The sequence below is a fragment of the Pseudomonas syringae CC1557 genome (assembly GCF_000452705.1).
Classification (GTDB): Bacteria; Pseudomonadota; Gammaproteobacteria; order Pseudomonadales; family Pseudomonadaceae; genus Aquipseudomonas; species Aquipseudomonas syringae_F.
In genome coordinates, this window is record NZ_CP007014.1 from 2,798,048 (window position 1) to 2,907,505 (window position 109,458).

General features: G+C 58.2%; 127 protein-coding genes, 1 tRNA gene and 4 pseudogenes (2 of these 132 only partly in view). 87 read left to right on the top strand and 45 right to left on the bottom strand.

Features of this window, described 5'->3' with window-relative positions:
• Positions 1–222, top strand: partial view of a methyl-accepting chemotaxis protein gene (locus tag N018_RS12705; RefSeq protein ID WP_025389828.1) — the 3' portion only. The gene continues 1,401 nt to the left of window position 1, outside the view; 222 of the gene's 1,623 nt are visible here — the last part of the coding sequence; the start codon falls outside the window, past its left edge; the stop codon is at positions 220–222.
• Between the two features lie 489 nt (positions 223–711).
• On the opposite strand, the gene N018_RS12710 is transcribed toward N018_RS12705, so the two are convergent.
• The 3 genes from N018_RS12710 to N018_RS12720 all read right to left on the bottom strand — a co-directional run bounded on the left by N018_RS12710 (position 712) and on the right by N018_RS12720 (position 2,234).
• The gene (locus tag N018_RS12710; protein ID WP_025389829.1) at positions 712–1,746 is read right to left on the bottom strand and encodes a site-specific integrase; all 1,035 of its coding nucleotides are present in this window, start codon (positions 1,744–1,746) and stop codon (positions 712–714) included.
• Positions 1,747–1,962 (bottom strand): DUF4224 domain-containing protein, encoded by a 216-nt coding sequence (locus N018_RS12715; protein ID WP_025389830.1) that lies wholly within the window; start codon positions 1,960–1,962, stop codon positions 1,747–1,749. It lies immediately after the preceding gene.
• Between the two features lie 80 nt (positions 1,963–2,042).
• Positions 2,043–2,234, bottom strand: coding sequence for a hypothetical protein (locus N018_RS12720; RefSeq protein WP_025389831.1), 192 nt, complete (start codon positions 2,232–2,234; stop codon positions 2,043–2,045).
• 198 nt (positions 2,235–2,432) lie between these two features.
• Here N018_RS12720 and N018_RS12725 point away from each other — a divergent pair, with 198 nt between their 5' ends.
• Positions 2,433–2,645 carry a hypothetical protein gene (locus N018_RS12725; protein ID WP_025389832.1) on the top strand — a complete coding sequence of 71 codons (213 nt, stop codon included), beginning with the start codon at positions 2,433–2,435 and terminating at the stop codon, positions 2,643–2,645.
• 159 nt (positions 2,646–2,804) lie between these two features.
• Here N018_RS12725 and N018_RS12730 read toward each other — a convergent pair whose 3' ends face one another.
• The 3 genes from N018_RS12730 to N018_RS12745 form a co-directional block, all read right to left on the bottom strand.
• Entirely contained in the window at positions 2,805–3,437 is a 633-nt protein-coding gene (locus N018_RS12730) for a hypothetical protein (RefSeq protein WP_025389833.1), read from the bottom strand.
• Positions 3,434–3,766, bottom strand: coding sequence for a hypothetical protein (locus N018_RS12735; RefSeq protein ID WP_025389834.1), 333 nt, complete (start codon positions 3,764–3,766; stop codon positions 3,434–3,436). Before N018_RS12735 ends, N018_RS12730 begins: the two co-directional genes overlap by 4 nt.
• Before the next feature lie 454 nt (positions 3,767–4,220).
• The gene (locus tag N018_RS12745; RefSeq protein ID WP_025389836.1) at positions 4,221–6,275 is read right to left on the bottom strand and encodes a DNA cytosine methyltransferase; all 2,055 of its coding nucleotides are present in this window, start codon (positions 6,273–6,275) and stop codon (positions 4,221–4,223) included.
• An 83-nt stretch (positions 6,276–6,358) separates the two neighbouring features.
• Between N018_RS12745 and N018_RS25745 the strand changes: the two genes are divergently transcribed.
• Entirely contained in the window at positions 6,359–7,300 is a 942-nt protein-coding gene (locus N018_RS25745) for an HNH endonuclease (RefSeq protein WP_025389837.1), read from the top strand.
• Here the strand turns inward: N018_RS25745 and N018_RS12755 are convergent.
• On the bottom strand, positions 7,280–8,047 hold the full coding sequence (locus N018_RS12755) for a phosphoadenosine phosphosulfate reductase domain-containing protein (RefSeq protein ID WP_025389838.1): 768 nt from the start codon (positions 8,045–8,047) through the stop codon (positions 7,280–7,282). The genes N018_RS25745 and N018_RS12755 overlap by 21 nt on opposite strands.
• A 104-nt stretch (positions 8,048–8,151) precedes the next feature.
• Between N018_RS12755 and N018_RS12760 the strand changes: the two genes are divergently transcribed.
• Complete coding sequence (locus N018_RS12760) at positions 8,152–8,370, top strand: hypothetical protein (protein WP_025389839.1); 219 nt, start codon at positions 8,152–8,154, stop codon at positions 8,368–8,370.
• A gap of 160 nt (positions 8,371–8,530) precedes the next feature.
• Entirely contained in the window at positions 8,531–8,737 is a 207-nt protein-coding gene (locus tag N018_RS12765; protein ID WP_024641805.1) for a lipoprotein, read from the top strand.
• Here the strand turns inward: N018_RS12765 and N018_RS12770 are convergent.
• The 11 genes from N018_RS12770 to N018_RS25750 form a co-directional block, all read right to left on the bottom strand.
• Complete coding sequence (locus N018_RS12770) at positions 8,721–9,074, bottom strand: hypothetical protein (RefSeq protein WP_025389840.1); 354 nt, start codon at positions 9,072–9,074, stop codon at positions 8,721–8,723. The two genes, N018_RS12765 and N018_RS12770, sit on opposite strands and share 17 nt — an antisense overlap.
• Before the next feature lie 81 nt (positions 9,075–9,155).
• Complete coding sequence (locus N018_RS12775; RefSeq protein WP_025389841.1) at positions 9,156–9,614, bottom strand: hypothetical protein; 459 nt, start codon at positions 9,612–9,614, stop codon at positions 9,156–9,158.
• Positions 9,611–9,850, bottom strand: coding sequence for a hypothetical protein (locus tag N018_RS12780; RefSeq protein ID WP_038401240.1), 240 nt, complete (start codon positions 9,848–9,850; stop codon positions 9,611–9,613). The genes N018_RS12775 and N018_RS12780 overlap by 4 nt, the downstream gene beginning before the upstream one ends.
• A complete protein-coding gene (locus N018_RS12785; protein WP_025389843.1) occupies positions 9,847–11,508 on the bottom strand; it encodes a YqaJ viral recombinase family protein in 1,662 nt (553 codons plus the stop codon). The genes N018_RS12780 and N018_RS12785 overlap by 4 nt, the downstream gene beginning before the upstream one ends.
• The gene (recT, locus tag N018_RS12790) at positions 11,505–12,392 is read right to left on the bottom strand and encodes a recombinase RecT (protein WP_025389844.1); all 888 of its coding nucleotides are present in this window, start codon (positions 12,390–12,392) and stop codon (positions 11,505–11,507) included. Before recT ends, N018_RS12785 begins: the two co-directional genes overlap by 4 nt.
• Before the next feature lie 161 nt (positions 12,393–12,553).
• Positions 12,554–12,724 (bottom strand): hypothetical protein, encoded by a 171-nt coding sequence (locus tag N018_RS27760; protein WP_038401243.1) that lies wholly within the window; start codon positions 12,722–12,724, stop codon positions 12,554–12,556.
• Positions 12,721–12,912 carry a hypothetical protein gene (locus N018_RS12800; RefSeq protein ID WP_016567834.1) on the bottom strand — a complete coding sequence of 64 codons (192 nt, stop codon included), beginning with the start codon at positions 12,910–12,912 and terminating at the stop codon, positions 12,721–12,723. Before N018_RS12800 ends, N018_RS27760 begins: the two co-directional genes overlap by 4 nt.
• On the bottom strand, positions 12,909–13,316 hold the full coding sequence (locus tag N018_RS12805) for a hypothetical protein (RefSeq protein ID WP_025389845.1): 408 nt from the start codon (positions 13,314–13,316) through the stop codon (positions 12,909–12,911). The genes N018_RS12800 and N018_RS12805 overlap by 4 nt, the downstream gene beginning before the upstream one ends.
• A gap of 20 nt (positions 13,317–13,336) precedes the next feature.
• Entirely contained in the window at positions 13,337–13,627 is a 291-nt protein-coding gene (locus N018_RS27765; RefSeq protein ID WP_025389846.1) for a hypothetical protein, read from the bottom strand.
• Positions 13,628–14,167: 540 nt separating this feature from the next.
• Positions 14,168–14,944: a hypothetical protein gene (locus tag N018_RS12815; RefSeq protein ID WP_038401247.1), complete on the bottom strand. Its 777-nt coding sequence runs from the start codon at positions 14,942–14,944 to the stop codon at positions 14,168–14,170.
• 684 nt (positions 14,945–15,628) lie between these two features.
• Positions 15,629–16,315 carry a hypothetical protein gene (locus N018_RS25750; RefSeq protein WP_051476173.1) on the bottom strand — a complete coding sequence of 229 codons (687 nt, stop codon included), beginning with the start codon at positions 16,313–16,315 and terminating at the stop codon, positions 15,629–15,631.
• 104 nt (positions 16,316–16,419) lie between these two features.
• Here N018_RS25750 and N018_RS12825 point away from each other — a divergent pair, with 104 nt between their 5' ends.
• Positions 16,420–16,677 carry a DUF1652 domain-containing protein gene (locus N018_RS12825; RefSeq protein ID WP_025389849.1) on the top strand — a complete coding sequence of 86 codons (258 nt, stop codon included), beginning with the start codon at positions 16,420–16,422 and terminating at the stop codon, positions 16,675–16,677.
• A 92-nt stretch (positions 16,678–16,769) separates the two neighbouring features.
• Entirely contained in the window at positions 16,770–17,378 is a 609-nt protein-coding gene (locus N018_RS12830; protein ID WP_025389850.1) for a hypothetical protein, read from the top strand.
• A gap of 316 nt (positions 17,379–17,694) precedes the next feature.
• Here the strand turns inward: N018_RS12830 and N018_RS12835 are convergent, their stop codons facing one another.
• From N018_RS12835 to N018_RS12860, 6 genes are all read right to left on the bottom strand, one after another.
• Positions 17,695–18,063 (bottom strand): hypothetical protein, encoded by a 369-nt coding sequence (locus N018_RS12835; protein ID WP_025389851.1) that lies wholly within the window; start codon positions 18,061–18,063, stop codon positions 17,695–17,697.
• A complete protein-coding gene (locus N018_RS12840; RefSeq protein ID WP_025389852.1) occupies positions 18,063–19,184 on the bottom strand; it encodes a hypothetical protein in 1,122 nt (373 codons plus the stop codon). Before N018_RS12840 ends, N018_RS12835 begins: the two co-directional genes overlap by 1 nt.
• A gap of 131 nt (positions 19,185–19,315) precedes the next feature.
• A complete protein-coding gene (locus N018_RS12845) occupies positions 19,316–19,537 on the bottom strand; it encodes a hypothetical protein (RefSeq protein ID WP_025389853.1) in 222 nt (73 codons plus the stop codon).
• Positions 19,537–19,845 (bottom strand): hypothetical protein, encoded by a 309-nt coding sequence (locus N018_RS28375; RefSeq protein WP_025389854.1) that lies wholly within the window; start codon positions 19,843–19,845, stop codon positions 19,537–19,539. Before N018_RS28375 ends, N018_RS12845 begins: the two co-directional genes overlap by 1 nt.
• 34 nt (positions 19,846–19,879) lie before the next feature.
• A complete protein-coding gene (locus tag N018_RS12855) occupies positions 19,880–20,119 on the bottom strand; it encodes a hypothetical protein (protein ID WP_025389855.1) in 240 nt (79 codons plus the stop codon).
• Between the two features lie 45 nt (positions 20,120–20,164).
• A complete protein-coding gene (locus N018_RS12860) occupies positions 20,165–20,827 on the bottom strand; it encodes a LexA family protein (protein ID WP_025389856.1) in 663 nt (220 codons plus the stop codon).
• Between the two features lie 96 nt (positions 20,828–20,923).
• On the opposite strand from N018_RS12860, the gene N018_RS12865 reads away from it, so the two are divergent.
• From N018_RS12865 to N018_RS12925, 16 genes and pseudogenes are all read left to right on the top strand, one after another.
• Positions 20,924–21,109 carry a hypothetical protein gene (locus N018_RS12865; protein WP_016567845.1) on the top strand — a complete coding sequence of 62 codons (186 nt, stop codon included), beginning with the start codon at positions 20,924–20,926 and terminating at the stop codon, positions 21,107–21,109.
• A gap of 128 nt (positions 21,110–21,237) precedes the next feature.
• On the top strand, positions 21,238–21,660 hold the full coding sequence (locus tag N018_RS12870) for a phage regulatory CII family protein (protein ID WP_024683701.1): 423 nt from the start codon (positions 21,238–21,240) through the stop codon (positions 21,658–21,660).
• Between the two features lie 33 nt (positions 21,661–21,693).
• Positions 21,694–22,080: pseudogene (locus tag N018_RS28040) on the top strand (phage replication protein); the annotation flags it as partial.
• Positions 22,081–22,104: 24 nt separating this feature from the next.
• Positions 22,105–22,281 carry an HNH endonuclease gene (locus N018_RS28585; protein ID WP_418903479.1) on the top strand — a complete coding sequence of 59 codons (177 nt, stop codon included), beginning with the start codon at positions 22,105–22,107 and terminating at the stop codon, positions 22,279–22,281.
• Complete coding sequence (locus N018_RS12880; protein ID WP_025389858.1) at positions 22,278–23,183, top strand: helix-turn-helix domain-containing protein; 906 nt, start codon at positions 22,278–22,280, stop codon at positions 23,181–23,183. The genes N018_RS28585 and N018_RS12880 overlap by 4 nt, the downstream gene beginning before the upstream one ends.
• Positions 23,170–23,967 carry a hypothetical protein gene (locus tag N018_RS12885; protein WP_025389859.1) on the top strand — a complete coding sequence of 266 codons (798 nt, stop codon included), beginning with the start codon at positions 23,170–23,172 and terminating at the stop codon, positions 23,965–23,967. Before N018_RS12880 ends, N018_RS12885 begins: the two co-directional genes overlap by 14 nt.
• Positions 23,964–24,434: a hypothetical protein gene (locus N018_RS12890; RefSeq protein ID WP_025389860.1), complete on the top strand. Its 471-nt coding sequence runs from the start codon at positions 23,964–23,966 to the stop codon at positions 24,432–24,434. Before N018_RS12885 ends, N018_RS12890 begins: the two co-directional genes overlap by 4 nt.
• On the top strand, positions 24,431–25,051 hold the full coding sequence (locus N018_RS12895; protein ID WP_025389861.1) for a recombination protein NinG: 621 nt from the start codon (positions 24,431–24,433) through the stop codon (positions 25,049–25,051). Before N018_RS12890 ends, N018_RS12895 begins: the two co-directional genes overlap by 4 nt.
• Positions 25,048–25,629 (top strand): hypothetical protein, encoded by a 582-nt coding sequence (locus tag N018_RS12900; RefSeq protein ID WP_025389862.1) that lies wholly within the window; start codon positions 25,048–25,050, stop codon positions 25,627–25,629. The genes N018_RS12895 and N018_RS12900 overlap by 4 nt, the downstream gene beginning before the upstream one ends.
• A 117-nt stretch (positions 25,630–25,746) precedes the next feature.
• On the top strand, positions 25,747–26,490 hold the full coding sequence (locus N018_RS12905; protein ID WP_025389863.1) for a hypothetical protein: 744 nt from the start codon (positions 25,747–25,749) through the stop codon (positions 26,488–26,490).
• Between the two features lie 59 nt (positions 26,491–26,549).
• Positions 26,550–26,921 carry a hypothetical protein gene (locus N018_RS12910; protein WP_025389864.1) on the top strand — a complete coding sequence of 124 codons (372 nt, stop codon included), beginning with the start codon at positions 26,550–26,552 and terminating at the stop codon, positions 26,919–26,921.
• Positions 26,921–27,259, top strand: a complete 339-nt coding sequence (locus N018_RS12915) for a hypothetical protein (RefSeq protein ID WP_025389865.1) — start codon at positions 26,921–26,923, stop codon at positions 27,257–27,259. The genes N018_RS12910 and N018_RS12915 overlap by 1 nt, the downstream gene beginning before the upstream one ends.
• A gap of 55 nt (positions 27,260–27,314) precedes the next feature.
• Positions 27,315–27,545 (top strand): Acb2/Tad1 domain-containing protein, encoded by a 231-nt coding sequence (locus N018_RS12920; RefSeq protein ID WP_024691598.1) that lies wholly within the window; start codon positions 27,315–27,317, stop codon positions 27,543–27,545.
• A gap of 25 nt (positions 27,546–27,570) precedes the next feature.
• Positions 27,571–27,789, top strand: a complete 219-nt coding sequence (locus tag N018_RS26505; protein ID WP_080274838.1) for a hypothetical protein — start codon at positions 27,571–27,573, stop codon at positions 27,787–27,789.
• Positions 27,790–27,791: 2 nt separating this feature from the next.
• The gene (locus tag N018_RS28285) at positions 27,792–27,926 is read left to right on the top strand and encodes a hypothetical protein (protein ID WP_267872191.1); all 135 of its coding nucleotides are present in this window, start codon (positions 27,792–27,794) and stop codon (positions 27,924–27,926) included.
• 3 nt (positions 27,927–27,929) lie between these two features.
• Positions 27,930–28,175, top strand: coding sequence for a hypothetical protein (locus N018_RS12925; protein WP_025389866.1), 246 nt, complete (start codon positions 27,930–27,932; stop codon positions 28,173–28,175).
• 33 nt (positions 28,176–28,208) lie between these two features.
• Here the strand turns inward: N018_RS12925 and N018_RS12930 are convergent, their stop codons facing one another.
• Entirely contained in the window at positions 28,209–28,400 is a 192-nt protein-coding gene (locus N018_RS12930; RefSeq protein ID WP_025389867.1) for a hypothetical protein, read from the bottom strand.
• A 118-nt stretch (positions 28,401–28,518) separates the two neighbouring features.
• Here N018_RS12930 and N018_RS12935 point away from each other — a divergent pair, with 118 nt between their 5' ends.
• The 5 genes from N018_RS12935 to N018_RS12955 are packed head-to-tail and all read left to right on the top strand — an operon-like array spanning position 28,519 to position 33,404.
• Positions 28,519–29,142, top strand: a complete 624-nt coding sequence (locus tag N018_RS12935; protein ID WP_025389868.1) for a putative metallopeptidase — start codon at positions 28,519–28,521, stop codon at positions 29,140–29,142.
• A 31-nt stretch (positions 29,143–29,173) separates the two neighbouring features.
• The gene (locus tag N018_RS12940) at positions 29,174–29,635 is read left to right on the top strand and encodes a DUF2280 domain-containing protein (RefSeq protein ID WP_025389869.1); all 462 of its coding nucleotides are present in this window, start codon (positions 29,174–29,176) and stop codon (positions 29,633–29,635) included.
• A complete protein-coding gene (locus tag N018_RS12945; RefSeq protein WP_025389870.1) occupies positions 29,622–30,923 on the top strand; it encodes a terminase large subunit domain-containing protein in 1,302 nt (433 codons plus the stop codon). Before N018_RS12940 ends, N018_RS12945 begins: the two co-directional genes overlap by 14 nt.
• Entirely contained in the window at positions 30,920–32,341 is a 1,422-nt protein-coding gene (locus N018_RS12950; RefSeq protein WP_025389871.1) for a DUF4055 domain-containing protein, read from the top strand. Before N018_RS12945 ends, N018_RS12950 begins: the two co-directional genes overlap by 4 nt.
• Positions 32,316–33,404, top strand: a complete 1,089-nt coding sequence (locus N018_RS12955; protein WP_025389872.1) for a minor capsid protein — start codon at positions 32,316–32,318, stop codon at positions 33,402–33,404. Before N018_RS12950 ends, N018_RS12955 begins: the two co-directional genes overlap by 26 nt.
• A gap of 7 nt (positions 33,405–33,411) precedes the next feature.
• Here the strand turns inward: N018_RS12955 and N018_RS12960 are convergent, their stop codons facing one another.
• Positions 33,412–33,993: a hypothetical protein gene (locus N018_RS12960; protein WP_025389873.1), complete on the bottom strand. Its 582-nt coding sequence runs from the start codon at positions 33,991–33,993 to the stop codon at positions 33,412–33,414.
• 157 nt (positions 33,994–34,150) lie between these two features.
• Between N018_RS12960 and N018_RS12965 the strand changes: the two genes are divergently transcribed.
• From N018_RS12965 to N018_RS13035, 15 genes are all read left to right on the top strand, one after another.
• Entirely contained in the window at positions 34,151–34,879 is a 729-nt protein-coding gene (locus tag N018_RS12965; RefSeq protein WP_010430535.1) for a hypothetical protein, read from the top strand.
• A gap of 12 nt (positions 34,880–34,891) precedes the next feature.
• Positions 34,892–35,842: a major capsid protein gene (locus N018_RS12970; protein ID WP_002553404.1), complete on the top strand. Its 951-nt coding sequence runs from the start codon at positions 34,892–34,894 to the stop codon at positions 35,840–35,842.
• 45 nt (positions 35,843–35,887) lie between these two features.
• A complete protein-coding gene (locus tag N018_RS12975) occupies positions 35,888–36,316 on the top strand; it encodes a CTP synthase (protein WP_229631397.1) in 429 nt (142 codons plus the stop codon).
• 3 nt (positions 36,317–36,319) lie between these two features.
• Entirely contained in the window at positions 36,320–36,820 is a 501-nt protein-coding gene (locus N018_RS12980; protein WP_025389875.1) for a DnaT-like ssDNA-binding protein, read from the top strand.
• Between the two features lie 16 nt (positions 36,821–36,836).
• Complete coding sequence (locus N018_RS12985; RefSeq protein WP_025389876.1) at positions 36,837–37,205, top strand: hypothetical protein; 369 nt, start codon at positions 36,837–36,839, stop codon at positions 37,203–37,205.
• On the top strand, positions 37,202–37,858 hold the full coding sequence (locus N018_RS12990) for a hypothetical protein (protein ID WP_025389877.1): 657 nt from the start codon (positions 37,202–37,204) through the stop codon (positions 37,856–37,858). The genes N018_RS12985 and N018_RS12990 overlap by 4 nt, the downstream gene beginning before the upstream one ends.
• Positions 37,855–38,265 (top strand): phage tail terminator-like protein, encoded by a 411-nt coding sequence (locus N018_RS12995; protein WP_025389878.1) that lies wholly within the window; start codon positions 37,855–37,857, stop codon positions 38,263–38,265. The genes N018_RS12990 and N018_RS12995 overlap by 4 nt, the downstream gene beginning before the upstream one ends.
• Positions 38,266–38,336: 71 nt before the next feature.
• Positions 38,337–38,993, top strand: coding sequence for a phage tail protein (locus tag N018_RS13000; RefSeq protein ID WP_025389879.1), 657 nt, complete (start codon positions 38,337–38,339; stop codon positions 38,991–38,993).
• 3 nt (positions 38,994–38,996) lie between these two features.
• Positions 38,997–39,380, top strand: coding sequence for a phage tail assembly chaperone (locus N018_RS13005; protein WP_025389880.1), 384 nt, complete (start codon positions 38,997–38,999; stop codon positions 39,378–39,380).
• Positions 39,381–39,442: 62 nt separating this feature from the next.
• Complete coding sequence (locus N018_RS13010) at positions 39,443–39,691, top strand: DUF1799 domain-containing protein (RefSeq protein ID WP_025389881.1); 249 nt, start codon at positions 39,443–39,445, stop codon at positions 39,689–39,691.
• A 10-nt stretch (positions 39,692–39,701) separates the two neighbouring features.
• Positions 39,702–43,166, top strand: coding sequence for a phage tail tape measure protein (locus N018_RS13015; RefSeq protein ID WP_025389882.1), 3,465 nt, complete (start codon positions 39,702–39,704; stop codon positions 43,164–43,166).
• Positions 43,166–43,477 (top strand): hypothetical protein, encoded by a 312-nt coding sequence (locus N018_RS13020; RefSeq protein ID WP_025389883.1) that lies wholly within the window; start codon positions 43,166–43,168, stop codon positions 43,475–43,477. Before N018_RS13015 ends, N018_RS13020 begins: the two co-directional genes overlap by 1 nt.
• The gene (locus tag N018_RS13025; protein ID WP_025389884.1) at positions 43,467–43,805 is read left to right on the top strand and encodes a phage tail protein; all 339 of its coding nucleotides are present in this window, start codon (positions 43,467–43,469) and stop codon (positions 43,803–43,805) included. Before N018_RS13020 ends, N018_RS13025 begins: the two co-directional genes overlap by 11 nt.
• A 9-nt stretch (positions 43,806–43,814) precedes the next feature.
• Positions 43,815–44,564: a phage minor tail protein L gene (locus N018_RS13030; RefSeq protein WP_025389885.1), complete on the top strand. Its 750-nt coding sequence runs from the start codon at positions 43,815–43,817 to the stop codon at positions 44,562–44,564.
• A gap of 2 nt (positions 44,565–44,566) precedes the next feature.
• Positions 44,567–45,331 carry a C40 family peptidase gene (locus N018_RS13035; RefSeq protein ID WP_025389886.1) on the top strand — a complete coding sequence of 255 codons (765 nt, stop codon included), beginning with the start codon at positions 44,567–44,569 and terminating at the stop codon, positions 45,329–45,331.
• Between the two features lie 151 nt (positions 45,332–45,482).
• On the opposite strand, the gene N018_RS13040 is transcribed toward N018_RS13035, so the two are convergent.
• Both N018_RS13040 and N018_RS13045 read right to left on the bottom strand, forming a co-directional pair.
• Complete coding sequence (locus N018_RS13040) at positions 45,483–45,743, bottom strand: hypothetical protein (protein WP_025389887.1); 261 nt, start codon at positions 45,741–45,743, stop codon at positions 45,483–45,485.
• Positions 45,744–45,825: 82 nt separating this feature from the next.
• The gene (locus N018_RS13045; RefSeq protein WP_025389888.1) at positions 45,826–46,098 is read right to left on the bottom strand and encodes a hypothetical protein; all 273 of its coding nucleotides are present in this window, start codon (positions 46,096–46,098) and stop codon (positions 45,826–45,828) included.
• A gap of 155 nt (positions 46,099–46,253) precedes the next feature.
• Here N018_RS13045 and N018_RS13050 point away from each other — a divergent pair, with 155 nt between their 5' ends.
• The 10 genes and pseudogenes from N018_RS13050 (at position 46,254) to N018_RS28380 (ending at position 56,621) form a co-directional block, all read left to right on the top strand.
• On the top strand, positions 46,254–46,712 hold the full coding sequence (locus N018_RS13050; RefSeq protein WP_025389889.1) for a hypothetical protein: 459 nt from the start codon (positions 46,254–46,256) through the stop codon (positions 46,710–46,712).
• A 42-nt stretch (positions 46,713–46,754) separates the two neighbouring features.
• The gene (locus N018_RS13055) at positions 46,755–47,333 is read left to right on the top strand and encodes a tail assembly protein (RefSeq protein WP_025389890.1); all 579 of its coding nucleotides are present in this window, start codon (positions 46,755–46,757) and stop codon (positions 47,331–47,333) included.
• A gap of 425 nt (positions 47,334–47,758) precedes the next feature.
• Complete coding sequence (locus N018_RS13065) at positions 47,759–51,466, top strand: phage tail protein (protein WP_025389892.1); 3,708 nt, start codon at positions 47,759–47,761, stop codon at positions 51,464–51,466.
• Position 51,467: 1 nt separating this feature from the next.
• The gene (locus N018_RS13070; RefSeq protein WP_025389893.1) at positions 51,468–51,770 is read left to right on the top strand and encodes a hypothetical protein; all 303 of its coding nucleotides are present in this window, start codon (positions 51,468–51,470) and stop codon (positions 51,768–51,770) included.
• Positions 51,770–52,636 carry a hypothetical protein gene (locus N018_RS13075; RefSeq protein ID WP_025389894.1) on the top strand — a complete coding sequence of 289 codons (867 nt, stop codon included), beginning with the start codon at positions 51,770–51,772 and terminating at the stop codon, positions 52,634–52,636. The genes N018_RS13070 and N018_RS13075 overlap by 1 nt, the downstream gene beginning before the upstream one ends.
• Positions 52,637–52,651: 15 nt before the next feature.
• Positions 52,652–54,031 carry a tail fiber domain-containing protein gene (locus N018_RS13080; protein ID WP_025389895.1) on the top strand — a complete coding sequence of 460 codons (1,380 nt, stop codon included), beginning with the start codon at positions 52,652–52,654 and terminating at the stop codon, positions 54,029–54,031.
• A 64-nt stretch (positions 54,032–54,095) separates the two neighbouring features.
• Positions 54,096–54,629, top strand: a complete 534-nt coding sequence (locus tag N018_RS13085; protein ID WP_025389896.1) for a glycoside hydrolase family 19 protein — start codon at positions 54,096–54,098, stop codon at positions 54,627–54,629.
• Positions 54,626–55,153, top strand: a complete 528-nt coding sequence (locus N018_RS13090) for a DUF2514 domain-containing protein (protein WP_025389897.1) — start codon at positions 54,626–54,628, stop codon at positions 55,151–55,153. The genes N018_RS13085 and N018_RS13090 overlap by 4 nt, the downstream gene beginning before the upstream one ends.
• 12 nt (positions 55,154–55,165) lie before the next feature.
• Entirely contained in the window at positions 55,166–55,378 is a 213-nt protein-coding gene (locus N018_RS13095; protein WP_025389898.1) for a hypothetical protein, read from the top strand.
• Positions 55,375–56,621, top strand: a pseudogene (locus N018_RS28380) (SGNH/GDSL hydrolase family protein). The gene N018_RS13095 and the pseudogene N018_RS28380 overlap by 4 nt, the downstream one beginning before the upstream one ends.
• A gap of 16 nt (positions 56,622–56,637) precedes the next feature.
• Here N018_RS28380 and N018_RS13105 read toward each other — a convergent pair.
• From N018_RS13105 to N018_RS13135, 7 genes are all read right to left on the bottom strand, one after another.
• The gene (locus tag N018_RS13105) at positions 56,638–56,988 is read right to left on the bottom strand and encodes a hypothetical protein (RefSeq protein WP_025389899.1); all 351 of its coding nucleotides are present in this window, start codon (positions 56,986–56,988) and stop codon (positions 56,638–56,640) included.
• A gap of 185 nt (positions 56,989–57,173) precedes the next feature.
• A tRNA-Leu gene (locus tag N018_RS13110) sits at positions 57,174–57,259 on the bottom strand.
• Between the two features lie 166 nt (positions 57,260–57,425).
• The gene (locus N018_RS13115; protein ID WP_025389900.1) at positions 57,426–58,481 is read right to left on the bottom strand and encodes a DNA topoisomerase IB; all 1,056 of its coding nucleotides are present in this window, start codon (positions 58,479–58,481) and stop codon (positions 57,426–57,428) included.
• A gap of 84 nt (positions 58,482–58,565) precedes the next feature.
• Positions 58,566–59,654: a molybdenum ABC transporter ATP-binding protein gene (modC, locus tag N018_RS13120; protein ID WP_025389901.1), complete on the bottom strand. Its 1,089-nt coding sequence runs from the start codon at positions 59,652–59,654 to the stop codon at positions 58,566–58,568.
• Between the two features lie 3 nt (positions 59,655–59,657).
• On the bottom strand, positions 59,658–60,338 hold the full coding sequence (gene modB, locus N018_RS13125) for a molybdate ABC transporter permease subunit (RefSeq protein WP_024645860.1): 681 nt from the start codon (positions 60,336–60,338) through the stop codon (positions 59,658–59,660).
• Positions 60,339–61,106, bottom strand: a complete 768-nt coding sequence (gene modA, locus N018_RS13130; RefSeq protein WP_025389902.1) for a molybdate ABC transporter substrate-binding protein — start codon at positions 61,104–61,106, stop codon at positions 60,339–60,341.
• Between the two features lie 101 nt (positions 61,107–61,207).
• A complete protein-coding gene (locus tag N018_RS13135) occupies positions 61,208–62,287 on the bottom strand; it encodes an NAD(P)H-dependent flavin oxidoreductase (RefSeq protein ID WP_025389903.1) in 1,080 nt (359 codons plus the stop codon).
• 113 nt (positions 62,288–62,400) lie between these two features.
• Between N018_RS13135 and acuR the strand changes: the two genes are divergently transcribed.
• Together acuR and acuI are read left to right on the top strand one after the other, a co-directional pair.
• Complete coding sequence (gene acuR / locus N018_RS13140) at positions 62,401–63,036, top strand: acrylate utilization transcriptional regulator AcuR (protein WP_038401261.1); 636 nt, start codon at positions 62,401–62,403, stop codon at positions 63,034–63,036.
• Positions 63,037–63,097: 61 nt separating this feature from the next.
• Positions 63,098–64,081: an acrylyl-CoA reductase (NADPH) gene (gene acuI / locus N018_RS13145; protein ID WP_025389905.1), complete on the top strand. Its 984-nt coding sequence runs from the start codon at positions 63,098–63,100 to the stop codon at positions 64,079–64,081.
• Positions 64,082–64,092: 11 nt separating this feature from the next.
• Here the strand turns inward: acuI and N018_RS13150 are convergent, their stop codons facing one another.
• Entirely contained in the window at positions 64,093–64,536 is a 444-nt protein-coding gene (locus N018_RS13150) for an antitoxin Xre-like helix-turn-helix domain-containing protein (protein ID WP_025389906.1), read from the bottom strand.
• Between the two features lie 204 nt (positions 64,537–64,740).
• On the opposite strand from N018_RS13150, the gene N018_RS13155 reads away from it, so the two are divergent.
• The 11 genes from N018_RS13155 (at position 64,741) to N018_RS13210 (ending at position 78,332) form a co-directional block, all read left to right on the top strand.
• Complete coding sequence (locus N018_RS13155; RefSeq protein WP_024645866.1) at positions 64,741–65,706, top strand: site-specific integrase; 966 nt, start codon at positions 64,741–64,743, stop codon at positions 65,704–65,706.
• A gap of 348 nt (positions 65,707–66,054) precedes the next feature.
• Positions 66,055–66,447: a cupin domain-containing protein gene (locus N018_RS13160; protein WP_025389907.1), complete on the top strand. Its 393-nt coding sequence runs from the start codon at positions 66,055–66,057 to the stop codon at positions 66,445–66,447.
• Positions 66,440–67,939, top strand: a complete 1,500-nt coding sequence (locus N018_RS13165; RefSeq protein WP_025389908.1) for a methionine--tRNA ligase — start codon at positions 66,440–66,442, stop codon at positions 67,937–67,939. Before N018_RS13160 ends, N018_RS13165 begins: the two co-directional genes overlap by 8 nt.
• Before the next feature lie 14 nt (positions 67,940–67,953).
• Positions 67,954–69,072 (top strand): NAD(P)/FAD-dependent oxidoreductase, encoded by a 1,119-nt coding sequence (locus N018_RS13170; RefSeq protein WP_025389909.1) that lies wholly within the window; start codon positions 67,954–67,956, stop codon positions 69,070–69,072.
• Positions 69,073–69,083: 11 nt separating this feature from the next.
• Positions 69,084–70,058: an ABC transporter substrate-binding protein gene (locus tag N018_RS13175; RefSeq protein ID WP_025389910.1), complete on the top strand. Its 975-nt coding sequence runs from the start codon at positions 69,084–69,086 to the stop codon at positions 70,056–70,058.
• A gap of 40 nt (positions 70,059–70,098) precedes the next feature.
• Positions 70,099–71,421 carry a lysine N(6)-hydroxylase/L-ornithine N(5)-oxygenase family protein gene (locus N018_RS13180; RefSeq protein ID WP_025389911.1) on the top strand — a complete coding sequence of 441 codons (1,323 nt, stop codon included), beginning with the start codon at positions 70,099–70,101 and terminating at the stop codon, positions 71,419–71,421.
• Between the two features lie 5 nt (positions 71,422–71,426).
• Complete coding sequence (gene sbnB, locus N018_RS26515; RefSeq protein WP_195757177.1) at positions 71,427–73,541, top strand: 2,3-diaminopropionate biosynthesis protein SbnB; 2,115 nt, start codon at positions 71,427–71,429, stop codon at positions 73,539–73,541.
• Positions 73,541–75,289, top strand: coding sequence for an FAD/NAD(P)-binding protein (locus tag N018_RS13195; RefSeq protein WP_025389913.1), 1,749 nt, complete (start codon positions 73,541–73,543; stop codon positions 75,287–75,289). Before sbnB ends, N018_RS13195 begins: the two co-directional genes overlap by 1 nt.
• A gap of 25 nt (positions 75,290–75,314) precedes the next feature.
• Positions 75,315–75,959 carry a LysE family transporter gene (locus N018_RS13200; RefSeq protein WP_024643388.1) on the top strand — a complete coding sequence of 215 codons (645 nt, stop codon included), beginning with the start codon at positions 75,315–75,317 and terminating at the stop codon, positions 75,957–75,959.
• Positions 75,960–75,995: 36 nt separating this feature from the next.
• On the top strand, positions 75,996–77,150 hold the full coding sequence (locus tag N018_RS13205) for an iron-containing alcohol dehydrogenase (protein WP_025389914.1): 1,155 nt from the start codon (positions 75,996–75,998) through the stop codon (positions 77,148–77,150).
• Positions 77,151–77,153: 3 nt separating this feature from the next.
• Complete coding sequence (locus N018_RS13210; RefSeq protein WP_025389915.1) at positions 77,154–78,332, top strand: serine hydrolase domain-containing protein; 1,179 nt, start codon at positions 77,154–77,156, stop codon at positions 78,330–78,332.
• On the opposite strand, the gene ftrA is transcribed toward N018_RS13210, so the two are convergent.
• Positions 78,292–79,245, bottom strand: coding sequence for a transcriptional regulator FtrA (gene ftrA, locus N018_RS13215; RefSeq protein WP_025389916.1), 954 nt, complete (start codon positions 79,243–79,245; stop codon positions 78,292–78,294). The two genes, N018_RS13210 and ftrA, sit on opposite strands and share 41 nt — an antisense overlap.
• A 124-nt stretch (positions 79,246–79,369) precedes the next feature.
• On the opposite strand from ftrA, the gene N018_RS13220 reads away from it, so the two are divergent.
• From N018_RS13220 to treS, 4 genes are all read left to right on the top strand, one after another.
• Positions 79,370–79,975, top strand: a complete 606-nt coding sequence (locus tag N018_RS13220) for a DJ-1/PfpI family protein (RefSeq protein ID WP_025389917.1) — start codon at positions 79,370–79,372, stop codon at positions 79,973–79,975.
• Between the two features lie 318 nt (positions 79,976–80,293).
• A complete protein-coding gene (locus N018_RS13225) occupies positions 80,294–80,554 on the top strand; it encodes a LysR family transcriptional regulator (RefSeq protein ID WP_024643393.1) in 261 nt (86 codons plus the stop codon).
• Between the two features lie 35 nt (positions 80,555–80,589).
• Positions 80,590–81,159 (top strand): LysR family transcriptional regulator substrate-binding protein, encoded by a 570-nt coding sequence (locus N018_RS13230; protein ID WP_229631504.1) that lies wholly within the window; start codon positions 80,590–80,592, stop codon positions 81,157–81,159.
• Positions 81,160–81,287: 128 nt separating this feature from the next.
• Positions 81,288–83,351, top strand: a complete 2,064-nt coding sequence (gene treS, locus N018_RS13235) for a maltose alpha-D-glucosyltransferase (protein WP_025389919.1) — start codon at positions 81,288–81,290, stop codon at positions 83,349–83,351.
• A 44-nt stretch (positions 83,352–83,395) separates the two neighbouring features.
• On the opposite strand, the gene N018_RS13240 is transcribed toward treS, so the two are convergent.
• Entirely contained in the window at positions 83,396–85,189 is a 1,794-nt protein-coding gene (locus N018_RS13240) for a sigma-54-dependent Fis family transcriptional regulator (protein ID WP_024643396.1), read from the bottom strand.
• Positions 85,190–85,471: 282 nt separating this feature from the next.
• Between N018_RS13240 and N018_RS13245 the strand changes: the two genes are divergently transcribed.
• The 3 genes from N018_RS13245 (at position 85,472) to N018_RS13255 (ending at position 88,832) form a co-directional block, all read left to right on the top strand.
• Positions 85,472–86,953 (top strand): benzaldehyde dehydrogenase, encoded by a 1,482-nt coding sequence (locus tag N018_RS13245; RefSeq protein ID WP_024643397.1) that lies wholly within the window; start codon positions 85,472–85,474, stop codon positions 86,951–86,953.
• Positions 86,954–87,032: 79 nt separating this feature from the next.
• The gene (locus N018_RS13250) at positions 87,033–87,800 is read left to right on the top strand and encodes a coniferyl-alcohol dehydrogenase (protein ID WP_024643398.1); all 768 of its coding nucleotides are present in this window, start codon (positions 87,033–87,035) and stop codon (positions 87,798–87,800) included.
• Positions 87,801–87,884: 84 nt separating this feature from the next.
• Positions 87,885–88,832, top strand: coding sequence for a SphA family protein (locus N018_RS13255; RefSeq protein ID WP_024643399.1), 948 nt, complete (start codon positions 87,885–87,887; stop codon positions 88,830–88,832).
• 215 nt (positions 88,833–89,047) lie between these two features.
• Here the strand turns inward: N018_RS13255 and mhpT are convergent, their stop codons facing one another.
• Positions 89,048–90,256 (bottom strand): 3-(3-hydroxy-phenyl)propionate transporter MhpT, encoded by a 1,209-nt coding sequence (gene mhpT, locus N018_RS13260; protein ID WP_025389920.1) that lies wholly within the window; start codon positions 90,254–90,256, stop codon positions 89,048–89,050.
• 325 nt (positions 90,257–90,581) lie between these two features.
• On the opposite strand from mhpT, the gene N018_RS13265 reads away from it, so the two are divergent.
• Positions 90,582–91,895 carry an OprD family porin gene (locus N018_RS13265; RefSeq protein ID WP_025389921.1) on the top strand — a complete coding sequence of 438 codons (1,314 nt, stop codon included), beginning with the start codon at positions 90,582–90,584 and terminating at the stop codon, positions 91,893–91,895.
• 15 nt (positions 91,896–91,910) lie between these two features.
• Here N018_RS13265 and N018_RS13270 read toward each other — a convergent pair whose 3' ends face one another.
• The gene (locus N018_RS13270; protein ID WP_024643402.1) at positions 91,911–92,399 is read right to left on the bottom strand and encodes a MarR family winged helix-turn-helix transcriptional regulator; all 489 of its coding nucleotides are present in this window, start codon (positions 92,397–92,399) and stop codon (positions 91,911–91,913) included.
• Positions 92,400–92,611: 212 nt separating this feature from the next.
• On the opposite strand from N018_RS13270, the gene N018_RS13275 reads away from it, so the two are divergent.
• The gene (locus N018_RS13275) at positions 92,612–93,442 is read left to right on the top strand and encodes a p-hydroxycinnamoyl CoA hydratase/lyase (protein ID WP_024643403.1); all 831 of its coding nucleotides are present in this window, start codon (positions 92,612–92,614) and stop codon (positions 93,440–93,442) included.
• A gap of 200 nt (positions 93,443–93,642) precedes the next feature.
• Here the strand turns inward: N018_RS13275 and tnpC are convergent.
• Both tnpC and tnpB read right to left on the bottom strand, forming a co-directional pair.
• Positions 93,643–95,281, bottom strand: a pseudogene (gene tnpC, locus N018_RS13285) (IS66 family transposase).
• A gap of 18 nt (positions 95,282–95,299) precedes the next feature.
• Positions 95,300–95,608: an IS66 family insertion sequence element accessory protein TnpB gene (gene tnpB, locus N018_RS13290; RefSeq protein ID WP_003421512.1), complete on the bottom strand. Its 309-nt coding sequence runs from the start codon at positions 95,606–95,608 to the stop codon at positions 95,300–95,302.
• Positions 95,609–95,740: 132 nt separating this feature from the next.
• Between tnpB and N018_RS13295 the strand changes: the two are divergent.
• The 3 genes and pseudogenes from N018_RS13295 to N018_RS13305 form a co-directional block, all read left to right on the top strand.
• Positions 95,741–97,123: pseudogene (locus N018_RS13295) on the top strand (aldehyde dehydrogenase); the annotation flags it as partial.
• A gap of 153 nt (positions 97,124–97,276) precedes the next feature.
• Entirely contained in the window at positions 97,277–99,163 is a 1,887-nt protein-coding gene (locus N018_RS13300) for a feruloyl-CoA synthase (RefSeq protein WP_025389923.1), read from the top strand.
• A gap of 197 nt (positions 99,164–99,360) precedes the next feature.
• Entirely contained in the window at positions 99,361–99,702 is a 342-nt protein-coding gene (locus N018_RS13305) for a hypothetical protein (protein ID WP_024643406.1), read from the top strand.
• 12 nt (positions 99,703–99,714) lie between these two features.
• Here the strand turns inward: N018_RS13305 and N018_RS13310 are convergent, their stop codons facing one another.
• The gene (locus N018_RS13310) at positions 99,715–100,119 is read right to left on the bottom strand and encodes a RidA family protein (protein ID WP_025389924.1); all 405 of its coding nucleotides are present in this window, start codon (positions 100,117–100,119) and stop codon (positions 99,715–99,717) included.
• A 142-nt stretch (positions 100,120–100,261) separates the two neighbouring features.
• On the opposite strand from N018_RS13310, the gene N018_RS13315 reads away from it, so the two are divergent.
• The 3 genes from N018_RS13315 (at position 100,262) to N018_RS13325 (ending at position 103,151) form a co-directional block, all read left to right on the top strand.
• Positions 100,262–101,197: a LysR family transcriptional regulator gene (locus N018_RS13315; protein ID WP_025389925.1), complete on the top strand. Its 936-nt coding sequence runs from the start codon at positions 100,262–100,264 to the stop codon at positions 101,195–101,197.
• A gap of 179 nt (positions 101,198–101,376) precedes the next feature.
• Positions 101,377–102,693, top strand: a complete 1,317-nt coding sequence (locus N018_RS13320) for an AAA family ATPase (RefSeq protein WP_025389926.1) — start codon at positions 101,377–101,379, stop codon at positions 102,691–102,693.
• Entirely contained in the window at positions 102,690–103,151 is a 462-nt protein-coding gene (locus tag N018_RS13325; RefSeq protein ID WP_025389927.1) for a hypothetical protein, read from the top strand. Before N018_RS13320 ends, N018_RS13325 begins: the two co-directional genes overlap by 4 nt.
• Positions 103,152–103,157: 6 nt before the next feature.
• On the opposite strand, the gene N018_RS13330 is transcribed toward N018_RS13325, so the two are convergent.
• A complete protein-coding gene (locus tag N018_RS13330; RefSeq protein ID WP_025389928.1) occupies positions 103,158–104,075 on the bottom strand; it encodes a LysR family transcriptional regulator in 918 nt (305 codons plus the stop codon).
• Positions 104,076–104,199: 124 nt separating this feature from the next.
• Between N018_RS13330 and N018_RS13335 the strand changes: the two genes are divergently transcribed.
• The 3 genes from N018_RS13335 (at position 104,200) to N018_RS13345 (ending at position 106,885) form a co-directional block, all read left to right on the top strand.
• The gene (locus tag N018_RS13335; protein ID WP_024643412.1) at positions 104,200–104,955 is read left to right on the top strand and encodes a 5-oxoprolinase subunit PxpA; all 756 of its coding nucleotides are present in this window, start codon (positions 104,200–104,202) and stop codon (positions 104,953–104,955) included.
• Between the two features lie 86 nt (positions 104,956–105,041).
• Complete coding sequence (locus N018_RS13340) at positions 105,042–105,914, top strand: 5-oxoprolinase subunit B family protein (protein WP_024643413.1); 873 nt, start codon at positions 105,042–105,044, stop codon at positions 105,912–105,914.
• Positions 105,911–106,885 (top strand): biotin-dependent carboxyltransferase family protein, encoded by a 975-nt coding sequence (locus N018_RS13345; RefSeq protein ID WP_024643414.1) that lies wholly within the window; start codon positions 105,911–105,913, stop codon positions 106,883–106,885. Before N018_RS13340 ends, N018_RS13345 begins: the two co-directional genes overlap by 4 nt.
• A gap of 62 nt (positions 106,886–106,947) precedes the next feature.
• Here N018_RS13345 and N018_RS13350 read toward each other — a convergent pair whose 3' ends face one another.
• Positions 106,948–107,526, bottom strand: a complete 579-nt coding sequence (locus N018_RS13350; protein WP_024643415.1) for a TetR/AcrR family transcriptional regulator — start codon at positions 107,524–107,526, stop codon at positions 106,948–106,950.
• A 323-nt stretch (positions 107,527–107,849) separates the two neighbouring features.
• Here N018_RS13350 and N018_RS13355 point away from each other — a divergent pair, with 323 nt between their 5' ends.
• The 3 genes from N018_RS13355 to N018_RS13365 form a co-directional block, all read left to right on the top strand.
• Positions 107,850–109,034 (top strand): L-dopachrome tautomerase-related protein, encoded by a 1,185-nt coding sequence (locus N018_RS13355; protein WP_025389929.1) that lies wholly within the window; start codon positions 107,850–107,852, stop codon positions 109,032–109,034.
• 19 nt (positions 109,035–109,053) lie between these two features.
• On the top strand, positions 109,054–109,362 hold the full coding sequence (locus tag N018_RS13360; RefSeq protein WP_024643417.1) for a putative quinol monooxygenase: 309 nt from the start codon (positions 109,054–109,056) through the stop codon (positions 109,360–109,362).
• Between the two features lie 63 nt (positions 109,363–109,425).
• Positions 109,426–109,458 carry the start of a hypothetical protein gene (locus N018_RS13365; RefSeq protein ID WP_024643418.1) on the top strand. Its footprint extends 537 nt past the window's final position, so 33 of the gene's 570 nt are visible here — the first part of the coding sequence; the start codon lies at positions 109,426–109,428; its stop codon lies off the right edge, out of view.

The following is a 109,458-nucleotide window of genomic DNA, read 5'->3' on the forward strand; positions in this document are numbered from 1 at the left end:
ATCCGTGACAGTTCAAGCAAAGTACTACAAGTGGTTGATCAGATTTCCTTCGCTTTACGTGAGCAGACTGCAGCCAGCCAGGATGTAGCACGTAATGTAGAGCGGTCGGCGCAGATGTCCGAACAAAACAACATGTCGGTTCAGGAGCTGCTCAAAACCAGCGGAGGTTTGAAAAGCCTCGCCATCAGCCTGCAGCAGGAAGTGAGCAAGTTTCAGCTTTAAGGCTTTTAATTAGAGTTCCTGTTTTAGTCTCATTGAGCTAAGCGAATCCATAAAACTAATTGTGCGTGCTGCTTAATCATCTGCTCCTGGGTGGGGCAAAATGGCCAGTCGTCTGTGTAGTCGATACTCATGACGGGGGAGTCTCGAGTACTGTATTTGCATACAGTATTTGAGTCTTTCGGATTTGGTGAGTGGTGTTCGTCGGCAGGACGCCGGGGAAGGAGTTTTTAGGAGTTGCGGCAAGAATCTAAAATTGCGGCAATTTAAACAAAAAGGGCCTACGCACATACAGCGCGTAAGCCCTTTATCTATATATGGTGCCCCGAGCCGGGGTCGAACCGGCACGTCCAAAGGACGAGGGATTTTAAGTCCGTAATTTTATCCTTTATAAACATATAGTTAGAGATAATCCTGCACCGCATGACACGTTAATTACCTGCCTTGCAGCCCTTTAAATTCAAGGGGGTAAAAATAATTGCGGTGCAGAATTCACTTGGTTGGAGTGACCTTTTTCCCGATCCTTTTGCGGATGTAATTCTCGGTCATCACCACGGTGGTGTGCCCGAGCTGATCGCGGGCTTGAAGGATATCGCCGCTCGACTCAGCCTTATCCGTGCCGGCTTTCGCTCGCAGGTCTCGCATCTGAAATTCTCCCTTCTCCACACCGGCCGCCTCGCGTGCCGCGTCAAATCTCCCTCGCAACATACTGCTCGTCATGGGCTGGCCGTTGTCCATAACGATCAGCCTGGAGGTGCGCATCCTGTGTCCTTCCTTTCTGGTCATAATGCGGTCAATGACCACCTTCAGCTCACCTGTAATTTCAATCCTCCTTTTTGCATTCGTTTTGCCTTGCTGAACCCATAGTCTGCCGTCGCGTATATCGCGCTCATCCATTTTCAGCGTGTCCGCGATCCGCTGCCCGGTCAGATAGAACAGGTCCAGAGCATCGCGCAACGGCTGTTCTGCGTGGCTGTAAACTAGGGCAAACATTTCGTCCTCGATGTAATGGTCTCGCCCAACTTCCTTGTGACCCTTAACACCCGCACACGGGTTGGCCAGCGCCGTGTAGCCGGCGCTCCTTGCAAAATTCCAGATAGCACTCAGTAGCGCCTTCTCCCTGTTTGCCCGGACAGGAGCAGTCTTTCCTCGCTGGCGCAGGTACTGCACGACGTGTTGAGGTTCGATCGCTTCCAGCGGTGCTGGAGGATCGTCGAAGAACTTCAGAAGCTGCTTCAGCTCCCTGGCGTTGTCTTTCTGCGTGGCCGGGCTTTTGGTCGGCACCACCTCGATCATGTACTTCTCCGCGACATACGCGAAGGTCAGCACCTGCTGTACGAGAGCCGAGGATGTTCGGCTCTTCTCCAGCTTGGCGTACTCGACGATTGCCATGCCATAGTCAGAGCCGAGTGGGATTTCCTTTCGCGGTGAACCTCCGATGTCATAGTAGTAATAGACGACCCCGCTGCGCTGTTTACGCTTTCTGAGGCGTGTGACGCTGTCGGGATTAATAGGCTTTCTTCCCATTTATCCCACCAGCCGTGGCTGCCATTTAGGTTTGCCTGTAGTCGTGGTGGTCACGGCTTCGCCTGTCAGCGCCGATGCAATGACGCACGGCCAGCCACTTCGTTTAATCGTGTGCCGAATCCCGTTCCGCTTTAACACTGTTATTTGCCCGGCTTTCGTTTTGGCACCGGTTAGGGTGCACACCTCTTCGTGCGACAGAAAATGAATTTCGCCCATCAGTAGCTCCTGCAGCCCGCTCAGGACTGCCATTTTTAGATATTGAAATGAATGCGGGCCGCGCTGGGCGGCGGAAGGGGTTATAGATTGACGATGAGGCTGTTGGGGTCGAACGGCTTGCCCTCTGGGTCGTGGACCAGCTCAGGGACGTGCTGGCGAATGAACTCGTCGAAACAGACCGGGCAGTAAGTTCGATATTTAGTGGTCAGCTGGCCGTGCCCCTTGTAATCGCACTTGGGACACTTGATCGCACTGGGGTGGACGAAAGCCATCGTGATTCCGGCGCCGCTCATTTCTACTTTCATGGGCACGTCTCCGCCCACCGATCCGGCAGGCTTTAAATGGAAAGGGGATATCAGGCAGGTGCTGCTTTTCACTGCTATCTTTCAACGACCGTCAGCGGACGTTCGGTTGTATGACGCAAATGGCTTTCAGGATTCAGCCGCGCATAGCCTCATAGGGGTAGCGTCATGCAATGCACCACAGTCACGAACGAAGTCTACGGACCGTATAACGCCCAGCTGGGTCGGCGTGCTGCCGACGGCAACATATGGCTGGGCAGGACTCTGGTATTCAGAATCATCGATGACCGCGTCTACTCGATGCACGAGCAGTACCTGGGCAGGCTCAAGTACGGCATGGCGATGACTGATAGGGGGGAGCTGATCTTTGTTGTGAGGTAGGTCACGTAGCTGGCCGCTGCCATTCAAGATGAATGCAGTGTTACTTCACACGGAGGTAGAACCCTTGCAAGAGCCCATGTTATTGCTCGGACTGGCCGCGTTCACCTGTGCAGTCGCTGCTGCGGTGTTCGCAATCATGATTCTCAAGGGCAAGTAGGTTCAGGGCGTCACGCGCTTGAACTCGACGACCCACACCCATAGGTTGCTGTTCCACGAGTCGGAACCGTTGATGAATGACCAAAGGCAGTAGAAGAGCTGCGCAGCGGTCAGCGTCTCATCGAGGTCTGGTGCTGCGCGCAGGAAGTCGACGCCTTCTGCCTCTGCCTGCTCTTCGCTGATGTCCTGCAAGCGCTCAACGCGCACGTCGGTTATCTCCAGCAGGATGCGGCTGACCCAGCGCGGCATGTGAATGGATGGCCGAGTTTTGCCTGGCGTGATCATCGAGCATCCGGTTTGCCTTGAGGCGCCATCCGCCGGGTACTGAATCGGCTCTCCGTGGCTCAGCTCTCGCGGCGCTACCTCATTAACCTGCGCATCAGCCTGCCAGGCCTCTCGCACCCATAGCCGGTCACCGGGTTTTCCGTGCGGGCAGTTACTGCTGACAAAGTGTTTTGTCACCGGCTTGCCGTAAATGTCTTGCCCGTAGTTGGCACCACCTACACAGAAATTACCGCTCGCATCAATGTGCGGTTGAACCTTGAGCGTCCGCCGCGTGACTGTCTTCTGCCCGGACAAGATTGCGCGCACCATCGGCGCACTGAACAGGATCGGTCTTTCCTTGGCCTGGGTCATGGCGTTACCACCCGCCGTGCCCACCAGCAGACCGGGCCATCGTCTGTGTCATGAATAGCCAGGCAGAACCAACCTTCACCATCAGGGCGATCCGGCTCCCAGTAACTGCAGTCAGGGTCGCCCGCTTCGAAATAGCGATCAGCAACAGCTTTGTCGCTTGCATACTCAAGTTCGACCATCCCCACTTCTAGCGCTTGTTCAGCGACCCAGGCTTTGCATTTCTCGCCGTCGCCCTCGTCGAAGTCCGGCATATCAGGATGTTGAAAGAAACCATTTTCGTCGCGAATGACGGGGGCTTGCTGGATGAACACGATCTTTTGTTCGGGCATGACTTCGTCCTTGCCGCTATAGCGGCTTAATGGATTGATTTCCAGATTATTTATGCCAACATCCGGGGCTTTCTTATAAGGAGTAGTTATGAAGTGGTCTGAGGTCTTGTCAATTGTTAGCTCGATTGCCTCAATTACCGGGATGTCACTATTGACAGCGGGCACCGTTATAGGGGAGGGGAACCCTAGGCAATTAGCTTGGATAGTGACGACAACTATATGTGCGGCAATGTTATGTATCGGATGTTTATACGCCGTTGCTCAAGGGTTACGATGGGCTGACAGGGTCTATTTGCTGGATGAGCCCCCGTCGGTGCGATTCATTCTTTGGTGCTTTTTTGGATCGTTCTTATTGATCTTTTCTTTGTTTTTTTTGATTGGCGCTTGGTACGCTCTTGAAGAGGTGTGGACCTTGCAGATCCCTTGAAAGCTTTTAGAATCGTGAGCACATCACTTACGCTGCTAAATCTTCATCACAAAGTACTTTCCAAGGGTTGTTTGCTCGAGCAAGTGCAGCCATCGGCGGCGGGCTGACGCTGTTGCCGCACATGTGAACCTGTTGGGTTTTGGTGAACGGCTTGCCGTCGGCGCCGTGGGTGATGACGTAGTCGGCTGGGAAGCCCTGAGCCTTGTACAGCTCGGACGGCTTGAGCATCCGCAGGCAGATGTCGATGATCACGTAGTGCGTGCCCTTGACCATGACGGTGACCAGCGCCAAGCGATCCTTGGTCGTGATTGTGGGCGCTGGTTCGCCTGCGCCGCTGACGTTCTCGGTCCCGTAATAACTGATCAGGAATGCGGCTACGCGTAGTGCACCTTCCTCATGCTCCGGGGAGAGCTTGAGCGATACGATAGAGCTTTTACCGCCGCCACCGGCAGTAACGGTAGGCGCTGGCTCATCCAGATGCTGGCCGACGCTGGCACCGAACTGCTTTTCCATGAACGCGGTGACCAGTCCGTGGTGCTGGCCGCCGGCGCTGATCGTGTGCAGAGGTTCGGCGGTGTCCCGCGCGTCACAGTTGCCGCGAAGGTGCACCAGGCTTGCGGCCACCAGCTGCTGCTGGCTTCCGGTGTTGGTGACCGTCGTCATTGGCTCGTCGACGCCCTTGGCGTGCGTCGTGTTGAAGCCTCCGTTCATCTGAGCCATGAACACCGTAGACACTCCCATCGCGTGGGCTGCACCTGCAGGCCGTTGATAGTTCCCTCCACTGGTAATGGTTGGCAGGGGGTCATCCAGCGTTTTGCCTGCATCATCAAATCGAAACTTCACCAGGTGCGCAGCGGCAATGGCGTACTTTCCGCCCGATGCCATGATCGTACCGAGCGGGTCATGCATATCGGCGCGGCGCGGCGCGGCTCCCGGCTTATCTCCGTTCCCAAGCTGCACGAGACTTGCCGCTGCGACACCACGGTGGTTCTGGGCGAGCAGGGTCCCCATCGGCTGCTCGGCAGATGTTGGCTTGCCCGAGTATTCAGGCCCTCCAGCACCCACCATTACAGGGCTGACTACTGAGAATGCGCCACCCTTTGGATATGAAGTCACCGTTCGCAGCGGCTCGTTGGCCGATTGCACCGTCTCGCCTGACCAATTTGCAATTGGGACGATGAACGGGGCCAGGTTGTCGATGACGAACTTCTTCATGCCCTTGGCGACTCGGCGCAAGGTGGCGGGGGCCAAGTCTTTCTTGCGTCCGAATATGCTTTTGCCCAGGTCGGTGAAGTCGATGCACTCTGCAGCGGTCTTCCAAGGCTTCTGGCCTTTGGCGGGGCGCTTGGCGTGGGTCGGCTCCGGCCACACAATCGGCTGCCCATCGCAGCGGGCAATCATGAATAGGCGTTCCCGACTGGTAGGCGCGCCGAAGTCACACGCTCGGATCACGCGCCAATCGACGGCATAGCCCAGGCGCTTCAGTTCGGCCACGAACACCGCCCACGTCTGGCCGCGCCGCGTAGGGTCTGGCACCAGAAACTGCTGATCGACCGGCACAACCTCACCAGGTGCGGCAATGCCGCCGCCCAGTTTCACGACCCGGCCGGTTGACTTGCAACGCTTGGCTACCAGCGGGCCCCATTGCAGGATCTGCTTCACATTCTCCAGGCTGATGACACGGGGTTGCTTCTTGCCTGCCCACTTCAAGCCGATCCACGACAGGTTACGGATCTCGCGCTTGCGTGGCTGCCCGCCAGCGGCCTGGCTGTGGTGGGTGCAATCCGGGCTCATGTGGAACCAGCCCACTGCCTTGCCACCGCATTCGGTATCCGGATCGCCGTCGAATACATCGGTCGTGAAGTGCTTCGCACTCGGGTGATTCACGGTGTGCATGCTGATCGCTGCAGGACTGTGATTCTTGGCCACGCTGACGGTGCGCCCAAGGCCCATTTCAAGCCCGGTACCAGCGCCTCCGCCGCCGCAGAAGAAGTCCACAACGATCTCATCGTCTTGCGGACTGAAGCCAAGGCCGTACTGGGTTTTAAAATCGAAGGGGTGTTTCTTCTGGTGGGCGGACATAGATTATCCTCGCTGGTGTGGCGCAATTGTTTAAATTGGGGTACTTCTTATCCGCGCGGCATGAGGCCGGGATAGGTGTAGGTATGCAAAGAGATGATATAGAAGCGGCCGTGTTGCTTTTCCGCAGCGGTGTTCGCCCATTCAGCTATCGCAGGCCGAATTGGTTTTTTATAGCAGGAGATGGTATTGGCTATCCATTGAAGTATATCTATGCTATGGCTCTAGGGATTGGATCTTTAAATACAAATACATCGGCAGCTAAACGACAGCTAGTTGAATTGGGTTATGATATTTTTCGCTCTGCTGATAGAAGTTTCTCAAGAGTTTTTTCGTCTGAAATTGATTTGAGCGATGATTCTGGTCTAGCCGAACTCCGCATTCCAGCAGAGCAGCTACGAAAAGTTACTGCTGACCATATTTGGGCCGCTGTTCAGGCACTTCTCCACGGCGTCGAGGCTATAGGCTTTGGTCCATCCGTAGATTACGATCTACTGGTCGAGGACGGGGTTAGGTTAGCGCCCAAGCAGGTATTTGGGCTCGCGGCAACCTTAGCTTTGGGATTCACGGTTGGGCCAGGCCATTTTCACGGTGGTTTGAATACGGTTTGTTTTGAACTGTTAGAGGCCGCGGGCTATACGGTTATCGCCAAAGGTGAACAACCCAAATTTCAGGATGCACCCATCGATATTGAAGAGAAAGTTTGGCTAGAAGGAAGTAAAAAACTAGTTTCTCACCTTCGCAGGGAGCGAAAGCCAGGGCTGGCCCAAGCTAAGAAAGCGTCATTTATAAAGAAGCACGGCAAACTTCGTTGCGAGCAATGCTTACTGGATCCTGTAAAAACGTATGGTGAGTACGGGGACGCTTGTATTGAGGTGCACCATGACACTGTTCTAATTTCCGAAATGAACGATGATCATGCAACGACCTTGGACCAAGTGCGGTGCTTGTGTGCCAACTGCCACCGTGTAGTGCATCGCGCATTGAGGGAGCAACTAAAGAGCGATTCATCCACCGCAGTAGCCTGAATCGCACTTGCCTGCGGGAAACAGCTGCATTTGGTCCCTCGACCTAGGCGCGTCGGCCCACTGGATAACGGCCCGTATGCCGACAGCGTTTTTTCGACGTGCTGATCTGAACATGACCCGAGGTTTGCCCTTGGCGGTGAACCCCAGTTCGCGCTCCGTGACATCGATGAGCTCAATCCGGTCTTCGGACAGAAGCCGCAGCTCGTCGATGTTGGCGTTAATGCACGGCTCGCATTCGCGGGACCGATGCGGCAGGACCTTGAAACCCGCGCGAGCTAACAGCTCGTTGCGCATCCCGTCGTCGTGGCGCACCAGCGGCTGCCACAGCTCACGGCCTCCATGTCGCTCCGATTCCATCACATGCTCTGGCGCATCTGCGCGGTGGGCGCTTTCCGACCGGCGAACACCGGTCATGGTCGTGGCCAATTTTTTTGGGTCATGCTCATCAAGCCAGCGCAGGGCCGGTAGCACCTTCAGCTCGGCGGTGCAAAACTGGCCTTGGCCCCCAGCACCAGGCCAGCCGCACTTGCGTTTCACCAAGGCAACCATACCTTCTGATTGGGTTTGGAACGTGCGAAAGCCATAGGATTGAGCCAGTGCCTCGCCCTGCGCAACCCGAGCTGGCCACTGCACCGCAGCCCAGCCGGTGTCGGAGTACAGGCAGACGACGTCTTTGAGCTGCCGTTCGTGCGCCCATTGTATCAGCGCGATGGAGTCGTTCCCGTAGCTGCAGAAAAGGACGTGCATTGCAATCTCCAGTGCAGGTGCCGCCCTCCGTGTCCGGTGGTGGCAAATTGGTTTGGGATGGAGTATTACGGATGCCCGGCATGGAGCCGGACAGGGAGATTTAAATGTCTGAAGATCTATCGAAAATTTACGAACAGGCTCTTGTCGCGGTCATGGCGGTGGCTCAAGCAAAGGGCGTTACCTTTGAAGAGTTGTCCGACGGCGCGAGCGAGCTGCTAGCTCAGGAGGGCAGCAAGGTTTGCTTCATAGATCGTCGTGATGTTGATGAAGTTACCCTTGCGATCACCCTTGGGCAGGCGAGACTCAACGGGTTGGTGCAGTAACCCGAGCCGCTCAATGAGCGGCTTTTTTATGCCACCTGCGTAGGCGGGTTCATGGCGAAGTAGATACGGGCGCCGCCCTCCGGTAGCCGGTGGTGGCAAATAGCTTGGGGGTGAGCTATAGATGATGACCGGCATGGAGCCGGGCACTAGGAGCTGTACTTTGAAGAAGTCGATTTTTGCTTTATTTGCCGCCGTAGCCGTGTTGGCTGGCTGTTCAACCGCAGGGCCTTACGTGACCAACATCTCAAGCGATGGCAGAAACGGCCTGAATATTGAAAAGTGCTCTGTGCAGATGAATGCTTTCATGGGCACGGTGACTAACATCAATTGCATCAGCCAGAACGTTCAGCTCAGTCGCAGCAATTGATGGCGAGCGGTGAGATGAGCTCGTCTGATTCGTCTTGGTCGGCGCTCCGGATATTCCTGACGCCCGCGTCGTAGATTGCCCGCGCCACGGATTCGCTAACCACGATTTCGTGGCGCGGATAAGTCAGGAAGGCATCAAGCTCTTCATCATCCATCAAATCCATCTTCATGATCGCGATCTGCAAGACCTCGCTGATGATGGGCATCTTGCCGCGCTGGCGAACCCGATTCAGGGCCTGCTCAATGCCAGGCCGAACCCGGTGGCGCAGCTCTTTCTCGGCGACCAGTTTCCGCTTCAGCGCCGTCTTGGCTGATCGCTCTTCTTGATCCATCGCCATTAAACCGCTCCTGTAAGCCGCTGGGCGGCAAGTGAATGTGATGCTGGCGTCTGCCGTGGCGGACGCGGCTTTGCAGGCGATTCATGCTGCCTTGACCTGATGCCAGGCCCCGGCCGCATAGAACAGCTTCGCGGCCTGAGCCTCGTCGAGCGAAACCTCGGCGGGGATCGCAATCCAGCCAGACGCCACCAGATGGTTCTGGTTACAGGTGCCGCGTAGCTCCAGGTAGTAATGCTCGATGGCATCAGTGAGTCGGTCGACCTTGTGCAGGCCCTCGGGCGATATCTCAACGGACTTCACATACTCAGCACCGCGCTCGTCTCGACACATGGCGCTGATGTAGATCGTCCATCGGTATGAGAAGTCGAAGAGGGCGTTCGCGATGGCCAGGGTGCGGATCTGCTTGTGGCTCTTCCAGTTCACCATGACCTGCAAACCGCTTGGGTCGATGTTCACCACGGCGACGTGGTTGGTGCTGAGTAGGGCGCGACAACTGCGTTCGGCGCGGGCAAAGCAGTTGTTTTGCTTGCGGCGCTTCATATCTCGGCCGCCATTTTGCGCAGCGCGTTCCTTTCACGACGACTCATGACCGGAGGCTTGCGATTCAGCACCGTGGCCGGGTCGATCCAGTCCTTGCGTGGCGGCTTGTGTGAAAGCTCAAATACGCCGACTTGCTGAATCTCCCCGCCACGGCTTTCGTAAGCGGCCATCAATGCAGCCAGGCGCGCCGATTCGACGCTGTTGCGCTGGATGGCGCTCAGTTCGGTAGTCATCATGCTGCCACCTGCGTGATGGTTACTCCGTCCATTTGGAAGTCAGCGCCTTGAATATGGACCAGGTCGTCCAGCGCGCCCCAGTTTACGGTGAGTACCGATATTGGAGCCCGGCCCTCATAGACGGCTTTCACCAGCGCATGAAGGTCGGTGACGTTCGCTTCGAGCTTTGTAGGCTTGGGCGGCACCTTGGCGGATGGGGCGACGGCGGACATTCTCGGAGCTGGTTGTTCCACCGGTTTTGGTGCCTCAGCGGCCTGCGGGTCGGGCGCGTTGGCTTTCGCTTTTTCAGCTTCAGCGACTCGCTCTGCTTCGGCCGCAGCCGCAAGCTTCGCTGATTCTTCAGCACGAATACGTTCACGCTGCGCCAGCTCTTTCGCTTCCTCGGCCTGCTTGTGCTCGTTGATCCGCACCTTGATGAGGGCCACCAGGTCATCATGGTTCTTGAGCACGATCTGCTGAGCATCGTTGAACAGAAACGCATGATCCACGGCAAGCGAGCGCAAGCTTTCCAGGTTGGCGCGGATACCGTCGCCGATCTGGCTGGCCTCGATCTTGGCCCGGGCCAGTTCAGAGTCGGCGGCGTCACGCAGACTGGCGATATTTTTTTTGCCTTTGATCGCGCCGACGAAGTCCGCAGGGATCTCCGGCAGCCGCACTTTGCCGCCGAACGAAGTGTTGATCTTGTCCAGGTGATCGCGCAGAGCTGCCTTCGCTTTCAGGACGATCTCGTCGCGAATGGCCCCCTTGCGAGCTTTCACCAGCTTGTCCAGCTCAAGGCGTTTGCGTCGAGCCTGCTCCGATATCTCGTCGATGGTGCGGAAGAGGGCGTCGATGGTTTCCGTCTGGCTCAGCGCATGTTGCTTGGCCGCCTCCAGGCGCTCCTCGACCTCGCCGCACCACTTCACTGTTTTCTCTGCGTCAGCGAAGTGCTGGTCGGTCTGCAGGTCAGTGTTGATCGCCGAAAACACGGCCAGTGAGTGGGCCTTGAACTGTTCAAGATTGCTGGCCGTGACCATGCCGGTGACTTCGATGCGAAGGGCTGGCAGCGCGTCCGGGGTCTTTCCAACTGCCTCCACCACAGCCTCCGTTGGCTCATACGCTTCAAGGTCGACTTCGAACTGTTTCCAGCCGGCGACCAGCTTCGCCGCCCGGCCTTTTACCGGGAAGTACTCCATCGAGACGAAGTTGTCTTCGGTCCCGTCCGAGCAAACGAAAATCACTTTCTCGGCACCGGACACCAGCAGTTGCTGCTCCAACTGCCAGTAGTAGTGCGCATCCAGATCACCCGCACGCACGTCGGCGGCGAGCTTCTCGTTCCACATTTTGTGTTCGAAGAGGATTTCTCCCATCATTGTGCAGCCGTCGAGGGAGGCCAGCAGGTCGCCTTCGGTGCCCACAACCGGGAACAGGTCTTCGCCGATTCGACCTTCAAGAATCGGACGGGCCAGCGCTTCGGCTTCGTGCCCCTTATCGAACAAGTACTTCTGGACCCACCAAGAGATGTCCCGGTCCAGACCGGTCTTTTTGGCGTGAAGCAGCTCGGTGCGCTTCATCTGCTTGGATGCGCCCATCATCACCGGAGCTTCAGAGGCGGTGCGATAGTTGGCGCGGAGAGCATGCCATTCGGCACTGCCCTGGGTGACTTTATGCGTCTTCATGCGGTTTCTCCGGCGATAGGAGCCATCTGGTTGATTCGGTCGATCTGATCGGCACTGAGGGTGTATTTCGATTCCAAGAAGGCGATCAGGCTTTCGGTGTCGGTCTTTCCGGTGTCGATACCGTCCTGCCATTTGGGAAGCATCGTTTTGAATTTGTCGTCCTCGTAGGCGGGAAGCTCTGACCCTTGCTGCTCAGGTTGCGGCGAAACATCACGGTACCGAGGGGCGCTTTCCTCCAGCTCATCTGGGCTGTAAACGCCCAGAATCACGTCCGGGCAGTAGAGGCGGGACCAGCGTTTGGTTGCCAGGTACGCGAGCTGCTGTCGAGGATCGTCGGCCCAGAGCGTGCTGTTGCGTGTACGCGCCTGGGCCAGCAGCAGCTCCAGTACCCTCGGCTCGTCTTCTCCGCGGAACGTCGCCCAGACCTTCACGCCCAGGCCTTCCTCGTCGGCAAGCTTCCAGCCGGGAGTGCGGTACTCGCCCTTGTCCCCTTTTTTGATCTCGAACTTGCCGATCACCTTTTCCCAGTTGCCATACCACTCGTAGTGCAAGCGATCCACGACAGGTGCGCAGGTTGTGATCACGGCGTTGACCAGTTGCGCTTCGTAACCCAGCACGCCGTTTACCAGATGGGTTTTCTGTGCGACGGCGAAGGGGTTCATCCTCCACTGCATGGCCTGCATGACGACGGCCAGGCAATCGGCGGAATTGCCATTGAAGTGCTTCGGCAGCGTTGCTCGCCCGGTGGCCATTACTTCAGCCAGGCGCATCATCTTGTCCAGGCTGTCGCCGTCCAGGACCAAGGCGCTGGTCGAGGTGGCCGCATGCGGAAGCACATGCAAATTTTGATCGTGCGATACGGACGCAACGTTTCTTGCGGACATAGGAAATCCTCGCGCTCCATGCGGGCGCTGCGATTGGATAAAAAGGGCTTACTGAGTGATGTGCGATGCGTAGGCGCTTGCGAGCATCCAAGCGGTTGCGAGGGCCAGCATTACGAACGAACCACGCCATGTGTAAACACGGAGCTGGCGTTGCTTACGGGTCATTGCCGCGCACCCATCGGCCGACGCTTGAGCCAGTCAGCTTTGATCGGGTAGGGCAGGTCAGCAACTCGCATGCCGACGGGGTAGGTGATCGTTCCCCGAACCTGGGCGCGTGCTTTCACCTCGTCAAGTTGCTCATCGATGAGGGATTTAACGATTGGCTGGCTCATGCCGCCTCCTTGCGCTGTTGGCAGTGCCTCAGCAGGCGACTGCAGTAGTGGGAAAACTCTTCGAGGGTGATGAGCTCGTCGGTCATCATCTTCGTGATCATCTGCTGGACCAGAACAACCTCGCCGCGTGTGCTGGCTGGGTGCTTGAGGGTTTCGAGCGCCTCGTCGATCAGGATGTGCGGGCTCACAGCTCTTCATCCTCGCGCTGGGCGATCACGCCGTCTGCCGCCAAAGGCCGAAGCAGGCCCTCTGCGACTTCGAACAGGGCATCTTTAGGGTTGGGGCAGTTCAACACGGCGTCTGCTGCCTCTCTGGTGCAGGCGGGTGAACCGAACTTGGCCATGTAGACCAGTCGCCCCAGCGCTGACTGGCTCGCACCAGATGCGCCGAGCTTCTCCATGGCGAACTCGTCGACCGCGATCAGAAAGCGCTCGAATGTCACGCCTTGAGGATCCTGCAGGCGGCGTTTGAACTTGATGTCGTCTCCGTGGACCAGAGCGTGTGCGCTGTTGGCAACCCAAAGTCGTTCGGCGGGCGTCAGTTGTTTTACTGGCGCGCCCGGCAGAGGCAACACCTTTGCTGCTGCGTTCATGATTGCCTCCAGGGGCTGGGTTATGCGGTGAGCAAGGTAAGTGCCGCCTGGTGGTCGGCGACGTCTTTCTGATGAGCTTTGCGCCATGCGATCTGCAATTTCAGAAGATGAATTTCGCCTGACTTGGTGGTTTTGAAATACTCGCCAGAGTCGTCTGTCCCACACAGGTGAATGTCGCCTTTCTCAACGAGAGCCTGAACCGTCCTGTGAAGGTCTGAATCGATCTTCTCTTCGTTCGGGCCAACGTGGAGCGTGCTTTTCTGGTTGGCGAAATACAGAACCTTTTCAACTGTGTATTTGGTTCGAGCCATGATCTTCATGCTCCTTGAGCAGTGAACCTCTTCGACTGAACACTCAAGAACGGCTAGAGGCCATACAGGCACCGGAGAGGGTTCAGTCGGAGAGGTTCGCGGGATGGAGGAGGGCAGATGGCCGGGCGCGAATCCGGCGAGAGCGGAACCTTTCGGCACGACCGCTCGGAGGAGCAATCAGCTAAAGCTGAAGCCTATTAACCGCGTTTCTCCAGGGCCGCCGAAGCGTTCAACCCAGCTTTCAACGCCGCATCTGCTTTGCTGGTTACGTCTCCAGCGCGGACTTGCACCGCCGTGTTGATTCCCAAGGGTTGACGCAGGGGGCCGCTTTCGCGGTGTGTACTCATCCGCATCGGGGTGTGATCTACGCGAGGTCGTCACCTCTGGCTTTGCCTGCGGCCGTACTACGCCGACCGTTCTCAGTGGCTCGCCTGATTACGAGTCAGGTGCCTTGCTCCGCTGCAGATCACACTCCGATGCAGCCTGGCGCTATGACAGGGTTCGGGCAGTTTTCGTCAGGCTGACGCTGGCGCTGGTCGTTCAGTCGTCGAAACCGTAAGAGAAATCGCTTTCCTCGCAATCGATCAACAGGACGGCATTGCCAAAATAAAGCGAAGCGAGAATCCGCTCCCATTTCGTACGCAGGTTCATCGTTACCGAAATTTTCTTATCGGCGAGCTGTGCGCTGTATACCTTCCCGAATTCGACTTTCGGCCTCCAGCGGTCGCCAGTTTCTCGCTCACCCTCAACCATCACTTGCAGGTTGTGCTTCAGGCCGTAATCGCTGCGTCGTTCACTGCCGAGGCTGTACCGGTTACCACCCTCGGGCTGCGGGTCGAAGTAAATGTGGTAGAACTTGCGAGAATGGCTGTCATCCTCAGTGATGCGAATCTCAGGCGCGCTCCACCGCTCTTCAGCGGCCTCTTCCTTGTGCTCGTCAATGAACGCTTCGAGCAAATCCTTCAGCGAAATCTCACCGGTTAGCAGGCCTTCACCGGTCAATACCTCGGTGATGGATGTGTCGGCCTGTTTTATGATCGCCGATTCCATACCGGAAGCCTCCCAGCGCTCACGCAATGCATTAGCGATCAAAGCGTTGTAGCGCTGAAGCTCGAACATGTCCGTGACATTTGCCGGAAAGGCTTCTTTTACCGCGGCTTTGATTGACTCACCGATGGTGCCGTAGGACCTGAAAGCATCCTCGACGACACTTTTAAACATCTTGTCGATGCCTTCATCGATCAGCTCGCGAGGGCGATCTGATAGGGCGTAGGTGCTGACGCGCTCGGCCAGAAGTTGCTCAAGGGTTTGTTGCATTATTCATTGCTCCGTGCGGGTTCGGTTGATTTCCCGTCTGGCCCTGGTGCCAAGGCCAATCGGTGAAATCCCGGCCTCGCTACTGGCGACAGGCCGGGGTACTGCGTCAGCGGTGTGGTTGCTTCTGGTTCCTAATCCCCGCTCACTGATTGCAGGTTTCGGCATCGTGGTGTGGCGGCGGGCTTCCCTGTTCACAGCAGCTCGATCAGCGTTGCTGGTGTGGTCGTCGGGCATATACAACATGCGACGTGCAGCCCTGTGCCTGGTTGAGTTTTAAGGTACATCGCATGAGGTCCGGCGATCCTCATAGCCGAAGCTCGGAGCGCTAATTCAGTTCGGTATCTATCCCTTCTGCCGCTGGGATTCGCGGGGCACATTGCTTGCCAGGTCATTCACTCGGTCAAGGCGTTTCACCATCGTCAGCCGTACAGGGTTCTCCCTGTCGTGGGCAGCCTTTCGGGGCTGTCTGATCGCCGGTCGCCGGTAGAGGCAATGCGGTCTGTTGTTTGTTGCGCAGGCTGTTAAAGAGCGACTCGATCCGCTGGGCCTGTTCAGGGGCTGTTACGTCTCGATAGGCGAACAATACGCAGGCGTATTAATGCAGTCAATACGTTAGCGTATTATTTTTTGCGCGCCCACAAAAAAACCCGCTCGGAGGCGGGCTTCATTGCAAGATTGAAGTGGCTATGCGGCGGGCTTCACCCAAAATACTTCTCCATGGAGCGCAAGCTTCATACCCAGCGCTTTGCGAGCAGCGGTGGCGTCTTGCTTGTTTGCATATGCGCCGACGCTTAGGACCGAGCCGTCCGGCTCTAGCATGGGATAGCCTGCTGCATGAATTAATGTGGCAACGCGCTCTATATCGGGACCAGGCCTACAAGGTATGCGCACGACCCATCCATGTACCAAGGCCGTTGGTTCGGCAGCCTCTACATCGGCACCACAGAACCGGCACTTCACAGCAGCAGCCTTGATTGTCTCGGCGCAGAAAGGGCATGCCCGGGTATCCACAGCTTCTTGGGGCACGGGCTGAGACGTTTTGCGCCCGAAGATCACCATCAGTAAGCCAGCGATCGTGATGATCCCGCCCGTGAGCGTTAAGTTTGATCGGTCGGACATCAGGCCCAGGTTATTGACTCTGCCCAAGCCGGTAGGCACCGATATATCCATGCCGATGGCATAGATCAGACACGCAATACCCGCAATCAAAACAAAAATGCCAAAACTACGCATCGCCAGCTCTCCCTGAATGATTTGGGATTCTACCATGCAGGCGAACAGCGGCCGACGATCCGCCACCGCAAAATCCCGCTCAGCGGCAGGTCGGGTCAGATCGAACAGGGGCAGGCTGTGCAAGGGCGAGTAGGGCACTGAAGGCGCATTAGGCATAATGCCCGCAGTATCCAGTTTCCCGACTACACTCCGCGAGATGTAGGCCTCAGGAATTCTCCTGGCCTGCGACAAGGATGGTCCGAATGACTTCCAACATGGATCTGAGGCCTATCATTGAGGCTGCTTTTTTGCCGATGAAATGCGTATGCGATTTCGTCTCGGCAGGCTTGATGACGATCCGGATATCCAACCCGGTCACCGAGACGGAAGAGTTCACCTTCACAGGTATCGATACGACCGCACTGGTTACGATCCGCGATATCGTCGGGCTTATACTTGAGGTGAAAGCGGAGATGAGGCTGCGGCGCTCAGCGTTCTATCTGCATCCAAGAGGAAGGTAAGCGTAGGCTGAATAAGAAGCCCGCTCAGTTACGAGCCTTAGGAATTAATGCCGCTCTGATACAATCCTCAAACTAAAATTTTGGAGTTGGAAATGAAACGGATTATCGCCTTATCTGTGTTCGCTTTTTTCCTTGGCGGATGTGCCTCTGGGGCTGTATGGAAAGCCACTGGCAGCACTGACGAATTCACTGACAAGACCACCATGATGGTGACGACCGGGGACTTTTCTACGAGTAGCGGCATTATTACAAGTACGCTGAAATTCTACCCGGTTGTGCGAAAAGAGGGCGGGCAAGTTTATGTAGGCGTCATGTCTGGCGGCAGGTTTAAGATCCCTGTAGGCACCGTGCAGCTGCGGATCGATCAAAACGAAGCTTGGACTATCACGCCACAGGAGACGCCAGTGAGCTTAATGCCTGCTGCGCCGCAGTACGTTCTGAACCTGCCCCCCGAGCAGGCTGCCATCGTCAAAAACGCACAAGAACAGGCCATGATCAACGCCACACAGATGATGAGCCCTTACACCATCGCAGGCGGCGATAAGGCCAAGAATATTCTCAAGCAGATGCTTGCTGGGAAGGTTCTCAAATACCGCACAGTAGGAATCAATCAGGCAGCCTCGACAACTGGCGAGGTTGCGCTCGATCCTTCTCTGGCCGAATCGCTAAGGCTGGTAGGGATAGAAGCGGCGTCGCTGTAGTCCTGGCAGCAAAGCCTGCTCGATTGCGTACCGGTCAGATAGGAAAGGGTAGCAGGTAGAATGAAAAAGCCCGGCGCAGGGCCGGGCTCCTGTTACTTACAGGTCCCACCTTTGTGGTGAGAGCCAGTACCGCCAGTTGGATGCGTGCCCTTGGGGCATGCTGAGGCAGAAACTGAAACGAATGAAAGTAGTGCGATGAGCCCAGCGATAGCTATCTTTTTCATAGAGCCTCCTTGCACTGCGAGATGCAGTACAAGGATATCGGCGCAATGAACTTCTTCTTGAAGAAAGCCCGATGCGGGGCCAGCGTTAGGGGCTATGGCTTGAATAACCATCCTCTTTGCTCTGCAACGGCTCTAAGCAATTTGGCTTTTCTCCTGACATCATTGGGGCTGTAACCACTGAAATCTATAATAGCGTGCTCTGGGAACGGCTCAGGATCCGGTCTTACTTGCAGGCCGTTGTTTGAGCACTCATCCATCGTTACGGAGAGCACTCCTGTAGACTTCAGTCCAAGCCCTTCAACAAAATGAACGTAGGCAGCAGGTGCTTCAATTAAGTCGCCATCGTAGCAAGATAGTTTCAGCTCGTCCTTAGGGGTTGGGCTGAATGCTTGGGATGTAATTTTTCCGTCTTGTATAAAGCTTGGGTTTATCTGCCTCAAAAGATGAGTTTCTTCCTGCATTAAATCTCTCCTTTAGCCGCCTGAGAAATAGTTTCGATCAAAGCGGCAACATCATCTTTATCGTTCAGTGATAGCCTAAGGAAGATTTCCTCAAAGGTAACTGTATTCAGTCCGTGTAGTTCTGCTGATCGGTCCGGAAATAAAATTTCCAGGCTCAAATCCTGATTTCCCGTCCGCCATTCAAGCTGAATGCCGCCTTCTTCTGTGGGGTATAGGTAAGGGACAGGCAGAGCGGATGGATAGGATTCTTCAAAAAAAATTTCCAACCAATCAAAATCAGCGCGTGCAGGAACGCGGCCGATCCCGTCCAACCAACCTGGTCGGAGTAGTCTCAGTTCGTCCAGCCTCGCAAGAGGGTCGATGCTTTCGATGATGGCTGCGTCCTCAATCATATCGAAAGAGTCTAGACGTTCATTTCGATCAAATCGACCAATACCAGACACCGAGACCCTTACACCCGACAGGTAACCGTTCATGGCCTCAAGGATCACGTCCAGATGAATAGCGTCAAGCCCTGCGGCAATTTTTCTCCCATTTGCTGTTTGAAGCTCGAAGCTCATCTTGTCCAAGTCGAGCTCGGAAACCAGCCCCCTCACTGTAATTTCGTCAGTGAGAATCTCATTCTCTGATGCGAGTAGAAGCCTTCTCCGGGTTAGCTTGGAAAGTCTAGCTGGCCTCTCGCGACCAGGGAAAAATTCCAGAATTTCTCCCTCCCTCAGGCCTCGCCCAAAGCGATCAAAATAGCCCAAAAGGTTGGTAGGTAGATGTCGCGTGATATCTTCGTTCCGCTCTGCGGCATCAATAGCATTCCCAATTGCCTCTGCAGCTCTGAAAAAGTAATCTTCATTCGCTGCGGGAAACAATCCTGCGGAAGGGTCATTATATTCGATGGCAATTGCAGCTTTAGCGCTCCCAGGATTTACGGCTGATAGGGCCAAGCTCAGCGGGGCTGTAAACCCTTTTGGCGTTCTAATCCGATCGTTATCTTGGACATATTTCCACTTAGCTACGGCGATTAAAAATTCTTCAAGGACGGATAAGTCTTTAAGCAATTCCAGAGGAATTGTGTGGTCGCTAAATCTTGCCCCTACAAGTCGGGGCTCCATAATCGGTCTTTTCATGAGCATTCCATCTCTCGTTAACATCAATAAAACCGATTGCCGGGTCAGCAGAGATGAGCTACAGAAAAACGCCTCCCCCCAAACAGAATCATGCCCAAATTATTCCCACAACTGCACAATCCGTCCAGCCTTTACCGCACCCGCATACCGTAGAAGTGATTCAGCGCTATCAGCTCAATCACAGCCACGAAAACGCACAATACGACGAAGCCCGGACTGAAGACGCGCTTGCGGCCGGATGATCCTCCGCCCAGCCAGGCCGAGTCGGAAGCGCCGGGAATCACCATGAGTAACGCCAGCCAGGCAATGGCCCCGGCCTTGCTCCAGAAGTGCTGTTCTCGCCATGCGCTCATCACTTTAGCAAATTAAAGCTAGGGCAATTCATTGCATGATGGCGTCGCATAAGCGCTGGATACACTGACTCATCGTAAATCGGGAAGCCAGGGCCAGGGTCTGTGCGCTGGGCGTGGTGAAGCGCGTCGTCCATAAAAGCCGATCTTGCGAGATCCTGAACGGCCCGACATTGCTCAACTCGCTCGGCTTCCGTCGCCGGCATTGGGAGTGCTTCGATTTTCTTTTCGTATTCAGTTTTTGGCTTGCTGGCGCAGCTTGAGACAATAAAGGAAACGACTATCAGGACCGAAACTCTAAAGACATTCATTTCACATTCCATAATGATGAACCAGATGACCCGGCTACTCAGATCGTTCCCGTACAATCCGTCCTTGCCTAACCTCATCTACATACCCAGCCAGCTTGTCCTCGTCGGCCTGGAACAAAATGATCATCTTCAGGACGGCTTGGGCATCAGCCTCGTTACCCGCCAGGCTCAATCGCTCGACGATCCGCAGCAACTCCACGGCCGACCATTTCAAGTCAGAGGCGAGGCCCTGTAGGTCGCGTGCCAATTGTTGATTCGGCTTCGTCAATCCCATGACTGGTACTCCTACGAATTCCCGCCGCGCCATATGGCTCGGCTTTCATGCAAATTTCGTCAGCGCTCTGACCACCACACCGATGATCCTACAATCGTCCGCGCACTGTACCGTAGGGTACGCCGCGTTCAGCGGTTTCAAAAACCTGACGCCACCGTCTTCTACCAGCTTCTTGAATGTTGCCTCATTGCTCCCGGCCAGCTTGGCTATCACAAGCTGTCCAGGGCGCACGTCTGCCTGGGTGTCTACAAGGATCTGGGAGCCCTCAGGAATCGAAGGGGCAGTAGGCGCCGTCATCGAGTCTCCTTTGACCAGCAGCCAGAAAGCCGGGCCTTTAGCCTTGTAGTCAGACATCTCGTGATCATCAGAGGCACCAGGCGCGTAGGGCTCAACCGCTTCGGACCACGCACCAGCAGCTACCCAGCTCACTACAGGGTAGCGGTACATGCGCGGTGGCTGATCAACGTGAGCGACATTGGATTGCTCTGCTGATTCTGAGGCCGGTCGCGGCCCGCCGTCCCAGAGCCATTTGCTCGGAACACGCAAAACCTTCGCAATCCTCTCGATGTTTTCACGCTTAGGGGATTTTGATTCGCCGGTAATTATCCTGTGAATAGTCGGCTGCGTGACGCCAGCCTGACGCGCCAGCTCGCCCTCGCTCCAGCCGCGAGCATTCATCTCCGAGAAGACTCGGTCCCCGATATGCATTTTTCACCAATAAGAAAACGTATTACGGGAGTGTATTGCCTGTTCCAATACGTACGCGTATTATTGGTTCAATACGTCGCCGAATTGGAGGCACCTATGACGATTCAACAGATGCTTACCGGCTTGTTCGCCATGGGCTTTTCCCAGAAGGCGATCGCCGAAAAAGCTGAGACCACTCAGCCAACTATTCACCGGGCCAGTAAGGGTGCCGGGGTTCGCTACGAGACAGGGAAAGCTATTGAGACCCTGTACGAAGAAGCCATTCAGAAATCAGCCGCTTAAACCCCTTCATCAGCTACGCGCCGCTGGCCTAAATGGCTGATGAGATGTCGCTGGTCCGCCGCGTCAATGAACAGATATTGCCCTGCCTCAACGCCAGGCACTACGGAAACAGAATCGAGGTTTTACGAATGGAAAATTTCTTGCGGTCCTGCCAGAGCGCCGTCCTCGAAAACGAGGCCAAAAGCTTGGCAGCGAAAATGGGCGTTGCTCACGTGAGCCTGCTCCAGCGCGCCAACCCGGACAACGATGCTCATCACCTGACCATTGAGCACCTGTTCGGGATTCTGCTGCACACGAATGATCTGCGACCGTTGAAAGCACTTGCTGACGAGTTCGGTTGCGATGTCGTTGCACGCCAGCGGCCAGCACCGAAGCCACTGCTTGCAGCCCTGGCACATCTCGCCGCCGAATCGGGTGACGTAAAGCGCCTGGTCTACGACGCCACCATCGACAACCACATCAGCCAGCACGAAAAAGCCCAAGGCGACAAAGCCATTCAAGAAGCGATCGACGCGCTTCAGGTGCTTCGCGAATCGCTGAAGGCTGCCTGATGAGCCGGACCAAAAAGGTCGGGAAGTCCTGATATGCAGTACACCGTCACGATTAACCAGGTGAAGGCGTTGGAATGGGGGCTGAACTCTCAGCAGGCCCTGCTGTTTGCCTTCGTCTATGGGTGCCCCAGCTGGACCAAGCCAATCAAGACCGATGGCGGGATTTTCTTTGCGCTGAGCAAAGCGAAGATCATCGAGGAGCTTCCGCTGCTCACTGACAAGCCTGATACCGCTTACCGCATGTTGAAGGCTCTGGAAGAGGCGGGTTTGATTGAGCTACGCACCGAATGCTTTCGACTCACCGAAAAAGGCTGTGAGTGGAACCCGAACCGCATGGGCTACGCCACCGCTTATCAACCTGCAGTTCTTCCGCCTCGGCGCAGGACAAAAAAGAAGCCTATTCCTTCCGGTCTGCGCGCGCAGGTCTTCGAGCGAGATGGTTATGTGTGCTTGCGATGCGGCTGCGCGGCGCGTTTTCGCCTGAGGGCCGACCACGTTATTCCTGAAAGCCGGGGCGGCGAAGCTTCGATGGCGAACCTCCAAACCCTCTGCATGTCCTGCAACAGCTGGAAAGGCGTGCAGACGATTGATTTCCGCGCTTCCGCTGGAGGTGCAGCATGAGCATGACACTCATGGTCACCGCGATGAAGCTTCGCGTGGGCAACCCATTACGTAAGCTGGTACTGATCAAACTGGCCGACAACGCCAGCGATATAGGCGAGTGCTGGCCGTCTTACCAGCACATCGCTGACCAGTGTGAGATCAGCAAGCGCTCTGTCATGAATCACATCACTGCTCTGTGTGATGCGGGACTGTTGCGCAAGGAAATCCGTAAGGGTGGACCGAAGGGTAACTCTTCAAATGTCTACTTTCTGACCCTTGATGGTGGTGCACCTCCTGCACCAGGGGTAGTGCAGGAGATTCACCAGGGTGGTGCAGCAGATGCACCCCCTAGTGAATCTGCTGCACTAGGGGGTAGTGCAGGAGCTGCACCCAGAATCAGTCACTCTTCTGAACCAGTCATAGAACCGGTCATTGAACCAATTACGCCCCAGGCTTCCGCTGAGGTCGTGACGGGGCAGGTCGTGCCATTCCAGCCTCCACGAGTTGAGATTCCGGCCGATATGCCTGGGCCGAAAGATCGAACCTGCAAAACCTTCAAGGTCTGGGCGAATTACGCGATGGCCTACCGCAAGCGTTACAGCGCCTGGCCGGTGTGGAACGCCAAGGTCGGCGGCCAGCTCGGCCAACTGGTCGACCGTCTCGGCGCTGATGTCGCTCACCACGTCGCTGCCCACTTCCTGAAGACCAGCGATGCTGCCGTTCTGCGCAAATGCCACAGCCTCAACGAGCTGCTGGCAAACGCAGAGAGTTATCACACCCAGTGGGTAACCGGTCAACGCGTCAACGGCACTACTGCCCGCCAGATGGAAAGGACCGAGGCGAATCTATCCGCAGCGGAGCAGGCCGCCCAGATGGTACTGGCCAAACGCCAAGCAGGTGACCGCAATGAATACCTCTGAAATGAACGATCAGCAGGTCGCAGGACTGGCGGCCGCCATCTGCGCAACCGCTGAAGCCATGGGTCAGGAAATGAATCCCGGCACGGCAGCGATCATGGCCGAAGACCTTTGTGCTTACTCGGTGCCGATCGTCAAAGCCGCGCTGAAGGCCTGCCGTTTCGAAGTGAAGGGAAAGTTGGCCATGGCTGACATCCTTCAGCGCGTCCAGTCTTCCGACGGCCGCCCGGGCAAGGACGAGGCATGGGCCATCGCCATGACCACCCACGACGAATACGAGACGGTGGTGCTTACCGACGAGATCCAGCTCGCTCTGGCCGCCGCGAAGCCTGTTCTCGATGCTGGCGACAAGATCGGCGCACGCATGGCCTTCATCAGCGCTTACGAACGACTTGTGAGCCAGGCCCGCAATGATCAAAAGGGCGTCAGCTGGCGCGTTTCAGTCGGTTTCGACGCCAATCGCCGTGTTGAGGCCATCACCAAAGCCGTGCAGATGCAGCGCATCCCGCAAGAGCGCGGGCAGTTGTACCTGGCCGATTTGAACGTGGTGCCCATCACGCAGGACGGCCAGGCCATTGCTGGCTTGATCACCGGCCAGGTTGCCAAGCCAAGCCCGGACGTTCGCGAAAAGCTCAAGGCTGTGAAAGACAGCATGCGCGAAATGAGCAAGGCCTCGGCCAAGCGCAGGCACGAATTGAAGATCAAGGCCGCCAATGATTTGGCCGAACGCCTCGCGCTGCTTCAGCAGCAGGCCGAGGAATTGCAATTGAAGAGGGCGGAGTTATGACCGACAAAATCAGCGTGAACTGTCAATCCAAGCTCACCGAAGCCATCACACGTATGTCGGCAATGTTCCGCGACAAAAAGTTCGTCGTCGTGTCCCTGCGCCCAGGCAAGGACCGCACGCTCGACCAGAACGCGCTGTGGTTCGCGTTTTACAAGCGAATCTCCGAGATGACCCAGATCGGCGACGCCAGCGAGGCGCGCAAGTACTGCAAATTGCACCATGGCGTTCAGATACTGATAAACGAGGACGAGGACTACCGTGCAGCTTGGCACCGAACGACCAAGCACCTGACCTACGAGGAAAAGCTCGATCTGATGGGCGACAACAAGCTGTTGGGGCCAGATGGTTTCCCGGTCACCAGCCTGTTCAATCGCGCCCAGGGCATCGCGTACACCGACCGCATCCTGACCGAATTCACGGCGCTGGGCGTCTTTTTCGGTGATCTGATCGGTGAGGCGGCTGCATGAAGCGCACCTCACTGCAACGCAAGGTGCCGCTCAAGGCCAGTGGCATAACCCAGCGTACGCCACGCGCCAAGAAGTGCGCCCACTGCGCTGAGCTGTTCCGGCCGGCACGCCCCGGGCAAAAGGTCTGCGGACCAGCCTGCGCCATTGCCATGCCCGCCGAGAACCTTCCGCAGGCTCGCAAGGCGCTGGCTGATATCGAGCGCAAAGAAATCAAGGTCCGCAAGGAGAAACTGAAGTCCCGCAGCGACCACATGAAGGACACCCAGCAGGCGTTCAACGAGTGGGTGCGTCATCGTGATATGGGCGAGCCATGCGTGAGCTGCGGACGGCATCACAACGGCCAGTGGCACGCCGGGCACTATCGGTCCGTCGGTGGTCACCCGGCCCTGAGATTCGAACCGCTCAACGTGTGGAGGCAGTGCGCTCCGTGCAACACGCACAAGTCCGGGGATCTGGTGAATTACCGGGCTGAGCTGGTACGCCGTATCGGCATTGTCAACGTGGAATGGCTAGAGGGACCGCACGAGCCGCAGAAGTGCACCATCGAAGAATTGAAAGCCCTGACAGCCAAGTACCGGGCACTGACAAGAGAATTGAAAAAGGGGCAAGCAGCATGAAAATCCACTCGGCACGTCAGGCGTGGCATGACTGCACCTACATTCCAGCACCTGGCCAGTCCTCTGACGTCGTTCAACTCGGAGTAGTGGTGCAAAGCACCGAGCGTGGTCCGACCGCCAACCATGCGATGCATAGCGCCTTGGCGGGCCACATCCAGTCAGTAATCGCAAAGCTTCACCCGCAAGTGCGAGTGTTCGGTGAATACATGTATGCCGCCAACCGCGACGATGACATCAACGAGGCAGCAGAAGGCGTTGTGTTCGGCATGGTGATGTCGAAGTCCAAGCGCATGACGGCCGGCAAGCGGGAAAAGCTCGAGTATGTAGTGAAAGGCGTGATGCGCCGTTATCGCTATATGCACCAAGGCGGGCAGTCGGCCAATGACGATCCGCTGATCAAGCCGGAGGCGTTCCGTTCGTGGTTGATGGGTGAGTACGGAATTCGCATTGAATCCTGTGCCTGGGCTCGCGATTGGGAGCCGGTTATCCAACTTTCTTTCGAGTGCTGCGAGGACCTGGATCGCATGGCTTTGAGCCCGATTGGTGCCGTTATCTACCAGATGCGAGAAGCCGCTTGACTTCCCGCACGGCTGACGGCATGATTTCGCTATATTGAGTATTTTGCCTACGGCAACTTACCTAGGAAGTAAAAAAAAGCCCGGCAAACGTCCGGGCTTTTTCTTGAAGGATCAAAAATGGCCGCGTCCAAGCTTTCTTTTGGAAATACTCTTCCCTTTTTAGCGCTTTTTGGCCCTATCGTTTACGTCTCTAACGCGATGATTGAGCTTGGTAGGCTTGAATACTTCAATGCGCCAAGTGGCTTTGTTCAGCTGACCTCTTTCGGGTTTAGCTCGATAATCGGTAATTCATTAGAAATTCTTTTTATCCTTATATTAAATCTGTTAATACTTTTTGGAACAAGATATCTTCGAGGGTGGGCTCAGATAGGACAATACTTCTTAGCAATCTCTTTTACTTGCGGGATAGCTGCTTACTACTCTCTAACACCGACAGGCTGGTGGGGGTTTGGCTCAGTTTTCGCGTCTGGGGTGATATACGGAATGTCGAGAGATTTAAAACCCTTCAAGATTAAAGATGAACCAGTAGTCAGCGATGCCGATACAAGCGTTGATGACTGGAAAGATTATGCGGATCTTTCCAGAAGGCTAATCTTTATTAGCGTAACGCTTTTGCTACTTTTGGGCCTTTTTTACAAGGTTGGACAGCATTCTGCAGCTCACCAAACCTCATATTGGATTTCTGGCGATGAGGTCATATTTGGTTTTTATGGGGATCATGCTTTGGTTGGGGTAAGAGACGACCATGTTGTTGGAGTAACATTTAAGTTGAAGTTGATCAGGGAGCTGGTGTCCGGTATGACTCGATTAGACGTTGGTCCACTTGTGCCGGCCTCCCGCTGGGTAAAAACACTTCCATAAATAAATTCGTTAAGCAAAAACCCGCCGTCGAGCGGGTTTTTCATTTTCAAGGATTAGCAATGGACCCAACCGACCTCGGCCCAGGCACAGCTACCTGGCTGGGCGGTACGGGCACAATCCTGCTGGGTGGCTTCCTGTGGCTGAGGAAATTCCTCTCCAGGGATGCGACCGACCGCGCCATGGACAACGCTGATATCGGCACCGTCCGCCGGCTGAACGAACTGCTCGACTCTGAGCGCCTGGCTCGCAAAGAGGCCGAGGCCCGATCTGACCAGTTCGCCAAAGAGCGCAACGAACTCGCCGCAGCTGTTGGCCGCATGGAAGGGAAGATCGAAGCCCTGACCAGTCAAGTGGCCCAGCTCACTGACAAGGTGACCACGCAGAGTGACGAGATAGCTCGACTGCGTTCGCGCCTGGGAGGACTCAACTGATGGAAAGATGCGCAATCAATTTCGTCGCCCGCCACTGGTGGAGACGAGTCGAGGTATGGCTGATGGCGACCCTGCTGATTGCCGGTGGTGCGATGCTGGGCTTTCAGGTTGCCGAGTGGCGGCTGTCCAGCTGGTACACCGCACAGGTGACGGAGGTTCGCCGTGGATACGACGAGGCCACCAAGCAGCGTGACATGCGCCTGAACAAGCTCGCCAACACCGCTACCGAGGCAGCAGGAAGAGTGGAGGACGCCGCAGGCAAGGCGACGGAGGCCGCAGACACAGCGAGCAAGGCCGCCGACAAGGTCAACGAGGTGCTGGAGCGGAACGCTCCGTAACGCGCCACAAATTCAGGCACTGCCATTTCGTGGCGCGAACCACAGAGGAAAGATCATGGATAACCAGCACAAGAAAATCACCGGCTACCGCGACCTAAGCCAGTCGGAGATCGACGGCATGAACTCGATCAAGGCCTTGGAGGCTGATACCGGCGAGCTGTTCAAGCAGATCGGCCAGATTGAAGGTGTTGATCCCCGAGTACTGGCTCTGGCTAAGACCAATCTTCAGCAAGGGTTCATGTGGTTTGTGCGCTCCATCGCCAAACCAGCCGACCCCTTTATCTGAAAACCCGCTGCGGTACGGAGTGACCATGCCTCATCCCACTTTCCACAGTGCCGGAGACGGCCGTGGTCTCAGACGCGTGTTCGTGAATGGCAATGAGATCGACAATGTTCTCTGGTGCGATACGGCTATTGGCATTGTGGTCTACGCGCCCAGGCCTGTGAGAGCAAAGCGGCCTTCCCGTGAAGAGGTCTACACCCGGCGCTTGCGCGGACGAGTAACGGTTACCCCTCGCGATGGTGAGTGATCATGACCAAGAAGAACTGGATGGTCATGACACCCGGCCACAAACCATTCCCGATGATCCTTCTTGAGTGCGACCTCGATCACGCAGGCGCGCTTGCCTTTGCCCGGTCGATCTGGCCGCGCTGCACAGTGGAGTAAAGCATGAAGATTGTTGAGCTCAAGCGTGAGGGGTGGCGTGATGCCGCGAAAACCCTGCGCAAGATTGCTGACGACCTCGATGCGGGTGAGCATCCAGAGTGCACGGTAGGCGTATTGACGCTGATCGGACCGAAGGGTGAGGTGACAGTATTCGGCCTTGGCCCGAAGTGTGACGACCTGCAATGCCTGGGTGCTATGCGCCTGGGTGAGCAGAAACTGATTGATGTGTTGCTGGATATTGATGACTGAGGGTGTGCCGCGGGGTTAGTGCGGCACAGCAAATCATTGTTTTTTGATAGCTGCCTGTATCTGGTCCGCGTAATCGGATAGGCGGCTCATCTCGCCCTCAAGTAAACCGCCAACGCTTGAAGTGCTAACGCGAGCATGGATCAGTTCAAGCGCCGCGTTAACGGCCATGATGCGCTTGTCTTCATCGTCGCCATTTCCGTAGTTTGAGTAGGGGATAATGGGCATGTTGCTCTCCTTGCGTTGATTGATTCTCACCAATACCGACAACCAGCCACTATTTCAATATAACCTTCGTTTTCTGAGATTTCTCTATGACAGCCACGCAACCCGACTGGGAGGCGCCATGAACAGGCCAAATCCTCCGGCCGAGCTGCTGAAGCTGTCTGATGAGTCCGACGTGTTCATGCGACTGGTTCCAGCCAAAGGCGTATGGAAGTGGATACAAACCGAGATCCTTGCCGATACCGGCAGCATTCACAACGAGGACCATGCCCATCTGATCGATGCTGACATCTGCATCATGTGGGCCTCATCTGCATTCACGAAGCAGGGGCGCACAGTGCTGGGCCAGGCCGAACAGGTCGCGTTCCGTGCTGGGGGTTGGCAGAAGGCAAGGATGGAGCAGCAGATGCGTGACTGGTTCGGCTTCGTACCGAGTTACATCATCACCCTGGCCGCCGATTACTGCTCACAGTGCAGCGATGCAGACTTCTGCGCACTGGTTGAGCATGAGCTTTACCACATCGCCCAAGCGGCGGATCAGTACGGCACACCCAAGTTCAGGCAAGACGGATTACCGAAGCTTGAGATGCGTGGCCACGACGTCGAAGAGTTCGTCGGTGTGGTCCGTCGCTATGGGGCAAGCCCGGATGTCCAGCTGCTGGTTGACGCTGCAAACAAGCCTGCTGAGGTAGGTAAATTGAATATATCGAGGGCCTGCGGAACCTGTCTGCTCAAGTCGGCCTGAAATTTGACAGGCATTAGACGGAATCCAACCTATGGCAGCCCTGAAGCATGAGGTGAAGAGCTTCATCGTTCAGGCGTTGGCTTGTTTCGACACCCCCTCGCAAGTCGTAGAGCAGGTCAAACAAGAATTCAGCATTGAGATATCCCGCCAGCTGTGTGAGTCGCACGACCCTACCAAGCGTGCCGGGGTGAACCTTGCGGCTAGATGGGTGACCCTGTTTCACGACACACGCAAGCGTTTCCGTGAAGACACGGCTGAGATTCCGATCGCCAACCGTGCTTATCGGCTGCGCGCCCTCGGCAGGATTGTTGAGAAGGCAGAAGGCATGCGCAACCTGGCACTGGCCCTACAGGTCCTTGAACAGGCCGCCAAAGAATCAGGCGATATGTACGTCAACCGTCACCGCAAGGATGAGCCGGGCGACGAGCCAGCGATTCCGACTCGCATCCAGGTCGATGTAGTGGACGCGAGGAAGCCTGATGCCCAGCCTTAACGTCCCGCAATCGAAATTTCTGCTGCTAACCCACAAGTTTCGTGCATTCGTGGCCGGTTTCGGCTCTGGGAAGACCTGGGTCGGCTGCTCGGCGCTGAGCAAGCACTTCATGGAGTGGCCGGGTGTCAACGCCGGTTACTTCGCGCCGACTTACCCGCAGATCCGGGACATCTTCTATCCGACTATGGAAGAGGTGGCCTACGACTGGGGGTTGAAAACAAAGATCAACCAGGCGAACCATGAGGTTCACATCTACAGCGGTCGGCAGTATCGCGGCACCGTGATCTGTAGGTCGATGGAGAAGCCGCAGACCATTGTCGGTTTCAAGGTCGGGCATGCGCTTGTCGATGAGCTGGACGTTCTGACGTCGATCAAGGCGCAGCAGGCCTGGCGCAAGATCATCGCGCGAATGCGTTACAACCTGCCCGGCCTGAAGAACGGCGTGGACGTCACCACGACACCGGAAGGCTTCAAGTTCGTCTTCCTGCAGTTCGTAAAGCAGCTGCGCGACAAGCCGGCGCTCAAGGAGATGTATGGCCTTATCCAGGCCAGCACCTTTGACAACGAGCTGAACCTGCCGGACGACTACATCCCTTCGCTGATGGAGTCGTACCCAGAGCAATTGATCAGGGCGTACCTGAACGGCCAATTCGTCAACCTGACGTCTGGGTCGATCTACCACGCTTACGACCGCAAGCTGAACCAGTGTTTCGACACGGTGCAGGCTGGTGAGCCTCTGTTCATCGGCATGGACTTCAACGTCGGCAAGATGGCAGCGATCACGCATGTGAAGCGTGACAAGGGGCTGCCCCGAGCCGTGGACGAGTTCATGGACGGCTACGACACGCCCGACATGATCCGGCGCATCAAGGAACGCTACTGGCGCCACGATGGCGATAAATACATCAAGTCCTGCGAAATCAGGGTTTACCCAGACGCCTCCGGCGACTCGCGCAAGTCAGTCAATGCCAGCGTCACGGATATCGCCATGCTCAAGCAGGCAGGCTTCACGGTGATCGCCCCTGCGGCCAACCCGCCAGTGAAAGACCGTATCAACGCGATGAATGCCATGTTCAGCAACGCTCAGGGCGAGCGGCGCTACCTGGTGAACCCATTTACTTGCCCGACATACGCGGATGGCCTGGAGCAGCAGATATGGGCCGCAAACGGTGAGCCGGACAAGTCGCAAGGCAATGACCACGCAAACGACGCCGGTGGTTACTTCATTCACAAAGAATTCCCGATCGTGAAACCGGTCGCTTCTCTCAACCTGGGATACGCCCGATGAACAACGACGTTTCCTTCAAGCGGCCCGAATACATTGAGGCGCTGGATCGCTGGCTGACTGTCCGGGACGTTTGCGCCGGTCAGCACCGTGTTGTTGATCGGCTGCCTTACATCAACCGGCACGACAAGTCAGAAGAGAACGTAGAGCGCAACAACGCGTACCGCGAGCGCGCGGTGTTCAAGAACGCCACCGGTCATACCCGAAACGGGCTGATTGGCTTGGCGTTCCACAAAGACCCGACGCTGACGGTCCCGAAAAATCTCGAATACCTTCAGAACAATGCCAACGGCGCAGGTGTGAGTATCTATCAGCAGTCGCAAGGCTCGCTTGAGAAGGTCTTGGAAACCGGTCGTCATGGTCTGTTCGTGGACTTCCACGAAGACAGCGGCATCGGTGGACATTCGGTCATCCTCACTTACACGGCTGAAGACGTCATCAACTGGCGCACCGGCATGGTAGACGGCCACAACGTGCTGATCATGGTCGTCCTGCGTGAGATGAATGAAGAGCCAGATGGGTTTGGGCTGAAGTGCACTGAGCAGTTTCGCGAGCTGGCCCTGGACGAGGCTGGACTGTACGTCTGTCGCGTCTGGCGTCGTAAAGGCCCGCGCGGCGGTGGCCCTCTTGAGGTTGTGGAAGAGTACATGCCAGCCGGGAAGGGCGGACGTCTCAAGGAGATCCCTTTCACGTTCATCGGCGCCCAGAACAACGACCCAAGCATTGACGAGTCGCCGTTGTACGACATCGCGATGATCAACCTCGGGCATTACCGGAACAGTGCTGATTACGAGGACAGCGTGTTCTGGTGCGGCCAGGCTCAGCCGTGGATCAGCGGCGTTGACGACCAATGGCTCGAGATGGCCCGCAAGGAAGGCGTTTACGTCGGCTCCCGCGCTCCGATCCCTGTGCCAGCTGGCGAAACCTTTGCCTTTGCCCAACCCCAGCCCAACACGCTGGTGAAAGAGGCGATGGCCGACAAGAACCAGATGATGATTGAGCTGGGCGCGCGCATGGTTGTGTCGTCGATGACGGCAAAGACGGCTACAGAGTCGAGAGGCGACCAGTCGGCGTCCACGTCGGTGCTCGCGATCTGCGTATCCAACGTCAACGAGGCCTACACCCGCGCGCTGGGTTGGTGCGCTCAGTTCCTGGGTGTCACCGGCAAGACGGCTTATCTGGTGAATCAAGAGTTTGTCGAGCTCAGCGCTGACCCGCAGATGATCACCGCGCTTGTGCAGCTATGGCAGAGCGGCGGCTTCGCTAAGGCCGATCTGCGCGGATACCTGCGCAAGTTGGGGCTGATCGCACCGGAGCGAACCGACAAGCAGATAGACGGAGAGCTTCAGGAGCAGACCGACAACCTTGGTCTGGATGACGACGAGGACTCAAACGATGGCCGTCAACCAAGCGGTGCTTGATGCCACGATTCGGCACTCGGTGTTTCTGGAGCAACTGAAGGCTGGAGAGGTCGAGAAATTCGCTCCTTTCCTCAAGGAGATCGACCGTGCGGTGCGCGAGCAGCTCACCAATGCCGACCTGAGTGAGTACAACATCAAGCGGCTGAACCAACTGCTCGACGAGGTCGACAGCCTTCTACTCGGCATCTTCGACCGCTATACCACGACGCTGAATCTTGATCTGATCGACTTGGCCAACTACGAGGCTCAGTTCGAAGCGACGGCGCTATCCCGGTCCGCGCCTGTGGGTGTCACCTTTGATGCAGTGGTCCCGCCAGCACGCGCTATCCGCTCGGCGGTGCTTAACAACCCGCTCAGCGTGCGCGACAACGGCGGCGGCAAGCTGCTGGAGCCATTCATCAAGGACTGGGCAACTACCGAGCGCGAGCGCGTCAGTGGTGCAATCAGGCAAGGATTCTTCGAGGGGCAAACGAACTTTCAGGTCATCCGCAAGATTCGCGGTACCAAGGCTGCTGGGTACAGCGACGGCATATTGGCAACGACCAAGCGCAATGCCAGTGCAGTCGTGCACACGGCTGTGCAGCATGTAGCGTCGCAGGCTCGGATGGAGACCATCAAGGCCAACCCTGACGTCGTTGCCGAAATTGAGATCGTCGCCACGCTCGACAGCAAGACAACCCAGACCTGCAGGTCATTGGATAAACGCCGCTTTCCAGTCGATTCTGGGCCGCGACCACCGTTTCACATCAGGTGCCGGACGACCTTCGTGCCCGTGACCAAATGGACCAAGTTCCTCAGCAAGGATGCTACTCGCGCCTCGGTGGGGCCGAACGGCGGAGGCCAGGTCGCGGCCGATCTGAGCTATTACGACTGGCTGAAGCTGCAACCGGAAGCTTTTCAGGACCAGGCGCTTGGCCCGACCCGCGCCAAGCTGTTTCGTGATGGTGGACTGACGCTTGAGCGCTTCTCTGAGCTGCAACTCGACCGCAACTTTAAGCCGCTGACGTTGGAGCAGATGAAGACTTTGGAACCACTAGCGTTTGAGCGTGCAAAAATCGACTAGATATTCGCTAGAGCCTCGAGACGCGATTACTCACTACTAGAAATGGCGCTCCAGCAGGGTCTTTGCCTTCAAGTACGATCTGTTTTTGATCCTGCGACAAAATTTTCAGCTCATCCGAGTTGCCTGGTAAATAGTGCTTATTCATGTCTGGCAGCGAAATGCCGGTGAGTTTCTCGAGCAAAGGAATCGGCATCTCAATGTCGCCGCTCTTGTAACTCCCAGGTTCAGTGCGTAAGCCATTCAGTGTGAAGGTGAGGAATTCGTCGGTGGCTGTCCATGTCCCTACGCCGCGTGCGAGAACAACCGCAGTAAACGGCCTATCAGCGGCTTCGCCAGAGAATTCAAATGTTCCGTTAACGTTGTACTTACCATTCCGGAAGTACTCGGTGACGCCGTTGAAGGTAAATGTCCCTCCAGGAATTGGATATTGATACTTGCTCTCCCAGCGACCTAGGAATGCTGGATTTAGCTCAGGACCTGCGGGGCGAATCACCCCGTACAGTGTTGCGAGGCCCGCTAGAACGGCTATGAGTCCAGCTACCCTGATGTATCCCTTACGGCAGTATCGTTTGATTGTTTCAAATTGCATGTATTAAAACTCCTCCATTAGTTTTGGGCATATCTGCCGCATTTTACCCAAATCACTATTTTCGGGTAGGGAAGTTAATCCTGTTTCCAAGCCTCGCAATCGCGGGGCTTTTTCATGCCTGTTAGGCGGGCCAACCATACCCAAGGGGTGCATCACCGTGGCAGAAGAAAACGAAATCGACCTGGAAAACCCGGCAATCAAGGCCGCTATCGCGACTGCCGTTGAAGCATCCGTTTCGGGGCTGAAGACCAAAAATACCGAGCTGCTGGGGAAGTTGAAAGACACCTCCACCAAGCTGACCCAGTTTGAAACCCAGTTTGAAGGCATCGACATCGACGCCGTCAAGGGGCTGCTGAGCCGCGCCGGTCAGGACGAGGAAACCAAGCTGCTTACAGAGGGCAAGGTGGACGAGGTGTTCAACAAGCGCACCGAGCGTCTGCGAGGCGACTATGACAAGCAATTGAAGGCAATCAGCGAGCGCGCGACGAAGGCTGAAACATTTGCCGCCAAGTTTCAGGGCAAGGTCCTGGGCGACTCTGTGCGCGGCGCAGCCCTCAAAGCCGGCGCGTTGCCTGAAGCAACTGACGACATCATCCTTCGCGCCAAAGGCGTGTTCTCACTGAACGAGGAGGGCGAAGCGGTCGCCGTCGATGAGTCTGGTCAGACCATCCTCGGCAAGGACGGCAAGACCCCTCTGACCCCGCTCGAATGGGCGGAATCCTTGCGCGAAAGCGCTCCTCACCTGTGGCCAAGGGCCTCGGGTACGAATGCCCCGGGCGGGGGTGGCGGCCAGGCTGCACTGAAGCGCTCCGAAATGACAGCCACGCAAAAGCGCGACTACCAGCGCAAGCACGGCCAAACCGCATACCTCAATTTGCCCAAGTAAGGGGATTCACCCATGGCAACAACTGTGAACAGCGATCTGATCATCTACAACGATGAGGCTCAGACCGCATATCTGGAGCGTGTTCAGGACAACCTGGATATCTTCAACGCGTCCTCCAACGGCGCAATCATCCTCGACAACGAGCTGATCGAAGGTGACTTCCGAAAGCGTGCCTTCTACAAGCTGGCAGGTTCGCTGGATCACCGCGATGTGAACTCCGAAGCCAAAGTCGTCGCCAAGAAAATCGGCGCAGGTGAGGCAGTCGGCGTCAAGGCTCCGTGGAAGTACGGCCCTTACCAGACGACCGAAGAGGCATTCAAGCGTCGCGGTCGCCCGGTAGACGAGTTCTCCCAGATCATCGGCCAGGACGTTGCCGACGCAACCCTTGAAGGCTTCGTCCAGTACGCAACTGCCGCACTGCGCGCGTCGATCGGCTCCAACCCTGCAATGGTCGTTGAGGCCAGCATCGAGACCGACGGCAAGAAGACGCTGACTCGCGGCATGCGCAAGTTCGGTGACAAATTCGGCCGTATCGCGCTGTGGGTCATGCACTCTTCCGCCTACTTCGACATCGTCGACGAAGCCATCACCAACAAGCTGTACGAAGAGGCGGGTGTCGTGATCTACGGCGGCCTGCCAGGCACTCTGGGCAAGCCGGTACTGGTTACCGATACCGCTCCGGTTGACGTGATCTTCGGCCTGCTGCCAAGCGCCGTGACCATCACCGAATCCCAGGCGCCTGGCTTCCGCTCCTATGAAGTCAACGACGAAGAAAACCTCGGCATCGGCTACCGCGCCGAAGGCGTCGTGAACATCGATGTTCTGGGTTACAGCTGGAAGGAAACTGCCGGCGGTGCGAACCCATCGCTCGCTGCTGTCGGCTCGTCCGCCAACTGGGTCAAGCACTCTGCCAGCGACAAGGTCACTGCTGGCGTGATGATCGAACTCACTCCGGCTGCATAAACCATCCGACAGGTGCGGTCAGAAATGGCCGCCAGGGAGAACATCATGGAACTCGTTTACAGCAACCAGCGCGGCGACTTCGATCCCAACAAGCGCTATCGCAACCCGGATCTGTTCCGGAACGTCGAGCGCGGGGTGACAAAGGTCACCGTGGTTGGCGATTACCCGGAAATCGTCGATGCCTACAAAGCGGTCGAGATTGAGGTGGAGATCGAGACACGCAAGACGCCGGTGAAAGGTAAGGCCAAGGCCGCTGACAAAAATCCTGCAAAGCCGGGCAAAGGCCCAGCCAAGCCTGAGTCCAATGGCACCCAGAAGGATGGCACCAAGGAAGAACCGGTCTACATCCCCAAGCTGGAAGCGGACAACCAGTGGATCATCATCACCCGCGACGGTGTACGATTCAGCGACTTTGCTGGTGATGAAGCTCAGGCCAAGGCCGAAGCAGATCGCCTGAACGAAACCAAGGAATAAGTCATGCTCATCATCGAGGACGGCACCGGCGTACCGGATGCTGAAAGCTACGCCACTGCCGCTGAACTGGTCATCTACGCCGGGAAATTCGGTGTGGCCATTCCGGCTGAAGAGGCTGCGCAAGAGGCTGTTTTGCGCCGGGCCGCCTTGGTGATGGACGGCATGACCTGGAAGGGACGCAAATCCACCGGCGATCAGGCACTGTCTTGGCCTCGTCGGGAGATTCGCCTGGACGGCGAGAACAAGCCGGAGCGGTACCTTCCGGCACGCATTCAGTACGGTCAGATGGCTCTGGCCGCAGAGATTCATGCCGACGACATTGATCCTATCGACAAGCGCAAGGGCGCGGTCACGAAAGAAAAGGTCGACGGCGCGGTGGAGCGTGAATACGCGACCATCAGCAATACGAGCAAGCGACTGCTGCCTGCTGCGCCGGACAGGCCCAGCGCTACGCAGTTTGCAGATTATCTTCAACGACGCGGGCTGTTCGCAGTTCGCGCATGATTGACTTGGAGCCACCATGGCCTTCTACGATGAGATGGCCGCGATGGCCCTTGATCTGATTACCGAATACGGCCAGGCAGTCACCATCCGCGACTCGGTTAAAGGCGGGTACAACCCGAGCTCCGGCACCACATCACCAGATACGGTCACGGAGCGAACCGCCCAAGGCATCCTGCTCGACTTCACCGGTCAGGAGTTTCAGACCAATACCCTGATCAAGGTTGGCGACAAGAAGCTGAAGATTGCCGCGAAGGGCCTTGAGCAGCCACCGACGCTGCTCAGCAAGGTGGTGGTCCAGGGTCGCACCTGGTCGATCATTCCACCGCTGAAAGAGATCAATCCGGCAGGCACACCACTGCTCTACGAGCTGCAGGTGCGCTCATGAGTCGCGCAGGTACTGGCCAGTCCGGTAGCTTCGCCCTCGACCTCGCCAAATTTGCCGAGCAGGCAAAGGAAGCGGTCGATGTCAGTCTTCGCGAGATCATCATCGAGATCGGCAGCAGCGTCATCCGAATGTCTCCAGTGGGCAGTCCTGAGATATGGGCGGCCAACCTGGCGTTCCGTGATACCAACACCCGCGCAGCCGATGACTACGACTTCAAGGTTTCCGTGCGCAATACCGCCATAAACTTGACCGAATCGAACTTCACGAAGTCCGGCAATCTGAAGCGAGGCGTAAAATACGCCAAGCCGTTGACCAAGACAGAGCGAGACCAAAACTTCAATGTGAATGGCCTCGTAGCTGGCCAGGGCTATGTCGGTGGCCGATTCCGCGGTAACTGGATGTTCGGCATTGGCGCTCCAAACGACTCGACCACAGAAGAGCTCGATCCGAGCGGCAGCAAATCCAACGCACGCATCGCCAACGGCGTGCTGGAGTTTCATGCCGGCGACGTCGCTTACATTACCAATAGCCTGCCATATGCCATCCCGCTGGAGTTTGGACATAGCACGCAAGCGCCAAACGGGATGGTCAGAGTTACGCTCGCGCATTTTCAAAAGACCGTAGAAGACGTCGTCAGGAATCATCAGGTATGAGCCACAAAATAATCCGCTCACTGTTCGAACAAAGACTCACGGTGTGGGCGGGTGGGCGCAACCTGAGAATCGCCTATCAGGGCGTCAGCTTCACGCCAGAGGCAGACGAGACGTATCTGGCAGCGTTCATGCTTCCGGCTGGTACCGGTACCGACACCTTGTCGGGTGATCACCGTGTCTATACCGGCGTGTTTCAGGTCAACGTTGTTGCCCCAGCAGGCAATGGGACTGGCGAAGCTGAAGGCCTTGTCGACGACATTGCCGCTCTGTTCTCGGCCTATCTCAGGCTCAAGCAAGACGCGTTCGAAGTGCTGGTGCTCACGCCAGTTGAGCCCGGGCCGTCGATCACCGGTGACAGTACGCTGACAGTCTCTGCCTCGTTTCAGTACCGCGCCGATACCAACTAATTCGCCCATTGGGCAAACCCAGAACCCGCCATTGAGCGGGTTTTGTCATTTCTGCACAGAGGAAAACCAACATGGGCTTCAGACTCCCCAACGGCGCAACCCTTCAGATCGCCTCCGCATATGGCGCGGCAATCCCTGTAACTGCGCTGAGCAATGCAAACCCGGCTGTTGCCACTGCTGCTGCGCACGGCCTGGCTGACGGTGACATCATCGCCGTAACGTCGGGCTGGACCCGGCTGAACGATCGAGCAGCGCGCGTCGATAACAGCCTCAGTGGCTCTTTCGAGCTGGAGAGAATCAACACTCTCAACGTTCAACCTTACCCGGCCGGATCAGGCGCTGGCTCCGTGCGTGAGGTGACCGCATTCGTCGAAATCTCTCAGATCACGGACGTGAGCACCAGTGGCGGCGACCAGCAGTTCACAACCTTCGGCTTTCTTGCTGACGACGACGACCGTCAACTGCCGACCAGCAAGAACCCGATCAGCATGTCGTTCACCGTGGCTGATGATCCAGATCTCCCTTACGTCGCCGTGGTCGAGGAAGCTGATGAGGACAAGCAGCCCCGTGTGCTTCGTTTGAATCTGCCTGGTGGGAGCGTCATCCTCTACAGCGCCTATGTTTCTATCACCGCAACCCCCACGCTGAGCCGTAACAACGTGATGTCTCGAACCATCACCATTTCGCTGGCAGGCCGTTCAACCCGTTACTCGGCATTGGTGGCGTAACCCATGGCCAAGATCAAGATCGCCCAGAACCCGACGTTCAAAGCGCCAGTGATGATTCCTCGCATCGGCGAAGAGCCGGTGAAGGTGGAGTTCGAATTCAAATACATGGACCGGAAGGCGCTTGCTGAGATGTTCGAGCGCTGGAACACGGCCCGCGCAGATCTGAATGCCAAGCGCATCGACGACGGCATTACCTGGCAGGAAGTGACGGCCTCCGAGATCGCACTCCAGGTCGAGCAGGTCAAGGACGTCGTAACCGGCTGGGCCTTCGACGACAAGTTCACCGACGAGGCCGTTGCCGCACTGGTGACCACTTGCGTTGGCGCGCCTCAAGCAGTCATCGACGCTTACCAGTCGGCCTACGACCCGGCCCGCCTGGGAAACTGAAGGCGGCGGCCCGGGCGCTGTATGAGCCTGGTCCGTCGGAGAAGGAGCTCGCCGCTTTTGGCATGACGTTGGCCGACATTCCCGTCGAAGAGGTCGAGGTCTGGCCTGACTCATGGAAGGCGTTCCGTCTGTTCGAATCGCTCTCCACTCAGTGGCGAACCGGGCCGGGCGGCGCATCTGGCCTTGATTACTCTGCCATCCCGGCCACGGCGCACATGGCGGGCATCAAACGGCATGAACTGCCTAGCATCTTTTCCGACCTCCGCACACTGGAAGTCGAAGCATTGCTCGTGATGAGCGAATCGAAATAACGGAGCGCTCATGACGACCATTGCAGAACTCGGGATCAAGGTTGATTCCGGCGATGCCGCGCAGGCCGCTACCGATCTGGACAAGCTGGCTGCCGCTGGCGGCCGGGCAGAGAAAGCCGCTGATGGGGTTTCCTCGGGCTTCGACAAAGCATCGACTGCGGCGTCGAGCCTGTCCTCGGCCGAGGGGAAGCTCAACGAAACTACGGATCAGGCGATCGCTCGCCTCACAGCTATGGCCAAGGCTTCGCTGGATTCGAGCGAGTACTACCAGCGCCTGACAACCAGTGTCACCGGAAACACGGCGGCTGTGGACGCCTCAAGCTCTTCTGCCAGCAGTCTGGCAGCGCTTCGGCGTCGATTGCAGGCTGATTCTGATGCCTTGGTGGGTTCAACCGACCAACTTGCTGAATCGACGAAGAAGGCAGCGGCCGCTACTGGCATTGAGGCTGAAGGGCTCCAGGCGCTTCTGGGTAAAATCAACCCGACGCTTACAGCGCTCGGCAAACTTGATGAGCAGCAGGCGCAGCTCCAGAAATACAAGAACGCCGGACTCATTGATGCCGATACATTCAAGGAGTACTCCACCCGGATTGACGCGTCCCGTCAGAAGCTTGGTGATTTCAGTGAGACGCTCAAAAAAACCACCTCATCGTCGGCCCAAACTGAGCAGGCGCTGAAGCAACTGCCCGAGCAATTTACCGACATCTTCACCAGCATCATCGCGGGGCAAAGCCCGCTGCTGGTTTTGCTGCAGCAGGGCGGACAGATCAAGGATTCGTTCGGCGGCATCGGACCAACGCTTGATGTGCTGGGTAGCAAGATCAAATCTATCCTCGGCATTGGTGGGACCGTTGGTGCGGTAGGTGAGGCGTTCGAGAGTGTTGGTACTGGTGCCAAAGCAGCGGCCGAAGGAGCTGAAGCGGCAGGTGAAGGCCTGGGCGCCATGGCCGAGGGGGCAAACACGGCCGCTGACGCGGCGAAGAATGCCAAGGAGGCTGCTGGAGCACTGAACTCTGCAACTCCACCCCTAACCGTTGGGTTTGGTCTTGTAGTCACTGGCGCGGTCGCTGCTGTCGCAGCTATTGGCGCTTTGATCTACGGCTACAGCCAGGGCACTAAGGAAACTGACAACTTCAGCAAGGCGCTGATTCTGACAGGCAACGTCGCAGGCACTACTTCCGCCAATCTGTCGGTAATGGCGCGGCAAGTGGCGGCGGTCAACGGGACTATTGGCGAGGCGGCTGCATCCCTCGCACAGATCGCGAGCAGCGGAAGTATTGCCAGCGGCAGTTTCAAGACTGTGGCCGATGCCGCTGCGGCAATGGAGGATGCAACTGGCAAGTCAGTTGAGAAGACCGTCGCTGAGTTTGCCAAAATCGGAAAGGACCCTGTTGCTGCCGCAAAGGATCTGAACGACCAGTACAATTTCCTTACTGCGTCCGTTTATTCTCAGATCGTAGCGCTTAAAGAGCAGGGCGACACCATTGGCGCTGCGAAGCTGCTGACCGACTCTTATGCCGATGCGATAAATGACCGCTCAGGTGAGATCACAAAGAATCTCGGCCTATGGGAGCGCGGATGGAAGGCTGTAGGTGACTCGGCAAAAGCAACGCTCGACTCGGTCAAGAACATTGGCAGAGAGCAGGACGATGCGCAGAAAATCGTCGCGCTGCAGCAGAAGGCTGCCTATGCCCAAAGCCAGTTAAATTACGACCCTACAGACACCGATGCGGCTCAGCGCCTCGGCACCGCGAAGCAGGAACTGGCGTTCCTTACCCAGCAGCGAGAAACACAGGCGGCGATCGCAGCCGCCAAGGGTAACGAGGCGCAGCGCCAGAAAGAGGGTATTGCTGCCGAGCAGCGTCTCAAGCTGATCAGTGATTCAAATCTTACCAACGCTGAGAAGCGCGACAAGCTGACTAAAGCCTACCTGCGCGATGTTGAGGTGCTGAAGAAGGCCAACCCGGACGACCCCAAAGTCCAGTCTGACTATGTCGCCAAGACCCTGCAAAACATCAAGGACAAAAACAAAGACCCTGCCAAACCTGCTACAGCGATCGACCTGACTGCATTTAACGATGCGCAAAATCAGCTGAAGTCGATCACCGGTTATTACGACGGCATCCAGAAGGAACTGGAGGCATCGCAGAAAGCTGGACTGGTGTCGGCCGAGTCCTATGCCAGTCAGCGCGCGGCGATCATCGAGCAGCAGAAGGGTGATGTCACGTCGACCTATGAGGCGGAGATAGCGGCTCTGGAAGCGGCTAAGGGAAAGGCCTCGACCAGCGCTGAGCAGCGCATCCAGCTTGACCAGAAGATCGCCGATGCACGCACCTCAATGGTGGAAGCCCAGAAGAAGGCCGATACCGAGCAGGAAGTTCTCGCTACGGCAGAGACGGGGAGGCTTGAGAAGCAGCGGCTAGCTGTTTCCGCCTACACCAGCGCGCTGGAGCAACAGGTCAAAACGCTACGCCAACAGGGGCAGCGCTCTGCTGCCACGCTCGGCATGGGTGATCGCCAGCGCGGATTGGCGGACCAGCAGAACTCTGTAGATGACCGGGCCAACCAGCAGAAGGTCGAGCTTGCCAACCAGTATGGTGACGGCTCGCGGGGCATGAGTCTCGACGAATACAACCTGAAACTGGCAGCGCTCAACAAGAACCAGCAGGATCTGCGCGATACGGTTCAGGCCAACTACGACGACATGACCGTTGCCCAGGGCAGCTGGAGTGCTGGTGCATCGTCCGCCTTCCAGAACTACCTGGAGTCGGCGAGGGATGTCGCCGGGCAGACCAAAAGTCTGTTCACCAGCGCGTTCAGCAGCATGGAAGATTCGGTCGTCAACTTCGCGATAACTGGCAAGGGGTCTTTCTCTGACTTAGCCAAATCTATTCTGGTCGATATGGCCAAAATCGAAACGCGCAAAGCCAGCTCAGCCGTGCTAGGAGCCTTGTTTGGCGCGGCCACCAGCTATTTCGGCGGCGGAGCATCTACAGCAGTATCTGCGGGTTCAACGGCTGCGGGCTACAGCGACGCAGCGCTGAGCGGCTGGTCTGGGGTTGCGCAGGCGAAAGGCGGTGCCTGGTCCAACGGCGTGCAGATGTTCGCCAATGGCGCTGCGTTCACCAACAGCATCGTCAGCAAGCCGACGGCGTTCGGTATCGCTGGTGGAGGTGTGGGAGTGATGGGCGAGGCGGGCGACGAGGCCATCATGCCGTTGACTCGCACGGCCGGCGGCCAGCTCGGCGTCCGAGCGCTGGGCGGAGGTAGCGGCGGCGGAAACAGCTATAGCTTTCCTGTGACCGTGCAAGTTGACGCCTCAGGGCAGGGTGGAGGCGGTGCTGATAATGCCCAGTCTGCCGAAGTTGCCGGACGTAACATTCAATCAGCGACCCGATCTGCTGCGGAAAAAGCCATCGCTACAGGGCTTCAGCCGGGTGGTTCTATTTGGCGAGCTATAAACGGGAGAGGGTAATGGCGTTTGATTACGATCGCAGCGAGCTTTTGATGTCGCTGACAGGTTCGATCTCTGAGTTCTTTTTTAGAGGAGTAACTGATGAAACGAAAGCCGTTGAGCTCAGGGATAGATCAAGGGCAATGGGGCTCGCCATTGGGCGAATCCAAGCGGTAATCATGGAGCCTTCAGAGGTAAGTCCTGACATATATGGCGAAATTAAACGTCTGGAAAAACTGATTGGCGACTCTGTCGCAGACGGTATGAGTAGGCAGATTCAGCCTGGCAGTGAGCTTTGGAAGACGCTGCAGGGGAAGGCCGATGGCGATTGAAACCTTTACCTGGCCTACCCAGCACGGAGACGCGCCCGATATCACTTATCGGGTGCGCACCTCCCAGTTCGGCAATGGCTACAAACAGGATGTTGGCGACGGGCCGAACAACAAGGAGGACTCATACCCGATCACCTTCACGGGCACGAAGGAGAGAGTCTTGCAGATCATGGAATTTCTCGATCGGCACGCCGGAGCCAAAGCATTCCTCTGGACCACGCCGCTCGGCCAGCTCTGCCTGTTCACCTGCAAAAATCCAGTGCCCACCCCGATGGGTGGCAGCGTATTCAAATTGACGGCCACGTTCGACCGGGCCTTCCACCCTTAAGGACATCTCATGCCGTTGATTGCTGACATCCAGGCGCTTGAGCCAGGCAGCGAAGTGTTGCTGTTTGAGCTCGATGGGTCTGAGTACGGCGCGGACATTTTGCGCTTCCATGGTCACGCCATCCCGCACACTGCTGCTGAGCTGATCGCCGTCGGCCTTGACGCTGATCAGTTGCCGGCCAAATCGATCTGGTGGCAAGGCAACGAATATGGGGCCTGGCCTATGCAGATTGACGGCATTGAAGCCAATGGAGATGGCACGGCAGTTAGGCCTACGCTTTCGGTGGGTAACGTCAACGGACGTATCACGGCGCTTTGTTTGGCATTCGAGGATCTGCTCGAGTTCAAACTGACGATGCGGCATACGCTCGGCAGGTATCTGGACGCCGAGAACTTCCCTGGCGGCAACCCCGACGCTGATCCGACTCAGGAATCTATCGAGGTCTGGTATCTCGATCAGAAAACCAATGAGGACGGTGAAACGGTCAATTGGGAGCTGGCCAGCCCGGGCGACGTCGGCGGCGAATCGATTGGCCGGCAGATGACCACGCTTTGTCACTGGTGCCTCACTGGCGGATATCGCGGGCCGAACTGCGGATACACCGGGCCATATGTCGACAAAGACGGGCTGCCCACAGACGACCCCGAGCTTGATACCTGCAACGGCTTGCTGACCACGGGCTGCACCGCCCGATTCGGCGCAGGCAACGAACTCCCATTTGGCGGGTTTCCCGCCGTATCCCTGATCGCGCGGAGCTGACCATGCTGAAATACATACTGGCGGCCGTGCAGGCGCATGCGGAGGCTGAGTACCCGCGCGAATGCTGCGGGCTGCTTCTGAGCGTGGGGCGAAAGCAGCAGTACTTTCCCTGCTCCAACACGGCGACCGATCCAAACGAAGAGTTCCGCATCAGCCCCGAGGATTACGCGGCGGCGGAAGATATGGGCGCCGTCATCGGCGTTGTCCATTCGCACCCGGATGCGACCAGCAGGCCTTCACCACGCGACCTGGCGATGTGCGAAGCGACGGAGATGCCCTGGCATATCTTGTCGTGGCCCGAAGGCGATCTGCGCACCATCGTGCCCACCGGCAATACGCCGCTGTTGAAGCGACCCTTCGTGCATGGTGCCTGGGACTGCTGGCAGGTCTGCGCCGATTGGTACAAGAGCGAGTTCGGCCTGGAGTTTGAAACATTCAATCGCACGGACGGCTGGTGGGAAAGAGCAGATGCGAAAAGCCTGTACGAATCCAATTACGAGGCCGCTGGTTTCGTCCGGGTCGATCAGCCGCAGCGCGGGGATATGATCGTGATGGAGGTAGGGCGGACCAAGCACCCGAACCACGCTGGCATCTATCTCGGCGCGGACGCTTCGCTGACCGGTAAAGAAAGCGGGGTTTTCGGCCCCGGTCCTTTTCTGTTGCACCACCTGTACGGCAGACCGTCGGAGATCATCGTTTTCGGCGGTCCGTGGTTGGACAGGACGCGCCTGATCCTCAGGCACAAAGATGCACAACCAACAACATGATGCGGCAGGCCGCTGGAGAAAGGCATGAATAAGGCAGTTAGTAGTGAAGCGTATAATTCGAGCGGTAAGCAGATGTGGATCTGCATGCCAGATGGCAGCTTTTTCATCAGCCAAAAGGCTGTTGATCAGACTAGCATCCAGCACTTGAAGCTTAGATCTTAGATTCGGCCTGCTTCGCAGCAAATTCCTCATCAGTTAAAACAATCGGGAGATTTTTCCCCGGGAATACCTTGTTGAAAACCTGAAGGGGATAATAGTCACCGACCCCCTGTTCGCGGCAGGCGTAGATGGCAGCGCCAATCCGCGCTGCTGCATGATCAGGGCTGGAGGCAGCCTGAGTGTGCGCTAGAGCCAGCACCAGGCTAGTGAGTTGGGCAATTGCATGCTCAGTGCTTATTTCTGGTTGAGACATATTTGAAGCTCCTTGCGTTATCCGCGCCGAAATTGGCGCTACCCCAGTCCTTGGGCTTACAGGCGAAGGGCTGGGAAATCCTTCAGCGTCTACCGGTTTTTTTCTCGATAGCTTTATTGAGCGCCGACTCGACAAAATCGTACGTTTGGCTATATGCCTCCATCCCAATCTCCCCCAGATGCTCTGTAGCAAGCCCGTCGTGTTGGGTTCGATTGAACTCGGAAGCCATGTGAGCAAGTTTGTGATCTGGGACCAAGTCAACCAGCACAGCGGCAAATGTTCTGAGAATTCCGATGGTGGCGCTTGTTACGCCAGCCTGAGCGTCCTGAACCATTGCAAATTCTTCCGGATCCATGCGCATCGCCTACAGGATAATGTGAGGCGCAAAGCTACTATGCCGATGGCGAGCCGCGTTACTGGTCATTCGACCACGCTGGATGGGTGGACAGTTCAAATGTGGAACCTAATAGTTGTAGGATCAGGCGGAACCCCACAACGGAAAGTATCACCATGGATGATGAATGCGGATTTATGATTTTTGAGATCATGCCTACGGATCTTGAACTCGTGATCGAGCGATGGGAATTTGAAGGGGCGCTGTCTTGCTCTGTCAACGCCATTTATGACACTAAATATGCGGTGTTTCGTCATCAGGAGGGCGTGAAAGCTGTCGTCACTATTGACAAGTGGCTCAAGACCCCAGGGTCAGAGGGATTTTGGAGTTTCAGATTTTCATCTGCAATCTATGACGATGGAAAAAACCTTCCAATGAATACTCATTTTTCTGGGTCTAGGTGGCGGTCAAAGAGCCAAGTCAATGAGCTCAAAGATATTCTCGCTAACGTCGGCCTTGAGCGTATCAGGCCATCGCCTATGCCTCTAGAGCTTGGATTGAGAGAGGCAGCTTTAGCCCTTGCACAGAGGTTTGACGTAATGCCTGATAAGGTGAAAATTCAAATTCACAACTGACTAAACCGCCTCCGGGCGGTTTTTTATTGCCCGGAGAAACACATGGCAGCCATTCATTACTCACCCATGACCACTATCAAGTTGTCGGGATCGCTGGCCCGCAAGTTCGGTCGTGTCCATCGCAGGCAGATTGACTCAGGACAGACTTGGGAGGTGTTCAAGGCTTTGAAGGCGACCCTTGACGGGTTCGCGGATGAGATTCGCCGACTTGACCGACTGGGCATGCGATTCGCGATATTTCGCAACGGTAAAAACGTCAGTGAGAATGGCTTCGGACTCGGAGGTTCTCGCGAGGTCAGGGTTGTGCCGGTGCTGCAGGGCAGTAAGCGGGGAGGTCTGATACAGACTGTCCTTGGCGTTGTCCTGATTGCAGCAAGCTACTTTGGAGCGCCCACGGCCCCTGTGGGCTTTGCCTTGCTGGCTGGCGGCGTGATCCAGATGCTCAGCCCGCAAGCCTCAGGCATAAAGCAGAGCGCGGCTCCGGAAAACCAGCCGTCCTACGCTTTCGGCAGCGCCAAGAACACAACGGCCAGCGGAAACCCTGTTCCGATCTGCATCGGTGAGCGGCGCTGGGGCGGGGCTATTATCAGTGCAGGCATATACGCTGAGGATAAAACGTAATTTACAGCTGAGATTGGCTTGGAGACGTGACCTTAAGCCGCCTCTTGAAACTTGATGTCCTTATGTATCGACCAAGCAACCAAAAGCCCCCGGCAACTACTATGCCGATTATTGAAAAGACCAAGTCAGCAATTTTCTCACCGGATTCTTGAGCTGTTAGGGGAGCGTTTAACATGATCAACGAAGTAGCTATAAAACTCATTACGGCTATAAGCCATAGATAAACTGACACCACATAGAAGGGTATCGACAAAACCGGGCGTATCCAGACGCGGGCCTTTCCCATAAGAAGAGACTTCCGTGATTCGTTAAGTGGGTGGGGCCCATGATAACCGTAATTTTTGCATCCCAAAAGCACGAATGATATCTAAACGCCATTGCCACATTCCGCCCGAGAGGCGGTTTTTTTATGCCTGGAGAAAAGCATGGGCGCAGCACTGAAGATCGATATCCACGGTGAGAAAGGCGGCAGCGCAAGTCCGAAGTCGCCGACCGAGGCTTCCGATAGCCTGCGCTCCACCAACTTGGCAAAGCTGCTCATCGCTGTGGGCGAGGGCGAGTTCGAAGGAACGCCGACGGCTGCCGACATTTACCTCGACAACACGCCGATCAACGATGCCAGCGGCAACGTCAATTTCCAAAACGTTAAGTGGGAATGGCGCACCGGCTCGGTTGATCAGTCGTACATCCCCGGCATTCCGTCCATCGACAACGAGACGACCGTCAATGTCGAGTTGCGAAACGCCTCGCCGTGGGTGCGCTCAATCACCAACACTCAGTTATCTGCCGTGCGTGTGCGTCTCGCATGGCCGGCGCTCCAGCAGCAGGACGATGAAGGGAATGTCGGCGGCTACCGCATTGAATACGCGATCGACGTGGCCACGGACGGCGGCAGCTACAAGGAGGCACTGCTGGAGGCCGTGGACGGCAAAACCACCACGCGCTACGAGCGTTCGCGCCGCATCGATTTGCCCGCCGCGACATCAGGCTGGCAGATCCGCGTCCGCCGCCTGACCGCCAACCAGAACACCAACAAGATTGCCGACACCATGCTGGTGGCCGGGCTCACAGAGGTCATCGACGCAAAGCTGCGCTATCCGAACACGGCGCTGCTCTACATTGAGTTTGATGCTGAGCAGTTCACCAACATTCCCGCAGTGACGGTCAAGTGCAAAGCGCGGAAATGGCAGGTGCCGAGCAATTACGATCCGTTTAACCGCACCTATTCGGGCGTGTGGGACGGCTCCATGAAAGAGGCATGGACCAACAACCCTGCCTGGGTGACATATGGCGTATGCACTCAAGACCGGTTTGGCCTCGGTAAACGCATCAAGCCGTGGATGGTCGACAAGTGGGAGCTGTACCGCATCGCGCAGTACTGCGACCAAGATGTCCCAAACGGAGTTGGCGGCTTAGAGCCTCGTTACCTATGTGATATGAACCTGCAGGGCAAGGTCAATGCCTGGTCCCTGCTGCGCGATATCTCCGGCATTTATCGGAGCATGACCTACTGGGCGCAAGGTCAGTTAGTTACGCAGGCCGATATGCCGCGCGCCCAAGACTTCGATTACGTCTTCACCCGCGCCAACGTCATCGACGGAAAATTCACCTACGGCAGTGCCTCGGCGAAGACACGCTACACCCGGGCAATCGTCGGTTACGACAACCCTGACAACAATTACGATACAGATGTCATTCCATTTGCCGATCCGGTGCTGCAGCGTCGATTCGGCGACAAGCCGACCGAGCTTACCGCGATCGGCTGCACGCGCGCTTCCGAGGCGCAGCGCCGCGGCAAGTGGGTCGTAATGAGCAACAACCAAGACCGCACCGTAAGCTTCAGCACCGGCATGGAAGGGGCTATCCCGCTGCCCGGTTACATCATTCCTATCGCTGATTCTCTACTGGCTGGGCGGGAGATCGGCGGACGCATTGCTGGTGCTGCTGGAAAAGTAGTAACGCTCGATCGCGACACCTTGGCAAAGGCCGGTGACCGTCTGATCGTCAACCTGCCCAGCGGCCAGGCTGAAGGCCGGACCGTTCAGTCCGTGGCAGGCAGGGCGATTACCGTCACTGTCGCTTACAGCGAGACGCCTACCACCCAGCTGCAATGGGCGCTGGATGCCGATGACCTGGCTATCCCTCTGTACCGGGTGCTGAGCGTGAAACGCAGTGCGGAAGGCGAGTACGCAATTACCGCTCTTCAGTACGAGCCAAGCAAGTTTGCCTACATCGACACCGGTGCCCGGCTGGAAGAGCGTCCGATCAGTGTCATTCCGATCACGGTCGTTCCATCGCCTGCCAGCGTTTCGCTGGCGTCAACGACGGCGATCGCGCAAGGCCTGGCTGTTACAACAATGACCATCAGTTGGCCCGCCGTGGCCGGCGCGGTTGCTTATGACGTCGAATGGCGCAGGGATAACGGCAACTGGATCAAGGTTCAGCGCACCGGTTCAACCAGTGTCGATATCACCGGCATCTATGCCGGTGCCTATCTCGCTCGCGTGCGCGCAGTTAGCGCTTACGACATCTCTTCGAGCTGGCGGAATTCGATCCTGACTCAGCTCAAGGGCAAGGAAGGGCTGCCGCCTGCTGTCACTTCGCTGACTGCCTCATCGTTGATCTTCGGCATCAAACTGAACTGGACCTTTCCGGCAGGTGTAGAGGATACGCAGCGAACCGAAATCTGGTACGGGCCAACGACCGACCTGGCCAAGGCCACCAAGCTGAGCGACCTGGCCTATCCCCAGTCGGAACACGTCATGCAGTCCTTGAAAGCGGGCGTGACGTTCTTCTTCTGGGCGCGACTGGTGGACCGGACCGGCAACATCGGACCGTGGTATCCGGTCGGTATCGGCGTCATGGGGCAGACCAGCAGCGATGCAGGCCCTGTTCTGGATCTGCTGGACAAGCAGCTGACCGAAAGCCAGTTCGGTGAACACCTGCTTGGCAGGCTCGAGCTCATCGACGGCGACGGACCTGGTTCCGTTAATGAGCGACTTGAAGAGCTCAAAGCCAATATCGGAGAAATCACCGATGCACTGGTATACGTGCCGACCGATGCCTACGTGCGCGATAACACCGTGCGAGTAGGTGACAACCTATGGACGGCCATTGCGGCAGTACCTGCGGCGGCCAACGGATCGAACGGTCCGCCGAACCCGACTTACTGGGTCAACACCGGGCAGTCGATTCGCTCGGCTAATGCACAGGCGGATCAGGTATCCAAAAACACAGCCAACATCGCGACGGTCGACGGCAAGACCACTGCGACAGCAACCCAACTGAATGCGCTGCAGGCCTCGTCGAGGGATGAAGGCGTAGAAGGCGAGATGGCCGCTGCTCTCAAAGCCTGGGAGGAAACAGCCAACTACGCGCAGGAAGTCAGGGTACGAACCGAAAATGATTTTGCGCAGGCTCAGCGCACAACGTTGCTGGATGCTCGGGTAGCGGGCAACGACGCAAAAATCAGCATCGTTGAAACAGCGCAAGCCACGGACAGGGAGGCGACTGCACAGCAGATCACGAACCTGACAGCGACGGTTACCACGAACCAGACAACGGTTCAGGCGGCCATTCAGTCCGAAGCGGCCACAAGGTCTAACGCTGACGGTGCGCTGTCTACCCGGATTGAGACGGCGCAGGCCAAGGCAAACGACGCGACCGTTGCGGTTCAGCAGACAACCAGCGCGCTGGCCACCACCAACAACAAGCTGGCCGGGATCTGGTCGGTGAGGATGGAGCTCACACAGAACAACATCCCTTACGCGGCGGGGTTTGGGCTTGGTCTTGAGAGCGGGGCGGCTGGCACGACTTCGCAGTTTGTTGTGCGGGCCGATACTTTTCTGGTGATGAATACCAGCTCGCAATCGCCGCAGTCGTTTTTCGGCATCACTGGCGGGCAGACATTCATTCGCTCGGCATTTATCGAAGACGGTTCTATCAGCTGGTTGAAAGTTGGAAACCTCCAGTCTTCTGACTATGTGGCGAACGTTAGCGGCTGGCTTTTTCCAAAGACCGGCCCCTGGCAGCTCAACGGAAGTATGGATGATGGGCGTAGGTCAACCATCAGCAACTCATCCATCAAGATGTATCACGCCAACGGTGTTCTTGGCATCGATTTGAGTCTTTGACATGACGGGGATAACGCTAAAAACCGCTGATGAACGAGTGCTGGTCGACATGACCATGAAGCTCAGTCAGACAATGGGTAGTGTCGATACGAACGGCGTTAATGGGGCAGTGACGATTCCAGCGCCGCCCCCTGGGAAAGCGGCCTACTTTATTCCTGTCCCGCTGGTGGATCTCCAGCGGGAAAAAGGAAAGAGGCCAGGCATTACGTTGTCTGGCACTTCGCTGTCTTGGGCTTATTCCTACAACACAAACGGTTGGGGTTACTTCTCGGCGAACTGTCGAATTTATTACGGGTATTACTGATGACTTCGTTGGTGGTAAATAAAGATACCGGTGAATTGTTGTTCGATACTTCCAGAATATGTTACGGACTGATTAAGAGCGGCTATCTGGTCGCCGGAGAGGTCTGGCAGAGAAAGGTGCTGCGGTCGGTTACAAACGATCCCGATCAGGGCGGTAGTTACATCGACAGCGCGCGAACAGGCGACCAGATGTTCACGACAACTGTAAATAGCCCTCGATCACCGATTGTGTTTCTCGTTGGTAAAGGGTGCCTGCAAGGGACGTCGATCAGCGGTTCAACTATGACGCTCCACTTCAGCGCAGCAAGTACCGCAACAAAGGCTTATGTGTTCGATCTGATGGCCGACAATATTCCCGGATCACCGTACCTGAAGACGTACACCGATCAGGGCGTATGCACCTTCAATTCCCTCCAGCCTCCCTTGAACGTGGTTGCGTCTGTCCAAGCTCCTGCGCCAGGCGCGGCGGACGCATGGAACCGTAGGCCTCTACCTTATGCGGGAGGGAGCTGGCAGGCCATCCGGCCCCAGACGGCTTCTGTCGATTTTCAGACTCACTTCGTGGTTGATATAGCGCTGGGGCAGGGAATCGAATATGCCGCTTGCTTGCCTTGGTCCCGCGCTGCTGCGGGCTATATTGATGCATCGATTACGGGCGTAAACGCCAAGGTTATCGGTTTCTCTGAAGGGGCTTATGGGCGCAACGGTGGTATCAGCTTCATGTTTGCACCAGCTGGCGCTACTTCCAGTATCGACTTGTCCAGTAACCAGTACAGCATCCCCGGCTCTCTGGCCAACCTTCCCTTGGATCGATATCCGCAGGCGCTTGTTGTTCCGACAGCGAACTTGCCATTCCCTTACAACTGAATTTTAAGGAACCTTATGCCTTGGTCGAGAGGCGGCACAGTTGCCGTAACCCAAAATTCCACGACTGTAACTGGCACTGGCACAACGTTCACGTCCTCAAGGATCGGCGATGCGTTCAATGCACCAGACGGCCGACGTTATGAAGTGTTCAACATCATCAGCGACACCGTGTTGGCAATTATCCCTGCTTATACGGGCGCAACTGTCAGTGGCGCTGCCTATTTCATTGAGCCAGTCCAGGGTTACCCGAAGGCGCTGACAGATGCTTTTAATACGGTAAACCAGCGCTGGGGTAATTCACTGGCAGCGCTGGGCACCACCGGCAACTACGACACACTGCCTGTTTTCAAAGGCGGCACAGGCCGCACGGACGGGAGAGCGCTGCTGCTCGAAGTCGGGGTACAGCAGGCGAGCGCCCTTTACAATGTCCAAGGCTTGTATATGGGGTGGAACTCCGCTGGAACCGGTGAAGGACACTTTATTGTCAACCGTGGTGGCGGCACCGGCGGGTTCACTTGGCGCTCCGTCAACGGTGCCAACACAGCGACCGGGCCGAGCATGACCTACAGCTACGACGGGCTGCTGACTGTGTCGTCGCTGTCTGTAACTGCGGCACCTATCGGCATCGCATCTGGGGGGACTGGCGGTAACAGCCAAACCACCGCGCGGAACGCCCTGGGCGTAGGACCCGAACAGGCACCGACGTTCGGCGGTATCGAACTTAGCAACACCAGTCCCTACATCGACTTTCACTACAACAAAACCGCAGCAGACTATGACGTCAGGCTCATAAACGCTGCCAACGGCGTCCTCACGCTGCAGGGGGCGTATGAGGTGACGGGACGACTGGCGTCAGCAGGCACCTGGTGCAGAGCAGGTCTGAGCGCCGGTCGAGGCGGCACGGTGTACAACTACAACTGGACCGGCTCTAACGTCGACGTCTGGATCGACAACACCTATGTCGGGACCATGACGCTGTTCGGGTCTGATTACCGGTTCAAGAAGTACATCGCCGCCGCCAAAGTGAAGTCGTACCTTGATCGGATCGATGCGTACAGGATCGTCACCTACCAGCGCAAGATTTTCGGCGCAGTGTTTAGCGGCGATGGCACCACCTACCAAGGCCTGATCGCGCATGAGGCCCAAGAGGTAAACCCGCTGGCCGTAACGGGCGTGAAGGATGGCGTAGACGAAAACGGCCAAGCACGGATTCAGCAGCTAGATCCGATGGCACTGATCACAGATGTGATGGGCGGCACCAAAGAGCTTCACGCCGAAACAATAGAGCTTCGCGCCGAGCTTGGAGCGCTACGTGCAGAGTTTGAGGCGTTCCGCACCGAGATGGCAGAGTTCAAGGCATCGATTCAGCAAGCACCCGAACCTGCCGCCGCGTAACACCTGCACAGCGACACCCGCATCCCGCCATCGAGCGGGTATTTTTTTGCCTGGAGAAACCCAAATGCCCATCACCACACAGCAGTTGCTGCTGATCCTACCGAACGCCGGCCAGAAAGCCGGCGTTTTTGCACCCGTCCTGAACACGGCGATGAGCAAGTACCAGATCGTCACCCGCCTGCGCATCGCGGCTTTCATCGCCCAGGTCGGTCATGAGTCCGGTCAGCTGCGTTACGTCCGCGAGCTTTGGGGGCCGACGACGCAGCAGTTGGCATACGAGGGCCGCAAGGACCTCGGCAATACCGTTGCGGGTGACGGCTCGAAATTCCGTGGTCACGGCCTGATTCAGGTGACGGGCCGGGCCAACTATGCCGACTGCGGCGAAGCGCTTGGGCTGGACCTGATCAACCATCCCGAGCTGCTCGAGCTGCCGCAGCACGCCGCGATGTCAGCGGCATGGTTCTGGCACCGGGCCGCGCTCAACACTCTGGCCGACAAGGGCGACTTCCTGACCATCACCAAGCGCATCAATGGTGGCACGAACGGCCTAGCTGATCGGCAGGCTCTGTACGCCCGAGCGCTTGAGGTGCTGGCGTGAAGGCCCTGCCGTGGAGGGCGGTGGGTTTGCTGCTGATTCTGCTGGCGATGGCTGGCGCACTGTACGGCGCATACCGGCACGGCGTGAGCGTCACCGATCTGGCCTGGCGGGCGAAGTGGGCCAAGGAAGTCGGCGCCCAATCCGAAGCGGTCGCCACCACGACTACCGAGTACCGAACCGAAGAGCAACGCCGCCAGAAAGCGGCCAACCAGGTGGCAAATGATGCGAGACAAGAACAGACCGCTGCACTTACTGATGCTGTTGTCGCTGACGCTGCTGGCGACCGGCTGCGCGTCGAAGCCGGAAAGCTGGCAGCCACCGCAAGTTGCGCCCCCGGTGATTCCGGAGCTGCCGAGCGAGGCAAGGCAGCCACCCGCGCCGCAATGGTGCTCTCCGACCTGCTCGGCAGGGCTGACGCGCGAGCGGGAGAACTGGCAAAGGCTTATGACCAGTCCCGAATAGCTGGGCTGGCGTGTAACCGCTTTGCCGATGAGCTATCCAAATCCTCGATTACCTCTGAGTAACGGAACAACAAAATGGCGACGACCCAGCTGATTCAGAAATACATGGGCCAGACGATGCTGATCGTCAAGGCGAACGGCGGGACTGTGATGGTCGAGAAAAAGGCCGGCGATATCTGGGTGGTGACTGACACCTTCACCAAGGACGGCGGCTACCTGCTGCAGCTCGGCAATTCTTCGACTCGTATTACACCCAATGGTGGCGCTGTCTTCGAGGTGACGCGATGAGCCTTCTGGTAAACCCTATCCCACGCCGGCAACCTATACGGCGTGGCCTGGGCCTGCTCGGCGATAGCTTCTCGGGCAACTGCCACACCATCGCTGCTACGGCATTCGGTACCGAGGCGTATGGCTACGCGGCTTGGATCGCGGCGCACACCGGTCTGTTTCCCAGCTACGTCGACAACCAGGCTGCTGCTGTCGCGCACGAACGACAGCACCACCGCAGGTATGAGCCTGGCTGACACGAAAGCCAACGTGATGAAGGTCGTCACCGCGTTCCTGAACACGCCTGGTAAGCACCTAATAGTTGGCACTGGTACGCCTCGGTTCGGTAGCAGGGCACTGGCCGGGCAGGCGCTGGCTGAGGCGATCGCCTACAAGGACTGGGTGCTGAGCTATGTCAGCCAGTTCGTGCCGGTGGTGAACATCTGGGACGGCGGCTGAGGCGATCGCCTACAAGGACTGGGTGCTGAGCTATGTCAGCCAGTTCGTGCCGGTGGTGAACATCTGGGACGGCTTCACCGAGGCCATGACGGTGGAAGGTCTGCACCCGAACATCCTGGGTGCCGACTTCATCAGTTCGCGAGTGGTGCCGATCATCACCGCCAACTTCGAATTCCCGGGCATCCCGCTGCCCACCGACGCTGGCGATATCTACTCGGCCATTCGCCCGTTCGGCTGCCTCAATGCAAACCCGCTGCTAGCGGGCACCGGAGGTTCTCTGCCTGCTGGCGTGAATGCTGTGGCCGGCTCTGTGCTGGCGGACGGTTACAAAGCCGTTGGCTCTGGCCTGACAGGGATCATTACGCGGTGGTACAAGGAGCCTGCCGCCTATGGTGAGGCGCAGTGCATCGAGCTGCGTGGCAACATGGCGGCGGCGGGTGGCTACATCTACGTGCAGCCCACGGCCAACGTGGTACAGAACAACCTGGCGGCCGGTGACGTTATCGAAATGGTGTCGGCGGCAGATATCGTTGGGTCGTCGCGCGGCATACTGGCCTGGGAGGCTGAGTTGACCATCACCAAGACGGTCAATGGCGCATCTTCCACGTTCTACTACCGTTCGATGGACAAGTACCAAGAGCCGTTCACCATGCCCGCCAGCTTCTCCGGGCAACTGGAGACCCAGCGTGGGATGATTGATCTGAGTGAAACCGTGATCACGTCACGCATGGGCCTTTACCTGGCTGCCGGTGTGGCGCAGAACTCAACTGCCAAGGTCGCGCAGTTCGGGATCCGCAAGATTTAAACCTCAGGCATGACGCCTAAACATTGCCTTGCCCAGCCCAGTTCTCGGAGCTTACGCCCGCGTCGAGAAGCAACGTTCGGTGCTGATGCAAAATGCGCTTTAGTGAGTCGATCTTCCCCCAGGAATCACAAGAGTCACGAAGTAGATCCGATATCCGGCTATCAGCAGCTTTTAGCTTGATCCTGAGCTTGTCACGCTCGAGCGCTGCATCGTTGTGCATGTCGACGAGCTTCGTGACGTGCTTGCGATATCGGTCTACCTCATCGCGCAACAGCCTATTTTCTTCCGATACTAGGTGCGCGTGTTGCTTGAGCATCTGCTCCTCCGTGGGGCAGAACGGCCAGTCTTCGGCGTAGTCGATGTTCATGATGAGTGTTTCTCAATTGCTGTATAGGCATACAGTAGTCGAGTACTTCAGGTTTGGGGAGTGGTGTTCGTCGGCAGGACGCCGGAGGATAGGTTTTACGACGAATTGCGGTGCAGCATTAATTATTGCGGAGCATGAAGCTCAAGGGGGATGTGACTAAAGCCACGTAACCCCTTGATTTTAAATGGTGCCCCGAGCCGGGGTCGAACCGGCACGTCCAAAGGACGAGGGATTTTAAGTCCCTTGCGTCTACCAATTTCGCCATCGGGGCGGTAGCGCCAAGGCAGGGAATATATACACCCGGCCCCTATGAAGCAAGCATGAAAGCACCTCAAATGCCTCGAGATATCGCTTTCCTGCCTGACAGAAATGCTTGGCAAATCATGAAGCTACACATAATCACTGCCTCAACGTCTGAACTGCGTACCCGATAGTGCTCAGGATTTGCCTTCTTTCGCTACTACGCCCACCTTGTCCGCCAATATTCGCAGGTAGCTGGCCAGTGCCACTTCTTCCAGGCGTAGCCCTTTGCGCTGCCTGGAGCGCGGAAGCTTGGCCAAATTCCCTAGCAGAAAGCCTTCCAGCACGGCCGGGTGGATGTAGCATTTGCGGCAGATGGCGGGGGTGTTGCCCAGTTGTTTGGACACCGCCTTGACCATGTCGACGATGTGTCTTTTGGCGTCGGCTTCCGGTTCCCAGTGCAGCTTTTGCAGGGTGGCCAGTGCTAGTGCGCTGGCAGCCCAGGTGCGGTAGTCCTTGGCGGTGAAGTCGGCGCCGGTGAGGCTTTGCAGGTAGGCGTTGATGTCCGATGAGGTCACGGCGTGGCGCACGCCATCTTCGTCCAGGTACTGAAAAAGATTCTGCCCCGGCAGTTCCATGCAGCGTTTGATCACAGCGGCCAGTTTGCGGTCTTTTACGCTGACCTTGTGCTCAACGCCGCTTTTGCCGCGAAACTCGAAGAGGATCTGGCCGCCTTTGACCTCGACGTGTTTGTTGTGCAGCGTGGTCAGGCCATAGGAACGGTTTTCCTTGGCGTACTGGCTATTGCCGATGCGGATCAGCGTCGCGTCCAGCAGCGAAACGACCGTGGCCATGACTTTTTCCCGGCCCATGCCCGGCTGGGCGAGTTGTGCTTCGATCTGCTTGCGCACCTTGGGCAAGGCGTGGCCGAAGTCGATCATTCGCGAGTATTTATCCTGATCGCGAATCTCGCGCCAGCGCGGGTGGTAGCGGTACTGTTTGCGACCGCGAGCGTCACGTCCGGTGGCCTGCAAATGCCCCATCGGGTCGGCGCAGATCCACACGTCGGTGTAGGCGGGCGGCACCGCGAGGGCGTTGATGCGCTTGATTTCTGACTCGTCCTTGATGCGCTGGCCCTGGGTGTCGAAGTAGGCGAATTTGCCGCGCAGTATTTTGCGCGTAAGGCCCGGCTGAGTGTCGTCTACGTAATGCAGGTCACTGGCGGGCTGGCTGAGGGCAGTCGAGTCAGGCATGGCTAAATTCCGAAGGCAGTTAAAAACACTGACCGCGACGTTTTACCGTGGTGCCGTTTATTTCCATGCAGCGCCAGGCCATGGCTATGCCAGTACGGCAACTGCCTTGATTTGCGCCCACAGTTGCTGATCCCGGTGCAGCCTCAATTGGTCTCGTGAATAGCGGGTGATGCGTGCCAGCAGGGGCGTGCCGCCTGCGTCCAGTTTCACCAGAACATGTGCTGCGTTGTCGGCGGGCATCTCTTCAAGCACGGTGACCGGCAGTCGATTGATAATGCTGCTCTGGTCTTCGGGTTGCAGGTTCAGGCTGACGTCGCGGGCCTGCACCTTGATGCGCAACAGGGTGCCTGATGGCATTTCGGCATGGGTGACGCGCATGCACAGTTCGCTGCCGGGCAGGGTGACGCTCAGCAAGTGGTAATCGCGGTCATAGGCACTGACCAGGCCTTCGATGACCACGCCCGCGTCGTCGCCCATGGCCAGCGGCAAGTCGAGTCGCGCCAGGGTTTCCTGAATGGGACCACTGGCAAGCACCTTGCCTTCTTCAAGCAGTACAAGATGGTCGGCCAAGCGTGCGACTTCGTCCTGGGCGTGGCTGACATACAGCATGGGGATTTCCAGCTCGCGGTGCAGGCGCTCCAGGTACGGCAGGATTTCGCTTTTGCGTCTGGCGTCCAGCGCTGCCAGCGGCTCATCAAGGAGCATCAGGCGTGGACTGGTCAGCAGGGCGCGTGCAATTCCGGCCCGCTGGCGTTCTCCGCCTGACAGCTTGTCCGGGCGCCGCTCCAGCAGGTGGTCGATACCGAGCAGTTCGGTCGCCTGCTTGAGCTTGATGCTGCGCTGTTGGCGCGGAATGCGGTTCATCCCGAATTCAAGGTTTGCCCGCACCGACAGGTGCGCGAACAGGCTGGCTTCTTGAAACACGTAGCCAATAGCGCGCTTGTGCGGCGGCAGGAAGATGCCGTTGTCGCTGTCCTGCCAGACTTCATCGTGAACGCGAATAAAGCCTTGTTGAGCTTTCTCCAGGCCTGCGATACAGCGCAGGCAGGTGGTTTTTCCCGAGCCGGACGGCCCGAACAGCGCGGTGATGCCCGAGCCTGGTAGGGTCAGATCGGTACTGACGGTGAAATCGGGGTAGGCCATTTCCAGGCGCACTTCAATCGGCGAGGCCATGAGTCAACTCCATCCCGCTTTGGATTTGCCGCTGGAATAGAGCGCCAACAGAACCACAAATGAAAACAGCAGCATCGCACCGGCCAGCCAGTGCGCCTGCAGGTACTCCATGGACTCGACGTGATCGAAGATCTGCACCGAAACCACGCGGGTTTTCTCGGGAATGTTGCCGCCGATCATCAGCACCACGCCGAACTCGCCGACGGTATGAGCAAAGCCCAGAATCGCGCCGGTGATAAAGCCGGGTTTCGCCAGCGGCAGAATCACGCTGAAAAACGTGTCCCAAGGCCCGGCTCGCAAGGTGGCCGCCACTTCCAGAGGGCGGGTTCCAATCGCCGCGAACGCGTTTTGCAGCGGTTGCACCACGAAGGGCATCGAGTACAGCACCGAACCGATCACCAGGCCGGTGAAGCTGAAGGTCAGCGTTCCCAGGCCAAGACTCTGGGTCAGTTGGCCAATCGGGCCATTGGGGCCGAGCAGCAACAGCAGGTAGAAGCCGATCACGGTGGGCGGCAGCACCAGGGGCAGGGCGACGATTGCACCGACCGGCCCCTTGAGCCACGAGTCGGTGCGCGCCAGCCACAAGGCGATGGGCGTGCCGATGATCAGCAGGATGACAGTGGTCAGTGACGCCAGTTTCAGCGTCAGCCAGATCGCCGCGATGTCGGCACTCCCCAGCGGCATTTACAGCTGGTATCCGAAGGACTTGATGATCGCCGCAGCTTTCGGGCCTTTCAGATACTCGACCAGCGCCTTGGCGGCAGCGTTGTCCTTACCCTTGGTGAGAATCACAGCATCTTGCTTGATCGGGTCATGCAGCGAGTCCGGCACGATCCAGGCCGATCCGCTGGTCAGCTTGCCGTCCTTGTAGACCTGCGACAGCGCGACAAAACCCAGCTCGGCATTGCCGGTGGAAACAAACTGATAAGCCTGGGTAATGCTCTGACCTTCGACAATCTTCGCTTTGGTGGCCTCGGTCAGCCCCAGTTTGCCCAGCACCTGAGTGGCCGCCAGGCCGTAAGGCGCGGTCTTGGGATTGGCGATGGACAGATGCTGATACTGATTGGCCTTGAGCACGTCACCCTTGTTGTCGACGTAGCCCTCTTTGGCTGACCACAACGCCAGTGTTCCAACGGCGTAGGTGAAGCGCGAGCCCTTCACGGTATCGCCTTCCTGCTCAAGCTTGGCGGGCGTTGTGTCGTCGGCTGAGAGGAACACTTCGAATGGCGCTCCGTTCTTGATCTGTGTGTAGATCTGGCCAGTGGCACCGAACGCGGCGACCAGCGTGTGGCCTGTGTCTTTCTCGAAGTCTTTGGCAATGGCCTGAATCGGTGCGGTGAAGTTAGCGGCTACGGCAACCTGTACTTCATCGGCGAAAGCGGAGCTGGTTACGAAGGCGGTGAGGGCAAGTGCCGAGAACTTCAGTGTGGCGCGCAGCGTGGTTGATTGCATGAAACAGCTCCGTGATGAATGAGAACGCACGCCATGTGAAGGAGGCGAATCGCTATATATTTAAATATATAGCGATTGTGCCTTGTTCCGAAAGCGATCTTTCAGCCGCCACTGAGGATTTTCAGCGCGTTTTCAGCCATTTGGCGTGTTAACTCAGTGGCGCCCCGTCGATGTTTGATCCCGACCGACTGGCCAGCCCAGAGGTTTGTGAAGTCGCCGCTGCCCTGTTTTTCCGCGATTGCACGCAATGGCATCAAGGCCCCGCCGGCTAGAGGGAAGGTCGGCGCGAGGGGGCTGACCGGGCCGATTTCACGCATGATGCGGTTGACGATGCCGCGTGCCGGGCGCCCCGTGAAGATATTGGTCAGCGCGGTCTGGCTGTCCGTCGCGTGTTGCAGTGCCTGCCTGTGAAGGGCACTGACGTTTGCTTCCGGGCAGAACAGGTAAGCTGTGCCGGGCTGCACGGCCGACGCTCCCAGAATAAACGCCGCCGCGACACCGCGCCCGTCGGCGATACCGCCTGCTGCAATAACCGGAATATGTATGGTATCGGCGATCTGCGGCACCAGCGCGAAAGTGCCGACCTGGGTGTGCAGTTGATCACTGAGAAACAGGCCGCGATGGCCGCCTGCTTCGTAGCCCATGGCAATCACCGCATCGCATCCATGCTGCTCCAGCCAGACGGCCTCCTCGACAGTGGTGGCCGACGAGATTATTTTCGCGCCGGTCGCTCTGACCCGATCCAGCAGGGCTTGCTCAGGCAGGCCAAAGTGAAAACTCACCACTTCAGGCCGGAAGTTCTCGACCAGTGCGCAACTGTCGCTGTCGAAGGGCGCACGGTTGGAAACCGGTGTGGGTGCGTCGAAGTCAGCGCCCAGTTCGTCGTAATAAGGTTTGAGTGCCTGCTTCCAGCGTTCAGCGCGGACAGCGTCGTGAGCCGGCGGTTGATGGCAGAAGAAATTCAGGTTCAGCGGGGCGTTGTGACTGTGCTGCCGAAAGGTCGCCACTTCCTCATGGATCTGGTCCGGCGTCAGCATGGCGCACGGCAACGCCGCCAGTCCACCGGCCCTGGCGACGGCAATCGCCATGGCTGAGCCGGTTGCACCCGCCATGGGGGCCTGGAGAATGGGCAGTTCTATGTTGAACAACTCTAGAATGCGGGTATCCGGCCAGCGGCTCATGCCTGTCTCCGTGTTTATTGCGATGTGCAAAAAGCCATTGAGCGTGAGGCAGGACGATTTGGCAACCGCAAGGGTCGATTGACATTAAAGACGATCAGTCTAATATTGCCCGCATGACTGAATTACCCCTCAAAGCCAGACGACCCGGCCGGCCACCCAAAGTGGACCGTGACAACCTTGAGACCCGTGAGGCGCTTTTGCGTCGCGGTCTGGAAGTGCTCACCGAGCAGGGCTTTTCGGCGACCGGGCTGGATTACATCCTCAAGGAAGTCGGCATACCCAAGGGGTCGTTCTATCACTACTTCGCCAGCAAAGAAGCGTTCGGCAGGGCGGTGCTGGATGAATATGCCCGCTATTTCGCGCAACGCCTCGAACGCTTGCTGCTGGACGAGTCGCTGTCGCCACTGGAGCGGCTGGTCGGTTTTGTACAGAGCGCGAAAGGCGGCATGGCGCGCCATGATTACCGACGCGGTTGCATGGTCGGCAATCTGGGGCAGGAAATCTGCCTGTTGCCGGACGGATTCCGTGAGCGTCTGGAGCAGATCCTGCTCGATTGGCAAGCGAAGCTTGCCTGTTGCCTTCGCGCTGCTCAGGAAAGTGGCGAGCTGTCCCGAGATGCTGATTGCGACGAGCTGGCAGCTTTTTTCTGGATTGGCTGGGAAGGGGCAGTGTTACGCGCCCGGCTGGTGAAAAGCGATGTTCCGTTGAACACATTCATCGCCGGTTACCTTCGCGGTCTACCTCAATGATCGTTCAGCACACAATTTCTCGGGGCTTATTAAAGACGATCGGTCTAAATTGGAGGCGCACATGTTCAAAGGCATTTTGATCGACAAGGACGAAGCAGGGTATCGAGTCAACCTGACCGATATCGACGAGGCCCAACTGCCGCACGGCGATGTGACCGTGCGTGTGTCGCACAGCACGCTCAATTACAAGGATGCACTGGCGATCACCGGTCAGAGCCCGATTGTGCGCAGTTTTCCAATGGTGCCGGGTATTGACCTGGCAGGCACAGTGGAAGCCAGTGAAACCGACGTGTTCAAGGTTGGCGACACAGTTCTTCTGAATGGCTGGGGTGTCGGCGAACGTCACTGGGGCGGTCTGGCGCAGAAGGCCCGTTTGCAAAGCGCATGGCTGATCCCGCTGCCGGAAACCTTTACTCCCGCGCAGGCCATGGCCATTGGCACTGCGGGTTATACGGCCATGCTCAGCGTGATCGCGCTGGAAAAGCATGGCCTGACGCCGGAGCATGGCGAGGTGTTGGTGACCGGTGCCAATGGCGGCGTGGGCAGTTTTGCCATCGCCATTCTCGCCAGGCTGGGCTATCGAGTGATCGCTTCCACCGGGCGTGTTTCGGAGAGCGAGTACCTGCAAACGCTCGGCGCATCGCAGGTTATTGATCGTGAAACCCTGTCGCAGCCAGGGCGACCGTTGGCCAAGGAGCAATGGGCGGCGGCGATTGACTCGGTGGGCAGTCACACGCTGGCCAATGTCTGCGCCGGGATTCGTTATCGCGGTGTGGTGGCGGCCTGTGGTCTGGCGCAAGGCATGGAGTTTCCGGGTTCGGTCGCGCCCTTCATCCTGCGCGGCGTTACCCTCGCTGGCATCGACAGCGTCAATCGGCCACGCGCCGATCGACTGGAAGCCTGGTCCAGACTGGCGGCCGACCTGGACCCGGCGCTGCTGCCGCTGATCAGCCGTGAAGTGGGTTTGAGTGAGGTGATCGACATCGCTCCACAACTGATTGCTGGTCAGGTGCGTGGGCGAGTGGTGGTGGATAACGCGCGGTGAGTCGGTCCCGCTCAGGCACTTTCAAGCGTGGCCAAAGCTCGATGCGCCTGAGCCGTGCCGATCCCGGTTTCACAGGCTTGCAGTGGAGTGCGTCCGCCGAGCGCTACATTCAAGGTGATCATCCAGTGTCCGGCACGCTCGGGCGTCTCAAACACGCGCAGGGCATGACTGGCGACCATCGCCACGCGGTCCAGACGCTCTGATGCAATTGCATCCAGTGACTGCTGCTGACGCTGGCGACGTTCCAGCGTCGAAGTCGAAAGGTTGAACAGACTTTCCATTTGCCTGGGCCCCATCGTGAAGGCGTCACGCATCGCGCGGACCCAGCCAGGTGCAAAACCGGCCTGAATGTTCGCCAGTCGTTGCGCTTCGCTGCATTGACTGAGCTGGAGGGCCAGCAACCAGAAACCGGCCGACGCCCGGCGACGTTCAGGGAGTGGGGTGGCAAGAGACACAATGAAGAGACCTGTTCGACCTGGGGTTTGAATATCGGCGAAAAGCCTACCCCAGGCGAGGTTTTGTTCAAGCGTCAGGATGTTACCGAGGATTGCTCTCAGGGCCGTGCTAAAGTCAGGTGCTTGAATACAGCTGTCTTGAACATGAATCAGAAGTGCGGGAGCCGCTCGCCTGCGCTTGCACCAGAAAAGGCGTAGTTGCACATGCCGGAAGACCCTCACACCGCCCCGTCCGCCCCCGTCGTCAGCCCGTTTTCACTGCCGGATGTCAACAAGCCGCTGCGGCTCTATCTTGACCGTCTTGCTCCCTCAAGCCGCTTGACCATGACCTACGTGCTACAGGATGCCGCCGACCGACTGGGTATGGCCGATGTCGATATCCATGACATCCCCTGGCACACTTTGCAGCCGGGCCACGTCACTGCGCTGGTCGCGACGCTGCGTGAAGACGACTACGCACCCAACACCACCTCGTTGTACGTAAACGCCATTCGCGGTGTGATGAACGAGGCTTGGCGGCACGACCTGATCACTCATGACCAGCTGTTGAAAATCCGTTCGATCAAGCCGGTCAGCGGCACGCGGCTGGCCAAAGGGCGCAATATTCGCCGCACCCTGATACGTGAACTGATGCAAGCCTGCGCGGCGGACCCGCGGCCTCAAGGGCGGCGAGATGCTGCAATCATCGCCATTTTGTATGGATCAGGCATGCGCAAGTCCGAGTCGGTGAACCTCGACCTGTCACAGATCGATTTTGCCGAGCGCAGCCTGCGGGTGCTGGGCAAAGGCAATAAACAGTTGATCAAATACGCCCCGGAATGGGCGTTCAAGGCGTTGAATGACTGGCTGGAATTGCGCCGCTCGTGCCTGCAACCGGGGCAGGGCGATGACCCGTTTCTGTTCAACCGCATTCGGCGGGGCAGCCACATCACCCGCGAGCGAATCACCAAACACGCTATCTATTTCATCGCCAAGCAGCGTGGCCGTGAGGTCGGGGTCAACATCATGCCTCACGACTTTCGTCGCTCGTTCATCACCCGGGTGATCGAAGAATACGATTTGTCGATTGCCCAGAAGCTGGCTCATCACACGCATATCTCGACCACCGCCAGCTACGACATGCGCAGCGAAAATGAACGTCGCAACGTTGTGGACGGGTTTGATCTGTAAGCAGCCTGACAGCCGAGCAAAAAAAAGCCACCTCACGCAACGTGAGGTGGCTTAAAGATCTAACCAAAGGAGTGATGAAGCAGAGCAGAGATTCAACGGCCTTGCGACGCGGATTCGCAGGGCCGGGAGAAGTGTTCGTTTCATCGCCGCCAACGGTAACATCACCACCCTCGATTCAATTATTAGCGTTATTGATACCAGCCATTAGCAAAAAAGATAGCAAGCCTGGTGTTATCGACAGCCATCCGCAAATTCGATTTCTCGCCCCTGACGTACCCGCCAATCAGATAGCCAGCATCCAGTAACAATTTCATGCTTTGCCGCACTTGGAAACGTACGGAAAAGAGCATGGAAAAGTTCGATATACACCGTAAAACCGCCTTTGATGCGCTGGTGCCAGAATACGGGCTCGATGGCAGCCGCCTGCTGCCGTGGGACGGCTACCCAATGCCATTTGCGGGCGGCTGGTGCGTGGTTCGCCCTGGCACACGCAGCGAAACGCACACGCAGGTCGACCAGGAAATCTTCATTGCCATCAAGGGCAGCGCCCGGCTTGTGGTGGGTGACAGGCAGATGGATTTCAACGTAGGCGATATCGCCGCGATTCCGAAGCACACCCACCATTACGTCATTAACGATTCTGCCGATGACTTCCACTTTTACGTGGTGTGGTGGGACATGAACTACGTCAACGCCTTTGTCGCGCAGCACAGCGAGACCACGGGGTGCCTCGATGACTAAGTTCATTGTCACGATCACGCCGCCGACCCCGAACGGCGATCTGCATATCGGCCATATCGCCGGGCCGTTTCTGGCGGCTGACGTATTTACCCGCGTTCAGCGTCAGCGTGGCCACGACTGTGTGCTGGTGTCCTACTCGGATGACTACCAGTCTTACATGCTGCGCAAGGGGCGGGAGCTGGACGTCGACCCGGTGACGCTGGCCAATCGCAACTCGGACCGCATCGAGGCTTCGCTCGCGGCGATCAATATCCAGCCTGATCACTGGATGCGCCCCTACAACAATCCATGGTTCGCCGAGGCGGTCGCTGAAGTCTTCAATACGCTGCGCGACGCAGGTTTGATCGAATTTCGCGACGCCAGCGAACCTTACTGCCCTGGCTGCGAGGTCTGGGGTTACGAGGCGTTCGCCCGGGGGCAGTGCAATTACTGCGGTGCCGAGTCTGACGCCAGTCAATGCGAAAACTGCGCCCAGGCCCCGGATGCCGAGCTGATGACCGGGCTGCACTGCAAGCTCTGCAAACAGCCGTCGCACTGGAAAACCGCTCATCGCGCCTTTCTCAAGCTGGCGGCCTTCAAACCCCAGCTGAGCGAACGGCTATTGGGGCGTCAGTGGCGCAAGCCTCTCGATGGCTGGCTACGTGACACGCTGGAGCACTTGCATGACTGGGGCGTGACGCGTCCGGGTGACGGAGGTCTCGACCTGCACGCCGACGGCTCATGCCGCGTACACACCTGGTTCATGGGGCTGGCCGGTTACATGGCAGCGTTTCGTGAATACGCTGACAAGGTTGGACGTCCGGAGCTGTTTCGCCAGTATTGGCAGTCGGGGCAGGGCACGCTGGTGCATTTTCTCGGCTTCGACTGTGTGTTCAGTCACGCCGTGGTCTACCCGGCGCAACTGTCGGCGCTGCGTGACATCAAGGTCCAGCAGCGTTTCATCCCCAATCAGTTTCTCAAACTTGATGGCCTGAACCTGTCCACCAGCCGTAATCACGCGATCTGGGTCGGCGACCTGGCACGCGAAGCCTGTGCCGACAGTGCGCGCTTGTACCTGGCCAGTATCGCGCCCGAAGAAACTGAAGGCGATTTCCGCCTGCAACACTTTAAACAATGGCGAAAAGACCTGTTCGAGGAGTTTTTCCCTGCCTTGCTGGAGGCCGGGAAAAACCACGATCACAGTTGGTGGAGCGGGATCTGCGGGGCGGATGCCGGGCTGCTTGAGGCGCTGCGCTTGCAGTGGAGCAGGGCTGCCGAACCTGCGCAGTTCTCCATGAAAGGCCTGGCTCAGGTGCTGCTGGATGTGATTGCCATCACCCGCACGCGGCTCGCCGAAGACCGTCCGGTCAGTCATTTGGCCGCGTTCATTGCCCTAGCGGGCAAGGCGCTGATCCCGGACATGTCAGCGCGCATCGTTACCGCGTTCGGGCTGCCCGAAAACCGGGTCAACGCCGCGCTCATGAACGGCTCGGCCGCTGAATACTCCATCTGAAGGGATCCACCACCATGTTCCTCGATTATGAGATTGCGGTGATTGGCGCCGGGATAACCGGTGCCAGCATCGCGGCGAAACTGTGCAGCGCGGGTGTGTCTGTGGCGCTTGTAGACAAGGGCTGTGCCGCAAGCCTGGGGGCCAGCAGCTATTCCGGCGGGCTGGTGCGGCTATACGACACTGATCCGCTGTTGATGGAGCTGGCCGCCTTGTCCATCGACCGGATGCGAGAGGGCGTCTTTGCCACCACCTACGCCAGCGCATTGCGGCGCACCGGGGTCATTTACCGTGCCGCTGCCGATCAGCTGGAGACGCTGTGCAACGCTATTGAGCAGCATGCCAGCCCGCGTTATCCGATGCGTCTGTTAGCCAGTCACGAACTCAACGGCGGTTGCTACCCGCGGTGCGCAGACGAAGCAAGAGTCAACCTGTTCGAACCGAACGCTTGTGTCGGTAATGTGCGGCTGGCCGTCTCGGCGCTGTGCCAAGTGGTGCGCCAGCAAGGTTTGTTGCTGGAACACCGCGACATCAAGGCAGTCGAGCGCCGCGCAAGCGGCCGGGTGGACATCGAACTGGGTGACGCGAAGCTGCGTTGCAGGGCCGTGGTGGTCGCGGCGGGAGCCTGGACCCGGCATCTGCTGCCGCAGGCTGAGCTGGACGTACGTTCGATCCCGCTGGCACGGGTGATGACTGACAGCGATTGGTCGATGCCGATCATTGATGCCGTCACCCAGAGCTATGCCATACCGCTGACCCGCAACATCGTGCAGGCCGGCTGCGGGCTGCGCGACAGCGCCCTTTGGCCGGAGGATCTGGCGCAGCCCGATGCGCGGCATGCCGAAGATGCCTGCAAGCGCATCAACCAGCTGTGCGGTTCAGCAACAAATGCCCGTGTGCTGGACGTGCTGCCGGGTTTCGACAGCTATAGCGTCGATGGCCGTCCGTTGTTGGGCTTCTGCGATGAGCAGAGCCCGGTGTATCTGGCTGCGGGCATGTCGGGGTTGGGTTTCAAGTTTGCGCCCGGCATCGCACAGATTGCCTGCGACCAGCTGCTTGGCCGGTTGCGTGGCAGTCAGGGGGCCTGTTCCGGTTGGTCAGCGCTGTCGCCGCAGCGTAAGAGCGTGCAGCCGTGACGCTGCCGTTCATGCCCGTAACAACCAGGCTACGCGTCGGCGTCAGCGCGCTGTTCGACCCTGACGCTACGCCGCATGCGCGGACCTTCATGCGCGCGCTGGCGGTGGCGCGTAATTTCATACCGAACCTGGCACAGGTGCAATGGCACTTTCTCGACGATGGTGCCGACGCTGTGCGTGGCGCTGACGTGGCGCAGCGCATGATCGACTGGCAGGCCGATCTGGTGATCGGTCACTTTTCATCCGACGCGGCAGTCAGTGCTGCGCCGCGCTATGAGCAGGCCGGTATTGCGCTGCTGACTCCGGCGGCAACCATCGACAGGTTGACCCAGGAACATCGCAATGTCTTTCGTTTCTGCCCCTCGGACCGGCAACTGGCAGCTGACCTGGTGCGCTGGCTGGTGGCTCGACAGTGGGCGTCTGTGCAGGTTGATGCTGATGGCAGCGCACACGGTCAGGCACTGGCTGTAGCGATTGGCGAGGCACTTGGCGCCGCAGGCTTAAGGCGAGTCAGCGACCGGGACAGCGCTGATGTGGAGGTATTTGCCGGACGCCTCAAAGCCAGTCGCGAGCACTGGCAGGCACGCCGGCAGGCCGGCAGCGTTCGGCCACTGGTGCTGACCGACGACGCTGCGTCGCCGCATCTGGGCTGTGCCCCAGCACATGACCGCAACACCTTCGTCATCGGTTTCGGCACGCCTGACAGTCACCGCTGCCCGGCAAGTGCATGGCACCGGGCGCTGTTTGCCGCCGAACCGCACACCTACTTCCGCGAAAGCCTGCTGATGCTCCACGTACTGGCCGTTCTGGCCGGTAGCACCGAGCGCGGACAGGCACTGCTGAACGCGCTGCATCACAACACCCTCAGCGCACCGCTTTTCAGCACGCCGATGGGCACGGTCAGTTTCGATCAGGGCGAATGCCGAACGGCGTCGACCTGCCTCTGGAAGCTCGGGCCTGCCGGGCTGGGCGCCGCTACCGACTGACCACTCAACGTTTCAAAACACTTCTAAGGACCGGAACCACATGGGCAACTCGACACCACATTCTTTTCATTCGGACGCCATCTGTATCGGGTTCGGCCCCGCCGGGATCGCGCTGGCCTGTGCGTTCGAGGACGCACGGGAAGCGAATGACCCGCTGGCCAGACTCTCCCTGCGTTATCTGGAAGCCGCTCCCGACAGCCAATGGCACCGCGAGCTGCTGCTGGCTGGAACAGACATCAATCACCATGTCTTTCGTGATCTGGTGACGCCACGCAATCCGCGCAGCCGTTTCTCCTTCGCCATGTACCTCAAGGATAAAGGGCGGATGTTCGATTTCGGCTTGCTTGGCCGTCCGGCCAGTCGTCATGAATGGTCGGATTACCTGGCCTGGGTGTCCAGGCAGGTAGACAGCCAGACGCGATTCAACGCACCGGTCTCGGACATTGATCCGGTGATCCGCAACGGCCGCTTGTATGAAGTACGGGTTCGTACGCCGGACGCCAGCTTCACTACCCGCAATCTGGTGCTGTCCAGCGGTAGCGCGCCGCATATCCCTGAGCCGTTTCGGGCCTTGCTTGGCCCGCGGCTGTTTCATACCTCGCAGTTTCTGACCCGCCTGCAAGCGTTGGGCGAGCAACTGCCACAGCGCTGGCTGGTACTCGGTTCGGGGCAAAGCGCCAGCGAGTCGGTGCTGGAGCTGGTCAGCCGTCGCTCCGACATTGAAGTGCATTCGGTGCATCGCTCTGCCGGATTCAAACTGACGCAACTGGGCCAGTTCCCCAACCGAGTGTTCGCCCCGGATCATGTCGATTACTTCCACTGCCTGGACGCTGCGGCACGCCAACGCTTCCTGGACTGGAGCCGTTCGACCAACTACGCCGGTATCGACCCGGATGAAAGCCAGAAGCTGTTTTCGCTGATCTACGAGGACGCCATCGCCGGTCGTAAGCGCTTGCAAACCTATGCCTACAGCGTGATTAGCGGCATCGAGCAAACCGCCGACGGCTACCGGATCGTGCTCACCGACACCTTCAGTCAACGTACTCAGGTACTCGAAGTCGATGCGCTGGTACTCGGCACTGGCTACCAGCAATACCTTTTGCCGCCGCTGCTGAGTGGGTTGCAGCCGTGGCTGAAAACCGGGATGGACGGCGGCTTGCTGATCGATCGTGATTACTGCGTCGCAACCGAGGGCGAGTGCGACGTGAATATCTGGGTCAATGGCCTCTCCGAGCGCAGCCACGGGATCAGTGACAGTCAGTCGTTCTCGCTGATGGCGCTGCGTGCCGAACGTATTGCCAATGCCCTTGGCCAGGCCGTCGAACCGGCAGCCGATGCACCCTTGCTGGCACAGTGGACATGACTCTTATGCACACAGCTTCCGAATACCAAAGCCTCTGCGAAATCGTTCACGATCAGGCCTTTTTGAAAGTCACCGGCCTGGGGCACGACTTTTTCCTGAAAATGGAGTCGCTCAACCCGGCGGGCTCCATCAAGCTCAAGACGGCTGTCGGCTTGATCAATGACGTGCAGGCGCGCGGTCTGCTGGGGCCCGAGACGATTCTGATCGAGTCGTCGTCAGGCAATCTCGGCGTGGCGCTGGCGATGATCTGCGCCGAGCGTGGCATTCCGTTTACCTGCGTGGTCGATCCCAACAGTTCCAGCCACAACATCCGCATGATGCGCAGTTATGGGGCCGAGGTCATTCAGGTGGAAACCCCGGATGCCAATGGCGGTTTTCTGGGCACGCGTATTCAGCTGATTCGCCACAAGGTGGCCAGTGATGCGCGTTACGTCTGGCTTAATCAGTATGAAAACGCTGCCAATCCGCGAGCCCATGCGCGGACCACGGCGAGTTCGATCAGTCGGCATTTCGGTCATGTGGATTACCTGTTTGTGGGGGCAGGCACTACCGGCACGCTGATGGGCTGCATTCAGCATTTTCAGCGCCATCATCCGACCACCAGGATCATTGCCGTGGACAGCGTCGGTTCGGTGACCTTTGGCACACCGGCAAGTCGCCGTTTCATACCAGGGCTGGGCACCAGCCAGCGTCCGCCGATCTTTGACTCAGACGGCATTCATGCGCTGGAAATGGTCCCGGAAGCACACACCGTTGCCATGTGCCGAATTCTGGCGCGCAGCAAAGGCATGCTGGTCGGCGGCTCGACCGCGACAGTGATTGCAGCCGTGCATGCCTGGCGCGAGCGTATCGAGCCGGGGGCGGTGGTGGTGGCGTTATCGCCGGATTGGGGAGAGCGCTATCTCGATACGCTGTATGACGATCACTGGGTCGAGCAGCGTTTCGGTCGCGACGTGCTGAGCATGACCCTGGCAGACCTCTCAGTGCCACCCGCAGCCCCTTGTGGCAGCGAGCTTGCTCGCGAAAGCGGTGGTTCAGGTGCGACGCCTTCGCGAGCAGGCTCGTTGCCACAGGATTTCTCGTCATGGACCGTTTGGCTGTCTGCCGAGCGGTTGAAGCGTGCGCCGTTCCATGTGGTCGACGGGGAAGTCGTTGCACGCCTGCTGGCCGCTGATCCTCTGGCCTGTATCGACGACGTGCAGACGGCTTATCTGGACCACGAAGCCGGTCGCACGATCAACCCTGACAGCTATTTCCTGCGCTTTCCCGAAGCACCGGCCAATCGCATTATTGCGCTGCCGGCCAGCCTGACGGGGGATCAGCCAGTCAGTGGCATCAAGTGGATCTCCAGTTTTCCGGGCAATGTCGAGAGTGGTCTGCAACGTGCGTCTGCGGTGCTGATTCTCAATGATCCTCTCACCGGCTATGCCTTCGCTTGCCTGGAAGCCTCGCGAATCAGCGCCATGCGCACCGCAGCGTCTGCCGTACTGGGTGCGCGCTGGATGAATCGGCAACAGCGTCATGTCGGGCGCATGGCCTTCGTGGGGGCCGGGTTCATTGCCCGGACCATCCTCGATATGTTCGTCAGCGACGGCTGGAGCATGGACGCGGTCAGCGTCTTCGATCAGCACGAAGATTCGATGCTGGCTCTGATCAAACATGCTGCCGGTTGCCATCAACTGCGCTGCGAAGCGGCTGATTTACACGACTGCCTGCAAGCCGACGTGGTGGTGTTCGCCACCACTGCGCCCAGCCCTTATGTACTGGAGCCGATCTTCCGGCCGGGGCAATTGCTGCTGAATATTTCCCTGCGTGATCTCGGGCCTGAGGTCGTTGCTCAGGCCAACAACATCCTGGATGACGTCGAGCACTGCCTCAAGGCGCAGACTTCCCCTGATCTGGCCGTTCAGCAGTACCGCGACCGCTCGTTCATCACCGGCACGCTGGCGCAACTGATGACCGGGCAGGTAGAACTGGCGCCGGATCGGCCCTCGATTTTCTCGCCGTTTGGCCTCGGCGTACTGGACCTTGCAGTGGGGCAGCGGCTGTATAAGCAAGCGCTGGCCGAGGGCAGTGCACTGCCTGTGCCGCGATTCTTCCATGAATCGAGTCGCTGGTGATGGCCATGCACACGCATACCGTTGCGATTATCGGCATGGGTTCACGAGGGCTGAGCATTCTGGAGCAACTGATCGGCATGAGCCGTCACGCCGATCAGCAGCCCCTGCATATCGAAGTGTTCGATCCGCAGCCGCCGGGCAGTGGATTGCATCATGCGCAGCAGCCGGATTACCTGATGCTGAATACCATGGCGGGCCAACTGTCAGCGTTTTCCTCGGCATTTCCTGCCTGTGAGCCAGCAGGCTGGACCTTTTTGCAGTGGTGCAGCGCGCGTGACGTTCGTCTTGATGAGCGCGGCCACGTCAGCGTCGACGGGCAGGGCAGGCCCGTCGGGTTCGGGGATTTCGTGCCACGTCGCTTACTGGGGTGCTACTTGCAGGACAGCTACCGCTTTCTGCTGCAACAGTGCCCGGCACACGTGCGGGTGCGCCATTACGCCGAGCAGGTGACCGCCTGCCGCTTGCTGCCCGACGGGAACGGTTTCAGGCTACGCAGCCAGCAGCGCCAGATGTCCGTTGACGCCGTATTCCTGACCAGCGGGCACGCCGCAGAAACCGTAAAGCAACAGGTGATCGGCGAAACGGTTGCCATTGAAGGTCTCGGGCTGACCGCCATGGATACGCTTGCCAGCCTTACCCAGGGGCGTGGTGGGCGATACGTAGGCGATGGTGGTTTTGCAGGCTGGCGATACCTGCCGTCTGGACGCGAGCCCAGGGTGTTTCTGTATTCGCGTTCGGGGCTGCCGTTTCACGCCCGCCCGCAAGGCCCTCCCTCCAGCGAGGCGGCGCTGCCAAGGCTGTTCTTCACTGCAGAGGCCATCAACGGGCTACGTCAGCAAAGGCCTGCCGGACAATTGGACTTCCGGTGCGACGTGCTGCCGCTTATCAAGGATGAAATGCGCGCGGTGTTCTATCAGGCCAAGGCGCGTCTTGCTGCGCCCCGGCATGTGCAGTCAGTCCAGCAACTGCTGCGTGAAACGGCGTCGAGGCCCGCGCTGTTTGCCCGGCTGGCCGAGCAGTGGGGTGATTTCGACCCGGACGAGTGGCTGGTAACCGAGCGCTGGTCTGGGTCAGCAGAGGCTTATGCCGCCTGGTTCGTCGATTGGATCAAGCGCGATCTGGCGTTGAGTCGGCTGGGCACGGCACAGAGTCCGATCCGGCTGGCCCTGGAAGTCTGGCGCGATTACCGCGATGTGCTGCGTCTGGTCGCCGAACGCAACGGGCTGACCGAGGCATCGACCCTGGACTTTTATGGCACGTGGGCCGGGCTGTCGAACCGTCTGGTCGGCGGGCCACAAAAGGAGCGCCATGAAGACCTGCTCGCGCTGATCACGGCGGGCGTGGTGACGGTATTGCCGCCGGTGGACGCTGCACCGCAGTCAAGGATGCCTGCCGACAGCGTTATTGCGGCGCGGGTTGCTCATAGCGGGCTGTCGCGTAATGCACAGGGCGTGATTGGCGATTTGCTGAAGCAAGGGTTGATCCGCGCCGCACATGCCTGGCCCGCTGACGGTATCGAAACTGATCAAGCTGGCCGTGCGCTTGATCGTCACGGTTCGCCGCAGCCAAGGCTCTGGATACTGGGCCCGGCCATCGAAGGCTGCACGTTTTACAACCATTACGTGCCTACGCCAGACCCCACCTGCCACGCGCTGATTGAGGCGCGGCGGGCAGTCGAGTCGTGCCTGGAAATGCTCGCAGCTCACGTATCAGAAGACTTCACACACTCATTTAAAGAAGTGCTTTAACTCACTCATAAAAAAGGAATTACCCATGTACGAACTGACATTACTGACGGCGCTGGCTGGCGCGTTCATTGTGCTGATCATCAGCCCCGGGCCGAATTTTCTGGTCATCACCCAGCTGTCATTCAGCCAGTCCCGGCAGCAGGGAATCTGCGCCGGGCTGGGCGTTGCCTCGGGGAGCATTCTCTGGGCATTGCTGGCCGCCACCGGGCTGGGGCTGATCTTTCAGCAGTTGCCTTGGCTGCAACCGGCCCTGCAATTGCTCGGCGGTGCTTACCTGACCTGGCTCGGCAGCAAAAGCCTGCGCAGTGCGGGCAGCCAGCCCAAGCCGCGGGATATCGGCGCGCTGGGCATCGGCAGCCTGGGGCGCGCCTATCGCTTCGGCCTGTTCACCAACCTGACCAACCCCAAGGCGCTGGCGTTTTACACCAGCGTCTTCACCACTGTCACCACGCCGGGCATGCCGATGTGGGTGCGCACGGCAGGGGTATCGATCATCGCGGTGCTGGCCATTTCGTGGTTCGTGTTGCTGGCCACGCTGTTTTCGATTCCTGCCGTGCAGGTTCGCTATCAGCGCATGAAAAAAGCCATCGACATTGTCACCGGGCTTTTCATGATCGCGTTCGGCCTGCGTCTGCTGATCGGTCTGCTGCCCGCTGGTCTCTTTCACTGAAGCGCTGACTGACTCGATTTTCAAGGGAATACCTCAATGCACAGCAACAATTGGCACTATCCGACTTCAATCCGGGCCGGCGCAGGGCGCGTCACAGAACTGGTCGACGCCTGTCGGGTGACAGGCATCAAGCGACCGTTATTGATCACCGACCACTTTCTCGGCGGTACTGCCATGATTGCCTCCGCCGTGGAGGACTGCCGTAGCCAATTGGGCCACTGCGGGCTGTTCGACCGGGTCAAGGGCAACCCGACCGGCAGCAATGTTGCCGAAGGGCTGGAGGCTTATCGTGCCGGTGGCTATGACGGCGTCATCGCGTTTGGCGGCGGCTCGGCGCTGGACGCCGCCAAGGCCGTGGCGCTGATGTCCGGCCAGACCCGCCCGCTCTGGGATTTCGAGGACATCGGCCAGAATCACCTGCGCGCCGACCCGCAAGGCATAGCGCCGGTCATCGCCTTGCCTACCACCGCCGGGACCGGCTCTGAAGTGGGCAGGGCTTCGGTGATCACCGATGAGCTGGCACAGGTCAAACGCACGATCCTGCACATCCGCATGATGCCGCGCATTGCGATTCTGGACGCCACGCTGACTCTGGACCTGCCGATGCATTTGACTGCCGCAACCGGTGCCGACGCGTTGACCCACTGCATGGAGGCCTGGTGCTCGCAGGTCTGGCACCCGATGGCCGAAGCGGTGTCGGTCAAGGGCATGCAGATGATCAAGCAGTATCTGCCCCGCGTAGTGGCCGACGGGCAGGATCTGGAGGCGCGTCAGCAGATGCTGGTGGCCTCAAGTCTGGGCGCCGCCGCGTTTCAGCGTGGCCTGGGCGGCGTCCATGCGATTGCTCAAAGTCTGGGCGCGCTGTATGACCAGCACCATGGTTTGTTGAATGCGATCCTGCTGCCTTATGTGCTGCAAGCCAACCGTTCGGCGCTGCTGACCCAAATGGAGGATCTGGCGGTTTACTTGCGTTTGCCCGAGCCGGGCTTCAACGGCGTGATGGCGTGGGTGCTGAACCTGCGCGAGCAGATCGGCATTCCGCATACGCTGGCTGCCATCGGTATTGATGATCGTGATGCGGAGCGGGTCGGGAAGATGGCATTTGCCGATGGTTGTTCGCACACCAATCCGATTCGTCATTCGGCGGCAGACTACGCGCAGATTTTCAGCCGTGCGGTTCATGGGGACTGAGGCATGCAGCAACTGGATGAAAGCGCCGCGCAGCGCCTGGCGCAGGTCTGGCAGCGCTTCATTGATCAGGGGCGGATCGTCGGAGGTGTTGTGCTGCTGGCTCAGGGCGGTGAGCTGCATTACGCCTGCGCCAGCGGCTTGGCTGATCGGGAGCGGCAGATTCCGGTCTGCCGCAACACGCGCTTTCGTCTGGCGTCACTGACCAAGCTGCTGACGTCCATCACTGTGATGCGCCTGTGCGAGCTGGGAGTTCTGGGCCTTGACGCTGCGCTGACTGACTGGCTGCCAGCCTTTCGACCACGGTTGGCCGATGGCCGTGAGCCGGTGATTACCCTGCGGCATTTGCTGTCGCACACTTCCGGCCTGAGCTACGGTTTCGAGCAACCGTCCGGCAATGCCTATCAACAGGCTGGCGTCTCGGACGGGCTGGATTGTGTCGCGTTTGACCTGCACGAAAACCTCGCGCGACTGGCGCGCTTGCCATTGCTGTTCGAGCCCGGCAGCGCGTGGGGTTATTCGCTGGCCACCGACGTGCTGGGCGCGGTGATCGAACAGGCCAGCGGCATGCCCTTGGCGCACGCCGTCGCTCGATGGGTCACTGAGCCTTTAAGCATGAGCAGGACCTCATTCCGCCACGAGCCGGGTCAACTGCTGGCCGCTGCGTATAAGGACGGCGCTTGCTGGCCGCAGCTTATCGGCGACAACGAGGTAGTGATGCTCGACAGCGGATGGGCACGGTTGTCCTCGGTCCGTGCGTTTGACTCGACGGCCTATGAGTCGGGCGGGGCTGGCATGTTGGGCACGGCGGATGACTATCTTCGCGTGCTGGAATGTTTGCGTCTGGGCGGTGCGCCGTTACTGAGTCCAGTCAGTACCGGGCAACTGTTGGGCAACGCGATGGGCCAGACGACGGTTGAGAACCGTGGGCCGGGCTGGAAATTCGGCCTGGGGCCGATGATTCTGACCGATCCGCCGGCCGCCAGGCATCGGCAGGGGGCGGGCACCTGGTCATGGTGCGGCCTGTACGGCAGCCATTATTGGGTTGATCCGGTGTCGGCCATCAGCTTCGTCGCCATGACCAACACCGCCGTAGCGGGTGCGTGGGGCGAGTTTGCCGAGGCGATGGTCGACGCGCTGTATCTCATACCCGCGCGAACTGCTTGCGGTAGCTGCTCGGGCTGATCCCCACCAGATTGCGGAAGTGGCGGCGGAAGGATTCTTCGGAACCGAAACCCGCCCGGTCTACCACTTCGTTGAGGCGCAGTTTCGAGGATTCAAGCAGCTCCTTGGCGTAGGCCACGCGCTCGCCAAGCAGCCAGTCGATGGGTGTCAGACCGGTGCTTTCCATGAAGCTGCGGTGCAGGGTGCGGGTACTGATTGCTGCCCGCGAAGCCATGTCCTTGATGGTATGCGGTCGCTTCAGGTCGCTGCGAACCCAGTCCATCAAATTGGAAATCGGCCCGTCGCTGGCGGTTACCAGTTGCCGGGAGGCGTACTGCGACTGTCCGCCTTCGCGATGCGGCGGAATCACCATACGCTGCGCCACCATGTTGGCAACACGCGCCCCGTGATCGTTGCGCACCAGGTGCAGCATCATGTCCAGCCCGGCAGCCGAGCCGGCAGCGGTGACAATCGTGCCTTGATCCACATACAACTCGTTGGGCTGGATGGTCAGGCCCGGATACATGCTGGCCAGCAGATCGGTGTAACGCCAGTGGGTGGTGACCTTGTGCCCGTCAAGCAGACCGGCCGCCGCCAGCACAAAAGCGCCGGTGCATATCGAGCAGATCCTCGCGCCTCTTGCGTGCGCAGCCTGGAGCTGTTCGATCAAGCACTGTGGAACCGCTGATTCAACACCGCGCCAGCCCGGCACGATGATGGTGTCGGCACTTTCCAGCAGCACTTCGCCTGGCGTTGGCACGATGGTAATACCGCCCGCCGCAGTGATCGGCCCGTCGTCGACCGGGTAGGTCGCAAACTCATACCAACTGACCCCGAGTTCGGGTCGTTTGAGGGCAAATACCTCAACCGTGCAGCCAAATTCGAAGGTGCAAAGCTGGTTATAGATCAGGGCGACAACGAGATGATTTTTCATGGCGCGATGTTACCGGATATTGGCATTTCAGCCAGTAGTTTGACTCGATGCTACTGCGTAACCTGCGATCCAGGTGAAACATTAACATGCAAGCGGTCTGGCAAGCAGACCCTGGAGCCAACTCGTGCCACTCAATATCGGTATCTACGTCTACGACGACGTCGAAGTCCTCGACTTCGCTGGCCCCTACGAAGTATTCACTACCGCAACCCGCATGCACGCGCGCACCAGCCGTGATGACCGGGCGCTGTTCAACGTGTTCACCATTGGTCGCAGCACTACGCCGGTGCGTGCGCGTGCCGGCCTGAAAGTCGACCCGGATTTTTCGATCAGTGATCACCCGCCCATCGACTGCCTGATCGTGCCGGGCGGGGTGGTCAATGCAGAGCTCGAAAAAGACGACGTAATCCGCTGGATCAGCGAACAGTCAGTACCGGGGCGTGTGGTCGCGGCGGTCTGCACCGGAGCCTTCATGCTGGCCAAGACCGGCAAGCTGGCCGGCAAGCAGGTCACTACGCACTGGGAAGACATCGACGACCTCAAGGAAATGTTCCCCTCGGTGGACGTGCTCAGCACGCTGCGCTGGGTAGACGAGGGCTCATTCGTGACATCGGCCGGTATTTCCGCCGGTATCGACATGAGCCTGCACTTGGTCGAGCGCATGCACAGTCGTGCTCTGGCCGAGCGCACAGCGCTGCAAATGGATTTTGACTGGACCGAAAACGACTGATTCATTTGCGTTCCCCGCTGCGACTTCCCCGGTGGTCAGGGAAAGCATCGGGGTCGATGTTAACAGCGGCTCGAAGACATTCGTCTTGCCCTGGATATCACGGATGACGGCATGCGCCCGAAACGTGCATAGCGAAGCCCGTTTCGGGAAGACCTGCCTATGCACCACCCCAGTCTGACGCGTATCTGCCGGCTGCCGTGAAGCCGGCAGTCTGGCTGATCAGCCAGGGATTCCTGCATTCCCGATCACATTCCCCGATCACTTTCCCGTCCAGCGGCAGGCCGCCCCCAATCTTTGCAAAACCAGAGTGCAGGACACATGAAAACCCACTTCTTCAAAGTCGTTCAAACCGTCGCGCAGCACGGTTCTTTTTCCGAGGCTGCGGCCATTCTGGGGTGCAGCCAGTCGAACATCAGTTATGCGATCAAGGAGGTCGAAGACTTTTTTGAAAAGCGGCTGTTCATCCGTAGCCGCACTGGCTGCACCTTGACCCCTGAGGGAAAGGTCATCACCCAGACGCTCGGCAACGTTTTGGCAACGCTTGAACAACTAAAAAAAATGGGGTCAGTGGCAGTGTAACCGTTCACTACCACACGCATATTCGCGAGACCAGCCTGCCTGCATCACTGGATTTTCTGGCCCATCACTATCCTGATATCCATCTGAATGTGCTGCACAGCAGCGAGCAGAATCCGTCACTCGACGCGTTAAGGAAGGACATCGCCGATATCGTGATTCTTCCGGCGACCGTCGTGGGCGAACATTATCTGGAACATCATCAGTGGTCGGATCATTACGTGCTGGTCGCTGCACGCAACGAACAGGCTGCACAGCGCAGCTTTGTCGAGCGGGTGCAGAATGCGCGTTACGTGGCCTGGCGGCATCCGGGCATCGAGCGCCTGCACCAGCAACTGGCTGCAGCACAGGTGCGGCTTGTTCATCGTGGCGAACTCAGTTGTCTGGAAACCCTGCTGGATCTGGTTGCCAAACGGCATTGCATTTCGATTCTGCCCAGTGCGCTGTTGAGCGCTCATGCTGGCGACGTCCAGCAGATCGCGCTGCCATTGCCGGTCACGCGTCAGATCAGCATTGTGGCGCGCCCGACTTCGCTGCTTTCCAATGCTGCCAATGCGGTGATTCAAGCGCTGAAGAAACCGCCCTGCCTACCTGTTCAGCGCTACTGATAGCAGTCGCTGCCAGACACTGATGCAACGTTTTCGGTTCAAAGAGCTCATACCCATAGGTAAAACATTCAGAACGCTCCGTCTGCGGAGCGTTTCAGGTCGCCGATTCAAGAGGAAGACTGAACGCTATGACGATACCGGACAAGCAGTACGTGGAATGGCTGGTCGAGCAATCGATGCTTAACGCCGCCAGGCAGCGCGCCAAGACCTATTCGGGGCAGGGCAGGCTCTGGCAGCGTCCGTTCGCCCTGGCCCGTCCGCGAGATGCTTCCGCTATCGCTTCGGTCTGGTTCACCGCCTACCCGGCGTCGATCGTCACCCGAGAGGGTGGCTCGGTGCTGGAAGCGCTGGGTGACGAAACCTTGTGGCATGCGCTGTCGGAAATAGGCATTCAAGGTATCCACAACGGGCCGCTCAAGCTCTCCGGCGGGCTGCAGGGCCGCACTCGCACGCCGAGTATCGACGGCAACTTCGACCGTATCAGCTTCGGCATCGATCCGGATCTGGGCACCGAAGCGCAATTGTTGGGCCTGACGCGCATCGCGGCCGCGCACAACGCGGTGATCATCGATGACATCATCCCGTCGCACACCGGCAAGGGCGCTGACTTCCGGCTCGCCGAACTGGCTTACGAAGATTACCCCGGCCTGTTCCACATGGTCGAAATCCGCGAGGAGGACTGGCAACTGCTGCCCGACGTTCCGGCAGGCCGTGACGCGGTCAACCTGATGCCCGATGTGGTCGATCAGTTGCGCGACAAGCATTACATCGTTGGTCAGTTGCAACGGGTGATCTTCTTCGAGCCGGGCGTCAAGGAAACCGACTGGAGCGCCACGGATGTGGTGCAGGGCGTCGACGGCAAAGCGCGGCGCTGGGTCTACCTGCATTACTTCAAGGACGGCCAGCCTTCGCTGAACTGGCTGGACCCGAGTTTCGCCGCACAGCAGATGATCATCGGTGATGCGCTGCACGCGATCGACGTCATGGGTGCTCGCGTGTTGCGTCTGGATGCCAATGGCTTCCTCGGTGTCGAACGCCGCGCCGAAGGCACTGCCTGGTCGGAGAGCCATCCGTTGTCTATCACCGGCAACCAGCTGTTGGCTGGCGCGATTCGCAAGGCGGGCGGTTTCAGCTTCCAGGAGCTGAACCTGACCATCGACGACATCGCCTCGATGGGCAATGGCGGCGCTGACCTGTCCTACGACTTCATCACTCGCCCGGCCTATCAGCACGCGCTGCTGACCGGCACCACCGAATTCCTGCGCTTGATGCTGCGTCAGGTTCATGCGTATGGCATTGATCCGGCTTCGCTGATCCACGCCTTGCAGAACCATGACGAGTTGACGCTGGAGCTGGTGCATTTCTGGACACTGCACGCCCACGACACGTTTCACTACCAGGGGCAGACATTCCCGGGCAACATCTTGCGCGAGCACATTCGGGAAGAGATGTACGAGAAGCTGTCGGGCGAACACGCGCCGTACAACCTCAAGTTCGTCACCAACGGGGTGTCCTGCACCACAGCCAGCATCATCACCGCCGCGCTGGGCATTCGCGACCTGAACGACATCACCGACGCAGATATCCAGCAGATTCAGCACATCCATTTGTTGCTGGTCATGTACAACGCCATGCAGCCGGGCGTGTTTGCCCTGTCTGGCTGGGATATGGTGGGCGCCTTGACGCTGCCTGCCGAGCAGGTCGAACACCTGATGCAGGACGGCGATACCCGCTGGGTCCACCGTGGTGCGTACGACCTGGTCGATCTGGATCCGGAAGCCGAGTTCTCGGCGGGCAACATGCCGCGTCCGAAGTCGCTGTATGGCAGCCTCGTCAGCCAGCTGAAACGGCCTGATTCGTTCGCCTCGCAACTGAAGAAGATTCTCGCCGTGCGGCGTGCCTATGACATTGCCGCGAGCCGTCAGATTCTGATTCCGGACGTCGAGCATCCTGGCCTGCTGGTCATGGTCCATGAATTGCCGGCTGGCAAGGGCACGCAGATCACGGCGCTCAACTTCAGTGCCGAAACCATTGTCGAGACCCTTAACCTGCCTGGCATAGCGCCCGGCCCGGTGGTGGACATCATCAATGAGCGTGTTGAGGGGGATCTGACCGAGCAGGGTGAGTTCACCATCACCCTTGATGCCTACGAAGGTCTCGCGCTGCGCGTGGTCAGTACTTTGCCGATCTAAGCAGCTTTGCGCAGCCGTTCTGGCTGCGCACTGCCTGTTGTCGTTCAGGCTGTCTTGAACCGGTGCTTTTTCAGGCGATAGGCAAACTGGGCGCGACTCAGCCCCAGCAAGCGAGAGGCAGCCGCCAGGTTGCCCTCGCTTTTTTGCAAGGCTTCATCGATCAATCGTCTTTCCAGATCGTCAATGGAGAATGGGTTTTCCGGCTCATGCAGCGTATCCAGTAATCCCTCGTCGGTCGTTGCCGTATCAACCCCTGTGTCAGCCGCTGTGCCTGCCTCGGATGTCTGCGAAAGTGCGCCAGCGTGATTCAGCGAGTACGAGTCCACTGGCAGCGATTCATTGCGAAAAATATGCACCAGATCAATAGCCTGACCTTCGTCGCTGGCGATCAAGCCGCGCTCGATCAAATTCTGCAGTTCTCGCACGTTACCGGCGAAGTCATAACGCACCAGTGTTTTCAAGGCGCGCATGGTCAAGCCGGCCGGGGTTCTGCCGTATTCCTGGCAAAACCGTTTGAGAAATGCACTGATCAGCAATGGAATGTCATCACGACGCTCGCGCAACGGGGGCAGGGCGATCGGGTAGACATTCAGCCGGTAGAACAGGTCTTCACGAAAATCGCCGCTGGCCACGGCCTTGCGCAGGTCAACGTTGGTCGCTGCCACCACCCGGACATTGATTTTGATGCCATGCCCACCGCCGACGCGTTCGATCTCGCGTTCCTGCAGGGCGCGCAGGAGCTTGCTTTGTCCGGCCAGACTCAGGGAGGTGATTTCATCCAGGAACAGCGTGCCGCCATTGGCGCGCTCGAAGCGTCCGGGCCTTGAGTGGGTGGCGCCGGTGTAGGCGCCGCGCTCGACACCGAACAGCTCCGCTTCGATCAGGTTGTCCGGAATGGCCGCGCAGTTCAGCGCGATAAAAGGCCCTTTTTGCTGACGACTGAGCTGATGCAGCTGGCGAGCGAACATTTCCTTGCCGACGCCGGACTCGCCGCTGATCAGCACCGTTGCCGGTGTCATCGCCACGCGCTGAAGGGCCTGGGTGGCCGCTGTGAATGCGGCGCTGGCACCAATCAGTGTCTGATCCGTCTCGATGGCGGAGCCTGCTTCATCAGGTGCGCTTGCCAGCAGTCCAGGCAGCGCATGCCTGACCGCGTTCGCGACATTAAGGTAACTCAGGTCGCTCTCCACATCGCCCCATTGCTCTGCGGTCTTGCCGACCACCCGGCAGGTCGCGTGACCCATGCCACGGCATTCGACCTCCCGAAAAATTACCATCTGCCCGAACAGGCCGCTGACGAAGCCGATGGCATAACCGATTTCGGTCCAGCACACCGGGTCCTGCGCGATGCCGTAGGCCGCTACATGCTCGTCTGCCTCACAGGAGTGATGCCAGAGAAACTCCCCTTCGTAGAAACCGGACTCTGCGTCGAACTTGAAATGCAGTGGCTCGACCTTGGTCATGCCTTCAAGGGTGTGCAAGTGCGTCCCGGCGCGAAACGCCGAGGTGGCATCGGCCAGTGGCCAGCGCTCACGAATCAGTCGTGCATCCCGTGCACCGGACAGGTAACCCGCGCGGGTGAACATTCCGCGTGCCTGCTCCCGGCCAAGACGTTCGATGATCTCGCGGCGCAGGTTGCCGAAAGACGAACTGTGGAGCAGCAGCATGCGCTGATCGTTGAGCCAGATGCGGCCGTCCTCGGGCGAGAAAAACAGGCAGCCGGTCAGCTCTTCGGCGGTCGGTGAAGCGCTGGCGCCCGGCTGTGTGCTGTCGCCGCGCGGCGAGAAGTGCTCAGTGGCGACGCTGTGATCGGGAAGTTGGCAGTGAGGAGTGTTCATGGTCTGACCTCGGACCGGCGATAGTATTCAAATGATCATGTGGCTTGCAGGTTATTAATCACGAGCTGATCAAATGAGCAAGTTCGGGGAGCCGGTCTGGTTATCTTTTTAGTTTTTAAAAAACGTTTAATGGTCGCAAGGCCCTTTGCCAGAGCGGCTCAGCGCTAATATGACAACGTCGTGGCAATCCCGGCACAGGCTTTGCTCTGGAAGAATTACGGCGCGTGCTGTCCAGTTGAATGGAGTGCAGGCGATTACAACCATAAAAGCCGGAGTCTGAACATGTCAGCGTCTGATGCCACCCCTCTTTTGCACTGCGCGATTGAAGCCGAATGCGTCTTCAATGGCGGCTGGATTCCTTCTTCCGCGCCAAGCGTGCCGGTCATCGAACCGGCAACCGGCGAATTACTGATGAACACTGCCATGGCAGACGCAGCCGATATTGCGGTTGCCTGCCGTGAAGCCGCGCTTGCCCAGCCAGCATGGGCTGCCATGGGGCCGCGCGAAAAAGCCGAAATATTTCTTCTCGCGGCTGATCATGCGGTGTGTGCGTACGATGAGTTGTCACTGTACGTGGCCCGCGAAACGGGAGGCAGCCTGCACAAGGGGCAGCATGAAGTGAACGAATGCATCGTACTGCTGCGTCAGGCGGCGGGCATGCTTTCACAGGCGCATGGCCACGGCTTGATGCTGCCCGGTGCAGCAGGTCGTCTGTCGTATGCGCGTCGAGTTGCGCATGGCGTCGTGGGGGTCATCTCACCGTTCAATTTTCCGCTGGTACTGTCCCTGCGCTCTGTAGCCCCGGCGCTGGCCGCGGGCAATGCCGTGGTCCTCAAGCCTGACCCGCAGACCCCGGTCAGTGGCGGGTTCCTGATCGCCCGGCTGTTCGAGGAGGCGGGCCTGCCCAAGGGCTTGCTGCACGTTCTGCCGGGTGGGGCGGACGCAGGTGAGGCGCTGTGTCGCGATACCAACGTGCGGATGATCACCTTCACTGGATCGACTGCCGCAGGACGTAAAGTCGCCGAAGTGGCCGGGCGCAATCTGAAAAAGGTCTCGCTGGAACTGGGCGGCAAGAATCCGCTGATTATCCTCGAAGACGCCGACCTGGACTTGGCCGCCAGCAATGCCGCGTTCGGCGCCTGGCTGCATCAGGGGCAGATCTGCATGGCCACCGGGTTGATTCTGGTTCACGAGTCGATCGCTGCCAGCCTGACCCGCAAGCTGGCGGACAAGGCCCGGGCGCTGACAGTGGGTAATGCGGCGCGTGGTGAAGCTGCGCTGGGCCCCCTGATCAATCAGCGCCAAGTGCAGCACGTTCATCAGGTGGTCAGCGACAGCCTGCACGCGGGAGCTCAACTGGAAACCGGTGGCGAATACGACGGTCTGTTCTACCGGCCGACCGTGCTCAGCAACGTGAAGCCCGGCATGCGTGCGTTCGAAGAGGAAATATTCGGGCCGGTGGCCGTGGTGGCGAGTTTCGCCAACGATGAGGAGGCCATCGAACTGGCCAATCGTTCGGAATACGGGCTGGCGGCTGCTGTCATTTCTCCCGATGTGGGACGTGCGACGGCGATTGGCGACCGGCTCCGGTGCGGCATGCTGCACATCAATGATCAGACCGTGGCGGATGAATGCGTCAACTCGTTCGGCGGCCGGGGTGCCTCGGGCAACGGTGGTAGCGCAGGCAGCCCTTCGGACTGGGATGAGTACAGTCAATGGCAGTGGGTAACGGTCAAGCAAAAAGCTCCGACCTATCCTTTCTGAGCTTCGCGGCAGTTTCTGTTTTAGACAGGATGTGTTTCAAACAAGACGTGATTCACAACAACAATAAGAGCGCGTGATTATGAACCTGAACAGCAAAACACTGATCATCACTGGGGTGTCATCCGGCATTGGCGCGGAGGTGGCACGACTGGCCCGCTTCCAGGGCGCCAGGGTTATTGGCATCGACCGCCATGAGCCACAACTCACCGTGGACGGCTTTTTTCAGGCAGACCTGGGCGACCCGGACAGCATCAATGCGCTGGTCGAGCAGCTGCCACGGCAGATCGACGGGCTGTGCAACATTGCCGGCGTGCCCGGCACCGCACCGGTCAAGGCTGTGGCCGAGATCAACTACCTCGGCTTGCGGCATCTGACCCAGTGTCTGCTGCCGCGCATCTCGCCGGGCGGCAGCATCGTCAATGTCTCGTCGATACTGGGCTCGCAGTGGGCCGAGCGTCTGGAGCTGCACAAGGCGCTGGCGACCACTGAAAGCTACAGCGAAGGGCAGCAGTGGCTGGCGGCCAATCCGGTCGCGCAGGACAGTTGTTACCAGTATTTCAAGGAAGCATTGATTGTCTGGAGCTTTCAGCAGTCTCAGGCATGGTTTCGCGAGAAATCCGTCAGGGTCAACTGCGTCGCACCGGGGCCAGTGTTCACGCCTATTCTGGGCGATTTTGTGAGCATGATCGGTGAAGCACGGGTAGCTCGCGACAGCCTGCACATGAAGCGCCCGGCGCTGGCCGATGAAGTGGCTGCGGTGATCGCATTTCTCTGTTCTGACGCGTCGCGCTGGATCAACGGCGTCAACCTGCCAGTGGACGGAGGGCTGGCAGCGTCTTACGTGTAAAGGCCTGGCAGGCTGCCCCCCTGACGGCGCGGTCGCGACGTCGGGGCGCTTGAAAATAACAACAATAAGTACAGGAATCACAAGATGCAGAAGTCTATCTTGCGTACCGTTGCGACCACTTCACTGGTTGCGTTGTCATCGACTGCTTTTGCCTATGACTTGCCTGGCCTGAACCTGGGCAACACCAGCTTCTACGACGGATCGCCAGCCCCGGCGGGGCCAGGCTGGTATCTGGAGGAGTACCTCAGCGCTTCCAGGGCCGACCGTTTCAACGACGTCAACGGCAATAAGCTGCAACTTCCCAAACAGGACGTCGATGCTCTGGCAATGACGACGCAGATTATCTATGTCGGCCAGCCGCTGGCCAATGGCGCGATGCCGGGGATTACCGCGATCAACACTTCACTGGCCCATGTCGATGTGGACGATGGGTTGGACAACACGGTGCTGAGCTCGCGAGCTGGTTTTGGCGATGTGGTCATCGGGCCGTTTCTGCAACTGCCGACCCTGACTCGCGCTGACGGCAGCCCGTTGCTGACTCAGCGCATCGAAGCGGATATCTCCGTTCCGGTGGGCGCCTACAACCGTAATCGCTCAATCAATCCTGGCAGTAACTTCTGGTCCTTCAACCCTTACTACGCTGCGACGTACTGGTTTTCGTCAAAATGGTCGGCCAGCGGGCGTTTCATGTACTTGTGGAACGGCAAGAACGACGACCCCCAGGCAGGTTTTGGTAATGTCTCCGACACCCAGGCGGGTCAGGCACTGCATGCCAACCTGACCCTGCAATATGCCGTGAACGAGCAACTGTCACTGGGTTTGAACGGTTACTGGCTCAAGCAATTCACCGATACCCAGGTGGACGGGCACGACGTCAGCGGCCGCAAGGAAAAAGTCTGGGCCATCGGGCCGGGGTTTTTGTATGCGTTCAACAAAGAGAACGTGCTGTCGGTCAACAGCTACTTTGAACAGGGCGCGGAAAACCGTACCGAAGGCAACAAACTGGTGCTGAATTTCCTGCACAAGTTGTAGCCGTCACACAGGACTCTCGTGCCGATGCGCAGCACTCAGCGTGATACACAAGTATTCTGGCCCAAGGCCGTAGGAGCGAACCGGGCGACGCTTTGCTCATTCGCGAAGACCCAGGTAGGAACTCCCTGCGTCTGGCGGCGGTACCGGCCTCTTCGCGAGCAAGCTCACTGTGTATAACGCTGAGTGCGGAGCACCGGTACGAGATCCGGCCGCGATCAGCCAGCCGTTTTGAACGCGCGCTTTTCGACTGGCAGTGATCGTGACAACACCGTGATCGCCGCCAGTGCCGCAATCACCAGGCCTGGCGACGTTGCCAGCAGCACTCCAGTAGTTCCGGCTCCAGCCGCCAGCAGTTGTCCGGCAGCCAATGGTCCGGCGACCGAGCCCAGGCGACCGATGGCCACCGCAGCGCCGACTCCGGTGGCGCGTACCGAGGTGGGGTAGGCGGGCGGTGCCAGGGCATACAGCACCAATTGCGCAGCGATGACAAACACGCCGGCAGCAAAACCGGCGACCGCCATCGGCACTATGCCGACCGACAGCCCGACACCTGCCAGCGCAGCCAGCAGGCCTGCATAGACAAACAGCACCACCTTGATGCCGTTGCAACGGTCCAGCAGCACGCCACCCAGCAATGAACCCAGCGCTCCGCCGATGTTGAACAGCATTTGCACCATGCCCGCCTGCGGCTTGCTGAAACCCTGGCCGATGAGCAGCGAAGGCAGCCAGTTGAGCAGCATGTACATGACGGTCAGGGTGAAGAAATAGCCAACCCATAGCGCCACTGTCGTGCGGCCACGGCCTTCGCCAAACAGCGCGTTGACGGCTGAGTGTCGAACCGCCGATGTCTGCTCTTTGAAAACGCTGGATTCAGGCAACAACAGAATCATCAGCGGAACCACCAGCAGAGGCGCCAGGCCACCAATGATAAAGGTAGTCTGCCAGTGTTCGCTGGTGAACATCGCCACCACCGCGGCCAGTGCGCCGCCCAACGGAACGCCCGAGTACATGACGCTGATGGCAACCCCGCGATGGCGTTCGCTCACGGCCTCTGCGCACAGCGCAATCAGGTTGGGCAGAGCAGCACCCAGCCCCAGACCGGTCATGAAGCGCACCAGCAACAGGCCTGAATAGGTTTCGATGTAGGCAGTGCTCAGCGAAAAGACCCCAAACAGCAGCACTGCACTGACAAGGATATTCTTGCGACCAATGCGATCAGCGATCCAGCCGCCGAAAAAAGCCCCAGGCAGAAGGCCGATGATGCCGGCGCTGAATACCCAGCCCATCATTTTTGGATCAAGTGCGAAGGTCTCGCGCAGGCCTGCCGCTGCTGTACCGGCAGCCTGCAGGTCGAATCCTTCGATAAGCGCGACGATAAAACACAAGACGATAGTCAGCGTCGAGCGACGCAGCGAACGGTTCATGGCAAGCCTCATTGTTGTTTTTGTCGGGTGGCGAAGTCTGTAAGTGAGCGCTGATCACAGCGTCGGTACAGGTGCTCATCAAGGTAACAAAAATAACTAAAAAATGAAGCTGAGCTTTTTATTCGTGGGATTCAGGATTTAACGCTTTAAAAGCATTGAGTTAAGGGGCCTATCTGCCAGGCCCGTTTAAATAGTTAATTTTATTAATGTTCGATTATCGATCACTCTGCATTGACGGCGACGCCGATTCTCTCAATTCTCTGCCCTCGGGCCAGCGTCATGCGGGACCGAATCCAAAAACAACAACAATAACTGGACATCAATCATGCCGAAGCTCAACAGAGGGGCTGTATCCGCCGTCAATTCGTCTGCTACCTGTCGAGGCATTGCACTCGGCCTGTTGGGTATCAGCGTGTTTCCCGAGCCATTGCTAGCCGAGGGCTTTCTGGAAGACAGCCACGGCACGCTGACCTTGCGCAACTATTACATGGATCGTGATTACAAGGATGAGGGCGCGAAGACCGCTACGCGAGAGTGGGCGCAGGGCTTCATCATGAATGTGGAGTCGGGTTTTACCAACGGACCAGTAGGTTTCGGTCTCGATACGCGGGGCCTGGTGGGCGTCAAGCTGGACTCTGCGCCGGATCGCAGCGGCACCGAATTGCTGCCGGTTTCCGCCAGCAGCGGGCGAGCCGCTGACGAATATTCAAGGCTGGCGTTGACGGGCAAGCTCAAGTTCCGTGAAACCACGGTCAAGACCGGCGATGTGTCGATTTTCCTGCCTTTTGCGTTTGCCAGCCCGTCGCGGTTGCTGCCCCAGACCTTTCGCGGTACGACCATCACCTCAAAGGAAGTCGATGGGCTGACCCTGAACGCGGGCTACATCGATCGCCTCAACAAGCGCGACTCCAGCAACTATCAGGCGATCAGCATCGCCTCACCGAATCGGCGCTTCAATGGTGCGGCAACCTCATCCCACATGGGCTATGCCGGGGGTGACTACCAGATCAGCAAGGAGCTCAGCGTGCGCGCTTATCACGCCGAAGTGGACGACCTCTACACCCAGGATACGCTTGCCATGCTGCATAAACTGCCGGTGGGTGACGGCGTATGGACCACGGATCTACGCAGCTTTTTCAGCCGTGATACGGGCAGCGCAAAGGCTGGCGAGGTGGACAACCAGAACCTCTCGGCGCTGTTGGGCTATAGACTCGGTGGGCATAGCGTCAGCCTCGGCTATATGCATTCCAGTGGCGATACGGCGACGCCTTACGTGTCCGGCACCGAACTGATGGGGTTGAGCGAGATGACCATGAGTTCGGACTTCCTCAATGCCAAGGAGCGCACCTGGCAGGCCATTTATGATTACGACTTCACGGCAGTGGGCATCGTCGGCCTGCGCAGCCGGCTGCGCTATGTGCGCGGTGACAACATCGAGCTGGCCGCTTTCAATGCCGATGACCGCAAGGAGCGCGAGTTTCAGATGGAGCTGGGTTATGTGGTGCAAAGCGGACCGCTGAAAAATGTCAGCCTGCTGGCCCGCAAATCGATCTATCGCAATGACTTCCCGGCAGGTGCGGCCTTTCGCGATGAGAACCAGACTCGCTTTGTGGTGCAGTACAGCCTGCCCATCTGGTAAAGGGCGGCGGGCGGCTTATGATTGGTAAACCTTTTTCAGCAGACGCAGCAGGTCCTGGCGTTCCTGATCGTTGAGTGCTGACGTGGAATCCAGATCGCTGTCGATGGCGATCTGTTTCAGTTCGCGCAGCAATGTTTCACCGGTCTTGCTGAGAAAGATGCCGTATGAACGCTTGTCCGGCTTGCAGCGCACCCGTACAGCTAACGCACGGTTTTCAAGTTTGTTGAGCAATGGCACGACCTGCGGCGGCTCAATCGCCAGCGCCTTGGCAAGATCAGCCTGCATCAGACCGGGGTTCTGTTCGATGATCGCCAGCGCGGAGAACTGGGCAGGCCGCAGATCGTGCGCTGAAAGGCGTCCGATCAGGTTCTGGAAGAGCTTGAGTTGTGCCCTGCGCATGGCGTAACCGATCAGATCATCCAGTGCGGAGTCTGTAGGCGACGGAGACTCTTCAATCTGTGCAGTCGCCTGGCAGACATCGTCGAAGTCGGGTGGCTTGGCCATTGAAAATGCGGTCCTTTCATTGTGGGTTCAGCAGATAAGCCATGTAGTTTGCCGGGGTTGGCAGATGCTGGCTATGGGCATACGCGGTTGTGACCGCCATATCCAGAGTGAGTGCCGTGATTTTACTCGATCTGAATAATAGTTAATTGACATAACTATATTTGTCACCTAGTTTTGACTCATCCACGAATCAAGAACAAGAGAGCACCGCCATGAGCAAGTACGAAGGTCGCTGGACAACCGTCAAGGTCGAAATCGAGCAAGGTATCGCGTGGGTCATTCTCAACCGGCCGGAAAAACGCAATGCCATGAGCCCGACCCTTAACCGGGAAATGATCGATGTGCTGGAAACCCTTGAACAGGACCCTGACGCAGGTGTTCTGGTGCTGACCGGTGCGGGTGAAGCCTGGACGGCCGGCATGGACCTCAAAGAGTACTTTCGAGAAGTGGATGCCGGTCCGGAAATCCTCCAGGAAAAGATCCGCCGCGAGGCTTCTCAATGGCAGTGGAAACTGCTGCGCATGTACGCCAAGCCGACCATCGCCATGGTCAACGGCTGGTGTTTCGGCGGTGGTTTCAGCCCATTGGTCGCTTGCGACCTGGCGATCTGCGCCGACGAGGCAACCTTCGGTTTGTCGGAAATCAACTGGGGCATTCCACCCGGTAATCTGGTGAGCAAGGCGATGGCCGACACCGTGGGCCATCGACAGTCGCTGTACTACATCATGACCGGCAAGACCTTCGACGGTAAAAAAGCCGCCGAGATGGGCCTGGTCAATGAAAGCGTGCCGTTGGCGCAACTGCGTCAGGTGACTATTGACCTGGCACTCAACCTGCTGGAAAAGAACCCGGTGGTGCTGCGCGCCGCCAAGCATGGCTTCAAGCGTTGCCGTGAGCTGACCTGGGAGCAGAACGAAGACTACCTGTACGCCAAACTTGACCAGTCGCGCCTGCTGGACAAGGAAGGCGGTCGCGAACAGGGCATGAAGCAATTCCTGGATGACAAAAGCATCAAGCCCGGGCTGGAGGCCTATAAAAGGTAGCCTTTAGCTGCAAGCTGTGGCCTTGAGCTTGAGGCTTGCGGCTTGAAACGTGAAGCTGTTCCCCTGATAAGAGGAATTACCATGCTGGACGTGCCCCTGTTGATTGGCGGCCAGTCGTGCCCGGCGCGTGACGGACGTACGTTTGACCGCTGTAACGTAAGCGCTCCACAAACCCCATCTAACCAAAGACGACGGTGCGTCTAGGAATGCAAACGAGGCGTACAGTTCCACGGCAGCAAGGCTTCGTAATCTTCAACCGAGGTCGCCAGTGGTAGCCGTTCTAATGCGTGGCGCAGCCACGCATAGGGCTCCTGGCCGTTGGCTTTAGCCGTCTCGACCAAGCTGTAGAGTTGAGCACTGGCCTTGGCACCCTTGGGGGTATCGCTGAATAGCCAGTTCTTGCGTCCGATCACAAACGGTCTGATCGCACGCTCTGCCGCATTGTTGTCGATGGGCAAAAATCCAGCTTCGGTATAGCGCAGCAGCTTTTGCCAGTTGCTGGCTAGATAACTGATCGCCTTACCCAGCGCATTTTGCGCCGTGACGTGAGGCAGCGTTTTCTCCATCCAGGTGTGCAACTGAGTCAGCACCGGTACGCTGTTTTGCTGGCTAGATAACTGATCGCCTTACCCAGCGCATTTTGCGCCGTGACGTGAGGCAGCGTTTTCTCCATCCAGGTGTGCAACTGAGTCAGCACCGGTACGCTGTTTTGCTGGCGAGCTTCATAACGCTGCTCATCGCTGCCTTCTTTCAACGCCCGCTCGATACCGTAAAGCTTGTTGATCAAATTCAGGGCAACATCAGCCGCCCGGTTTTGCCCTTGGGCTGCACTTTTTGTGCTTCTACGAACTTGCGACGAGCATGCGCCCAACAACCCAAGCGCTCGACACCGGCTTGCGCTCCAAGCGCGTTGTAACCGGCGTAATCATCAGTCATCAAGTAGCCACGATAGCCTTCTAGCAGGCGCGTCGGTACCTCCTGCGCACGGCTGGTTGAGTAGTCGAAAAGAACAACAGGCTGATTAGGCGGGCCTCCAGTTTGTACCCACATCCAGGATTGACTGGCGGGCTCTCGATCAGGCTCTTTATTAACCTGCACTCGCGTCTCATCGCAGTGGATGACACGACTTTCCAGCAGTCGATCCCGCATCAAGTTGAGCAAGGGTTGCAGATGCTCGCCGCACTGAATCACCCAGCGCGCCAACGTTTGTCGAGGAATATCCATGCCGTGGCGGCCCAACACTTTTTCAAAGCGGTGAAGCGGTAAACCATCTACATATTTAGTGGTAAGCAGCATCGCCAAAACGCTAGGGCTGGCCATGCTCTTCTCGATCACTTGCGCAGGTTTATCAGCAGTGACCGGGGCTGTTTCGCAGTCGCGGCAGGCATAGACTTTTCGGATGTGTTTGATCACGCGGATCTGCATCGGCACGATTTCAAGCTGCTCGCTGACTTCTTCGCCAATGGTGTGTTTGCGGCAGCCACAAACGCAGGTCAGTTCGTGCTCATGCAGTTCGTGGATGACTTCGACGCGGGGTAAATCGGCAGGCAAAGGTTTGCGCTTGCCACGGCGCCTGGTCGGAGCAACGACCTCTTCATCTGAAGCTTCGTCCACAGGCTCGATGACGCTTTCTACTTCATTGAAGAGGGCCAGTTGCGGCGTTGCCGCATCAGCTGTTTGCTCGGACTTACGTCCGAACAAACGCTGAAGCAGGAGGGCATTCTGTTCTTGTAGCCGAATAATCTTTCCCTTATCCAACTGACGCTCGTCGAACATCTGCCCAAGCAGTTGCTTGAGCAGAACGGGATCATCTGGAAGGTTTTCGGGCACGGAATTCATGCCCTGGATTATACCGAATCAGGCTACGAATCGCGGCGTCAAAACTTGATGAGGACGGTTGCGCCAGAGGTCAAAGCCATCGAGCATCCAGTTGAGTTCCTGAACCGTCAGGACAATCGCTTCGTCGGTGGCGTCTGGCGATGTTTTGAATCGTTCGGACTCCAGACGCTTGAGCCAAAGGCAAAAGCCATTGCGCTCCCAGTACAAGATCTTCACGCGGTTGCGTGGCTTGTTGAGGAAGACGAAAAGTACTGGATCAAAGACGGCGACCTTGATGTCCAGTTCGACCAATGCCGCCAGACCGTCGATAGACTTTCGGAAGTCCACAGGCTTGGGTACAGATACACTTTTTCGACTTTGGCATCGGGTCGCATCATGGCGAGCTGGCTCCTGAGGGAATCGGGATCACAGCTTCCGGATCAGCTAAGCACTTTGAATGTGGGGTTTATGGAGCGCTTACGCTGTAACCCGGTAACTGGCGAGGTGGTTTCGCGGATTGCTGCAGCGACTGTCGAGGATGCAGATGCGGCCGTGGCTGCGGCCCAGGCTGCTTTTCCCGGCTGGGCGGCAATGGCGCCCGGCGAGCGCCGTGACCGTTTGCTCAAGGCTGCCGAGCAGTTGCAGGCTCGCAGTGCCGAGTTCATTGCGGCTGCCGGAGAAACCGGAGCAATGGCCAACTGGTACGGTTTCAATGTGCAGTTGGCCGCCAACATGCTACGTGAAGCCGCGTCGATGACTACTCAGATCACTGGCGAGGTGATTCCCTCCAACGTTCCTGGCAATTTTGCCATGGCTTTGCGCCAGCCTTGCGGTGTGGTGCTCGGCATTGCTCCGTGGAATGCACCGGTGATTCTCGCCACTCGGGCCATCGCCATGCCGTTGGCCTGTGGCAATACGGTGGTGCTCAAGGCATCGGAGATCAGCCCCGCTGTGCATCGGCTGATTGGCCAGGTGTTGCAGGATGCCGGGCTGGGTGACGGTGTGGTCAACGTGATCAGCAATGCACCTGCCGATGCAGCGGCGATTGTCGAACGCCTGATCGCCAATCCTGCGGTGCGTCGGGTCAACTTCACCGGTTCCACCCATGTGGGGCGCATCGTTGGAGAACTGTCGGCACGGCACCTGAAACCTGCACTGCTGGAACTGGGCGGCAAGGCACCGTTTCTGGTGCTGGACGATGCCGATCTGGATGCCGCAGTCGAAGCGGCGGCATTTGGGGCTTATTTCAACCAGGGCCAGATCTGCATGTCCACCGAGCGCCTGATTGTCGATCAGAAAGTCGCCGACAGCTTTCTCGCCAAGCTCACAGCAAAGATCGAAACCTTGCGTGCCGGTAATCCGCATGACAGTGATTCGGTGCTGGGTTCGCTGGTGGATGTCAGCGCTGGCACACGTATCAAAGCACTGATCGACGATGCCGTCGGGCTGGGTGCGAAGCTGGTGACTGGCGGCCAATTGCAGGGCAGCATTCTGCAACCGACGCTGCTCGACGGTGTGACTGAGCGCATGCGCCTTTACCGCGAAGAGTCGTTCGGGCCGGTCGCTGTGCTGATACGCGGGGAAGGGGACGAGGCGCTGCTGCGGCTGGCCAATGATTCGGAATTCGGCCTGTCGGCGGCGATTTTCAGCCGTGACACCAGTCGTGCGCTGGCATTGGCCCAGAGGGTCGAATCGGGCATCTGCCATATCAACGGGCCGACCGTACACGACGAGGCGCAAATGCCCTTCGGCGGGGTCAAGTCCAGCGGTTATGGCAGCTTCGGCGGCAAGGCCTCAATCGAGCATTTCACTCAGTTGCGATGGGTGACCTTGCAAAACGGGCCACGGCACTACCCTATTTGATGTTCCTTGTGCTGACAGCAATGTCTTGTAGCCGATACGTTGCCGTCAGTTAGCCATACATAACAATAACAAGGCTGCAGCCAGGTGCTGCTGCGCTCATGTCAGCCGGCCATGTGCCGGCTGGCGAGCGCGCCCTTGATGGAGAGAGCGCACGTGAGTTCCGAAATCAGATCGTCATCCCAGCAGAGTGAAGCCTGCGAGCCTCGCTACCGTGAGGTTGCCATCGGCCACCCGGCCATCGAAGTTCGCGAAGAACAGGGCATTCTGCACATGCGTGCACTTGAGCCGCTCGCGGAATACCCCGACCGATTGCTTGAACGGTTGGTGCATTGGGCCAACGTGCGCCCACAACAGACATTCATCGCTGCCCGCGATAGCCTGGGCGGCTGGCGCAAGGTCAGTTACGCGGACATGCTGACTGACGTCCGGGCCATTGCACAGAGCTTGCTTGATTACGGTTTGTCAGCCGAAAACCCGCTTGCGCTGCTGTCGGGCAACGACATCGAGCATCTACAGATAGCCTTGGGAGCGATGTACGCCGGGATTCCCTATTGCCCGGTTTCACCGGCTTACTCGGTCATGTCCCAGGATTTCGCCAAGTTGCGCCATGTCTGCGACGTTTTGCAGCCGGGCTTGATCTTTGTCAGCGATGCAGCGCTTTTTCAGCGCGCCATCGAGGCTGTGATTCCGGCCGACACCCCCCTGATTGCTGTAAGAGGACAACTGAGTGGCAGGCGCCAGGTGAGTTTTGCCAGCCTCCTGGAGCAGCCCGGAGGCCCTGAAGCCGAGGCCGCTTTTCAAGCCAGCGGGCCGGACAGTATTGCCAAATTCCTGTTCACGTCGGGCTCGACCCGACTGCCCAAGGCGGTAGTCACTACTCAGCGCATGTTGTGCGCCAATCAGCAGATGCTGCTGCAGACTTTTCCAGTGTTTGGCACAGAGCCTCCGGTGCTGGTGGACTGGCTACCGTGGAATCACACTTTTGGCGGCAGTCACAATGTCGGCATCGTGCTTTATAACGGTGGTACGTTTTATCTGGATAACGGCAAGCCCACGGCTCAGGGCTTTGCCGAGACGCTGCGTAATCTCAAGGAAATCTCGCCCACGGCGTACCTCACCGTGCCCAAGGGCTGGGAGGAACTGGTCAGCGCGCTGGAGCAGGATGGCGAATTGCGTGAGCGGTTCTTCTCCCGCATGAGGCTGTTTTTCTTCGCCGCTGCCGGTCTGTCGCAAAGCGTCTGGGATCGTCTGGACCGCGTAGCCGAGCAGCATTGCGGCGAGCGTATCCGCATGATGGCAGGGCTGGGCATGACCGAAGCTGCGCCGTCCTGCACGTTCACCACCGGGCCGCTGTCAATGGCTGGCTACATCGGGCTGCCTGCGCCGGGTTGCGAAGTGTGCCTGGTGCCTGTCGACGGCAAGCTGGAAGGGCGTTTTCGCGGGCCGCATATCATGCCGGGGTACTGGCGATCGCCGCAGCAGACGGCCGAGGTGTTCGATGAAAGGGGTTTTTATTGCTCTGGCGATGCAATCAAGCTTGCCGACCCCGCTGTGCCGGAACTGGGGCTGATGTTCGACGGGCGTCTGGCCGAGGACTTCAAACTGTCGTCGGGGGTCTTTGTCAGCGTCGGGCCCATGCGTAACCGCGCGGTGCTTGAAGGCTCACCTTATGTTCAGGACGTGGTGATCGCGGCGCCGGATCGCGAATGCCTGGGCGTGTTGGTGTTTCCGAGGCTGCACGAGTGCCGTCAACTGTCTGGATTGGGCACGCAAGCCACTGACGCCGAGATCCTGGCCAGTGCGCAAGTGCGCCAATGGTTCAGCGACTGGCTAACGCGCCTGAATCATGGGGCCAACGGCAACGCCAGCCGCCTGGAGTGGATGGTGTTGCTGGATGAACCGGCTTCGATTGATCGCGGCGAAATCACAGACAAGGGGTCGATCAACCAGCGCGCCGTACTGCAATGGCGTGCAGCGAAGGTCGAGGCGTTGTATCGCAATCAGGACCCCGACCGGCTGAGTGCCAAGCCGCAGACGTGAGCGGCGACGGGTGAGGTATGGCCCTGCTATCGAAAACCCCGAGTGACGTGTCAGCCCCGGTATAGGGGCTGACAGCGATCACAAAGCGTCAATTCTCGACGTTAAGCGCCACATCCGGTGCAGATCATCTGTTACCACTTGACCGGATCGGGGCGAACGAGGAATCTCCCGCCTCTGAATACTACGGAGCCTGGTCCATGCGAGCCCTCGCTGAGCTTTCTTTCGATTTCGTCTGGCATTTGATGTTCACGGATGACGATCAGCTCGACCAGGATCTGGCGGTACGCTCGCTGGAAAGTCTGTCTGACTACTTTTCGCAGATGTCCCTCGAAGAGAAGAGGGCGTTCATTGCGGTAGCGCATGCACGCAAGGCGCGTTTGCTGGCTGTGCCTGATGCCGATGGTTACTCCCCCAGGCATCGGGTGACGGAGGACCAGGCGCAGTTTCTGGAACATGTTGTGTCCGGGCAGTTTTTTCAGCGTTTCGAAGAGCCCGTTGAGGTTACCAGCGACTGCGTCGTACCGATCCGCAGCCGCTAGGCGGAGCTTGCATCATGCCGCTGTGTTTGCAGGCAGCCTGGCAATGACCTTGATTTCAAAATCGAAGCCATAAAGCCAGGTCACGCCCACGCCGGTCAGCGTCGGGTGTGGTGGGTTGCCCCAGAATTCCGGGAACACACTCCAGATCCGCTCAAACTTCGCTTCGGGATCGACAATGAACACCGTCACGTCGATCACATCATCAAACGTGCACCCGGCCGCCAGCAGAATCGCGTTCAAATTGGTGAACGCGAGGCGCACCTGCTTTTCGAGGTCCGGTTCAGGAGAACCGTCTTCTCTGCTGCCAACCTGCCCGGACACGAACAGAAACCCGTCTGAGCGGATTGCCGGGGAATATTGATTGCGTTCGTAAAGCGCCTGGCGACCGGCCGGGAATACAACGTCACGTTGGGTCATGGGTTATCTCCATCAAGCGTTGGGAGCGCCCTGGAAACAGGCGATGGAGCGACTGTAGGGGCTTGCACTCGGGTGATAAACGAGCAACCGTGATCATCTCTGTTTGGAAAGGCCAAACAATCCAGCAGGCAGGTGAGTGAAAATGGACCGTTTCGACGCGATGCAAGCGTTTGCCCGGGTGGTGGAAACCGGCAGTTTCACCAAGGCTGCCGGTACGCTGCACATGAGCAAAACCAGCGTGACACAGCTGATTCAGCAACTCGAAGCGCGCCTGCGTGTCAGGTTGCTGAACCGCACCACGCGCAAAGTCAACGTGACCGCCGACGGTGCCGTCTATTACGAGCGGGTGGTCAGGCTACTGGCAGACATGGACGACGCCGAGACCAGCCTGTCCAGCGCCGCATCATTGCCCAGAGGTCGCTTGCGGGTGGACGTGCCCAGCCCGTTCGCCAGCTTGCTGCTGATGCCCGCGTTGCCTGAGTTCCATGCCCGCTACCCGGATATCCAGATCGACATGGGCGTCAGCGACCGGATGGTCGACCTGATCGGCGAAAATGTGGACTGCGTGGTGCGCGGTGGTGAAATAACCGATCAATCCTTGATGGCGCGGCGCGTGGGCGACTTGCAGCTGGGGGTATACGCCGCCCCGAACTACCTGTTGCGAATGGGCACGCCGACTCATCCACGCGAGCTCGAAGACTCGTCTCATCGTGTCGTCGGCTACCTGTGGGCGCGCACCGGCAAGGCGCTGCCCTATGCCATGCACCGCAACGGCGAGCAGGTCCATGTTCAGGGGCGTTACACATTGGCTGTGGATGACGGCAACGCCTATATCGCGGCCGGGCTGGCTGGAATGGGTATTCTCTGGCTACCGGACTACATGTCCCGACCCCATCTGGAGAGCGGAGAACTGGTCCGCCTGTTCGAAGGCTGGCAGCTGGAAAGCATGCCGATGTACGTGGCCTTTCCGCCGAACCGGCATGTCAGCATCAAGGTGCGTGTGTTCATTGACTGGGTCATGACATTGATGGCTGAGCACGCACCGGTCGTTCCGCGCCACGCTCAGATAAATGGATAGCGCCAATTCCGGCTTTTTTGGCGACTTGCAGCTTCGGTAATAATGTTAAATTCCTGACCGGAATGAATAAGCCCTGGGGGGTGAGCCCTTGCGGTCAGACCCTGACGCAGGCGCTCCTGCGCATTTTGGCTAGGTTGTATGGAGAATTACTTAATGACGCTTATGCGAGCTTCAGAAACATGCTGATTTCGATTGAGCTGAAAAATTTCAAGAGCTACGAGAGCGCAAGCCTGCCGTTGGCGGCCATGACGTTTCTGATCGGTGCTAATGCGTCGGGTAAAAGCAACGTGCTCGAGGCCATCCGCCTGCTCAATTGGCTGGCGAAAGGCAGTCGTCTTGAAGACATAACACGATCTATTCAGAGTGGCGACGCGGTGGTCCGTGGGCAGGCAAATGACCTGCTACGCGATCCTGTTGTGAGTTTCAGTCTTGGAGGAAGATTCGAAGGGCTGCCACAGGGCTGGGATCATTTCGAAATTTCGATTGGTCTGGTGGCCGATCAATTAGTGGTCACTGCGGAAAGTGTTGTGAAACCCGACCAGACAGTCCCACTGTATCAGGTCGACGGGCTGGCCAATACTCATTCTGACGAGATCAGAGTGGCCTATAACAACTTCAAGCGCGGAAAGAACAAGCCTCATATCCCATGTTCAAACCGGCAAGCCATCTTCTATCAGCTTGAAACGCCAGGTCGATTCGAATCGGGTCATCATGAATCACAACGTGTCATCCCGGCTGTCACAAAGGCCATACGCGAAACGCTACGCAACGTCGTGTTTCTTGACCCGCAGCCTGTGATGATGCGTGACTATGCCTATGTAAAAGACGACCTTATCAAAGAGGACGGCAGCAACCTTTCGGCTGTGCTTTACCGGATTTCCCAAGTGCCGGAGCAAAAAGCCAGGCTGCTTGCGTTCATCAGGTCTTTGCCTGAACAAGACATCACTGACATTGAATTCATCAAAACTGATCGCAATGACGTGATGGTTCGGTTGGTAGAGTCCTTTGGGCAGAAAAGCAGGACAGTGGATGCACCGTTACTGTCTGACGGAACCCTGCGCGTGCTGGCGGTAGGCGCGGCGCTGTTGACGGCTCCTGAAGGATCACTGGTAGTTATAGAAGAAATCGACAACGGCGTTCACCCCAGCCGCGCGGAGTCTCTGGTCAGGCAGCTTCGGGATACTGCCGCCGAGAGAAAGTTGCGAGTCCTGATGACATCGCACAACCCTGCGTTGATGGATGCACTGCCTGATAGTGCGCTGGCTGATGTTGTCGCGTGTTATCGCGACCCCGAGCAAGGAGATAGCCGTCTGGTGCGTCTGGGCGATCTTGATCGATACCCTGAATTGGCCGCAAAGGGACCGTTGGGGCAACTCATGACGCGGCGCGTTCTGGATAGATTCCTGAAAGACAGCACTACCAGGGATGAGCGCAAGTCGCAGGCGCTGGACTGGTTGGCAGACCTCCGGCAGAGTACAAAAGGAGAGGGGGAATGACAGCTGTCTGTTTGATAGATACTTCAATCTTCGTTGAAATCCTCAATGTACCGATGAAGGCCCAGCAGCACGAGGAAACGCTACTGCAACTGGAACAACGTATTAACGAGGGTGAAGCACTGTTTTTACCAATGGCTACGATATTCGAAACGGGCAATCACATTGGGCAGAACGGTGACGGTGGCACCCGGCGAAGTTGTGCGGAGCATTTCGTGGTGCAGGTTCAGGCAGCGCTAGAGTGTCGTTCCCCGTTCAAAGCGATAAGCTTTTTGCAGGACAATGAGATGAGTGCGTGGTTGCGTGAGTTTCCGGAGCATGCAATGCGCGGTAGCGGACTCGGCGACCTATCCATCATTCATGACTGGCAACGGCTCTGCTCTCTGAACCCGTCGAGAAGAGTTTATATATGGTCGTCAGATGCCCATCTCACGGCCTTTGATCAGTTACCTCGATTGTAATCGATCTCAGCGTCGCGCCGACAACTGCTGTGGGGCCAAAAACGCGTCGTGGAAATAGTTACGGAATGCCTGCATCGCCGGACTTAACTCACGCGCTCTGTGCCAGGCCAGGCCGACGCTCATGGGCGTTACCTTGTCGGTGACAGTCCGGGTCTCGATGCGTTTGCCTTCCAGTGACCAGGGGCGATGTACCAGGTCAGAGAGGATCGCCACACCGCTGCCATTGGCAACCATGCTGCGCACTGCTTCGACCGAGCTGGTGCGCACGCGGACGCTGGGTTGCTGCCCGGCCATTTCCCAGTAGCGCCGCGCACTGTGCTCGGCCTCGTCGACAGTCAGCAGGATGTAGGGCTCGTTTGCCACGTCGGCTAGGCTGACGGAGGCACGCTGACACAGCGGATGATGGCTGGGGAGCCATAAACGGCGCTCGGAATTGAACAGCGTTTCCGAGACGATATCCGGGTGAGTAAGGTTTGCGGTGAGCACCACGGCCATGTCGAACCGACCTTCCAGCAAGCCTTGTTCGATGGATTGCCGTTCCTGCTCATGCACTTCGATGGCGACGTCTGGATGCCAGTGTTCGAGGCGTTGCAGGTGGTGCGGCAGAAAGTAGCCGATGACGGTATAGCTGGCAGCCAGGCGCAATACGCCGCTGGCACGTAGATCGGGCATGGGGCTGTTCAGCGCGTCGTCGACACTGCGCAGAATGACGTAGGCGCGATTGAGAAAGTGCCGGCCGGCGTCGGTCAGGTTCATGCCCTGCGCCGAACGCTGAAACAAGAGTGTGCCGAGCATGCCTTCCAGTTCCTTGATTGCTGTGGTGACGGCCGACTGGGAGATGTTCAGGTGGATGGCCGCCTGCGAGATCTGCCCGATCTCGGCGGTTGCTACGAAATAGCGAACCTGGCGCAGGGTCAGGGACATAAGTACTCCAATCGGTGAGGTATCTGTTTTTCAGAAGGCAGCGTATCTGTTAATAGATCTTCCCAAGGGGTAGGTGTGAATCTAACGTGGTTTCCATCAACTCGATAGACCCTGGAGCAACGCCATGCAAGTGGATTTCAACTCGGACATGGGTGAAAGTTTTGGCGCATGGACCATTGGCGACGGCGTCGATACGGAACTGATGGCGTTCATCAGTTCGGCAAATATCGCCACCGGTTTTCACGCGGGCGATCCCGGCACCATGCGGCGCACGATTGAACAGGCCAAGCGTCTGGGGGTCGCCATTGGCGCGCATCCCGGGTTCCGCGATCTGGTGGGTTTCGGTCGGAGGCACATCAATGCGCCAGCGCAGGAGCTGGTCGACGACATGCTCTACCAACTGGGCGCCCTGCGCGAACTGGCGCGGGTTCAAGGCGTGGCTTTGCAGCACTTCAAACCCCACGGCGCGCTGTATATGCATCTGGCTCGCGACGAGCAGGCGGCCCGGCTGCTGGTGGAAAACCTGCAACGTCTGGAGCCTGATTTGCTGCTCTACTGCATGCCCGGCTCAGTGATCTGCAAGATCGCCGAGGAACTGGGTCAGCCGGTGGTCCGCGAGTTCTATGCGGACCGTGACTACGACCTGAGCGGTTCGATTGTGTTTACCCGTAACGTGCGTGCCCATGACCCGGCTGAAGTTGCGGCACGGGTGGTACGCGCCTGTCAGCAAGGCCTGGTGCGGACCGTTGAGGGCCAGGATCTGGCCATCGAATTCGATTCCATTTGTCTGCACAGCGATACGCCGGGTGCGTTGGCGCTCGCCGAGGCCACACGGACCGCGCTGGACCGGGCCGGGATCGAGGTGCGCGTGCCACGTTGAATTATCAAGGCATCGTGTGCACAGACACACGAGCCAGGTTACTGATCTTTGCCTGCCTTTCTACAACGATTCCAAAAGGAACAGACATGGCTGATCCGATTCGCTACAGCTTTGGTGCCGACGAGCACTTGTTTGCCGAGGTCAGTGACAGTATGTCGCTGGAAGCCTTTTTCACCGGTATGGCTGTGACCCGCGCAGTCGAGCGTCTGGCGCTGGATGGCGTACTTGACGTGTGTCTGGCAAACGCCTCGTTCCAGATTCGTTTCGACCCGGACCGTATTGCCCCTCACGCCCTGCTTGAGGCGGTGCGTGAAGCGGAGTCCGGGGCGGTCGCCGAGCGAACCCTGCAAACCCGGATCATCGAGATTCCCGTGCTGTACAACGATCCCTGGACTCACGAAACCCTGATGCGTTTTCGTGACCGTCATCAGGACCCGAGCGCCACTGACCTGGAGTACGCAGCGCGGATCAACAACCTGGCCGACGTGGATGCGTTTATTGCCGCGCACAGCGGCGCGCCGTGGTTTGTCTCGATGGTGGGTTTTGTGGCCGGTCTGCCGTTCATGTTTCAGATGGTCGAGCGCGAGCGTCAGTTGCAGGTGCCCAAATACCTGCGTCCGCGCACCGATACACCAAAATTGACGCTGGGCCATGGCGGTTGCTTTGGTTGTATCTACTCGGTGCGTGGGGCGGGCGGTTATCAGATGTTCGGCGTGACCCCGGCGCCGATTTATGATCCGCAGCAGAAGTTGGCGTATCTGAAAGAGCACATGGTGTTTTTCCGGCCGGGTGACATCGTGCAGTTCAAACCGCTTGATCGTGATGCTTATGATCTTGCCGTGGCCGAAGTGGAAGCAGGGCACTTCGACCTGCGGATTCGTCCGGTCGAGTTTTCACTGGACGCCTTTCTGGCCGATCCGATCGGTTATCCAAAATCGCTGCAGGAGGTGCTGGCATGATCAAGGTCATCAAACCGGGCCTGGCCACGTCAGTTCAGGACCTTGGCCGCGAAGGCTATTACCACCTTGGCATTCCGCCTTCGGGCGCGCTCGACCAGTACGCGCTCAGTGCCGCCAATCAACTGGTTGGCAATCCGCCAGGTGCAGCAGGGCTGGAGTGCACCCTGGTTGGGCCGGAACTGGAATTTCAGTGCGACACACTGGCAGCCGTCTGCGGTGCCCATATGGCCGCGCGTCTGGACGGCGTGGAAATGCACCATGACACCGCGTTTTTGATCAAGGCGGGGCAGGTATTGCGTTTTGATTTTCCCAAAGACGGCGCCCGCGCCTACCTTGCGGTAGCAGGCGGTATCGATGTGCCGCTGGTGCTGGGCAGCCGTTCGACTTACACGCTGGGCGCGTTGGGCGGTTTTCAGGGGCGCAGACTGGAGGCTGACGACCAATTGCCGATAGGCATTCCCGGCGGCAATGGGCGTGCAGGGGCGAGCCTGCCGATGGCGTTGCGCCAGTCGCTGGGCGGCGAAGTTTATCTGCGTGTGGTGCCGGGCCTGTATTACGAACGCCTGACCGAATTTGCCGCGACCAGCTTTTTCTCCGAGTCGTGGACAGTAGGTTCTGAAGCAGACCGTATCGGCTATCGCTTCAAGGGTGGCCGTGCATTGACCTTTCAGCCTCGCGAGCAGCCGTTTGGTGCTGGCTCTGATCCCTCGAACATTGTCGACAGTTGCTACCCGATAGGTTCGATTCAGGTACCGGCCGGGCTGGAGCCGATTGTGTTGCACCGTGACGCGGTCTCGGGCGGCGGCTACGCGATGATCGGCACGGTTATCAGTGCTGACCTGGACCTGATCGGCCAGATGCAACCCAACCAGAAAGCCCGTTTCGTCGCGGTCACCCTGGAAGATGCTTTGCTGGCGCGAAAATCCTACAAGAAGAAACTGGCCTGCCTGAGCAAGCTGTTTCCGTCCTGAAGAGATCAGCGGGCAGGGCGCAATGGACTTGTCCTGCTCGCTGCCTCGAGCGAACCGGTGAGTCAGCCTGCACTGGCTTTCAATTGCCTCTGCATGCTGGCGCGACAGGCGTCGAGTATCTCGTCCGCCAACGGTGAGTCGTCCGGGCAACTACGCGACAGCAGCACTGCGCCCAGCGCATGGGCAAACATGTCAATGGTTTTCGCCCGTGCCCGCTGGCGGATTGCGTCATCGGTCTGTGCATCGGCAGGCGCCAAGGCCGTCAGCATCCGCTCTATGCCGTCAGCAAACGTCTGTTTGACACCGTCCGACTGACGCGCAGCGTCTCCGCCGAGCGCGGCCATGGTGCAGCCAGTGCCGGGATTGTCACGGTGTTCTCTGGACAGGTAATAGTCGATGAACTGCGCAGGGTCGATACCCTTCGACTGTTCTACAGTCTGCGCAATTGCGCAGGCCGCCGCTTCTGCCATCAGGTCAGACTTCGAGCCGAAGTGTTTGTAAAACCCGCCATGGGTAAAGCCCGCCGCTGCCATCAGGTCAGCCACCCCGACACCGTCGTAGCCGTGCTCACGGAACTGAACAGAGGCCGTCTCGACAATGTGTGCCCGGTTGGCTTGGGCCTGCGCCTTGGTGACTTTCATGTGCGTTGCCTCGTTTGCCTGCTCCATTCGACAGGTCGCAAGAATAGCATTGATGTTGACCGTCATTAAAGTAATGGTCGATCAGCCGCCTTTAGCCTCGCATAAGGTACTGATCACGTTGCAAGGGACGCGGATCTTCGCCTGAGCGTTGAAAGTGTTTGCGCATTTCCCTGCGTTTTTCTTTGTAATGAAAAAGACCAAACTACTCGCAGTCTTGTCTATTCCACATCCTTGAGCAGCGTGTCTTGATGAACGTCATCACACGTCGTGCGCATCAACCTTGATACCGACGGGCGGCCCGGCTGGTCCGTCAGGAGAGCAGCATGCACCGAAAGACCATGTCCGCAGCACTTGCCATCATTTCGGCAGCCAGTCTCACTACCTCGTTGGCCTATGGCATGACTGCTACCGAGTTGCCTGCCAGCGCACCGGCTGACAAACGCATCGGCAAGCTTGAACAGGTCCATGCCTTCTACGACGCGATGCCTACCGGCGTGACGGTCTCCGAAAAGGGGCGAATCTTCGTCAATTTCCCTCGCTGGGGTGACAAGGTGCTTTTTACGGTCGGTGAGATCCGTGACGGCAAAGTGGTGGCCTACCCGGATCTGGCGGTCAACCGGGAAAATCCGAAAGACCCCGGCGACGGTCTGATCAGCGTGCAAAGTGTGGTGGCCGACGGCAAGGGACGCGTCTGGCTTCTGGACACCGCAGCGCCGGAGTTTTCCTCACCGCGTCCAGGGGGCGTCAAGCTGGTTGCGGTAGACCTGGCCAGTAACAAGATCGTCAAGCGACTGGTATTTCCGGATAACGTCATATTGCCCGGCACTTATGTCAACGACATGCGTTTCGACTTCCGCAAAGGCTCGGAGGGCACGGTGTATGTTACCGACTCGTCGGTGAGCGGTCCGGGCGCGATCATTGTCATGGACATCGCCAGCGGGCAAGCAGTGCGGCGCTTGAGCGGGGCGAAGGCAACGTCCGCAGACCCTGATTTCGTACCCGTCGTTGAAGGCGTGCAGGTGCTTGGCCAGGGGCCGGACGGGAAGCACAAACCTGTCACCGTTGCGTCCGATGGCATTGCGCTGTCGGCAGATGGCAAGACGCTGTATTTCTCACCTTTGTCCAGCCGCCATCTTTACTCGGTCGCCACCGACCTGTTGAACGACAGCAAGGTGACTGAGCCGCAACTGGCCGCAGCGGTCAAGGATCTAGGGGAGAAGGGCGCTTCCGATGGTCTGGAATCTGATGCAGACGGTGCTGTGTATGCAGGCGACTATGAGCACAACGCAATTCGCAAGCGTCTGCCGAATGGCGACTGGGAGACGGTCGCGCACGATCCGCGCATGCTGTGGCCTGACACCCTGTCAATTGGCCCGGATGGCTATCTGTATTTCATCGTCAACCAGTTGCACCGTCAGGCAGGCTTCAACTCCGGCCAGGACAAACGGGAAAAGCCATACAGTTTGCTGCGCGTGAAAATCGGCGCCGCACCTGCACCTACGCATTGATTGAATTGGAGAATTGAGAGTGAGTACACAGACAAAACACGTGGTATTGATCGCGGTATTGAAAGCCAAGGCAGGCAAAGAGTCGGCATTGAAAGAAGCATTATCTGCGCTGGTCGCGCCAACCCGATCAGAGCCGGGGAATATCGAATACGTGTTATTCGAGAAGCGTGATGAGCCGGGGACGTTCTACATGCGTGAATGTTTCAAGGATCAGGCTGCTCTGGATGCGCATGTTGCTGCGCCTCACTATCAGCAGTTTGCCGCTGCAAGCGGCGAGTTGTTTGCAGAAGCGCCGCAACTGATATTCCTTGATCCGGTATCGAACTGAGTCGGTGCAAGGGCTCGGCACGTCCGAGCCCGGCTCGGGAATGTCTGGAGCACAGTTAAACGTATGATGAGCAACATCTTTCAAGATATATGTATC

Excerpts from the sequence above, each read along its gene's own strand:
- N018_RS12710 (WP_025389829.1), bottom strand. The coding sequence starts at position 1,746 with ATGGGAAGAAAGCCTATTAATCCCGACAGCGTCACACGCCTCAGAAAG.
- N018_RS12715 (WP_025389830.1), bottom strand. The coding sequence starts at position 1,962 with ATGGGCGAAATTCATTTTCTGTCGCACGAAGAGGTGTGCACCCTAACC.
- N018_RS12720 (WP_025389831.1), bottom strand. The coding sequence starts at position 2,234 with ATGGCTTTCGTCCACCCCAGTGCGATCAAGTGTCCCAAGTGCGATTAC.
- N018_RS12725 (WP_025389832.1), top strand. The coding sequence starts at position 2,433 with ATGCAATGCACCACAGTCACGAACGAAGTCTACGGACCGTATAACGCC.
- N018_RS12730 (WP_025389833.1), bottom strand. The coding sequence starts at position 3,437 with ATGACCCAGGCCAAGGAAAGACCGATCCTGTTCAGTGCGCCGATGGTG.
- N018_RS12735 (WP_025389834.1), bottom strand. The coding sequence starts at position 3,766 with ATGCCCGAACAAAAGATCGTGTTCATCCAGCAAGCCCCCGTCATTCGC.
- N018_RS12745 (WP_025389836.1), bottom strand. The coding sequence starts at position 6,275 with ATGTCCGCCCACCAGAAGAAACACCCCTTCGATTTTAAAACCCAGTAC.
- N018_RS25745 (WP_025389837.1), top strand. The coding sequence starts at position 6,359 with ATGCAAAGAGATGATATAGAAGCGGCCGTGTTGCTTTTCCGCAGCGGT.
- N018_RS12755 (WP_025389838.1), bottom strand. The coding sequence starts at position 8,047 with ATGCACGTCCTTTTCTGCAGCTACGGGAACGACTCCATCGCGCTGATA.
- N018_RS12760 (WP_025389839.1), top strand. The coding sequence starts at position 8,152 with ATGTCTGAAGATCTATCGAAAATTTACGAACAGGCTCTTGTCGCGGTC.
- N018_RS12770 (WP_025389840.1), bottom strand. The coding sequence starts at position 9,074 with ATGGCGATGGATCAAGAAGAGCGATCAGCCAAGACGGCGCTGAAGCGG.
- N018_RS12775 (WP_025389841.1), bottom strand. The coding sequence starts at position 9,614 with ATGAAGCGCCGCAAGCAAAACAACTGCTTTGCCCGCGCCGAACGCAGT.
- N018_RS12780 (WP_038401240.1), bottom strand. The coding sequence starts at position 9,850 with ATGATGACTACCGAACTGAGCGCCATCCAGCGCAACAGCGTCGAATCG.
- N018_RS12785 (WP_025389843.1), bottom strand. The coding sequence starts at position 11,508 with ATGAAGACGCATAAAGTCACCCAGGGCAGTGCCGAATGGCATGCTCTC.
- recT (WP_025389844.1), bottom strand. The coding sequence starts at position 12,392 with ATGTCCGCAAGAAACGTTGCGTCCGTATCGCACGATCAAAATTTGCAT.
- N018_RS27760 (WP_038401243.1), bottom strand. The coding sequence starts at position 12,724 with ATGAGCCAGCCAATCGTTAAATCCCTCATCGATGAGCAACTTGACGAG.
- N018_RS12805 (WP_025389845.1), bottom strand. The coding sequence starts at position 13,316 with ATGAACGCAGCAGCAAAGGTGTTGCCTCTGCCGGGCGCGCCAGTAAAA.
- N018_RS27765 (WP_025389846.1), bottom strand. The coding sequence starts at position 13,627 with ATGGCTCGAACCAAATACACAGTTGAAAAGGTTCTGTATTTCGCCAAC.
- N018_RS12815 (WP_038401247.1), bottom strand. The coding sequence starts at position 14,944 with ATGCAACAAACCCTTGAGCAACTTCTGGCCGAGCGCGTCAGCACCTAC.
- N018_RS12825 (WP_025389849.1), top strand. The coding sequence starts at position 16,420 with ATGACTTCCAACATGGATCTGAGGCCTATCATTGAGGCTGCTTTTTTG.
- N018_RS12830 (WP_025389850.1), top strand. The coding sequence starts at position 16,770 with ATGAAACGGATTATCGCCTTATCTGTGTTCGCTTTTTTCCTTGGCGGA.
- N018_RS12835 (WP_025389851.1), bottom strand. The coding sequence starts at position 18,063 with ATGCAGGAAGAAACTCATCTTTTGAGGCAGATAAACCCAAGCTTTATA.
- N018_RS12840 (WP_025389852.1), bottom strand. The coding sequence starts at position 19,184 with ATGAAAAGACCGATTATGGAGCCCCGACTTGTAGGGGCAAGATTTAGC.
- N018_RS12845 (WP_025389853.1), bottom strand. The coding sequence starts at position 19,537 with ATGAGCGCATGGCGAGAACAGCACTTCTGGAGCAAGGCCGGGGCCATT.
- N018_RS28375 (WP_025389854.1), bottom strand. The coding sequence starts at position 19,845 with ATGAATGTCTTTAGAGTTTCGGTCCTGATAGTCGTTTCCTTTATTGTC.
- N018_RS12855 (WP_025389855.1), bottom strand. The coding sequence starts at position 20,119 with ATGGGATTGACGAAGCCGAATCAACAATTGGCACGCGACCTACAGGGC.
- N018_RS12860 (WP_025389856.1), bottom strand. The coding sequence starts at position 20,827 with ATGCATATCGGGGACCGAGTCTTCTCGGAGATGAATGCTCGCGGCTGG.
- N018_RS12865 (WP_016567845.1), top strand. The coding sequence starts at position 20,924 with ATGACGATTCAACAGATGCTTACCGGCTTGTTCGCCATGGGCTTTTCC.
- N018_RS12870 (WP_024683701.1), top strand. The coding sequence starts at position 21,238 with ATGGAAAATTTCTTGCGGTCCTGCCAGAGCGCCGTCCTCGAAAACGAG.
- N018_RS12880 (WP_025389858.1), top strand. The coding sequence starts at position 22,278 with ATGAGCATGACACTCATGGTCACCGCGATGAAGCTTCGCGTGGGCAAC.
- N018_RS12885 (WP_025389859.1), top strand. The coding sequence starts at position 23,170 with ATGAATACCTCTGAAATGAACGATCAGCAGGTCGCAGGACTGGCGGCC.
- N018_RS12890 (WP_025389860.1), top strand. The coding sequence starts at position 23,964 with ATGACCGACAAAATCAGCGTGAACTGTCAATCCAAGCTCACCGAAGCC.
- N018_RS12895 (WP_025389861.1), top strand. The coding sequence starts at position 24,431 with ATGAAGCGCACCTCACTGCAACGCAAGGTGCCGCTCAAGGCCAGTGGC.
- N018_RS12900 (WP_025389862.1), top strand. The coding sequence starts at position 25,048 with ATGAAAATCCACTCGGCACGTCAGGCGTGGCATGACTGCACCTACATT.
- N018_RS12905 (WP_025389863.1), top strand. The coding sequence starts at position 25,747 with ATGGCCGCGTCCAAGCTTTCTTTTGGAAATACTCTTCCCTTTTTAGCG.
- N018_RS12910 (WP_025389864.1), top strand. The coding sequence starts at position 26,550 with ATGGACCCAACCGACCTCGGCCCAGGCACAGCTACCTGGCTGGGCGGT.
- N018_RS12915 (WP_025389865.1), top strand. The coding sequence starts at position 26,921 with ATGGAAAGATGCGCAATCAATTTCGTCGCCCGCCACTGGTGGAGACGA.
- N018_RS12920 (WP_024691598.1), top strand. The coding sequence starts at position 27,315 with ATGGATAACCAGCACAAGAAAATCACCGGCTACCGCGACCTAAGCCAG.
- N018_RS26505 (WP_080274838.1), top strand. The coding sequence starts at position 27,571 with ATGCCTCATCCCACTTTCCACAGTGCCGGAGACGGCCGTGGTCTCAGA.
- N018_RS28285 (WP_267872191.1), top strand. The coding sequence starts at position 27,792 with ATGACCAAGAAGAACTGGATGGTCATGACACCCGGCCACAAACCATTC.
- N018_RS12925 (WP_025389866.1), top strand. The coding sequence starts at position 27,930 with ATGAAGATTGTTGAGCTCAAGCGTGAGGGGTGGCGTGATGCCGCGAAA.
- N018_RS12930 (WP_025389867.1), bottom strand. The coding sequence starts at position 28,400 with ATGCCCATTATCCCCTACTCAAACTACGGAAATGGCGACGATGAAGAC.
- N018_RS12935 (WP_025389868.1), top strand. The coding sequence starts at position 28,519 with ATGAACAGGCCAAATCCTCCGGCCGAGCTGCTGAAGCTGTCTGATGAG.
- N018_RS12940 (WP_025389869.1), top strand. The coding sequence starts at position 29,174 with ATGGCAGCCCTGAAGCATGAGGTGAAGAGCTTCATCGTTCAGGCGTTG.
- N018_RS12945 (WP_025389870.1), top strand. The coding sequence starts at position 29,622 with ATGCCCAGCCTTAACGTCCCGCAATCGAAATTTCTGCTGCTAACCCAC.
- N018_RS12950 (WP_025389871.1), top strand. The coding sequence starts at position 30,920 with ATGAACAACGACGTTTCCTTCAAGCGGCCCGAATACATTGAGGCGCTG.
- N018_RS12955 (WP_025389872.1), top strand. The coding sequence starts at position 32,316 with ATGGCCGTCAACCAAGCGGTGCTTGATGCCACGATTCGGCACTCGGTG.
- N018_RS12960 (WP_025389873.1), bottom strand. The coding sequence starts at position 33,993 with ATGCAATTTGAAACAATCAAACGATACTGCCGTAAGGGATACATCAGG.
- N018_RS12970 (WP_002553404.1), top strand. The coding sequence starts at position 34,892 with ATGGCAACAACTGTGAACAGCGATCTGATCATCTACAACGATGAGGCT.
- N018_RS12975 (WP_229631397.1), top strand. The coding sequence starts at position 35,888 with ATGGAACTCGTTTACAGCAACCAGCGCGGCGACTTCGATCCCAACAAG.
- N018_RS12980 (WP_025389875.1), top strand. The coding sequence starts at position 36,320 with ATGCTCATCATCGAGGACGGCACCGGCGTACCGGATGCTGAAAGCTAC.
- N018_RS12985 (WP_025389876.1), top strand. The coding sequence starts at position 36,837 with ATGGCCTTCTACGATGAGATGGCCGCGATGGCCCTTGATCTGATTACC.
- N018_RS12990 (WP_025389877.1), top strand. The coding sequence starts at position 37,202 with ATGAGTCGCGCAGGTACTGGCCAGTCCGGTAGCTTCGCCCTCGACCTC.
- N018_RS12995 (WP_025389878.1), top strand. The coding sequence starts at position 37,855 with ATGAGCCACAAAATAATCCGCTCACTGTTCGAACAAAGACTCACGGTG.
- N018_RS13000 (WP_025389879.1), top strand. The coding sequence starts at position 38,337 with ATGGGCTTCAGACTCCCCAACGGCGCAACCCTTCAGATCGCCTCCGCA.
- N018_RS13005 (WP_025389880.1), top strand. The coding sequence starts at position 38,997 with ATGGCCAAGATCAAGATCGCCCAGAACCCGACGTTCAAAGCGCCAGTG.
- N018_RS13010 (WP_025389881.1), top strand. The coding sequence starts at position 39,443 with ATGACGTTGGCCGACATTCCCGTCGAAGAGGTCGAGGTCTGGCCTGAC.
- N018_RS13015 (WP_025389882.1), top strand. The coding sequence starts at position 39,702 with ATGACGACCATTGCAGAACTCGGGATCAAGGTTGATTCCGGCGATGCC.
- N018_RS13020 (WP_025389883.1), top strand. The coding sequence starts at position 43,166 with ATGGCGTTTGATTACGATCGCAGCGAGCTTTTGATGTCGCTGACAGGT.
- N018_RS13025 (WP_025389884.1), top strand. The coding sequence starts at position 43,467 with ATGGCGATTGAAACCTTTACCTGGCCTACCCAGCACGGAGACGCGCCC.
- N018_RS13030 (WP_025389885.1), top strand. The coding sequence starts at position 43,815 with ATGCCGTTGATTGCTGACATCCAGGCGCTTGAGCCAGGCAGCGAAGTG.
- N018_RS13035 (WP_025389886.1), top strand. The coding sequence starts at position 44,567 with ATGCTGAAATACATACTGGCGGCCGTGCAGGCGCATGCGGAGGCTGAG.
- N018_RS13040 (WP_025389887.1), bottom strand. The coding sequence starts at position 45,743 with ATGTCTCAACCAGAAATAAGCACTGAGCATGCAATTGCCCAACTCACT.
- N018_RS13045 (WP_025389888.1), bottom strand. The coding sequence starts at position 46,098 with ATGGATCCGGAAGAATTTGCAATGGTTCAGGACGCTCAGGCTGGCGTA.
- N018_RS13050 (WP_025389889.1), top strand. The coding sequence starts at position 46,254 with ATGGATGATGAATGCGGATTTATGATTTTTGAGATCATGCCTACGGAT.
- N018_RS13055 (WP_025389890.1), top strand. The coding sequence starts at position 46,755 with ATGGCAGCCATTCATTACTCACCCATGACCACTATCAAGTTGTCGGGA.
- N018_RS13065 (WP_025389892.1), top strand. The coding sequence starts at position 47,759 with ATGGGCGCAGCACTGAAGATCGATATCCACGGTGAGAAAGGCGGCAGC.
- N018_RS13070 (WP_025389893.1), top strand. The coding sequence starts at position 51,468 with ATGACGGGGATAACGCTAAAAACCGCTGATGAACGAGTGCTGGTCGAC.
- N018_RS13075 (WP_025389894.1), top strand. The coding sequence starts at position 51,770 with ATGACTTCGTTGGTGGTAAATAAAGATACCGGTGAATTGTTGTTCGAT.
- N018_RS13080 (WP_025389895.1), top strand. The coding sequence starts at position 52,652 with ATGCCTTGGTCGAGAGGCGGCACAGTTGCCGTAACCCAAAATTCCACG.
- N018_RS13085 (WP_025389896.1), top strand. The coding sequence starts at position 54,096 with ATGCCCATCACCACACAGCAGTTGCTGCTGATCCTACCGAACGCCGGC.
- N018_RS13095 (WP_025389898.1), top strand. The coding sequence starts at position 55,166 with ATGGCGACGACCCAGCTGATTCAGAAATACATGGGCCAGACGATGCTG.
- N018_RS13105 (WP_025389899.1), bottom strand. The coding sequence starts at position 56,988 with ATGAACATCGACTACGCCGAAGACTGGCCGTTCTGCCCCACGGAGGAG.
- N018_RS13115 (WP_025389900.1), bottom strand. The coding sequence starts at position 58,481 with ATGCCTGACTCGACTGCCCTCAGCCAGCCCGCCAGTGACCTGCATTAC.
- modC (WP_025389901.1), bottom strand. The coding sequence starts at position 59,654 with ATGGCCTCGCCGATTGAAGTGCGCCTGGAAATGGCCTACCCCGATTTC.
- modB (WP_024645860.1), bottom strand. The coding sequence starts at position 60,338 with ATGCCGCTGGGGAGTGCCGACATCGCGGCGATCTGGCTGACGCTGAAA.
- modA (WP_025389902.1), bottom strand. The coding sequence starts at position 61,106 with ATGCAATCAACCACGCTGCGCGCCACACTGAAGTTCTCGGCACTTGCC.
- N018_RS13135 (WP_025389903.1), bottom strand. The coding sequence starts at position 62,287 with ATGAGCCGCTGGCCGGATACCCGCATTCTAGAGTTGTTCAACATAGAA.
- acuR (WP_038401261.1), top strand. The coding sequence starts at position 62,401 with ATGACTGAATTACCCCTCAAAGCCAGACGACCCGGCCGGCCACCCAAA.
- acuI (WP_025389905.1), top strand. The coding sequence starts at position 63,098 with ATGTTCAAAGGCATTTTGATCGACAAGGACGAAGCAGGGTATCGAGTC.
- N018_RS13155 (WP_024645866.1), top strand. The coding sequence starts at position 64,741 with ATGCCGGAAGACCCTCACACCGCCCCGTCCGCCCCCGTCGTCAGCCCG.
- N018_RS13160 (WP_025389907.1), top strand. The coding sequence starts at position 66,055 with ATGGAAAAGTTCGATATACACCGTAAAACCGCCTTTGATGCGCTGGTG.
- N018_RS13165 (WP_025389908.1), top strand. The coding sequence starts at position 66,440 with ATGACTAAGTTCATTGTCACGATCACGCCGCCGACCCCGAACGGCGAT.
- N018_RS13170 (WP_025389909.1), top strand. The coding sequence starts at position 67,954 with ATGTTCCTCGATTATGAGATTGCGGTGATTGGCGCCGGGATAACCGGT.
- N018_RS13175 (WP_025389910.1), top strand. The coding sequence starts at position 69,084 with ATGCCCGTAACAACCAGGCTACGCGTCGGCGTCAGCGCGCTGTTCGAC.
- N018_RS13180 (WP_025389911.1), top strand. The coding sequence starts at position 70,099 with ATGGGCAACTCGACACCACATTCTTTTCATTCGGACGCCATCTGTATC.
- sbnB (WP_195757177.1), top strand. The coding sequence starts at position 71,427 with ATGCACACAGCTTCCGAATACCAAAGCCTCTGCGAAATCGTTCACGAT.
- N018_RS13195 (WP_025389913.1), top strand. The coding sequence starts at position 73,541 with ATGGCCATGCACACGCATACCGTTGCGATTATCGGCATGGGTTCACGA.
- N018_RS13200 (WP_024643388.1), top strand. The coding sequence starts at position 75,315 with ATGTACGAACTGACATTACTGACGGCGCTGGCTGGCGCGTTCATTGTG.
- N018_RS13205 (WP_025389914.1), top strand. The coding sequence starts at position 75,996 with ATGCACAGCAACAATTGGCACTATCCGACTTCAATCCGGGCCGGCGCA.
- N018_RS13210 (WP_025389915.1), top strand. The coding sequence starts at position 77,154 with ATGCAGCAACTGGATGAAAGCGCCGCGCAGCGCCTGGCGCAGGTCTGG.
- ftrA (WP_025389916.1), bottom strand. The coding sequence starts at position 79,245 with ATGAAAAATCATCTCGTTGTCGCCCTGATCTATAACCAGCTTTGCACC.
- N018_RS13225 (WP_024643393.1), top strand. The coding sequence starts at position 80,294 with ATGAAAACCCACTTCTTCAAAGTCGTTCAAACCGTCGCGCAGCACGGT.
- treS (WP_025389919.1), top strand. The coding sequence starts at position 81,288 with ATGACGATACCGGACAAGCAGTACGTGGAATGGCTGGTCGAGCAATCG.
- N018_RS13240 (WP_024643396.1), bottom strand. The coding sequence starts at position 85,189 with ATGAACACTCCTCACTGCCAACTTCCCGATCACAGCGTCGCCACTGAG.
- N018_RS13245 (WP_024643397.1), top strand. The coding sequence starts at position 85,472 with ATGTCAGCGTCTGATGCCACCCCTCTTTTGCACTGCGCGATTGAAGCC.
- N018_RS13250 (WP_024643398.1), top strand. The coding sequence starts at position 87,033 with ATGAACCTGAACAGCAAAACACTGATCATCACTGGGGTGTCATCCGGC.
- N018_RS13255 (WP_024643399.1), top strand. The coding sequence starts at position 87,885 with ATGCAGAAGTCTATCTTGCGTACCGTTGCGACCACTTCACTGGTTGCG.
- mhpT (WP_025389920.1), bottom strand. The coding sequence starts at position 90,256 with ATGAACCGTTCGCTGCGTCGCTCGACGCTGACTATCGTCTTGTGTTTT.
- N018_RS13265 (WP_025389921.1), top strand. The coding sequence starts at position 90,582 with ATGCCGAAGCTCAACAGAGGGGCTGTATCCGCCGTCAATTCGTCTGCT.
- N018_RS13270 (WP_024643402.1), bottom strand. The coding sequence starts at position 92,399 with ATGGCCAAGCCACCCGACTTCGACGATGTCTGCCAGGCGACTGCACAG.
- N018_RS13275 (WP_024643403.1), top strand. The coding sequence starts at position 92,612 with ATGAGCAAGTACGAAGGTCGCTGGACAACCGTCAAGGTCGAAATCGAG.
- N018_RS13305 (WP_024643406.1), top strand. The coding sequence starts at position 99,361 with ATGCGAGCCCTCGCTGAGCTTTCTTTCGATTTCGTCTGGCATTTGATG.
- N018_RS13310 (WP_025389924.1), bottom strand. The coding sequence starts at position 100,119 with ATGACCCAACGTGACGTTGTATTCCCGGCCGGTCGCCAGGCGCTTTAC.
- N018_RS13315 (WP_025389925.1), top strand. The coding sequence starts at position 100,262 with ATGGACCGTTTCGACGCGATGCAAGCGTTTGCCCGGGTGGTGGAAACC.
- N018_RS13320 (WP_025389926.1), top strand. The coding sequence starts at position 101,377 with ATGCTGATTTCGATTGAGCTGAAAAATTTCAAGAGCTACGAGAGCGCA.
- N018_RS13325 (WP_025389927.1), top strand. The coding sequence starts at position 102,690 with ATGACAGCTGTCTGTTTGATAGATACTTCAATCTTCGTTGAAATCCTC.
- N018_RS13330 (WP_025389928.1), bottom strand. The coding sequence starts at position 104,075 with ATGTCCCTGACCCTGCGCCAGGTTCGCTATTTCGTAGCAACCGCCGAG.
- N018_RS13335 (WP_024643412.1), top strand. The coding sequence starts at position 104,200 with ATGCAAGTGGATTTCAACTCGGACATGGGTGAAAGTTTTGGCGCATGG.
- N018_RS13340 (WP_024643413.1), top strand. The coding sequence starts at position 105,042 with ATGGCTGATCCGATTCGCTACAGCTTTGGTGCCGACGAGCACTTGTTT.
- N018_RS13345 (WP_024643414.1), top strand. The coding sequence starts at position 105,911 with ATGATCAAGGTCATCAAACCGGGCCTGGCCACGTCAGTTCAGGACCTT.
- N018_RS13350 (WP_024643415.1), bottom strand. The coding sequence starts at position 107,526 with ATGAAAGTCACCAAGGCGCAGGCCCAAGCCAACCGGGCACACATTGTC.
- N018_RS13355 (WP_025389929.1), top strand. The coding sequence starts at position 107,850 with ATGCACCGAAAGACCATGTCCGCAGCACTTGCCATCATTTCGGCAGCC.